The sequence below is a fragment of the Pontibacter sp. 13R65 genome (genome assembly GCF_047525655.1).
Lineage (GTDB): Bacteria > Bacteroidota > Bacteroidia > Cytophagales > Hymenobacteraceae > Pontibacter.
In genome coordinates this window covers 1-115,343 of the sequence record NZ_JBLIQL010000012.1, presented here as the reverse complement: position 1 = coordinate 115,343, position 115,343 = coordinate 1, and the positions used below count along the sequence as shown (strand labels likewise).

Annotated in this window: 76 protein-coding genes (1 of these 76 running past the window's edge); 46 read left to right on the top strand and 30 right to left on the bottom strand. The window is 47.5% G+C overall.

Going from position 1 to position 115,343, the window contains the following annotated elements; translation table 11 throughout:
* The 3 genes from ACMA1I_RS14930 to ACMA1I_RS14920 form a co-directional block, all read right to left on the bottom strand.
* Positions 1 to 507: the 5' portion of a T9SS type A sorting domain-containing protein gene (locus tag ACMA1I_RS14930; RefSeq protein WP_337069183.1), read on the bottom strand. 1,320 nt of this gene lie to the left of the window's left edge; the window shows 507 of its 1,827 coding nt (coding positions 1–507); its start codon is at positions 505 to 507; its stop codon lies beyond the left edge, outside the window.
* Positions 508 to 550: 43 nt separating this feature from the next.
* On the bottom strand, positions 551 to 1,330 hold the full coding sequence (locus ACMA1I_RS14925) for a PASTA domain-containing protein (RefSeq protein ID WP_337069182.1): 780 nt from the start codon (positions 1,328 to 1,330) through the stop codon (positions 551 to 553).
* A 350-nt stretch (positions 1,331 to 1,680) separates the two neighbouring features.
* Complete coding sequence (locus ACMA1I_RS14920) at positions 1,681 to 4,383, bottom strand: D-alanine--D-alanine ligase (RefSeq protein WP_337069181.1); 2,703 nt, start codon at positions 4,381 to 4,383, stop codon at positions 1,681 to 1,683.
* A 393-nt stretch (positions 4,384 to 4,776) separates the two neighbouring features.
* Between ACMA1I_RS14920 and ACMA1I_RS14915 the strand changes: the two genes are divergently transcribed.
* The 3 genes from ACMA1I_RS14915 to ACMA1I_RS14905 all read left to right on the top strand — a co-directional run bounded on the left by ACMA1I_RS14915 (position 4,777) and on the right by ACMA1I_RS14905 (position 9,850).
* Positions 4,777 to 5,976, top strand: a complete 1,200-nt coding sequence (locus tag ACMA1I_RS14915; RefSeq protein ID WP_337069180.1) for a phosphoglycerate kinase — start codon at positions 4,777 to 4,779, stop codon at positions 5,974 to 5,976.
* Between the two features lie 425 nt (positions 5,977 to 6,401).
* Positions 6,402 to 7,484, top strand: coding sequence for a class I SAM-dependent methyltransferase (locus ACMA1I_RS14910; protein ID WP_337069179.1), 1,083 nt, complete (start codon positions 6,402 to 6,404; stop codon positions 7,482 to 7,484).
* A 518-nt stretch (positions 7,485 to 8,002) separates the two neighbouring features.
* Positions 8,003 to 9,850, top strand: coding sequence for a prolipoprotein diacylglyceryl transferase family protein (locus tag ACMA1I_RS14905; RefSeq protein WP_337069178.1), 1,848 nt, complete (start codon positions 8,003 to 8,005; stop codon positions 9,848 to 9,850).
* Positions 9,851 to 9,906: 56 nt separating this feature from the next.
* Here the strand turns inward: ACMA1I_RS14905 and ACMA1I_RS14900 are convergent, their stop codons facing one another.
* The 4 genes from ACMA1I_RS14900 to ACMA1I_RS14885 all read right to left on the bottom strand — a co-directional run bounded on the left by ACMA1I_RS14900 (position 9,907) and on the right by ACMA1I_RS14885 (position 15,758).
* Positions 9,907 to 12,402: a zinc-dependent metalloprotease gene (locus ACMA1I_RS14900; RefSeq protein WP_337069177.1), complete on the bottom strand. Its 2,496-nt coding sequence runs from the start codon at positions 12,400 to 12,402 to the stop codon at positions 9,907 to 9,909.
* A gap of 612 nt (positions 12,403 to 13,014) precedes the next feature.
* Entirely contained in the window at positions 13,015 to 13,542 is a 528-nt protein-coding gene (locus ACMA1I_RS14895) for a DinB family protein (protein WP_337069176.1), read from the bottom strand.
* Between the two features lie 289 nt (positions 13,543 to 13,831).
* Positions 13,832 to 14,458, bottom strand: a complete 627-nt coding sequence (locus ACMA1I_RS14890) for a YdcF family protein (protein ID WP_337069175.1) — start codon at positions 14,456 to 14,458, stop codon at positions 13,832 to 13,834.
* Between the two features lie 97 nt (positions 14,459 to 14,555).
* The gene (locus ACMA1I_RS14885) at positions 14,556 to 15,758 is read right to left on the bottom strand and encodes an OprO/OprP family phosphate-selective porin (protein ID WP_337069174.1); all 1,203 of its coding nucleotides are present in this window, start codon (positions 15,756 to 15,758) and stop codon (positions 14,556 to 14,558) included.
* A gap of 180 nt (positions 15,759 to 15,938) precedes the next feature.
* Between ACMA1I_RS14885 and ACMA1I_RS14880 the strand changes: the two genes are divergently transcribed.
* The 3 genes from ACMA1I_RS14880 to ACMA1I_RS14870 all read left to right on the top strand — a co-directional run bounded on the left by ACMA1I_RS14880 (position 15,939) and on the right by ACMA1I_RS14870 (position 18,488).
* Positions 15,939 to 16,772, top strand: coding sequence for a maleylpyruvate isomerase N-terminal domain-containing protein (locus ACMA1I_RS14880; RefSeq protein ID WP_337069173.1), 834 nt, complete (start codon positions 15,939 to 15,941; stop codon positions 16,770 to 16,772).
* A 235-nt stretch (positions 16,773 to 17,007) separates the two neighbouring features.
* A complete protein-coding gene (locus ACMA1I_RS14875) occupies positions 17,008 to 17,556 on the top strand; it encodes a hypothetical protein (protein ID WP_337069172.1) in 549 nt (182 codons plus the stop codon).
* The gene (locus ACMA1I_RS14870; RefSeq protein ID WP_337069171.1) at positions 17,553 to 18,488 is read left to right on the top strand and encodes an esterase; all 936 of its coding nucleotides are present in this window, start codon (positions 17,553 to 17,555) and stop codon (positions 18,486 to 18,488) included. The genes ACMA1I_RS14875 and ACMA1I_RS14870 overlap by 4 nt, the downstream gene beginning before the upstream one ends.
* Positions 18,489 to 18,551: 63 nt before the next feature.
* Here ACMA1I_RS14870 and ACMA1I_RS14865 read toward each other — a convergent pair whose 3' ends face one another.
* Positions 18,552 to 20,246: a M43 family zinc metalloprotease gene (locus ACMA1I_RS14865; RefSeq protein WP_337069170.1), complete on the bottom strand. Its 1,695-nt coding sequence runs from the start codon at positions 20,244 to 20,246 to the stop codon at positions 18,552 to 18,554.
* A 206-nt stretch (positions 20,247 to 20,452) separates the two neighbouring features.
* On the opposite strand from ACMA1I_RS14865, the gene ACMA1I_RS14860 reads away from it, so the two are divergent.
* Together ACMA1I_RS14860 and ACMA1I_RS14855 are read left to right on the top strand one after the other, a co-directional pair.
* Complete coding sequence (locus ACMA1I_RS14860; RefSeq protein WP_337069169.1) at positions 20,453 to 20,857, top strand: hypothetical protein; 405 nt, start codon at positions 20,453 to 20,455, stop codon at positions 20,855 to 20,857.
* A 48-nt stretch (positions 20,858 to 20,905) separates the two neighbouring features.
* Positions 20,906 to 21,361: a hypothetical protein gene (locus ACMA1I_RS14855; protein WP_337069168.1), complete on the top strand. Its 456-nt coding sequence runs from the start codon at positions 20,906 to 20,908 to the stop codon at positions 21,359 to 21,361.
* A gap of 505 nt (positions 21,362 to 21,866) precedes the next feature.
* Here ACMA1I_RS14855 and ACMA1I_RS14850 read toward each other — a convergent pair.
* The 8 genes from ACMA1I_RS14850 to ACMA1I_RS14815 all read right to left on the bottom strand — a co-directional run bounded on the left by ACMA1I_RS14850 (position 21,867) and on the right by ACMA1I_RS14815 (position 43,331).
* Positions 21,867 to 24,083 (bottom strand): glycoside hydrolase family 3 C-terminal domain-containing protein, encoded by a 2,217-nt coding sequence (locus tag ACMA1I_RS14850; protein WP_337069167.1) that lies wholly within the window; start codon positions 24,081 to 24,083, stop codon positions 21,867 to 21,869.
* Between the two features lie 353 nt (positions 24,084 to 24,436).
* A complete protein-coding gene (locus ACMA1I_RS14845; RefSeq protein ID WP_337069166.1) occupies positions 24,437 to 27,937 on the bottom strand; it encodes an RICIN domain-containing protein in 3,501 nt (1,166 codons plus the stop codon).
* Between the two features lie 699 nt (positions 27,938 to 28,636).
* Positions 28,637 to 31,162, bottom strand: coding sequence for a T9SS type A sorting domain-containing protein (locus ACMA1I_RS14840; RefSeq protein WP_337069165.1), 2,526 nt, complete (start codon positions 31,160 to 31,162; stop codon positions 28,637 to 28,639).
* Positions 31,163 to 31,357: 195 nt separating this feature from the next.
* Entirely contained in the window at positions 31,358 to 33,781 is a 2,424-nt protein-coding gene (gene galB / locus ACMA1I_RS14835) for a beta-galactosidase GalB (RefSeq protein WP_337069164.1), read from the bottom strand.
* Positions 33,782 to 34,290: 509 nt separating this feature from the next.
* Positions 34,291 to 35,718 (bottom strand): hypothetical protein, encoded by a 1,428-nt coding sequence (locus tag ACMA1I_RS14830; RefSeq protein WP_337069163.1) that lies wholly within the window; start codon positions 35,716 to 35,718, stop codon positions 34,291 to 34,293.
* Between the two features lie 35 nt (positions 35,719 to 35,753).
* Positions 35,754 to 37,346, bottom strand: a complete 1,593-nt coding sequence (locus tag ACMA1I_RS14825) for a RagB/SusD family nutrient uptake outer membrane protein (RefSeq protein ID WP_337069162.1) — start codon at positions 37,344 to 37,346, stop codon at positions 35,754 to 35,756.
* A gap of 21 nt (positions 37,347 to 37,367) precedes the next feature.
* Positions 37,368 to 40,445 (bottom strand): TonB-dependent receptor, encoded by a 3,078-nt coding sequence (locus tag ACMA1I_RS14820; RefSeq protein ID WP_337069161.1) that lies wholly within the window; start codon positions 40,443 to 40,445, stop codon positions 37,368 to 37,370.
* Between the two features lie 36 nt (positions 40,446 to 40,481).
* On the bottom strand, positions 40,482 to 43,331 hold the full coding sequence (locus ACMA1I_RS14815; RefSeq protein WP_337069160.1) for a TIM-barrel domain-containing protein: 2,850 nt from the start codon (positions 43,329 to 43,331) through the stop codon (positions 40,482 to 40,484).
* 201 nt (positions 43,332 to 43,532) lie between these two features.
* Here ACMA1I_RS14815 and ACMA1I_RS14810 point away from each other — a divergent pair, with 201 nt between their 5' ends.
* Positions 43,533 to 43,736 carry a hypothetical protein gene (locus ACMA1I_RS14810; protein ID WP_337069159.1) on the top strand — a complete coding sequence of 68 codons (204 nt, stop codon included), beginning with the start codon at positions 43,533 to 43,535 and terminating at the stop codon, positions 43,734 to 43,736.
* Positions 43,737 to 43,770: 34 nt separating this feature from the next.
* On the opposite strand, the gene ACMA1I_RS14805 is transcribed toward ACMA1I_RS14810, so the two are convergent.
* On the bottom strand, positions 43,771 to 47,958 hold the full coding sequence (locus ACMA1I_RS14805) for a two-component regulator propeller domain-containing protein (RefSeq protein WP_337069158.1): 4,188 nt from the start codon (positions 47,956 to 47,958) through the stop codon (positions 43,771 to 43,773).
* Between the two features lie 784 nt (positions 47,959 to 48,742).
* Here ACMA1I_RS14805 and ACMA1I_RS14800 point away from each other — a divergent pair.
* From ACMA1I_RS14800 to ACMA1I_RS14785, 4 genes are all read left to right on the top strand, one after another.
* Positions 48,743 to 51,754, top strand: coding sequence for a glycoside hydrolase family 2 protein (locus tag ACMA1I_RS14800; protein WP_337069157.1), 3,012 nt, complete (start codon positions 48,743 to 48,745; stop codon positions 51,752 to 51,754).
* 118 nt (positions 51,755 to 51,872) lie between these two features.
* Complete coding sequence (locus tag ACMA1I_RS14795; protein ID WP_337069156.1) at positions 51,873 to 53,045, top strand: glycoside hydrolase family 88 protein; 1,173 nt, start codon at positions 51,873 to 51,875, stop codon at positions 53,043 to 53,045.
* Between the two features lie 222 nt (positions 53,046 to 53,267).
* A complete protein-coding gene (locus ACMA1I_RS14790) occupies positions 53,268 to 53,546 on the top strand; it encodes a GNAT family N-acetyltransferase (protein WP_337069155.1) in 279 nt (92 codons plus the stop codon).
* A 93-nt stretch (positions 53,547 to 53,639) separates the two neighbouring features.
* Positions 53,640 to 54,548, top strand: a complete 909-nt coding sequence (locus ACMA1I_RS14785; protein ID WP_337069154.1) for a bestrophin family protein — start codon at positions 53,640 to 53,642, stop codon at positions 54,546 to 54,548.
* A 92-nt stretch (positions 54,549 to 54,640) separates the two neighbouring features.
* Here the strand turns inward: ACMA1I_RS14785 and ACMA1I_RS14780 are convergent, their stop codons facing one another.
* Positions 54,641 to 55,600: a CvpA family protein gene (locus ACMA1I_RS14780; protein ID WP_337069153.1), complete on the bottom strand. Its 960-nt coding sequence runs from the start codon at positions 55,598 to 55,600 to the stop codon at positions 54,641 to 54,643.
* A gap of 201 nt (positions 55,601 to 55,801) precedes the next feature.
* Between ACMA1I_RS14780 and glgX the strand changes: the two genes are divergently transcribed.
* Together glgX and ACMA1I_RS14770 are read left to right on the top strand one after the other, a co-directional pair.
* The gene (gene glgX, locus ACMA1I_RS14775) at positions 55,802 to 57,943 is read left to right on the top strand and encodes a glycogen debranching protein GlgX (RefSeq protein ID WP_337069152.1); all 2,142 of its coding nucleotides are present in this window, start codon (positions 55,802 to 55,804) and stop codon (positions 57,941 to 57,943) included.
* A 421-nt stretch (positions 57,944 to 58,364) separates the two neighbouring features.
* Positions 58,365 to 58,757 carry a response regulator gene (locus ACMA1I_RS14770; protein ID WP_337069151.1) on the top strand — a complete coding sequence of 131 codons (393 nt, stop codon included), beginning with the start codon at positions 58,365 to 58,367 and terminating at the stop codon, positions 58,755 to 58,757.
* A gap of 346 nt (positions 58,758 to 59,103) precedes the next feature.
* On the opposite strand, the gene treF is transcribed toward ACMA1I_RS14770, so the two are convergent.
* Positions 59,104 to 60,687 (bottom strand): alpha,alpha-trehalase TreF, encoded by a 1,584-nt coding sequence (treF, locus tag ACMA1I_RS14765; protein WP_337069150.1) that lies wholly within the window; start codon positions 60,685 to 60,687, stop codon positions 59,104 to 59,106.
* A gap of 258 nt (positions 60,688 to 60,945) precedes the next feature.
* Positions 60,946 to 62,103, bottom strand: a complete 1,158-nt coding sequence (locus ACMA1I_RS14760) for an MFS transporter (protein ID WP_337069149.1) — start codon at positions 62,101 to 62,103, stop codon at positions 60,946 to 60,948.
* 352 nt (positions 62,104 to 62,455) lie between these two features.
* On the opposite strand from ACMA1I_RS14760, the gene ACMA1I_RS14755 reads away from it, so the two are divergent.
* The 5 genes from ACMA1I_RS14755 (at position 62,456) to ACMA1I_RS14735 (ending at position 70,911) form a co-directional block, all read left to right on the top strand.
* Positions 62,456 to 64,105 carry a M28 family peptidase gene (locus tag ACMA1I_RS14755; RefSeq protein ID WP_337069148.1) on the top strand — a complete coding sequence of 550 codons (1,650 nt, stop codon included), beginning with the start codon at positions 62,456 to 62,458 and terminating at the stop codon, positions 64,103 to 64,105.
* Between the two features lie 494 nt (positions 64,106 to 64,599).
* Positions 64,600 to 65,079 carry a GbsR/MarR family transcriptional regulator gene (locus tag ACMA1I_RS14750; protein ID WP_337069147.1) on the top strand — a complete coding sequence of 160 codons (480 nt, stop codon included), beginning with the start codon at positions 64,600 to 64,602 and terminating at the stop codon, positions 65,077 to 65,079.
* A gap of 69 nt (positions 65,080 to 65,148) precedes the next feature.
* Positions 65,149 to 66,504: a TolC family protein gene (locus ACMA1I_RS14745; protein WP_337069146.1), complete on the top strand. Its 1,356-nt coding sequence runs from the start codon at positions 65,149 to 65,151 to the stop codon at positions 66,502 to 66,504.
* Positions 66,505 to 66,524: 20 nt separating this feature from the next.
* Positions 66,525 to 67,580, top strand: a complete 1,056-nt coding sequence (locus ACMA1I_RS14740; RefSeq protein ID WP_337069145.1) for an efflux RND transporter periplasmic adaptor subunit — start codon at positions 66,525 to 66,527, stop codon at positions 67,578 to 67,580.
* 157 nt (positions 67,581 to 67,737) lie between these two features.
* Positions 67,738 to 70,911 (top strand): efflux RND transporter permease subunit, encoded by a 3,174-nt coding sequence (locus ACMA1I_RS14735; RefSeq protein ID WP_337069144.1) that lies wholly within the window; start codon positions 67,738 to 67,740, stop codon positions 70,909 to 70,911.
* A 72-nt stretch (positions 70,912 to 70,983) separates the two neighbouring features.
* On the opposite strand, the gene ACMA1I_RS14730 is transcribed toward ACMA1I_RS14735, so the two are convergent.
* Positions 70,984 to 71,382 carry a hypothetical protein gene (locus ACMA1I_RS14730; protein ID WP_337069143.1) on the bottom strand — a complete coding sequence of 133 codons (399 nt, stop codon included), beginning with the start codon at positions 71,380 to 71,382 and terminating at the stop codon, positions 70,984 to 70,986.
* Between the two features lie 219 nt (positions 71,383 to 71,601).
* Between ACMA1I_RS14730 and ACMA1I_RS14725 the strand changes: the two genes are divergently transcribed.
* The gene (locus tag ACMA1I_RS14725; RefSeq protein ID WP_337069142.1) at positions 71,602 to 72,036 is read left to right on the top strand and encodes a hypothetical protein; all 435 of its coding nucleotides are present in this window, start codon (positions 71,602 to 71,604) and stop codon (positions 72,034 to 72,036) included.
* 129 nt (positions 72,037 to 72,165) lie between these two features.
* Here ACMA1I_RS14725 and ACMA1I_RS14720 read toward each other — a convergent pair whose 3' ends face one another.
* Both ACMA1I_RS14720 and ACMA1I_RS14715 read right to left on the bottom strand, forming a co-directional pair.
* Positions 72,166 to 72,648, bottom strand: coding sequence for an META domain-containing protein (locus ACMA1I_RS14720; protein WP_337069141.1), 483 nt, complete (start codon positions 72,646 to 72,648; stop codon positions 72,166 to 72,168).
* A gap of 300 nt (positions 72,649 to 72,948) precedes the next feature.
* Positions 72,949 to 73,893 (bottom strand): hypothetical protein, encoded by a 945-nt coding sequence (locus ACMA1I_RS14715; RefSeq protein ID WP_337069140.1) that lies wholly within the window; start codon positions 73,891 to 73,893, stop codon positions 72,949 to 72,951.
* Between the two features lie 290 nt (positions 73,894 to 74,183).
* Between ACMA1I_RS14715 and ACMA1I_RS14710 the strand changes: the two genes are divergently transcribed.
* The 6 genes from ACMA1I_RS14710 to rnk all read left to right on the top strand — a co-directional run bounded on the left by ACMA1I_RS14710 (position 74,184) and on the right by rnk (position 86,517).
* Positions 74,184 to 75,845, top strand: coding sequence for a catalase (locus tag ACMA1I_RS14710; RefSeq protein ID WP_414703921.1), 1,662 nt, complete (start codon positions 74,184 to 74,186; stop codon positions 75,843 to 75,845).
* 202 nt (positions 75,846 to 76,047) lie between these two features.
* Positions 76,048 to 76,665, top strand: coding sequence for a DUF1684 domain-containing protein (locus ACMA1I_RS14705; RefSeq protein ID WP_337069139.1), 618 nt, complete (start codon positions 76,048 to 76,050; stop codon positions 76,663 to 76,665).
* A 325-nt stretch (positions 76,666 to 76,990) separates the two neighbouring features.
* Positions 76,991 to 77,758 carry a S1/P1 nuclease gene (locus ACMA1I_RS14700; RefSeq protein ID WP_337069138.1) on the top strand — a complete coding sequence of 256 codons (768 nt, stop codon included), beginning with the start codon at positions 76,991 to 76,993 and terminating at the stop codon, positions 77,756 to 77,758.
* A gap of 309 nt (positions 77,759 to 78,067) precedes the next feature.
* Positions 78,068 to 83,140, top strand: a complete 5,073-nt coding sequence (locus tag ACMA1I_RS14695) for a translocation/assembly module TamB domain-containing protein (RefSeq protein WP_337069203.1) — start codon at positions 78,068 to 78,070, stop codon at positions 83,138 to 83,140.
* 7 nt (positions 83,141 to 83,147) lie between these two features.
* Complete coding sequence (locus tag ACMA1I_RS14690) at positions 83,148 to 85,523, top strand: BamA/TamA family outer membrane protein (RefSeq protein ID WP_337069137.1); 2,376 nt, start codon at positions 83,148 to 83,150, stop codon at positions 85,521 to 85,523.
* 589 nt (positions 85,524 to 86,112) lie between these two features.
* The gene (gene rnk, locus ACMA1I_RS14685; protein ID WP_337069136.1) at positions 86,113 to 86,517 is read left to right on the top strand and encodes a nucleoside diphosphate kinase regulator; all 405 of its coding nucleotides are present in this window, start codon (positions 86,113 to 86,115) and stop codon (positions 86,515 to 86,517) included.
* 153 nt (positions 86,518 to 86,670) lie between these two features.
* On the opposite strand, the gene ACMA1I_RS14680 is transcribed toward rnk, so the two are convergent.
* On the bottom strand, positions 86,671 to 88,251 hold the full coding sequence (locus tag ACMA1I_RS14680) for an FAD-dependent oxidoreductase (protein WP_337069135.1): 1,581 nt from the start codon (positions 88,249 to 88,251) through the stop codon (positions 86,671 to 86,673).
* 239 nt (positions 88,252 to 88,490) lie between these two features.
* Between ACMA1I_RS14680 and ACMA1I_RS14675 the strand changes: the two genes are divergently transcribed.
* The 5 genes from ACMA1I_RS14675 to ACMA1I_RS14655 all read left to right on the top strand — a co-directional run bounded on the left by ACMA1I_RS14675 (position 88,491) and on the right by ACMA1I_RS14655 (position 95,318).
* Entirely contained in the window at positions 88,491 to 88,826 is a 336-nt protein-coding gene (locus ACMA1I_RS14675; protein ID WP_337069134.1) for a tRNA-binding protein, read from the top strand.
* 654 nt (positions 88,827 to 89,480) lie between these two features.
* A complete protein-coding gene (locus tag ACMA1I_RS14670; RefSeq protein ID WP_337069133.1) occupies positions 89,481 to 90,284 on the top strand; it encodes an alpha/beta hydrolase in 804 nt (267 codons plus the stop codon).
* Positions 90,284 to 92,284 carry a PAS domain-containing hybrid sensor histidine kinase/response regulator gene (locus tag ACMA1I_RS14665; protein WP_337069132.1) on the top strand — a complete coding sequence of 667 codons (2,001 nt, stop codon included), beginning with the start codon at positions 90,284 to 90,286 and terminating at the stop codon, positions 92,282 to 92,284. Before ACMA1I_RS14670 ends, ACMA1I_RS14665 begins: the two co-directional genes overlap by 1 nt.
* Before the next feature lie 694 nt (positions 92,285 to 92,978).
* The gene (locus ACMA1I_RS14660) at positions 92,979 to 94,304 is read left to right on the top strand and encodes a cytochrome ubiquinol oxidase subunit I (RefSeq protein WP_337069131.1); all 1,326 of its coding nucleotides are present in this window, start codon (positions 92,979 to 92,981) and stop codon (positions 94,302 to 94,304) included.
* A 3-nt stretch (positions 94,305 to 94,307) separates the two neighbouring features.
* Complete coding sequence (locus ACMA1I_RS14655; RefSeq protein WP_337069130.1) at positions 94,308 to 95,318, top strand: cytochrome d ubiquinol oxidase subunit II; 1,011 nt, start codon at positions 94,308 to 94,310, stop codon at positions 95,316 to 95,318.
* A 607-nt stretch (positions 95,319 to 95,925) separates the two neighbouring features.
* On the opposite strand, the gene ACMA1I_RS14650 is transcribed toward ACMA1I_RS14655, so the two are convergent.
* Positions 95,926 to 96,558, bottom strand: coding sequence for a TlpA disulfide reductase family protein (locus tag ACMA1I_RS14650; protein ID WP_337069129.1), 633 nt, complete (start codon positions 96,556 to 96,558; stop codon positions 95,926 to 95,928).
* 286 nt (positions 96,559 to 96,844) lie between these two features.
* Between ACMA1I_RS14650 and ACMA1I_RS14645 the strand changes: the two genes are divergently transcribed.
* The gene (locus ACMA1I_RS14645) at positions 96,845 to 98,194 is read left to right on the top strand and encodes an MBL fold metallo-hydrolase (protein WP_337069128.1); all 1,350 of its coding nucleotides are present in this window, start codon (positions 96,845 to 96,847) and stop codon (positions 98,192 to 98,194) included.
* 187 nt (positions 98,195 to 98,381) lie between these two features.
* On the opposite strand, the gene ACMA1I_RS14640 is transcribed toward ACMA1I_RS14645, so the two are convergent.
* Positions 98,382 to 98,774 (bottom strand): DUF4296 domain-containing protein, encoded by a 393-nt coding sequence (locus ACMA1I_RS14640; protein WP_337069127.1) that lies wholly within the window; start codon positions 98,772 to 98,774, stop codon positions 98,382 to 98,384.
* Positions 98,775 to 98,832: 58 nt separating this feature from the next.
* Here ACMA1I_RS14640 and ACMA1I_RS14635 point away from each other — a divergent pair, with 58 nt between their 5' ends.
* The 7 genes from ACMA1I_RS14635 to ACMA1I_RS14605 all read left to right on the top strand — a co-directional run bounded on the left by ACMA1I_RS14635 (position 98,833) and on the right by ACMA1I_RS14605 (position 104,903).
* Entirely contained in the window at positions 98,833 to 99,714 is an 882-nt protein-coding gene (locus tag ACMA1I_RS14635) for a DUF58 domain-containing protein (protein WP_337069126.1), read from the top strand.
* On the top strand, positions 99,707 to 100,621 hold the full coding sequence (locus tag ACMA1I_RS14630) for a hypothetical protein (protein ID WP_337069125.1): 915 nt from the start codon (positions 99,707 to 99,709) through the stop codon (positions 100,619 to 100,621). Before ACMA1I_RS14635 ends, ACMA1I_RS14630 begins: the two co-directional genes overlap by 8 nt.
* On the top strand, positions 100,602 to 101,654 hold the full coding sequence (locus tag ACMA1I_RS14625; RefSeq protein WP_337069124.1) for a VWA domain-containing protein: 1,053 nt from the start codon (positions 100,602 to 100,604) through the stop codon (positions 101,652 to 101,654). The genes ACMA1I_RS14630 and ACMA1I_RS14625 overlap by 20 nt, the downstream gene beginning before the upstream one ends.
* Before the next feature lie 366 nt (positions 101,655 to 102,020).
* Positions 102,021 to 102,707: a YggS family pyridoxal phosphate-dependent enzyme gene (locus ACMA1I_RS14620; RefSeq protein WP_337069123.1), complete on the top strand. Its 687-nt coding sequence runs from the start codon at positions 102,021 to 102,023 to the stop codon at positions 102,705 to 102,707.
* 54 nt (positions 102,708 to 102,761) lie between these two features.
* The gene (locus ACMA1I_RS14615; RefSeq protein ID WP_337069122.1) at positions 102,762 to 103,214 is read left to right on the top strand and encodes a DUF2750 domain-containing protein; all 453 of its coding nucleotides are present in this window, start codon (positions 102,762 to 102,764) and stop codon (positions 103,212 to 103,214) included.
* A gap of 243 nt (positions 103,215 to 103,457) precedes the next feature.
* Positions 103,458 to 104,372 (top strand): glycerophosphodiester phosphodiesterase, encoded by a 915-nt coding sequence (locus ACMA1I_RS14610; protein ID WP_337069121.1) that lies wholly within the window; start codon positions 103,458 to 103,460, stop codon positions 104,370 to 104,372.
* A 153-nt stretch (positions 104,373 to 104,525) separates the two neighbouring features.
* A complete protein-coding gene (locus tag ACMA1I_RS14605; RefSeq protein WP_337069120.1) occupies positions 104,526 to 104,903 on the top strand; it encodes a DUF423 domain-containing protein in 378 nt (125 codons plus the stop codon).
* Between the two features lie 90 nt (positions 104,904 to 104,993).
* On the opposite strand, the gene ACMA1I_RS14600 is transcribed toward ACMA1I_RS14605, so the two are convergent.
* From ACMA1I_RS14600 to ACMA1I_RS14590, 3 genes are all read right to left on the bottom strand, one after another.
* Positions 104,994 to 105,440, bottom strand: a complete 447-nt coding sequence (locus tag ACMA1I_RS14600) for a DUF1573 domain-containing protein (RefSeq protein ID WP_337069119.1) — start codon at positions 105,438 to 105,440, stop codon at positions 104,994 to 104,996.
* An 89-nt stretch (positions 105,441 to 105,529) separates the two neighbouring features.
* Complete coding sequence (locus ACMA1I_RS14595; RefSeq protein ID WP_337069118.1) at positions 105,530 to 106,936, bottom strand: ATP-dependent DNA helicase; 1,407 nt, start codon at positions 106,934 to 106,936, stop codon at positions 105,530 to 105,532.
* The gene (locus ACMA1I_RS14590; protein ID WP_337069117.1) at positions 106,937 to 107,392 is read right to left on the bottom strand and encodes a PaaI family thioesterase; all 456 of its coding nucleotides are present in this window, start codon (positions 107,390 to 107,392) and stop codon (positions 106,937 to 106,939) included.
* A gap of 137 nt (positions 107,393 to 107,529) precedes the next feature.
* Between ACMA1I_RS14590 and ACMA1I_RS14585 the strand changes: the two genes are divergently transcribed.
* The 3 genes from ACMA1I_RS14585 to ACMA1I_RS14575 all read left to right on the top strand — a co-directional run bounded on the left by ACMA1I_RS14585 (position 107,530) and on the right by ACMA1I_RS14575 (position 110,090).
* Positions 107,530 to 108,018: an NUDIX hydrolase gene (locus tag ACMA1I_RS14585; RefSeq protein ID WP_337069116.1), complete on the top strand. Its 489-nt coding sequence runs from the start codon at positions 107,530 to 107,532 to the stop codon at positions 108,016 to 108,018.
* A gap of 103 nt (positions 108,019 to 108,121) precedes the next feature.
* Positions 108,122 to 109,186 (top strand): PA0069 family radical SAM protein, encoded by a 1,065-nt coding sequence (locus ACMA1I_RS14580; RefSeq protein ID WP_337069115.1) that lies wholly within the window; start codon positions 108,122 to 108,124, stop codon positions 109,184 to 109,186.
* Between the two features lie 241 nt (positions 109,187 to 109,427).
* On the top strand, positions 109,428 to 110,090 hold the full coding sequence (locus ACMA1I_RS14575; RefSeq protein WP_337069114.1) for a hypothetical protein: 663 nt from the start codon (positions 109,428 to 109,430) through the stop codon (positions 110,088 to 110,090).
* A 162-nt stretch (positions 110,091 to 110,252) separates the two neighbouring features.
* Here the strand turns inward: ACMA1I_RS14575 and ACMA1I_RS14570 are convergent, their stop codons facing one another.
* Entirely contained in the window at positions 110,253 to 111,128 is an 876-nt protein-coding gene (locus ACMA1I_RS14570) for a manganese catalase family protein (RefSeq protein WP_337069113.1), read from the bottom strand.
* 402 nt (positions 111,129 to 111,530) lie between these two features.
* Between ACMA1I_RS14570 and ACMA1I_RS14565 the strand changes: the two genes are divergently transcribed.
* From ACMA1I_RS14565 to ACMA1I_RS14555, 3 genes are all read left to right on the top strand, one after another.
* Positions 111,531 to 112,358: an FRG domain-containing protein gene (locus tag ACMA1I_RS14565; protein ID WP_337069112.1), complete on the top strand. Its 828-nt coding sequence runs from the start codon at positions 111,531 to 111,533 to the stop codon at positions 112,356 to 112,358.
* Positions 112,359 to 112,554: 196 nt separating this feature from the next.
* On the top strand, positions 112,555 to 113,628 hold the full coding sequence (locus tag ACMA1I_RS14560) for a hypothetical protein (RefSeq protein ID WP_337069111.1): 1,074 nt from the start codon (positions 112,555 to 112,557) through the stop codon (positions 113,626 to 113,628).
* Positions 113,629 to 114,268: 640 nt separating this feature from the next.
* Positions 114,269 to 115,162, top strand: a complete 894-nt coding sequence (locus tag ACMA1I_RS14555; RefSeq protein ID WP_337069110.1) for a transglutaminase — start codon at positions 114,269 to 114,271, stop codon at positions 115,160 to 115,162.
* The last annotated feature ends 181 nt before the right edge of the window (positions 115,163 to 115,343 follow it).

The following is a 115,343-nucleotide window of genomic DNA, read 5'->3' as shown; positions in this document are numbered from 1 at the left end:
ACTACCGGCGTTATCTTTAAACTCCAGGAGCAGGAAATAACTGTTGTTGTTGGTTCTGTCAGGCACATCGCCTAAACCACCCGATTGCCAGTAAAAGCTCAAATAAACAGAATCTGCCGGTAAAAGCCCGTTCAGCTGCAAGGGCTGCGAAGTTAAAGTATCGGAGGGTCCTGTAGCCACAGACACCGGATTGTAGGGTGCCCCAGCTGCGTTTACTCCATCCAGAGAGGCTACACCAATGCTGATAGGGTTAAGCGCATACCGGTTATTAATGTAGGTGCCTCCTTCGGTTAACCACCTGTCAGGGCTTGGCACACCTGTGGTAGAGGCAAAATCATCGAAAAAGGGCAACGTAAGGGCTTGCAGTCGCCGTTGCAATGCCGGGTGGCTCTTTGCAGTCTCGGTAGCAGAGCGATTTTCGTGCTGCAAAGGCGTGAGTACGACCTGTGCCGCAACACTTGCATAAACACAAATAAAAAAAGCTATAAGCGCCAGTCTTTCTCTCATGCTTGCCTTGCAGTCAGCTCTTAGCTGCTATTCTGCCTGATAGTTATTCAAATAATGGCGTAGCGCCTTCCTCTCCTGCAACCCAAAGGTCCACCAGTTCTCCCACTCTTATTTTTGCCCCAACCTGGGCAATGGGGCGCTGCCGTATAACTGTGCCATCCGGTTCACCGGAGCCTTGCACATAAATAATATTGCCGATCTGCAGCCCCTGCCCCACCAGCAGCACCGAAGCTTCGTCTACTGGCATTCCTATAACGTCCGGAATTTCGAATTCAGTATTACCAAGGCCATTTCCGACGTGGAGATCCACTACAGCGCCTTTCTGCACCAGTTCTCCTGGCTTCACTTCTTTGCCACCCACAAACTGCTTCAGCACTGCATTTTGCTGCAGGTCTGGCACATAGGTAATCTTTCCTTTCTTCAGAGAGTAGCTTTTAAGAATCAGTTCGGCATTCATCACAGAGCCATCGATCAGTTTTGGCATCTTGATCATGGGCGGATTTTTCATATTGATGCTCACATAGATTTTGCGGTTTTCCTTTACCTTGGCACCTGGGGCCGGATCCTGCGTCAGAATCTCGAAAGGTTTTTTGTCGGTTTGGTAGGTGGAGTCGTTCACAAAATACCGCAGATTCTGTTCTTCCAGGTAGCCTTCTGCTTCAGGCAATTGCATGCCCACTATTTTAGGCACTGAAATAGCTTCTCCATGATTGGTGGTAGCGGGCAGGTACCAGTAAAAAAAGCCAACAACCAAAATTGCCACCAACACAGCCATGATGGCCAGATGTATCAGCACATCCCTGAATGATTTTACTTTAAACATTTTATAATCTGGATTGAATCGCCTGAGGGTACGCTCCTTCAGGAATATGTTATGCTTTTAATTTTACGCAATGCTGCCGCGAAGCAGGTAATAAAAAGTCTGTTTCGTTTTCATTAAATTACACTTGACCCTAACTTGCTCGCTCTTGACCGTTATTCTTAGCCCACTGGCCTAGCTACTAACATTGACAGCAGTCGGAGGCCGTAGCATAGTAGACACGGGCGAAGACGTTCGCGCCCTAGTCCTGTAATCGAATGTCGAACCGGCACCCCCTCAAATCTTTCTAATGAATTTGCCCTTCCAAAGCCTTTTTGCCTTAGGTTAGGCTAAGGCTTGTTCGAACCCCTTCCTTATATCAACTGCCTTTTCCTGGTCCGCTCTATCCCGAACTGCAGAATGCGGTCAATAAAGTCATATGGCTTATAACCGTTAATGGCGGTTTGGTGGAAGATACAGGTAGCCGGTGTCATGCCAGGTAGTGAATTCACCTCGATAATGATTGTTTCCACCTCGTCGTTTTCCAATACCCTCACAAATGCATCAATGCGGGCGTAGCCTTCTATCTGCAGAATCTGCGCCACCCGCTTCAGGTCGGCTTTCACTTTTTCGGATATCTGCTGGCGTCGCACCGGGTCAGCAGCATAGCGGGCCGGGGTAATGTTCTGCCCCTCCCCTGCCAGGAACTTCTCTTCCAGCGACAGCACTTCTCCTTCTGCCAGAGCTTCAGAGGCTTCAAAAATTTCGTACTCCACTGTGCCATCGGGGCTGTAGCGGGTAAGTAACCCTCCGGTTATCTCCAGGAAGTGCTTTGCACCTTCTCTCGAAATCAGCGTTTCGACCAGGAAGCCAGTTTTGTTCGGAAACTCTTCTTTGAAGCCGAGCGACAACGTGCGGGCACAGTCGGTGTCCAGCTCCTCCATCTCCCGGAAAATCAGTTTCGAAAAGGCCTCCAACTCAGCCCGGTTCTTAATTTTCTTCACGGCCGAACTACAGCCATCGTCGGCAGGCTTGGCTATAAACGGGTAATTAAACTCCAATTCTAGGCTTTGGTAAAAGGCTTCGGCATTTTGCTGCCACTCCTCTTTAAGAGCCATGCGATGTTTTGCCACTGGCACTCCATGGCGGGCAAGCAACTCGTTTGTGTCGTATTTGTTAATCGTAATCTGCGACGACTGTATGCCAGAGCCGTTGTACGGAATGTTTAGTTTTTCGAGTTCCTGCTGCAAGGCACCATCTTCGCCAGGGCGACCGTGCAGAGCAATAAACACCACATCCACCAGGTTTTTCAACTGCGGGTATGTGAGGCGCTGCGGCTCATTAAGGTTGCTGCCTGTGTATTTGCGTGTAATGCCGGCTGCCTCCTGCATGATCTGAGCCAGCACGGGGTGCGGCTTTCCTCCTTGCTCAAAATGCTGAATTTTCTCTTTAATATCATCGGCATTATCCTTCAGCATGATGTTTACCGGAATCGTGTATAGGTGGTGGTGCTCGTTACTGCCCGTCAGGAAAATAGGCAGTGGCTCGTAGGCTGATGAAGAAGACAGCTTTTCGTAAATGTTGCGACCGCTCTCTACCGATATATGTCGCTCCGACGAGTAGCCACCCATAATCACACCTACCCGAATTTTGTCGTGGCGGTGGGCCTGTTCGTCTTTTATAGCTTTATCAAGGTCCTGCAGCAGCTTAGTAAACAGTACCGTGTCTTTACCAGACTTTAGGCGCTCTGCCAACGAAGTCCGGATAATATAGGTCAGGAACTGCGAGGGGTTTAAACCGATCTCGGCTGCCTGGTGAAAGAAGAAGGACGAAGGCAACATGCCTGAGGTCGTGTTCGGGTCATTGAGGAAAAGCTCGCCACCCTCGGTTATAAAACCATCGAGGCGGGCATACACGTTAAAACCCAGAGCAACAAACAGTTTGCTGCAGGCTTCCCTTATCCGCTGAATCTCTTCGGTTGGCAGGTTGATCGGAGTAATTTTGCGGCTCAGGCCTGGCAGGTATTTCGACCGGTAATCAAACATCTCATTGCCCTTCACTATTTCAGTAGGCGGCAGGGCAATGGGTTTGCCTGTTTCATCCTGCACCACTATGCAGGAAAATTCTTTGCCACTTACAAAAGCCTCTACTAGCACCAATTGCTCCCGCTCCACACTTGCCAGGCGAATAGTTTCCTCCTGCGTATTGCTGAAGATGTTGTTTATATGGCCAAGCAATTCCTCCGGATGGTATACCCAGGTGCCATCAACCAGCACAACCGGCATTCCTATCCCCTCTCTTATATCGACCAGCTGTTTCATGGCGGCCACCTGCTTTTCTTCGCTTAGAGCCAGCCACTGCTGCTTATAAATTGTTTTAGTGAAAAAGCTTCGCTCCACGGCCTGCTCAAAAGCCGCGAAATCCTGCTCCCGCACAATAGACACGCCAATAGAGGAGCCCTGGTGCGGTGCTTTCAGTACCAGCGGCAAACCTAACTCCGCTACCAGCGATTCGAAAATGCTTTCGCGCTGGCTAAGATCTGACCAGTGGGTGTACGAAATGGTTTTATAAGCCGGAGTCGGGAAGCCGTGCTGCCGGAGCATTTCTTTCTGTGCTACTTTGTCTATACCAATGGCAGATGGCAAAATACCGGAGCCGGAGTATGGAATATGATACCACTCCAACAGCCCCTGAATGCTGCCATCCTCGCCGTGCGGGCCGTGCAGTGTCAGGAACGCAAAATCGAAATGCTGGCGGAACTCATGCGGCAACAGGCGCTTACCTGTTTTCGCGATAATGGCATCCTGTTCGGCTATGCTCAGTTCTCCCAGCGACTCCAGGTACACCTGCAACTGGTGCACGCTATCGGGCAGCGACTCCACCGGCGGGTAAAAGTCGCGAATGGTTCCTTTATAGATATAGTGCCAGTCCAGCAGAATAAAGTTGCCCAGGCTATCGGCAAATACCGGAACTGCCTCAAATAAGACCTTATCTAAATTATCGAAAACTGTACGACCGCCCGCAAATGATATTTCACGCTCGCGCGATGGTCCACCGAAGATTATTCCTACTCTCATTCCTGCAAAGGTAGCAAATTTAGTTACTTCTATACCAATACCAATTGGCTTGCAAAGGTAACGTTTTGGACCAACGCAATAGTTTACATTTACAGAATTTGCGCTGCCTTTAACGTATAATTTTATAAGACAGGGATGGTTAGAGGCACTTTGCACACTACACCTGCAACAGCTCAGGATCCAGTGGCACCTTGTGCTGAACTGCAGCCATTGCAGCATGTGCATGCCCTTGCCTGGTCCACGCTTAAATACTGAACTTTGTCAACGCAGGCAAATAGTTCATAGGTAATTAACTATATTTGTCCATATATCCGCAATAGCAGTATACATAGGTTATATTCTGGCATACCTGCCAAAGGTGGATCAAATTCAAACAAAAAGAAAACACTACTTATGAAATCAGTAGACAATTACAATTTTGCCGGCAAAAAGGCACTTGTACGTGTTGACTTTAACGTACCGCTCGACAAAGATTACAAAATCACCGACGATACACGCATACGGGCAGCAGTTCGTACTATCCAGAAAATTCTGGCGGATGGTGGTGCCGTTATCCTGATGTCGCACCTGGGGCGCCCAAAAAGCGGTCCGGAAGAGAAATTCTCGCTCAAGCACCTTGTTAACCGTTTGTCGCAGGAATTCCAGACAAATGTAATGTTCGCACCTGATTGTATTGGAGATGACGCCGTAAGGATGGCCAATGACCTGCAGCCCGGTGAAATACTGCTACTCGAGAACCTGCGCTTCTACAAAGAAGAAGAAAAAGGAGATCCAACATTTGCCGAGAAACTGGCGAGACTGGGCGATGTATATGTAAACGATGCTTTTGGAACTGCGCACCGCGAACACGCTTCTACCGCTGTGGTAGCCCGTTATTTCCCTAACGATAAAGTTACAGGTTATGTGATGCAGGCTGAGATAGACAACGCCCGTCGCGTGCTCGAAAATGCCGAGCGTCCATTCACTGCCATTATGGGTGGTGCCAAAATATCAGACAAGATTATGATAATTGAGCAGCTGCTCGATAGAGTAGATAACCTGATTATTGGCGGTGCCATGTCCTATACCTTTGTAAAAGCCGACGGTGGTACCATCGGTTCTTCTCTGGTAGAAATGGACAAGCTCGACCTGGCGAACCGACTTATTAAGATTGCCAAAGAAAAAGGTGTAAACATTATGATTCCGGTAGACTCTATTATTGCCGATGCGTTCAGCAACGATGCAAACGTGGACACCTGCCTGAGCCACCACATTCCGGATAACTGGATGGGCCTGGATATTGGTCCGAATGCACGCGAACAATACGCCGATGTGATCAAAAACTCTAAAACTATTCTTTGGAATGGCCCAATGGGTGTTTTTGAGATGTCTAACTTTGCTGTGGGTACTGAGTTTGTTGCCGATGCAGTGGTAGATGCTACACGTTTGGGAGCTTACTCGCTGATTGGTGGTGGCGATTCTGCCGCAGCCGTAAACCAATTAGGCTATGCCGATAAGGTGTCTTACGTATCTACTGGCGGTGGTGCGCTGCTGGAATATATGGAGGGTAAAACGTTGCCAGGTGTTGCCGCCATTGAACGCGACGACTACTAATTCTGCCTTAACAGCATTCGTTTAGCAGTTGCTTCACGATTTATTTAATATAAAAAATCCCCTGCTACCTCTTACGGTAACAGGGGATTTTTTTATTTGCAGTCTCAGCATTAAAATCGGTTATACTATTTCCCTTCCCCTCAACTCTACCTACCAAGTGGGTACCTGAAGCAATTGCCACCTCACAATAACACAACAATTTTAATTCTATTAAATCATTATAAAACAAAATTTTTTAGCTATATTAAACATAGCTTTCCTGGCTTTCAGAATAGAATACAAAAGGCAACCGAAGGAAAGCAGGTATACAAGCTAATACCGATTTAACCAAGCACTTATACCTCAGCACTTAATTGAAAGAGGCGGCATCAGTAGAGCAACTTGAAAGGTTCTGAACAGTCAATACATTCTAAAAGGCTACTGCTATGATCGAAAAAACGACTTTGAATACGGCACGTGCTGAGGCTTTCGCAGATTACCTGCTAGACACCCTCAATAAAAGCGCGCTATCGCTGATGATTTCCATTGGCCACCGGGCTCACCTCTTCGACACCATGCATGAACTCAACTATGCCACTTCCGAAGAAATTGCAAAAGAGGCCGGCCTGAATGAGCGCTATATAAGAGAATGGCTAGGTGCTTTAACAACCGGCGGTATAGTAGAGTACTCCCCCGAAACCAAAACATTTCACCTGCCGCCAGAACATGCAGCCTACCTTACGCGAGAGGCTGGCGCAGATAACATGGCCGTGTTTATGCAATACACAGCTGTGCTGGGCCAGGTAGAAGACGATATATTAACATGCTTTAAAGAAGGTGGAGGCGTACCATACAGCAAATTTCATCGCTTCCACAAGGTAATGGCAGAAGACAGTGGGCAATCTGTTCTTTCTTCCTTAGAAAGCCACATACTACCTTTGGTTCCCGGGCTCTGGGATAGGCTGAAAGAAGGAATTCGTGTGCTGGATGTAGGGTGCGGCTCTGGCAAAATTATTGTTAAATTGGGAAGTTTGTTTCCAGAATCTCTCTTCACCGGCCTCGATCTGTCGGCCGAGGCACTTGCCACAGCACGTACCGAGGCTGCGAGCCTCAGCCTTCAGAATGTAGAATTTAAAGAGCAGGATCTTTCCAACTTTGATCAGACTGCCCCTACAGCGGAGTACGATCTGATCACAACTTTCGATGCCATTCATGATCAGGGGCAACCGCTTCAGGTACTAAAAGGCATACATAAAGCACTGAAAAGCGATGGCGTTTACCTGATGCAGGACATTAGCGGCACCAGCCATCTGGAAGAGGACATGCAGCACCCAATTGGGCCTTTTCTGTACACTATCTCCTGCATGCATTGCATGACTGTTTCGCTGGCGCAGAACGGTGAAGGTCTGGGTGCCATGTGGGGAGAAGAGAAAACCAGAGAATATCTTCAGAAGGCAGGTTTTACATCGGTAACAACAAACAAACTGGCGCACGACATACAGAACAACTGGTACGTGGTGAGAAAGTAAGTAGCACAGGCCTGACAGTAATTAGATTATTCAGGAGCAGCAAGAGCAGGTCACCCGGAAAAGATATTTAGTTGGAATAACTAAGTCTGATATCAAGAACATAAGAAAAAGCTATCCTTCTAGTAGAGAACAGTAGCATGCCTATCTATTGCGCTGCCTGAAAGGCACCAGAGCCATGCTATAGAAGCAATTAAAAATTAAAGTAAACACGCAAACCTGCCCCTTTTATGCTGTATGTTATTCTTCTAAAAATAAACTAGAGAAGCACTATAAATGGCGCTCATTATAATTTGGGATGAGTGGTTAACAGTGCTTTTACACATCGATTATTAATTTGGAATTTTCCCTGCTCCCTGTTTCAGAATAAGAAGGGGAGTTTTATTAGTACTCTCCCTAAGGCTTTTACGGAAAGCCAACTTGTATTCTGCTCTGCTATTTTTAAATGCTCCAGCATTCACAACTCTGGCAAGTTAGCTTTTACTGTCCCACCTTCTTTAGAAGTGTCTACTCCCCAGCTTATGATCAAATTTCTATTCATTATCGAAAACAAAGGTGGATATTACTTCGACCTCATTTACATAGCAGTATTTCTACTCGCAGCTGCCTGGCTCCTGAAAGAAGGAGTTAACCGCAAGTTTAACAAGGTGGCCTGGGTGCTGTCCATCGCGTTCACCTGGTTTCTGTTTATTGCCGGAACCAAGCTTTTTACCTATTCCGCCGCAGACTGGAAAAGCCTTGTGCTGGAACAGCACCTCCCACCCACTTTCGATAAAGTATTATTTGGCGGTCTATTCCTGGCCGTGATAGGGTTTATTTTACTGAAACGGATACTGCACCTGAACAACGCGGCGCTGGACGCTTTTGCTCTTCTGCTCCCACTGGCAATTGGTATGCAGCGGGTAGGCTGCCTGCTCGCTGGCTGCTGCCACGGTATTGTAACAGACCTTACCTGGGGCGTTCAGTATGGTCCGGGCACGCTGCCACACTTCCACCAGTTTGAGGCAGGCCTGCTCAAACCCGGTCAGTACCTGGCGCTGCCAGTGCACCCTTCGCAGCTTTACGAACTTGTGGCAGGATTACTGGTGGTTTGTATTGTACTTCTGGTAAAGCGGCGCATTCATGCCACAGGCAATACCTTAGTCTGCTCAATGGTGCTATACAGCTACTTCCGGTTTTTTATTGAATTTTACAGAGACAGAGCCGCCCATGCCAGTGGTGGCAGCCTGGTTGGCGAGCTAAAAATTGTGCAGTGGATCCTGCTGCTGACAATTATTCTGCTGAGCGCGCTGTTCCTTTATCGGGAAAAAACACATGTCCTGTTGAAGGATAAACCGTCAGCAGCCCCTCCTGCCTTATCTGTAACGCTCACATTGCTCCTGACCCTGCTTTTTGCTACCTGGAGCCTGAAGAACTGGTTCTCATATGCCGAGTTTGTAGCACTTCATACAGCGCTTTTACCAGCTATGGCTGTAGTAAGCGTTCATGTATTTAAAAAATATATTGTGCCGCAATACCGCTGGCTTACGGCTGCCATACTCATTACTCCTATCTTCCTAATGAGTCAGTCTCTGCCGGATCGAACCAAAGATTCTGTAACGGTGCAATCTTACCATACCGTAAAAATAGGTTACGGCAACGGCGACTATTACAACTCGCACAACCTCGGGACCGGCAGTGGCTGCTCCCGCGTGAGCAACACACAATATTTTCATCAGGAGTATACGGTAGGTGGGGCAGGCTATGCAGTTACAAAAGCTTTGAGCAGCACTGAATCTATAAGTTATGGAGTCAACGCTTATGCAGGCACCCATTCCGAGCAGAATATTTCACCTAATCAGCCACCTAGATCGCCTCAGGAGTTGAGATTGGTAGGCGTAAACCCCTACTTTCAGTTTAGCACAAAGTGGCTGGGCATGGGAGCCGGCTTACATATGGGCAGGCTGTTTTATACAACCGAAAACCTGCATCAAGACGGAGGTGGCATACCGGAGAGCGGCTTAAAAAGAACACCGCTCTATCCGCAGCTACACGTCCGGCTTGGCCCTACCAGGTATCTGTTCGGAGATCTTAGGTTAGCCGACCACTTTCCGACAGCCTTACCGGGAATGCGTTTTCAGGTGGGTTTGGGCTCTGGCTTTGGATTAAATAACGGCAGCTTCGCAAGATTTGGCACCAACGGAGTGGATAAATTTGTAACAGGCAATATTGTGTTGGGGAACAGATTTGTAGTTGAGCCGCTGATTCTGTGGGGCGACACCCGGTTTGGTATGTTTACTTCAGAATTTAAGCAAAAACAGTTCTCCCTTGGCATGCACTACAGGTTCAACTTTAAGGAGGAAAAGTCGAAAAAATACTTTATGTGGTAAAGGAGTAACCTGTTTGCATAAAAAAAAGCCCTTCGTTGCGGAAGGGCTTTTTTATCTTAATTTTTCTTTGGATCCAGAATGGTGTTTACTCGGACCAGCGCATCGTCTAAATGGTAGCGGGTGAGGTCGTTGGCGTGGCGGTTACGGGCAGTCGTAAGTTGCTTTTGCAATTTTACCAATTCCCCTCTCACTATCGACCTGATATCTGATTGATTAATGGACACAGGGGTTGCCGCACCTCTTGAAGCGGCTTCTGTTTCCTGGTTTAAAAGGTAATGCATGCGATCGAGGTAGGCTTTCTGCAGGTTGCGGCGGTAAATGTCTATTTTAGATCCGCTGTAAATTTCGCTCCAGATGCCACGCTGCAGCTGACTTACCATGTGCAGGGCGTTGTAGTTCACTTGCTGCACCTCGTTCTCCATAAGGCGTGCTAGCCTTACAGAAGACAGTAAATTGTTCAGGTGCCTAACCTGCAGAGCGCGTACATTTTCTACATGGCTGGCATGGTGTACATTTCTAGTTATTTGGGCCTGATGCAGCCAATCCGGCGATGAAAACGCATTACTAAGCAGCCAGTCTATAGAGGCAGATTGGGTTTTTGACGGCACAGGAGTATAAATATACCCTTTCTGCGCCGGCTTCAGGCGCTCCTCTCTAACACCGCCTACGTTGGTTACCACATGGCCGATGTAGCGGCTCCACACGCCTAGAAGCTCATCATACAGTTCCGATAGGTCATCGTAATCGTTGGTTTGGCCAGCGGTCCAGTCGTAAAGATTGGGTGCTACGCGCTTCAGATTTTGCAGGCCGTAGGTGCTGGCCGAAATAACATCGGCACCTATTCCTTCTGTCTGGCTATCAGGGTCGTGGCCACCACTTCCGCTGCCAAACTGGTAAATAGGGTCACCTGTTTTTTCTGTGATCCATTTAGATAGGGTTGGCACTTCTTCTTCCGCCGATTTAGCATCAGGTAAGTAACGGTACCCCCAGTTAATCACATAATGATCGTAAGGACCCAGCTGCCGGATATAGCGTATATTTTTGTCTTCGGGCTGAGCCACATAATTGTAGCGGGCGTAATCCATTATGGTGGCGGCTATGCCATGCTTTTGTGTAAAACTGCCCGACCGGAGCGAATCTGTTGGATAAGCGGCACTGGCTTTCATGTTGTGCGGCAAGCCCAAGGCATGACCTACTTCATGGGTAATCACTTCCAACATCATGCCTCCCAAGTCTTCTATGGGCGTGTCGAGGGTGCGGGCATTTGGGTTGGCGGCACCGGTTTCGAGGAGATACCGGTTACGGTAAGAGCGCAGGTGGTTGTGGTACCAGATAATGTCGCTCTCTATAATTTCTCCGGAACGCGGATCCGACACACTTGGCCCTACGGCATTCCGGGTGGTGCTCGCAACATACCGGATAACAGAATAGCGTACATCTTCCGGGCTAAAATCAGGGTCTTCTTCCGGAGAAGGGGGGTCTTTGGCAATAATAGCGTTTTTGAAACCGGCTGTCTCGAAGGCTTTTTGCCACTGCTCTACTCCTGCTTTTATGTAAGGACGAAGTTTGGCAGGAGTGGCCGGATCAAGGTAATATACGATGGGCTTTACAGGCTCCACCAGCTCCCCTCTTTTATAAGCCTCTACATCTTTAGGTTCCATGCGCCAGCGCCGGATAAAAGCTTTTTCATCTGCTTTATGAGCTTCTGACCCGTAATCGATCTGGCGCACCGTAAAATAGCCTACGCGGTAGTCGTTTAGTCGCGGCTGCATGGGTACAGCAGGCAATAGCACCATCGATTGGTTCATGAGCACACTGATAGAACCGGTTGCCGCATTAGAGGGTGGCTCTCCTGCTTCGTAAGTAAAATCCTGCTTTACTTCAATATTTAGCGGAAAACTCCTGATGCTGTTGATAAAACTTCTGGAATCATCGAGGCGGGTTACTTTGTAGTCGCGGCGCATGTTGCTGCTCAGCCCACTAAAGGCTTTAATGTCGGACTGCAGAAAGCGGGTCACATCTATTACATAGGCGCTGGAATCTTTTGTAACAGTCGCAATATCGAATGCATAAATAGTAGGCTGATAATTATTGGCCTGCACCGACAAACTAATGGGCAGCGAGTCGGCGGCATGCGAGGCATAGGATTTGGTCTTAAGCAGAATTTTATTCTCGAACTTCTGCCATTCTACCATCTGCTCGTTCACAGAAGAGCCCGCGTTTACATAACCGCCCCCAAGCCCCGATGGAAGGCTCGCAAAGCGGCTGATCCATAAAAAGTCGCGACGGAGAAGGGAATCTGGAATTTCGTAATAGTATTTATCGGCCACTTTATGAACCGTAAAAACGCCCTGATCCGATACGGCGGCCTTGGTAATAATATCAGAATAGCTTTTTCCTCCGCCTTTGGCAGCGGGAGCCGTTCTAATTCTATCAGGTTCCTGGGTGGCAACCGGTGGCGTGGTCTGAGCCGGGGCTTTGGTACTTGAGCAGGATGTTTGGGTAAGGATAAGTAAAGAAAGAAAACTTACTATCTGGCAAAGTTTAGTCATTTACAGTTTTATTAATAAAAGGCTTACATGGCTGGCTAACTTATTACCTTCTTATAAGTCAGCTATTGGATCAAAGATAAACCATATATTAAACAGGAACCAGTATTATAAATATTTGCCAATACAATTTCCAATAACCTATTAATAATCAAAATTTTGAGAATATTTTATTTTCTAATTTGCCCTAAACCAAGAAGAGCAGACAAGCCTCTCCTTCAGGCTTAAAGCAAATTATATTTGCTGGTTTGAGTGGGAGGGCTTTGGTATTTCTGCTTTTACTTTGCTCTCTTTTCCAATACTTTTTTGTTATCCTAGAAGAATCTATGAGAAGGCTATTTCGGGCTGGGCTGCGGCCTTCGACTACCTACGAAACTAATTCTTACCGCTATGTATTTAATAGATACTTCGTGACTCTATTGCACCTTCCCCCAGCTGTGGGGCCTCATTAGGTGCACCTGGAAAAGCAGGGTGTCCTGTAGTTGCCATAGGGAGCTTAAATGTATCTGTGGTTGTAGGACTTCAAATAACAATTAACAACCAGCAATCAAATTCTTTTAATGATTTTGCCCTTCCGGAGGCAAAAATGAGGGGCAAGATGTTAGGCCTTTACATCTAATTCCCTGAGGCGTTTGCTTTAAGAATTTTGGAAGTTACCAGCAACTGGCCCAGGTGACGCGTGGTATGCTCGGCAGCATGCACCAGTAGCCCTAACACCGTAGAAGGAAGTTTGGCCCGCCCAACACCCCGTGGCTCCAGCAGTGTTTCTTCGTGGGTATGTTGCAGTTGCGCCAGCGCTTTATCTACTTGCCGGTTAAACTGCTGCACCAGAGTTTGCACCTGTTCGCCGGTTGTGCCGGATTTCCCTTCCTGGGCAAGTGCTTCCAGTTGCTCCTCCGACAGGGCCTCTCCCCTGGCATAAGTCAACAGCCGATCAAGTACGCCTGTCAGGTGCTGTAAATGAAAGCCAACAGCAGCCACACCGGCAGGTCGCTCCCAAAGCAGCTCCTCCGGAAAATCCTGCAGGTAGGTGTTCACTTCTTCACGGGCTTGCAGCAGGGCGTGCGCCACTGGTTGCAGAAAAGAAGGCATGTCTGGCAAAGGCCCGCGCAGCCAGACTTCCAGGTTTGAGGGAGCAGTCATTTTAATTGGCAGATTTCGTTATTCAAATACTGTAATGGTTTATAGTATCCCAATAGCTTAAAAGTGCTCTAATACCTCCGGAAGGCCTGTTTCATTAGAAGAATTAGGCTTACTCCTGAAGCTCCTTAGGTGAATCTAAGTTAATTACTTTTAACCTTTATATTGCCTGCTTCAATAGCCATTTTTCTTATTTATCTCAAAACTTTCTCAGAAGCCAATCAACTTTATCAAGCTCCAGTTTCAAATTATTCTAATGAAAATGGCCTTCCGGAGGTTAAAAACACCTGGGTTAGAGCAGCTCTTTGTCTCGCCGGTTCAGGTAATCCAGCACCTCCTGCACCGATGCCAGATCACCTTTGGTGTGGTAGGCATTTATGCGCTCTAGCTCACCGGCAATCAACTCCGACCGGGTGCCAGAGACCTTCCCTTGCGAGTGCACCACCTCCTCCTGCCAGGGCATTGCCTTGCCAGGCATACTGTAAATACGGAGCTGCGGGTAAATTTCGAGAGCTGCCGTTACGGCTGTCATAAAGGCACGAACCTGCTGAAAAGTGGCCGCTATCACCAGCAAACTTTTAAACTGCTGCTCTTTCGCCAGCGCCACCACCGATCGCGCCTCGATCAGGGTATGCAGAATTTGAGTATCACGAGGGACCGGCGGAACCGGCACCAGTTTCTCCTCCGGAATTCCTTGTTCAGTGAGTTTGCTTTTCCAGCTGCTAAAACCGTTGTAACCACTCATCGGAGGCGTGTTGGCAAACAATAACCGGGGAGCCACCTCTGCAGTTAGTACCTGATGTGCTGTGGCAAACACAGAATCTTCGTTATCTGGAGTTTGCCCATACAAAAAGGCACCGTCTAGAGGTGCAACAGGCAGGGTATCGCAGAGAGTGCGGATAATAAGTTCTTCTATCATAGATGGTTTAAATCAATCAGGCAGCTCATGTTGGTAACTGCCATTTAGTATGTCGATGGAAATAATTCCGATCCGGATCTTTACATTTTATCTCGAGTTAAAAGCTTACCTGCGCCCTGAATTGCAGCGCCTGAATGGTATGGTTGCTTTGCAGCTTACCCCGCATCATATTCAGCATGAGCCTGGAGGAAGAAGTAAAATACCAGTTAAGCCCAAGCGACAGGTTTTTTAATACGCCAAAATCAGGTTGTACGCTACTCGTGTTAATAGAGGAAAATCGCAGGCCAATTTCCCAGGCGCCTCGCAACTTATTTTCTTCTGATCGCTCCTCCAGCTGAATAGAAGAAAAATTAGTGTTGCTTCTGCGGTATTTGCGGCTACCTCCGCTCAGGAAATATGACCCCAAAATGTAGTAACTACTGAAATCGTGAGTAACCTTGCTTGCCTGCTCAACCTGCTCAGCAAAGGCATGCATGTACTCTGCCTGCATGCTAAACTGCCCTGCTGTGTACCCCGCCTCGCCTGCTACCCGACGTACCTGCCGCACCTGCTCCAGCTCCGGCGTTTGCACATACATTACGTTCACTTCGGCTTCGTTCTGACTTTCTAGCTGGTAAGTATTGTTTATCGGAGAATAGGTGCCTCCTGAAATTCCCAGGTGTACAGCCCGGTTAAGCTCCTCCTGCAGCAGCGGGCTATAAACCAACCGTGTAGTTAAAGAATAAGATCCTTCTCCCGATACATCTTCGATCAGGTTATTGGTGAGCCGGTTTATGCCGGCATAAGCACTAAATTTATCATCGAAATGGTGCTTTTCCAGCCTGATACCGACATTGCGCCCCGTGCCAATGGCATTGGTAAGCGAACGCTCCATAAACACCAACCTGTTAGCATTGGTTTGCTCTTCCATGCCAAAAGGTTCCCGCAGGTATCCGATCGTTATTCTGTCCAGGAGCGGCACCCGCAGGAAAGCGATGTACATATCGCCGTAGTTAAAGGTCTCTCCAAAGTTAAACTCGAAATCGTATTCTATAAAATCATCTAGGGTACCTGAAAAATTTATCCTGGCCCGTCTTATTTGAATTCGCTCGCCTATGGGTTCGAAAATGGTGTCTAAGTGAGCACCGTGTTGCTGGTAAATATAATCGAAGTGTACTCTGCCGCCCACCGAAAACTGATACCGTTCATCCTCACTTTTAAATTTAAGGCCGCTGTTCCAGTACGGCTCCAGTGTTACCGACTGCGCAAAACCAGCTCCCAAACTAAAAAAACACAACAGTACAGTTAAAATTTGCTTCATAAAGCAGTGCTAGAAAATTGCCTGCCACCCGACCTGCTAAGTCCGACAACCTGGCTTTAAGTACTTAAATCAACTGAAATGGTTCTTAAAATCCGGGCTACCTGATAAGCAGCAGCAGGAACTATAGCTAAAAAAGACGGCAATCCCTATATTTGTAAACCGTGAACCTTACTTTCCGTTATGACTGCTCCTATCCAAGTAACGCACCTGTTCCCGGTGCTCGACCACCTGCTTCTGGATTTGCTAAAAGATTTGTCTCCAGAAGACTGGCAGAAACAAACCATAGCCCGTCTCTGGACGGTGAAGGATGTGGCAGCACACCTGCTCGACGGAAATATCAGGACCTTGTCGATTCAGCGTGACAGGTATTTCGGGGACCAGCCACCAGCTATTCAGTCTTACACAGAGTTGGTAGGCTGGCTCAACCAGTTAAATGCAGATTGGGTAACAGCTTCTAAACGCATGAGTACGGAAGTACTAATTATGCTGTTAGAAATTACCGGAAAGCAGGTAAATGCTTATTATGCCTCGTTGGAGCCTACCGCCAAAGCAATTTTCCCGGTAGCTTGGGCAGGAGAAAAGGAGAGTGAGAACTGGTTTCATGTGGCGCGGGAATACACTGAGAAATGGCACCACCAGCAGCAAATAAGAGAAGCCGTTGGGCAGCAGGCTTTGCTCACGCGGGAGCTGTTTTACCCCCTTGCCGACACGTTTCTCCGAGGGTTGCCACACGCGCTGCGCCACACCGAAGCGGCAACAGGAACAGTAGTCGGCTGCCACGTAAGCTCCGAGATTGGCGGCACCTGGTATGCCCGTCGCACCAATACCGGCTGGCACCTCACCACCGTTGAACCAACCGACGAGCCTGCCGCTATAGTAGCCATAAGCCCTGAAACCGCCTGGAAACTTTTCACTAAAGGTATATCCCCTGCAGAAGCCAAACAGCAGGCGCAAATAACAGGTAACACCGACTTTGCAGAGGCCATTCTTCAAATGATTGCCGTTATGGCGTAGCTCCATACCGCATCAGTTTTTAAGTTAAGCTTTTCTCCTATTTTACAGAGGAGCACATGTGGGCTAGATCAAAATTAAAACATCAGCAACTGCATCATACTCAGCAAAAAAGAAAGTATATTGGCTATATGAGAAGCACCTTTTGGCCTGGCAAGAACGAAGGTTAAACTCCCGCAAATAGACAGAAGCGTTGCAGTATCAGTCCATTTAAACAATCCTTTATTTTTCAGTAAACATGAAACGCAACATGATGCCTGGAGCGATGCTGCTGGTGCTACTATTCTTCTTTTTTACGAGGCATGTCCACGCACAGAAGCAATCGCTTGATATTGGTGTTCGATTCCAGAAAGCACTGGATATGTACTACGAAAATGGCCTTACTGCTCAATACAAGTTAACAGAGCGATGGGTACTGGGGGCAAACTACATCAGCAGCCGCTTAGGCTCTGCCATTGGGTCTAATGCCATTAAGCAGGACAATTGGTTTGTATCGGGTGCGTACATGTTCCGCCCTCAGCGCAAATTGCAACCACTTGTAAGAGCCAATTTTGGTTTTTTCAGAGCTGATTATGAGGCCGATGTTTTTAACGCGCTACCCAATACCTCTGCCCTGGCATCGGTAGAAACCGGCCTGACTTACCCGATCACGCCCCCGCTCAAGGTTACCGGATCGGTTGGCTACAATGCCATAACAGGTGATGGCACAAAAGGCCCGGGCACCCTTTTCCCGATTTTTTACCAGCTCAGCTTTACCTGGAACGTGTTTACTAAACCTGCGCCATGAAAAAATACATTCTCCTCCTTTTCACAGTGCTGCTGTCTGTGGCGTGCAGCAAAGATCCTGACATAGAAGCCCATATGCTCGATAGTGGCCTGAAATTCGATCAGTCTATTTATGAGCCGGAAAAGTTTCTGGTTTCGTATGCCAACCCGAACCCTAACCCCGCTGAGGCGCAACGGCCCGTTCTTATTGCCATACACGGCTACAGCGCCTCTACCTTTGAGTGGAATGAGCTCAGAACATGGGCTGGCAACCGCACCGATTTTGCCATTTCACAAGTGCTTATGGGAGGCCATGGCCGCGATTACCAGACATTTAAGGAAGCTTCCTGGAAAGACTGGCGGCAACCCATTATGGACGAGTATGCGCGGCTGGAGCAGGCAGGCTATCAGAATATCAGTTTTGCGGGTTCCTCCACCGGCTGTACCCTGGTGCTGGAGATGCTCGCGAACGGATACTTCAACAACCGCATAAAACCCCGCCACCTCTTTTTTGTAGATCCCAACATCATTGCTTCAGACAAAAACCTGTCGCTGATAGGGGTTCTGGGGCCGATTATTGGCTACACCGAAGCTGATAACACCACCGGCGAAGAACAATACTGGTACCACTACCGACCTTACGAAACACTGAAAGAACTCCGTAACCTACTGCAAGTAGTGCGGAAAGAGCTGCAGCGAGGCATTTCGCTGCCTGCCTCCACTACACTAAAAGTGTATAAATCTGAAAAAGACGATGTGACCGACCCTGTTGGTGCCGTGCTTATTTATAAAGGCGTAAAAACCAGCACTGGCCAACCTGTAGACATCAGCCTGATTCCGTCTGACCTGCATGTGTTTACGCGCCTCGAGCACCGCGAAGGGCCAGTTACTGCTCAGGACCGGGACAACCAGCGCCAGGTTTTCGAAGACATTGCTGCCCGGCTGTTGCAATAGTGTTACCTAATCAGGAATACAGAAGGTTGTTGCGGTGAGATAGGGCCACAATAAATGCCAACTTCACGGCATATAAGAATCGCCTGCTGTGGTAATCTGTATCTCATCGGCAGAGTTCACGCAGGCGTACGGCGCAGCACCGGTTGCTACAGCAGGGTTGGCTAAAAACCTGACCCGGCGGTGCAGGTTAAGTGCCTGGGGAGCGTCAGGTGGTAAAGTAAAAGTGGCAGTCTTGTTGATGCAAACGTAGCCACCCTTCTTTACGGTAATGCTCCCCTTGTTCTGCAGTGTAACCAGCGCCTCGGCTGGCACCAGTAAGGTTCCTCCTTTTTCTATGGTAATGTGGTAATCATTTACGGTAGTAGCTCGCAACTCCAACAATCCTCCGTTTTTAACCTGAATGCCGCTTTTCCAGATTTCTGGAGTAAAGGCCTGCACCTGCCCATCCAGCACCAGTTTTGCACCTTTTCTTACTTCGATCTTTGCGCGCAACGGCATGGTGAGGGCGCAGCTAAGAGTGAGGTTTGCCCCTTTGTGTAGCAGCAGGTCCTGGTAGAGGCGCATGTCAAAATCCCAGGTTTCGGTGACAGCCAGAGCGTAGGGTACAGCAGAGTAGGCCTCTGCAATGTATCGCCGGGTATCGGTGAGGGCAGAGGCGCGGTGCATAATGCCAGCCTGCATCGGCGATAGGTAAGTAAAATGATCCGGGGCAAACATCATCAGGTTGTTTGTAACGCCATCGCCGACCTCGGCAAACGGATCTACTTCCCAGCCTTTGTTCTGATGCGGGCACATGTCTGCATAAATGTCTTCGAGCTTGTCGCGGCTATTGCAATAGTGCCCTTCGAACAAGTGGTGCAGTTCCAAAGTATGCCCCAGCTCGTGGGCCAACACAGTGGGGGAGGTATAGGCAGTGTGTTTAAGCAGGACAATGTACCCATCGCCGCTGAAGTTGGAATAACTTGGTGAGCGGGTAAAGCCATTTGCTCCCATCGAAAGCGTAGCCTCCGCTTTGGCACCAGTGCCTCCCCCACCTGCCAACTTAACCTTGACTTCCGGCACATAATAGAGGCCTCTCCTGTTTAGCTTAATCTCTGTTACCTTTCCGTTTTCTACCACGGCTGTAGCGTTGGCACCACCCGGAGAAAACACCACTTTGGGGGGAGAGGTGTAGCCGGAGCCACCGTCTGTAATCTCTATTTTATTTACCTTGGCCATGTAATACCCCTCGGTAAAGAGAATGTTTAGCTGCTTTGCCCGGTGCGGATCGGCCTGCTTTACCTTCTGTAGAAGTTTTAAGGGGCTGTGGCTCCTGTACAAAGAGTCGCTCTGGTAGAAATAAATGCGCTCCTGGCCTGGGGGACCTAGATCGAACCTAAAGCGGGTGTCGTTTCCGGGCAGCGGCTCTGTGCCTGGCACAGGATCGGAGGGAGCTATTACATTACTAAATATCTCGTTGATGCGGGTTATGTACTGCAATAGCACCGCGCGTCCTTCGGGCGTATCCTGAAAGTTGCCTGTGCCATCGCTACGCTGAAAAATATTAAAATTTAGCTGCACCACCTTCAGGGGCGCATGTTGCAGCGGCTTATCGCCGCCTCTTGGTATCCAGGTATTTAAATTGCTATAGTAAACGTAATCCCCCGCTTTATCTGGTGTACAGGGAGCCCTGTTCACTCCCCTTGCAGGTGCAGCACTTTGGCCCAACAAGGAAGTAGTTTGCAGCAACAAGAGCAGGTACAGTACTATAAATCTCATAAATCGAATAGCCTTTAGGTAGTGTACGCGTTTTTTGTATAACCCACAAAAACAGAACCGTTCTGGCCAGGGCTATTATTTTGCACAACAAGCACCTGCAAAAAAAGCTTACGTTTCGGCGGCGACAATAGCAGATAAATTTATCTTCACTTTATTATATTGTTTAATTTCACGGACTGTTTTTTACAATCAATTTTATCCAGAACATGATCCTTTACGAAAGTCCAGTCATCCGACTAGATTTTGCTCCATCTACAGACATTCTAACTGCTGACTTATCTGGCGTACACGAATTTTACTTATTAGAAGTTAGGGAAGCCCTCCGAACCATTGTAGACAATGTAAGGCATTATGATGTAAAGCGCCTCCTGATGGACTCCAGGAAAAGAATCCTGCAGATTGACAGCGATACCTACAGAGCGCTGATGATTGACTTTGCCCATGAACTGAACAGCACTCGCCTACAGAAGTTTGCCCGGATGCGATCGGGTGTAGCCAGCAGAGAAGATATTGCCACCTACATACAGGATCATGTTGCCGCCACATTCTCTTTTAAAACCTTCGCAGATAAAGAGCTTGCGCTGGAGTGGCTAAAATCGGGGCAAACCTGATGAATTACTTGTATTACCTATAGTTGGGCAAAATAGAAATTATATAAAATGAGATTATTCGACATCTTCAAAAAGCCTCTAATAATTGATGACGACTTTTTCGGAAAGCTAAGGTTCATGAAAATGAAAACTGATGGTAAAAGCTACTTTGAAGGAAAAGGCATGTTCAAACCAACTGGAAAGGAGATTGAGTATTTCATCACCGCAAACGAGGAAGGGCCAGACCAAAGGCAAAAGGAGTTCTATAACTGGATTGAGGAAAATTATAGCACGTTGGTTTTAAAACTCAAGCCGTTAATTGAAGATGAATTTGGAAACTCGAGAGACGGCTTTAAAATCAAAGACTTCGACATAGAATTCCAGTTGGTCGCCTTGTCGATTCCCAACCAGGAGAATGAACCGCTTGAATGGAGCATGTCATTCGACACAGTACATGATGAAAACCATCAGGTGACAGTAGAATTCAGTGGGCATGAACCTCAAGCTATACTTATAGACGGTTAAAAACTAACTTTGTCCAACACTGCACATAAACCAACCTTAAGCTACGCCTTGCTCGCTCTATGTATGCGGCCGATAGCAGATACTACTAAAGCAAATAAAGCAGAAGGGGCTGCCGTCGAAGCATTTTACGACAGCAGCCTCTTCTGCTTTAATTAGCTTAGTTGGCTGATCTAACCAGGCACCTAGAAGACATGAAGGCATTTTTACATCCGGAAGGGTATTTTGATTAGAAGAATGGACAGCCAAGCCATTGTAGCTGCTACTAATTTAAAATTAAAAGATATGCATTTCTCCAATGGCAATCGTGTACCAGAAAAGCCTAAGGTCTTTTGTCTCTAAAAAAGCTCAGGAAGGCCATTTCCATTAGAAGAATTTCAGCATATCTTATTTATCTGATTTCTTTAATGAAACGAATTAAAGGTGCTTACCAATCTGTGAAATCCTTTCATCTGTAGAATCCGTGATTCCGGCAACATCAGCTTCCCCTTTTAAATGACTCTTTTTCTTACAAAGTGATTTCTGCTGTTTGCCTGATATCCTGTGATGAGCTTCCGGCCATAATGATAAATGTACCTGGCTCCAGCACCCACTGCATTTTAGTTTCGTCGAAATACTGAAAAGCTTCCTTGGGCAAGGTAAGGGAGACTTCTTTAGATTCTCCTGGCTTCAGAAAAATTTTGCTAAAGGACTTCAGCTCTTTTTCGGGGCGTTTTACGGCTGCCTCGGTGTCTTTCACATAGACTTGTACGACTTCGGCTCCTGCTGTTTTGCCCGTATTTTTCAGCGTAAAATTAACGCTTACTCCTCCTCCGTTTCTGGCTGCTTTCAGGTTACTGTAGCCGAAGGTGGTATAAGAGAGACCATGGCCAAAACTATAAAGCGGCGCAACTTTATAAGTGTCGTGGTAGCGGTAGCCTACAAAAATGTCTTCGCGGTAGTTTACGTTCAGGGTGTCTTTGTCGCCAGGGTAATCTCCCAGCGCATGAGCAGGAGCATCTTTCAACTTTCTAGGGAAGGTAACAGGTAGTTTACCCGATGGGTTTATGTCGCCGAACAGCACATTAGCTATGGCTGTACCGCCTTCCATGCCGGGGTACCAGGCCTGCACTATACTACTGGCGTGGCTCTCCCACCGGCTCATGTCCATAGGGCCGCCTCCAATCAGGACCACCACTGTGCGTGGGTTGGCTTTTAGTACGGCATCCAGCAGCTGATCCTGCTCAAAAGGCAGGTCCATGTTCGGCTTGTCTGCTCCTTCGGCATCGAAAGCGCCTCCATCCCAATTGTCGGTATAGCCGTGCGTCCAGCCGCCTACGTACACCACCACCTCAGCACCTTTGGCTGCTTTTACCGCTTCGTCTATCAGCGCCTGGTTGGCTTTTTCTTCGCGCGTTACTTCAAAACCAGCGGCATAGGTTACCGCCACGCCGTTTCCTGCTACTCTTTTAATTCCTTCCAGCGGTGTAACTTCGTATGGCGAACGCACTTGCGAGCTGCCACCGCCCATGCCTTGTTTGCGAGTAGCATTGGCCCCAATCACGGCTATAGACTTTACCCCGCTTTTGCTCAATGGCAGTAAATTGTCTTTGTTTTTGAGCAGTACAATGGCTTCTTCGGCTACTTTTAAAGCTGTCTGTTGATGTGCTTTGGTAGATAAAGCCCCCTCCGTTCTGGAGCTGTTGATCATGTTTGTACTGAACATTACACGTAAAATCCTTCTTACTTTTTCGTCGATTAGTGCTTCGTCTACCTGCCCGCTCTTTACCAGGCTCACCAGCGTATCGGCCATCAGGAACTTGCTATAGTCGATGTTCGGCATCTGCAGCAGGTCGGTACCCATCTCAATGTCGTTTCCGTACTTGGCAGCTTCCATAGTATTATGCACTGCTCCCCAGTCGCTAATGACCAAGCCTTTGAAGCCCCACTCCCCTTTTAGTATGTTGTTGACCAAATACTCATTGTGCGTGGCGTATTGGCCTCTGAACTTGTTGTAAGCACCCATTACGGTGAGTACGCCAGCTTCTTCTACAGCTGCTTTAAACCCAGGCAAATAAAGCTCGCGCAGTGCCCGCTCACTCATTTCCACATTAACCTCCGCCCGTTTAATCTCCTGGTTATTGGCTGCAAAGTGTTTCACACAGGCAGCTATGCCCTGGTCCTGCACACCTTTGATATAGCCTACTACCATCCGCGACACCAGGTGCGGGTCTTCGCTCAAATACTCAAAATTGCGACCGTTTAGGGGTGTACGCATGATGTTGATTCCTGGCCCCAGAATAACATCTTTGCCCCTGGCTTTGGCTTCGTTACCAAGTACTGCACCATACTCATAGCCTAGTTCGGGGTTCCAGGTGGCAGCCAGTGCAATGCCTGTTGGCAGGTAAGTAGAAGAATCGTTACCGGCGTTATCAAGGCTCCAGTCGCGGCCATGCTCCGGGCGCACGCCATGCGGCCCGTCGGACATGGTAAGTTCAGGTATACCGAGCCGCTCTACACCTCCCGATGTGAAAGAAGAAACACCATGTAGCATGTTTACTTTCTCCTCCAGCGTCATCAGGCTGATCAGCGAATCTATCTGCGCTTCGTAAGCCATTACGGATGGTTTGTTCTGCATGTCCTGCGCTTTGTCGGAGGTGGAGCAGGAGCTGGTGGCCATTACTGCAGCCAGGCTCATAGCCGAAAAACAGGCAGATAATTTCCTTCTAATGTTTCTATTTTTCATCTCAATCATTTAGATGTTTATCCAGAATTGATAGGTTAAAAAAACCTCCTCAAAAATCAGGAATAACAAGCATTTGTAAGGGATGATATAGTTCTAATAGAAGTATTAAATGTTAATAGCGGTTATTGATAGCTGAATTATCATCTTTTTTGATGAAAAACAGCTTAAGCAGATGAAAGGAACTGTACAAAATTCAGGAGCTGTTTCGGTACAAGCTAATTTACCATATCCGGTACTACCACTCAAGCAGAAAAAAACCTCCTGCTGCTGGTAATTATTTACCAACAGCAGGAGGTTCCTACTATCTCTTTTCTTAAATCAGAGAAACATGTATGGCTACAAAATTTGTTTGCCTATTGTTTAACAAGTGTAAAGTGTTGTCTTTCCTCACCAGTCAGGACTTGGATGATATAGACACCCTGTTTCAGTTTAGCGCCTGCCTTCACCGAACCTTCTCCACTACCCCGTTCCACAACACGGCCTACCTGATCAACAATTGAGTACTCAAACGCGCCTGCTGCTTCTACCATAAAAGACTCGACGCTAGGGTTCGGATAAACCAGTGCTGTAGCAGTTTGATTTATTGCCTGTTTCATAGAAGCGATGGCGGTACCGCTCAAAACTGCCGAAAGGCTAAACTGCTGATGCTGCGCTTCAGCATACAGGTACTGTTTCACATTGGCTTTGTCTTCCACAGAAGCAGCTTCTACTGTAATAGAGCGACCACTGTGCTTATTCACAATGTTGTAGTTCCCGTTATCCAACCGGACAAATTCCCATTGCTGGTTTGCCTTTCCACCATAGCTCCACTGGAGTAGATTGGCACCCTCCGCCTCTGTTGACTGTGCTTTTACACCTAGAGCTTGCCCGCAGTTTACACTGGTGATCGTATAGAAACCTTCCCCTGCACTGCTTATTTTCCATTGCTGGTTTTGGGTGGATCCTGGCACTCTTTGTACGATGTTGCCAGTTCCGTTTGAGTTGGAGCATGGGCTGTTTATGTCCAGGGCCATTGCGCTGTGGAGAGCAGTTATGGTGTAAACACCATCAAGCGGCACTGGCGTGGCTTCGGCGGCATTAGAATTGGTGACGCCTGTTGCATCTGTAATTTTAATCCAATACCAGTATGTCACACCGTTTTCAGCTGAAATATCAGTATATGTTCTGGTATTGGCTTGCAGTGAAGCAATACGTGTTCTACCGGCAGGATCAGAATCTGTATCACGGAATACTTCCAGGGCTGTGATATCGTCAATATTTTCAACAGTCCAGCTAAGATCTACCATATTGTCGGTTCCCTGGGCAGCAAGCACAACCGACTTAGCTGGCGGTGGCGTAACCACTCCTTCCGGCGTTGCCTGTGCTGCATTAGAACCAGGCGTGCTGCCATCTACGGCAATAACTTTAAGCCAATACCAGTATGGAGTTCCATTGGTAACGGTAAGGTCGGTGTAGCTGGTGGTACCGGCGCTTACAATACCTACCCGCGATCTTCCGCTCGGATTGGAATCAGTGTCCCGGTAAATTTCTATCTGCCTGATATCAACATTTTTGATTTGCCAGGTAAGATCTACTTTACCATCGCCGGGGGCGGCAGAAAGCTCTACAATGGCAGGTAGTGGAGGAAGTACTATGGGAGCTGGTGTAGCGCTGGCTATGGCAGAAATCACTTCTTCTCCGGCGGCATCCGTTCCCTTTATCTGGTAGTAATACGAAATACCATTGCTTAAACCTTCATCGGTAAAAGATTTTACAGTTCCGGCTAAAGTGGCTACGAGCGTGCTGCCAGACAGGTCTGGACTTGTACTGCGGTAAATCTCTAAACCGGTTGGAACAAAGTTGTTACCTGACCAGCCCAAAAACACTTTTGCATTACCACCTCGTGCCGTTAAGTAGATAGCAGGCTGAGCAGGGCCAGCATTCTCTGCTAAAGCAATGGCAGGTGTTGGTGGGGCAGCCATGTCTTCGCCTACATAAAAACTGGTATGAGGAGGCTGATTGTAGGCCACATTCTGCCAGGCAACAGAAACCCTGTACTGTGGGTCATGCATGAATGTGTAAAACCTGTGCGTAGAAGGAATAGTGGTAGTGAAAACCAGCAATTCGCTGTTATTGCTGTGGCGGTAAATTACCTCTTCCCGCCAATCGCCCAGGATGTCGGCACTTAAACCAGGGTTGGCTTTTGTACTGTTGTTTCGTTCTGCGCCAAAGTCATGGGCAGAAAGTAATCTTTCTTGTGTGCTGCTCGTGTAGTTCCATTTGTCTATCACGGTGCCATCCAGGAGTTCACGCTGCAAATCGCCGTCCCACCAGCTGCCAAAATTCATGCTGCCTGGTCTGGCAGAAGAAATTTCTACGCCTTGGGCTGTGTACAAACCTCCTCTTGGTCCCCACACTTCATTGCCTTTATATCGGGGGTCTATGTCTGCAGTCATGGCACGACCAATATCGCCCGTGGTAGGTATGCCCCATAGTTTTTCGCCTGTGCCGGCATCACGCATCCACAAGCCATTTCCATCATAAGAGCTCTGAGACTCATGTGCACTCCATGACTCCAGTCCGGGACGATCTGGATCCAGATCACCTACATGCTGTGCATCGCCGTGGCCAAGGCCAGTGGTGTATAAACCTGTGCCATTATCATCTATAGCCATCGATCCGAACACCACTTCATCTTCTCCATCACCATCCACATCGTTAATGCTTAAACTGTGGTTACCCTGACCAGCATAAGCACCGTTCCCCTCTGTGTCGCTATCAAAAACCCAGCGTTGTGTTAACTGCCCATTACGCCAATCCCAGGCTGCCAGTACAGTACGGGTATAATAGCCGCGCGAAAACAGCAGGCTGGGACGCTGCCCATCGAAATACCCTACACCGGCCAGAAAGCGATCTACGCGGTTCCCATAATTGTCGCCCCAGCTAGCCACATTGCCTCTGCCAGGCACGTAATCTGTTGTGGCCATAGCGGCTCCGGTCTGGCCGTTGAACACAGTCAAAAATTCAGGACCGTGTAGTATATAGCCGCCGGAATTGCGGTAGTCAACACCAGGGTCGCCAATCACAGTGCCTACGCCATCTACAGTACCATCCGCGGTTTTGCAAGCTAGCTCTGCTTTTCCATTACCATCCAGGTCGTAGACAATAAATTGTGTATAATGAGCGCCTGCTCTTATATTTTTGCCAAGGTCGATACGCCAAAGATGCGTACCGTTTAATTTATAAGCATCCAGGTACACATTGCCGGTATAACCTGCCTGTGAATTGTCTTTGGCGTTGGAAGGATCCCATTTCACAATAATCTCATATTCACCATCGCCATCCAGGTCGCCCACACTACAGTCGTTGGGGCTGTAGGTGTAGCTTACGCCGTCAGGTGTAGTTCCTCCGGCAGGGCGCTGCAAGGGTATTCTTAAATGCGCCTGTCCCCAGACAGTGGCCGGTGCAGAAGCCTCCTGCTCCACGCCGCCCAATACCGACCGCACAGTATAAGATTCATTTGTACTAATGTCGTCGGTGTAGTTTGTGCCTCCTGTTAATGGAGTATCGTTTAGTTTTGTTTCGCCACGGTAGAGGTTAAAAGCAACATCGGCTGGATCGGTACCCAGCATTCGCCAGCTAATGAACACCTGGCCCGGAGATGTTCTTACTGCTACCACACCACGCCCCAGATTTTCCATCTGGCGTTGGGCATGCACAGAAGTAACAATAAGCAGCATAACAAGCAACAGGCTAAGCCTGTTGTACAGAAATTTTCTGCTAACATTTAAATGTGTGGCAGGTTTTTCTTTGATATAATGGTTCTTCTTTTCAAAAAGAGCTCCAGCATGTGGGTTTTGTAAGTTTGTTTTCATACGGTGATAGTGTTAAAATGAAAAATGCTCCTGGCGCGGCGCAAGTGCCTCTGATAAGAGTGTCATGTCTGTTCATTAAAATTACAGCCATAACACATTATCTAAGGCAACAGAAAACCTAACTACCAGTTGTTAGCAAATAAACCAGTTATTCATTTAACACTATCCTGTACCATCCTGCTATATAAGCAGATACAACATCTACTTAGTTTAAAAAAACGCTTTTTGCTTACATTATGTTTGTTCACACCTATTCAACAAAGCAGTATTCTTACTTGTATTTCCGCTCGATCTTTTCCACTCTTTCTTTGTCATCCTGAAAGGATCTTGTGGGTCAGGGGCAAAATCAATGGCAGATCAGGGTTTAAGTTCGCATAGTAGCTTTTTTGCTGTAATAGCGGAATGGAGTTATTTCATTGCAGGAGTCTTTGTTCTTTTTGTCTTGATACAAAAAGAACAAAAAAAATCAAGACGATTTTTTTGAAGGGACCCCCTGCACCCCCACTCGCTGCACGCTCTTTAAAGAGGGCCTCTTCCCCCAACAAAAAATCGTCAATGGGTGCACATGGCAGAGGTGTCCCCTTCGTAGCTTCCTGCCGCAATACCTTATAATTCGTTAGCTCGCTGTGAATTATTCAATTTTTCTAATGAAAATGGCCTTTCAAAGCATTTTCATTAGAAAAATTGTAAAAGAGGTCATTACTTTTTCATGATCCGGATGGTGCGGGTTTGGTTTTGATGGGAGGAGGTGAGCAAATAAATGCCCGGCTGTAAGGAAGTCCCAACTTCACAATCGCCTGCACAGGTGCCAGTAAAGACGGTTTGCCCTATCAGGTTAGTGATTTTATAGGTAAACGGAAGCGATGACTGGAGCTGTAAACCTTTATCGAATGGGTTTGGCCAGTAGCTTAATGCCAAACTTTGCGGCTGATCTGCCAGCACAGAAGTAACTGTAGAAATATCGCCATAGATAATGCCTCTTCCGCTGGTGGCAAGGTAAACTCTGCCAAAAATGCGCGGGTCGCCGGTTATGTCGTTTACGCCGCCAAACTGGTGCTGATCGTCGTTGATGCGCAGCCAGGTCGCACCGGCATCGTCGGAACGGAAAAAGCCGATGGTGTTATTGACTTTTCCTACCAGAAAAACAGCTGGATATGTACTACCTTCTGCTGCTTTTCCGAAGCCTACCTTTGTTGCCTCCTGCACATTGATGATTTTAGCAAAGCTACTGCCTGAGTTGGTGGAGCGGTAAAGGCCTCCTACTGTATTGGTGAGCCAGATATCGCCTTCAACGCCCGGAACAGGATAGATCATGGAGGCCCATAACTGCCAATCGGCTACTGAAGGCAAGCCTGTTGCGGCGGCACTAAAAGCGGCTCCGGCATTGGTACTCACTAAGACTTGCCCGGCAAGAGCATCGTACACATAAAACTTGTTTGCGTTTACTTTGTCTGCTGCCACACGCAGGTTGGCTTTTCCTGCCCCTGCCGATGCGACCCAGGTGGTGCTTCTGTCAGATGATTGGTATACTGAAGACACGCCGGCGGGAGCCCATACCAGGAAGGCACCATCTGCTGATACGGCAATGGCACCGCCACCAGTTACGCCAGCAGGACTAGCAGCAAAAGGAGACCAGGCGGTGCCACCATCAGTAGAGAAAGCTCCGAAATGAGCTTCGGATTGGTAGTGCGTCCGCACCATAAAATCGGGTTGGCTTGCAGCATAGTCTATCCAGGTGTTGGTGCCGTAGCGGGGGCTGAGTCTGCCCTGTGCCGGAGATTCATCTAAATTATCGTGTCGAAAACCATCTATATCACCTAACGCACTCACCAGGTGCGCCCCCGCAGGCGGACTAATCAGCTTTAGTGGCACCGTTTCCTCCAGGCCTTTGTTCTGAAAAACCCAGTTAACCGGTGTTGCCTTGTCTGCTTCTGAAAGATTGGTACTGTTATACACGCCGTAGCCTGTTACAAACCAGCTCTTGTTACTGTCGAAGGGGTCTATTGCCAGGGCACCGATCCAATGCGGGTTAGAGGCTGCTGCGTAAGGCGCTAGCGTGTGGTTCCAGGTAGCGGCTTCGAGCAGTGGTTGCCAGGTTGCTCCGGCATCAGTGCTTCGATATACTTCGTCTCCGGGCCACCACCTGTTCATGGTCGAGACCATAACGGTACCGGGGTTCTGTGCATCGAGCGCAAGACCAGCAAAACCACCTTGCCCTGCTGGCAAGGTGAGGTCGGTCCAGGTGCCGGTAGCGGTATTCAACTTCCTTACAGCACCGGCGGTTACACCATTGGGTCCGGGGTTGTCGGAGTAGGTTATGTACAGCGTGCCATCAGCGTCCAGAGCGGCATGGTGTGGCATATAATTGGTGATTTGATTTGGAACGGGTGCCCAGGTAGCGCCGCCATCGGTGCTTCGGTAAAGGTTGCTGTCACCTTTTCTTAACACACCTACATAAATGGTTTGGGTAGCTGTGTTTACACCTCCCGTGCGTTTATCTAACAGTACAAAGGCTAGTCCGCCAGAGCCGGGAGCCATGTTACTAACCGGAAAGCTATTTACTTTGGCCCAGGTAGCGCCATAGTTGGCGCTTTTCCAGAGGCCATCGGTGGTGGTGCCTAAGTAGAGGGTACTGTTTTGGTTGGGGTCTACCTGCAGCCGCTCACCAGTAGACCTGCCGTCTTCGTTTCCGCCCAGTTTAATCGGCAAGTTGCTCCTCGTCCAGGTATTGCCTTTGTCTGTGGAGGCTAATATGGCAGCATTGCCAGCCCAGGATTGGGAGTAAAGGCCGGTAGCCAGGTACACGCGGTTTGGTTCTACGGGATCGGTTGCCAGACTGAGCACGCCAGTATAGTTTTCTTCGGTCCTGTTTAAGTGGTTAGTGAGCGGTAACCACGAAGCAGTGGCAGCATCCCAGCGGTAAGCGCCTCCTACATCAGTACGGGCATAGAGCAGATCTTTCTCAGTTGCATTATATACCACACCTGTTACAAAACCCCCACCCTGAATCTGCACATTTTTCCATTGGTAAGTGTCTGTTGTCTGAGCAGAGGCTTGGACAAAACTTATAAAGGAGCAAAACGCCAGTACCCTGAGTTGTTTCTGAAGCTGTTTGGATAAAGTAAATTTCTTTAGGCTAGACTCCTGTAGATGGCGCTCTACCTGCCTTTTCAATATTTTTCTTCCAAATAAACGACTTTTACTTTTGAGTAGAGTTGCTTTCATAGTTTTATAAGGTTTATGTTTTGGAAGCAGGGTCAGCAGCTTTACAGCCTCATTAAATTGCTGCTTTTACTTTAAGGAGCCCTATGCCTAAAAAATTGCCTTTTTCCTCCGGAAGGACATTTTTATTAGAATAATTTGCCAGGTTTGCCTTTCCCGGATGTGCGAAGCCACTTCTGCACATCCGGGAAAGCAACTTTATTTATTTAATTTAATGGCTACAACTGCGCTTTCCAGACCTGCGGAGGTGGCGGTTAGCTGTACAGTGCCGGCTTCTTCCTGCGCCTGCAGGATGGCGAGGCACAGGCCATTAAAAGCTTTTCGCTTATCTGCTTTAAAAGGCTCCATACTGGTCTGGAGGCCATTGTCTACCCCGGCTATCGTCGCTTTTCCTTCTACTTTAAAATGCACCAGGTTATCGGCACGAGGAACCAGGTTACCATTTTTGTCTTCTATTCTTACCGTTACAAAAGCCAGGTCTTTGCCATTGGCTTTTATATTGTCCCGGTCTACCTGCAGCACAAGGCGGGCAGCGGCTCCGGCTGTACTGATTTCTTTGGTGAGCACCTCCTCCTCACCCTTCCGTGAGACCGCTTTTAAAGTACCAGGCTGATATGGAACACGCCACATCACGTGCAGCTCGTCGCCTTGTTTCTTTTTGATGCCCAATGATGTTCCGTTCAGATAGAGTTCTACTTCGTCGGCGTTGTTGTAATAAGCCCATACATCTACTGTTTTGCTGGGTTGCCAGTTCCAGTGCGGAAAAACGTGCAGCACTGGTTCGGTAGTCCACTCGCTTTTGTACATGTAGTAGGCATCTTTAGGAAAACCAGCCAGATCGACTACCCCAAAGTAGGAGCTGCGGGCAGGCCAGCCATAAGGCGTAGGCTCACCCAGGTAGTCGAAGCCAGTCCAGATGTACATGCCGGAGAGGTAATCGTGCTTCTTAATCAGTTTCCAGGTTTCTTCGTGGGTGGAGCCCCAGGGAGCGCTCACGTTGTCGTAGGCCGATACGGTAAGATCTTTATTGCCGTCAGTAAAAGGCTCGTCCCATTTGTAGGGCCAGCGGCGGATGCTGTCGGAAGGCATGTCGTAGCTGCCGCGTGTGGCGAGGGCCGAGGTGGTTTCGGTGGCAATGAATTTCTGGCCAGGGAAGCTCTGCGGAAACTTCTCGAAATCCTGGTGGTGATAGTTGAAGCCAACGAGATCCAGCTCACCCGATTTGTAAATAGAATTGTGCAGGTAGGGCTCGTTGAGCGCAGCCGTAATAGGCCGTGTCGTGTCGAGGCTCTTTACGATGGAGGCAAGCTCTTTGGCGATTGGTGTTCCCTCCGGCCCCCATTGCTCCGGAATTTCGTTGCCGATGCTCCAGATAAAGATACTGGGGTGGTTTCGGTCGCGGAGCACAAAGTCGCGCAGGTCCTGCTCATGCCATTCGTCCCAGCTGTGGCTGTAGTCAAATTTGCTTTTTTCTTTCTTCCACATATCAAACACCTCATCCATAACAATAAAACCCATTTTATCGCAGAGGTCGAGCAGTTCGGGAGCAGGTGGGTTGTGGGCTGTGCGGATTCCATTTACGCCCATTTCTCGCAAAATCTCCAGCTGCCGCTCCAGCGCCCGGGTGTTAATGGCTGCTCCTAAAGCTCCCAGGTCGTGGTGGTTGCATACACCCAGTATTTTCATGGACTTGCCATTAAGCGAAAATCCTTTTTCCGCATCGAAATTAAAATAGCGCAGGCCCAGCGGCGTTTCATAATTATCTACCACCTGCCCTTCCTGCTCCACCAGTGTTACGACCTTGTAGAGGTAAGGCTCCTCCACCGACCACAGTTTCGGGTTTTGAATAGTCAGCTCCTGGCTCACCTCCTGCTCCTCTCCTTGCAGTGGTATGGCATCGGACTTAACGCGCATCACTTCTTTACCAGAGGCATCGTACACCACGTTGCTCAGGGTAATGGAACCACTTTGGCCGGAGCGGTTGGTAATTTTTGTGCTGATGGCCACACTTGCCGACTGCTCGTTTACCTGCGGGGTAGTAACATAGGTGCCCCACTGTGCCACATGCACCGGGTTTACTGTAGTAAGCCATACATTGCGGTAAATGCCGGAGCCGGAGTACCAGCGGGAGTTAGGCTGTTGCGAGTTATCTACTTTTACCGCAATTACATTTTGCGTGTCGCCGTAGTGCAGGTGCGGCGTAAGGTCGTAGCGGAACGAGATGTAACCGTTTGGCCGCTTGCCCAGGTACTTCCCGTTTATCCAGACTTCGCTGTTCATGTACACCCCGTCGAAGTCGATGTAGAAGACCTTTCCTTTATCTGCTTCGTTCACTGTAAAGGCTTTGCGGTACCAGCCTGTGCCGCCGGGCAAGGCTCCACCGCCTGTACCGGCTGGGTTGCTCTCACTAAAGCTGCCTTCCACGCTCCAATCGTGGGGCAGGTTCAGTTTGCGCCAGCTGGCATCGCTGAAGCCTGGCTCCTGCGCCCCCGGCTGATCGCCTAAATGAAAGGTCCAGTTTTTGGTGAAGTCGGCGTGTGATCTGGCACTACTTTCTGCGGTGCCATCTTGCTTAGCCGATTGGCAGGCGTAAAGACTCAGCAAAAGTGTTATTATTATCAAAAAGGAAAATGGTGCTGGTAACAAAGTAGTTCTATGCATGTTGCTGAAAGGCGTTACTTTTTAGAAGCTGGATACTAAGTTTGATATGCAAATTGGCCTTTAAATTTTTAAGGCTGCCGTAGGTTACCCCTAGCCTTAAAATGCTCCCTTTATAGTTGGAAGGCCATTTTTATTAGTAGAATTCGATTTGTGCTTGTTAAACAGTTATTGTGCTACAGACCACTTCTACTTGATTATTCTTAGGCGCTGTTAAGGTTGGTTCAGATGAATTCTGCTAATGAATTTGCCCTTCCTGAGGTCTTTTTTAACCAAATAAGGCTGTTCCCTTTAAGGGTATCTCCTTCGAAAAAGAACCTTACTCCTGCTAATTTAAAAAGAGAAAACAAGTATGGAGACGAATAGCTAAGAAGCATGAATGATGAGGAGCCTGCCGAAAGATCTGATTTTATCATTCCGGCAAGCTCGCTCTTCCTATCATAATTCAAGGTTATTCAACGGCTCCTTCTAATTTAGGGAAGTACATAATGGAAGGCTAGCCACTCATCTTTGCCCGCGTCGTAGCTCGTGCCAAACCAGATCCCTTTCGTTTGGAAATCGTTAGGGAAGGCTTTCACAACTTTAATCGTGCTGGCCGATGGGCTCATCCAGCTGTCGGGGTTCTGGAGGAGTGTGTTGTTGTTACTCAGGGTAATTTCGTTTGTTTCTTCGTTTATGGTAAAGGTACCGGTGGTGGTGGCACCTCTCTGGTGGCGAGTGTAGTTCTGTGTGCCACCAAAACGGTCGAAACGAATCCAGGAGTTAGCCACGGCAGTTTCCCAGGTACCGTTCCAGCCCCAGTCGCTCGAAGAGGCTGCTGACTCAGTCCAGCCTATACCGCCCGCAATCCAATCTACAGGGTTACCTTTGGCATCCAGGGTCCAGACACGGCCGGATGAGGCACCACCAGTGAGCATGTTGAGCAGCTGGCCTGGTGCGAAGGTTGGGTTATAGCCTTCGTCAACGGGTGGTGGTCCGGAAGGCACCCAGTTATCGGAATATTCCTTTGAGATGAAGTTATAAGAAATCATAGCCACACCTTCACCATCCACGTCACGGTCGCGGATCACGCCCAGTTGCATAGAGTTTTCGTCCAGAGAGAGCACCACATAGTTGGTCCAGTTGCTGATACCGGTCAGGCCATTTCTGCTTGGCTTATACCCACGCAGAATGGAGGCATTATTGATCGTCAGGCGCTTGGTACTTACATTAAGAAAGTAAGTGCCGTTTTGGGTAATACCGCCTTCCATGGGTTTAACAGCCTTAAAGCTTGGGCTTCCTTTCAGGCTAAACGTCATTACGCCGTAGTCCCCAGCTGCCATTGCGTTGTCCCGCGCCCAGGCAGCATCCGGTCCCCATGTCCAGCAATCCTCGCCATAACAGCCTGTCGGGCCACCCTCCCATTCTTCATTACCTTCCAGCAGCCAGCCATTGTTTACGCCAAAGAACGATAGAGGACCAGCAAAGAATTTGCCATCGGTATCCAGTACCCATTCCTTCTCATTCCCAACACCTCCTGAAAGTGCCGTCCAGAGCGGATCGTTTACATAATTGAGGTTGTCTTCCGTTACCTGAATGGTAACAGGGTCCATTTCTACAATGCCTCCGGCCGTTGCAGCCGAGAACTTGATCACATATTCTCCCTGAAAGGCAAACCGAACCGTATCGACTCTACGCTCAGAGCGGCCGGTGCCATAGTCCCACATCGAAATGGTGCCAGGTGTTTCGTTTATCAGAATAACGGTGTTGCCACCCGGATCTATGTTGCGGGCTTGTTCCACCCGGAACTTAATTTCCGACTTGTCGAGCATTCTGCCCAACTCGTAGTTATCGTCCTGGCACGCTGTGATGAGAAACATCGGCGCCAGGAGTAAATACAAAAGTATTTTTATCAGCTTCATCTGCTTATCTTTTTCTTGGTTTGTGAATAACCGCATTACCAGCCTGTATTTTGCTTCAAGGTATTATCAGACAGCGTCACCTGGTTGTAAGGAATCTGTTGCAATCCTCCTGTTTCGATGATCTTGCTCGCGGCAATGGTTTTAGTAACCGGTGTGCCACCATTCTCTACGGTAGCAGTTTCGGCTATAATGTTGGCTGCCGTGCTTACACCCTGGCGTAAGAGGTCCCAGTACCGGATGCCCTCAAAAGCAAACTCCAGGCGACGCTCATTCATCAGGCCAGCCTGCGAGACTGCCTGCGCCGAGAAGTTATCTTTATAGGCACGCCGTCTTACCGTATCGAAATAGGCTTGTGCGTTGGCACTACCAAGCTCCGCCGCCATCAGCAGCACATCGGCGTAACGAATGGCTACATAATCCTGGAACTGACCGATCATAAAGTTGGCAGCTCCCAAGTTTACGGCCAGGCTGTTGCCTTCTTCGTCTACCATAGGCGAGTACTTTTTAACATAAAAGCCAGTATATTCCCGTTGCTTGCTCTGATTTGTAAAGTTGATTTTTTCATCAGCAATGGAAATAATGGAGGCCACTTTGCGGGTATCGTTGTCGCTGTAAGCATTCCACAGTTTTGGGTTAACAGTACCGCCTCCCCAGCCATTGCCATACGGAAAACTAGAGTGCTCCCGCATGCCCAGCATCACCATCCAGTGATTACCGTCGGTGTTGCCATCATAGTTACTGGTGTAGGTATACTTTATAGCAAACACGGTTTCTTTGTTGTCTTCGCCGGCATAGTTTTTTACTGATGCGGCAGGCCACAGGTGCGCAAAATCATCTACCAGGCCAAAGCCACCGTTGGAGATTACATCTTCGAGATAGGTTAAGGCTTGCTGCTTGCTGACAACACCTGCCAGGTCGGGCTTCTGGTAGTAGCCAGTGTAGTATAAAAATACACGCCCTAAGAGTGCCTCCGCGGCCCACTTGGTTACTCTGCCACGGGTGGCAGGATTTTGGGCAGTGTAAGAAGTAGCAGGCATGTTATCGGCTGCAAATTTCAGGTCTTCTGCAATTACCTTATACACTTCTTCCGGACTTGACTGCGGCAGGTTTTCGGCAGACGGTGCGGTTAGCAAAGGAATGTTACCCCAGAGCCGTACCATATCGAAGTACAGGTAAGCGCGCAGGTAGCGGGCTTCTGATTCGGTTATGTTCCGTTGTTCCTCGTTATTTCCCCACTCTATCTGGTCGAGTTTGCTCAGCAGCATGTTGCAACGGTAAATGGCTCTGTAGTAATCGCGCCAATTCGCTTCGAACAGGTTCCGGTCCGAAGGAGAACGCAGTCTGTCGAACTCGTCTATGGCCTGATAGCCAAACCCATCGGCATTACCGGTGCCGCCAAAGCAGTTGTCGGAGAAAATTTCAGAGGCTACCGGAAAGCTGATGCCTTCAGACCAAACGCGCTGCAAACCATCGTAGCAGCCAATCAGGGCTTTGTCGGCATCAGCAGGGGTCCTGTAAAAGTTGGTTTCGGTAAGTGTTGTGATAGGTTCTGCATCTATAAAATCGTCGCTACAAGCACCCAGCGAAAGCAGGCCCAACGACAATGCAAGTATCTTTATCTTTTTCATTTTTTTCGTCTTGTCGATGTGTTAGAATCTGAAATTTGCTCCCATCATAAAAGTTCTTGGACGTGGATAGTACCCAACGTCCACGCCTTGTGCAAAGCTCTCGGTGTAGCCAATCTCTGGGTCCATGCCATTGTATTTGGTAAAGGTGTAGAGGTTGAGCGCGGAAGCATAAATACGAACCTGGCTCAGGTAGCTCTTTTTCAATATTCTTCCGAAATCGTAGCCGATGGTTACGTTACTGATGCGCAGAAAATCGCCATCCTGCAGGTACAGGTCTGAGAAGTTAGTCCAGTTGCGCGAATCTTCTGTTACACGCGGCATGGTGGTAGAAGAACCCGGCCCGTGCCAGCGCCCCAGTACAGAGGAGGTGTGGTTGGCATAAGGGTTCGCCTGGTTGCGGTACGACTGCACAATCTGGTTACCAGCCACACCAGAAGCCAGCATAGAAAAATCAAATCCTTTGTAGTCAGCAGAAAGTGTAAGGCCAAAGGTGTATTTCGGATTTGGGTTACCGATCATCGTCTTGTCCTGTTCGTTTATCACCCCATCGCCATTTAAGTCTACATAACGCACATCGCCTGGCTGGGCATTGGGCTGTATCATGCGGTTCTCACCGGAGCGGTAACTGGAAACTTCGTCTTCTGACTGAAAAATACCATCTGTTTTATAGCCCCAGAAGTACCCGATCGGGAACCCGTTCTCGGCTCTGTAGAACTCAGTCGCGTTATCGAACAAGGTGTTGGTGTTGCCATGTATTATACCGTCTGCTGTAGGAATTACGCCTACTTTGTTTGTGTTGTAGGCACCGTTTACACCCACTCTATAGTTAAAGTCACCAATGGCGTTGTTGTAGGTAATGCCTAACTCCACCCCTCTGTTGCGTACATTTCCACCGTTAATGAAGGGTGCCAAAGCTCCTGCCGTTGCCAGAATAGGCGCATTTACAAGCCAATCTTTGGTGATCTTGTTGTACCAGTCGAAGCTTACATCTACTTTACCTTTAAAAAAGCGTGCATCAAAGCCAATGTCGGTTTGCTCAGAGGTTTCCCATTTGACTCTCTCATTGCCCAACCTGCTAGGGAAAGCTCCAGGTGAAAGCACACCTTCTTCAGGTCCGAAAATGTAATTGGCATTGGTAAAAGCCACCGGAGACAGGTACTGGAAGAAATCGATGTTCTGGTTACCTACCTGGCCCCAGCTGGCCCGGATTTTCAGATAATCCACCCAGTTTTGAGTGCCGGTCATAAACACCTCATCAGACACGATCCAACCAGCAGAAACAGACGGGAAATAGCCCCAGCGGTGGCCTCTTGCAAACCTCGAAGAACCATCGGCCCGGAATGTGGCGTTGAGCAGATACCTTTCTTTGTAGTTGTAGTTTAAGCGCCCGAAATACGACATTCGTTTATCTTCAGGATCCGGGCCACCACCCACACTCATGTTAGGAGCTCCATCTGTGCTAGTGGCATTAGATAACCAGGCATAGCGTAAGTCAGAAATAATCAAGTCGCGGTTGCTGCCCCAAATGTTGGTTGTCAGGTTCTGAAAGGCGGAAGAGCCAACCATCAGCTCGAAGCTATGATCAGGAGTTGCATTAAAGTTATAGCTCAGCAAATTATCGAACAAAATGGTTCTGCCTTTGCCCATCGATTGGTTTACTCTGGTAAAATCACTGAAAGAATATGCCGATAATCTATAAATTGGCGTGTAAGAATGGCTTTCGTTAGCATGCATATCCAGACCTAAACTTGTTCTGAAGCGCAGGTTTTTAATAGGTTCAATCACCATATAAGCATCGCCCAGCAACCTTTGGTTATTTCTCCTGTTCTGGTTGCCATATACCATAGTGGCATAGGGATTGGCCTCGCCGGTGTTCCAGGTAGAGTTGCTGTTGTCGTAGAAGTTACCCTCTTCGTCGTACATGGGCACAAAAGGGCTAGTATTAAAGGCCCCTCGCAACGAGTTGTTGTACTGGTTGCCAACACCAATGCCATTGTTGTTGATGTAGGCAAAATTCAGGTGCTGCCCAATTTTAATAACATCTTTGTACAGCTTGTGCTCAGAGTTGATGCGGAAGTTATAGCGCTCGTAATTCGACAAGGCCTTTCCGCCCACAATTCCCTCCTGAGAAGTATAAGACAAGGCCGTAGAGTACGTGGAGTTTTCGGAGCCGCCCTGCGCACCCAAGGAATAGTTTTGGGTGAGCGCATTTTTTACAAACATCTCGTCCATCCAGTTTGTACCTTCTCCCATTTCAGCTATCTGCTGATTGGTAAAATACGGTAATTTGCCGGAGTTAACGGCCGCTTCGTTCATAATGGTGGCATACTCTCTGGAATTGAGCAAGTCTGCCTTACGGGCCACATTTTGTACGCCGTAGTAGGAGTCGAACGTGATGCGGGCTGGCTGGCCTGCAGTTCCTTGCCTGGTGGTAATCAGCACTACGCCGTTAGCTGCCTGAGATCCGTAAATAGCAGCTGAGGCAGCGTCTTTTAACACATCTATAGAAGCAATATCAGCCGGGTTCAGGAAATCGATGTTTGTGGTGAGTACCCCATCCACTACATAGAGCGGGCCGGAGTTGCCAATGGTACCCAATCCACGAATCAGCACCCGCATGCCTTCACCAGGCTGACCTGAGGTAGAAGAAATCTGCACACCCGGCGCCTGCCCCTGCAAGGCTTGTAAGGCGTTGGTAGTACTTTGTTTTTGAATGTCTTCGCCCTTTACCTGTGCTGTGGCACCTGTTACCAGCTTCTTCTGTTGCACGCCGTAGCCAATTACCACTACTTCATCTAGCACCTCGGTGTTTTGAGCAAGGCTAATGTTTATTTGGGTCCGGTTATTTACCTGTATCTCCTGCGTTACAAAGCCTGTAAAAGAAGCAACAAGCGTTTCGTTTCCAACAGGTAGCCCTAGTTCAAAATTTCCGTCTAAATCGGTTACAGTGCCTGCAGTGGCATTGCCCTTAACCCGGATACTAACACCCGGCAGGGCCGATCCATCGGCCTGCGATGTTACTTTCCCCCGCACTGCTTGCTGTGCAAAAGCTATTCCGCACCAACAGAGGAGCCAGCCTAGTAAAATTATTTTTCTCATATACTAATAGCTTAAAAGTGTTTAATTTTGTTTGAATTAATTCAATCTCACTGTCTTAGGCTTGCCGTTGTATTTTACAGTTTGGGCTGGCTTCGCTTCGAAATTGAGTGCCTGGGGTTTGCTCTGGTTTACATAAACAATGTGGAAAGTACGGTTCTGCAGCATGTCTGCAAAGCTGCCTTCCCGCTTGCCAATTGTCAGCTTCTTGGTAGCATCGTTGTAAGTTATCGGAATGTTGGTAAAGGCTCCTTTCTCATAATTATAGTTTGTTGCTTCGTCTTCGTAGAGGTTAAACTGGCCATCCTGACCGCCATACACATAGAGCGTTATTACATCGGCGGGCTTTTCTGAGGTATATTGCAGATCAGGACCAAAGGGTAGAATGGCACCTGCTTTCACATAAATGGGCATGGTCTCGTAAGGCGCAGGCGCCGTAATCTGCTGGCCTCCCTCCTGGTACTTGCCATCGTAGAGGCTGTACCAGGAGGTTCCGGCTGGCAGGTAAAGGCTTCGGGTGGTGGCATGGCGCTCGTACACGGGGTTAATAAGCAGGCTTGGCCCGAACATAAACTGGTCGCCGATATTTTGCACCTTTTTATCCTGCCCAAAGTCCATTACCAGGGGCCGCATCAGGGTTCCATCCTCATGATAAACCTGGCCGGTGAGGGAGTAGATATAAGGCATCAGGCGGTAGCGCAGCTTGTTGTAGTACACTATAGACTTGTAGGCCTTATGCTCTTCCGGCGCAATATTAAATACCTCGCGATATGGGGTCTGGCCATGCGCGCGGTATAGCGGTGTAAAGGTGCCGTACTGGTACCAGCGCGTATTTAGCTCACGCCACTCTTCCAGCGCATCGCCTCTTGGCTCCGGCCGGTCGTACTTGTCTTCTACAAAGAAGCCTCCGATGTCGGTTGTCCAGTAGGGAACACCAGAAAGTGAGGCATTGAGGCCAGCAGGAATCTGGCGACCTAACTCCTCAAAGGTGGAGGAAATATCGCCGCTCCAAATTGCAGCGCCATAACGCTGCAAACCCCCAAAGGCCGAACGGGTAAGAATAAACACACGTTTCTCGGGGAAATCCTGCCGTTGGCCTTCGTAAATGGCTTTAGCGTTCATAAGCGGATAAGCGTTAAAGTACTTTTCAGACGGACCAAGGAACGTCGGACTCATAAGTTCTTTGCGGTGCTCAATAGTGGTGTTCGATAAGATATCGGGCTCAGTTGCATCGAGCCACCAAGCATCTACGCCTTTGCTATGCAGGTTCTTCTTAAGCAGTTGCCAGAACAGCTCACGGCCCTCGGGGTTAAAGGCATCGTAAAAAGTAGAAACATAGCCCTGCCCTATCCAGTCTTTTACGCCCTGCTCAATACTTGCCTTGTACAGCAGGCCTTTAGAGTCAAAAAGTTTATAATTATCAATGCCTTCGTAGAACTTGGGCCACACCGATATCATGAGCTTTAGGTTCTGGTCGTGCAACTGTTTGATCATACCTTCCGCATCCGGAAAACGTTTCTTGTCGAACTGCTGGCTTCCCCATTGGTCCTCTTCCCAATAAGACCAGTCCAGCACGATGTTATCTATTGGGATCTGGCGTTTCCGGAATTCCTTTGCTACGCTTAACAATTCATCCTGTGTTTTATAGCGCTCCCGACTTTGCCAGAAACCCATGGCCCATTTAGGCATAACCTGGGCCTTGCCGGTAAGTTGCCGGTAACCGCTCACTACTTCATCAAGGTTGTCACCGTACACAAAATAATAGTTAAGCTCATCACCACCCTCAGAGGCAAAGGCAACTTTGTTTACATCTGCGGCCGGAATAGGAGGCAAATACCGAAGCGCGATATATGACTGCCCACCATCGGGTAGCCACTCAATTTTAATAGCATGCTTCTCCCCTTTCTGAAGATCGTGTTTAAAAACAGAAAAGCCAGGGTTCCAGGCTTCCCGCCATCTATCAAGCAGCAGCTTGTTGTCCAGCCACACCTTTACGTAACCGGAACCTGGCATCAGGAAACGGTGCGTACCTGTTTCATCAGACTGTACAAATCCCTCCCAATACACTTTGCCGCCTTGCAGGGAGTAGCCTTCCGGAAAATCTTTTTGCTGTTGCAGAAATTCGTAATAAATATCTTTTTCAGGCCTGATGATTGGTGCCTTCCCTGATTTCTCTGCGGAAATATAAGTAGCTGTCAGTGCTCCGGGTTTCTGGTCTTTGCCGTATAGGGTTAAAGCGGAGAGCTGACGGTAAGGCCGCACATCCCCGAATTTGGTGATAGAATTATTATCCCAAAGAATACCGTAGTTTTTGCTCGATACCATAAAAGGCACTGCTGCCACCGAATTATACTGGGTAAGGTCTACTTGCCAGCCCCGGTAGTTCATAAGCCCCGCCTGGTGCTGTCCGAGGCCGTAAAATGCTTCGTCACCGTCTATCTCAAAGGCTCTGTGCACCTCGTAGGTTGGGGTGTTGCTATAGGTAACGGGGGTAAAGGTGCGGTGCCCGTTTTTCGCCTCCTTTATTATTTCACGGCCATCTTTGTCGTAGAAACTAACAACTCCTGTACTGGCCGATACTTCTACTCGCAACTCTTTTGTTTGCACCGTAAGTGTTTCTTTTGTCTCGTTCAGGCTCCAGGAGGGTGCTGCCTTTTTACCCCCTACTACCATCAGGCTTTGTGGCTCTCCCGGTTCATTGTCGGGGGTGGAAAGTACCTGAATTATTTTATCAGACACCACCCGCACTTTTACATACTGCGGGTCTCCCTCCTGCTCCTTGTTTAACTTTAGTAGTATGCCATCGTCCAGCTTTTGGTAGCTCCGCACTACCGGATCCCGAAAGGAGGACAAAGCCAGGAAAATAACGGCCAAAATAGTGTACTTCATTTTCATGCTGCTTTAAATAACAGGGTGTAAGGGATGCAGTTAGCAGCTCTACTCAAAGGCAAACAACTAACTAACATAAGTACACAAATGTATAGATCAGGCAGGAAATGATGGGGTACCAAATGTTTCTATTGTGTGCCTCTGATGTTAACAGCAGAAAAAGAGGCTGTTTTAGTGCTTTTGGAGGCAAAACAGGATGGAATGTTAACCAAACAAAGGTTATGCTGCGTCATGCTGGCAGAAGCAGCCGACACCCGTGTCAGTGCTCACTATATACATGGCAGAATCGGCAATTCTTCCGGGAGGCTACCCTTGTTCTACACTGAGCGCAGAAGGCTCCGGAAGGGTGATTTCATTAGAATAATATCTCCGATACCCGAACTGCGTCGCTCCTTCTGGCAGTAGCCCTTTCTTTAAACTCTTCTGCACAAGGGCAACCTTAATCCACCTCCTGCACCGGCTTGCGATGCTCTGCGTAGGCAGAGGGCAGGATGTTGTACTCTTCTTTAAAATACTTGGTAAAGTACTTCCGGTTGTTGAAGCCGACTTTATAAGCTACCTCTGCCACAGTAAGCTGGCTTTTCTCGAGGTACTGCGCTGCCCGTTGCAGCCTGATTTTCCGGATAAACTCCACCGGAGAGGTACTGGTGAGGGCAACCATCTTTTTGTAGAGGTGCACTCTGCTGATACCTAACTCCCTGCTCATGGCCTCCACTGAAAAATCAGGGTCCTCCATGTGCTCTTCCACCACTTTTATGGCTCTCTGGATCAGCTTGTCGTCCAGCGACAGGATATCTACCACACTTGTTTCTACACTTATCTTTCGTTCAAACACTTCCTGAAGCTGCCTGCGCTGTGCAATCAGGTTCTGGAGCCGCGAGAGCAGTATTTCAAAATTAAAGGGCTTGCTTATAAAATCGTTTGCACCTAAGCCCAGTCCCTTTACCTGAAGCTCCTCTGCCTTATGTGCCGTCAGCATCACAAATGGGATCTGTGAAGTTCGGGGATCGTTCTTGATTTTGGTACAAAGCGCGATGCCATCCATTTCCGGCATCATTAAATCACTTACAATGAGGTCGGGCAGACTTGCTAAGGCTTTTTGCCAGCCTTCTTTGCCGTTTTTCGCCTCCAGCATCTCGAAATGCACCCCCAGGTTGTCTTTCAGGTAGAATCTAAAATCCTCGTTGTCTTCGACCAACAATACTACCGGTCGGGCTTTTGGCACTTGTTCGGTAAATTTCTGCTGCTGTGGCATAGGAGGAAGCAAGGCTGCCGCAGACAGCATTTCTTCAACCGCTTCTTCGTCTGGTTCAGCAGGTGCCGTAACCGAATGCAGAGTGGTCATCTCCTTCATCGGGATGCTCACGGTAAAGCAACTGCCACTGCCAGGCTCACTTTCCAACGAAATCTGGCCGCCATGAATTTTAACAAACTCACTTGTAATAGCCAAGCCAATGCCGCTGCCCTGGTTCACCATGCTGGCCGGTACATCGCTGCGGAAGAAACGCTCAAACACCTTTTCCTGCTTCTCCTTCGGAATGCCAATACCGGTATCCTGTACCTGTATCTCCAGCACCTTTATGGCATCAGAGGCAGCCTTTTCTTCTCGAATGGCTACGGTTACATCAATTTTTCCGTTCTCATCAGTAAACTTAAAAGCATTGGACAATAGGTTAAACAGAATCTTCTCCAGCTTATCCATATCGAAGGAGGCGTACCAGGCATCGGTTGGGGCATGAAAGGAAAGCCTGATACTCTTCTTCTCCGCAAGATCCATGAAAGACTGCACCGAAGTTTCCACAAACTTAATAACGTTTCCTTCCGAAAGGTGCAGCTGTATTCCTTCTACCTCCAGTTTCCGGAAATCCAGGAGTTGGTTCACTAGGTTCAGGAGTCGCCGGGAGTTGCGGTTCATCATTTCAAACTGCTTTTGCTGCTCCGGGTCGGTGGTGGTTTTGAGCAGTTTCTCCAGTGGAGCTAAAATCAGGGCCAGGGGCGTTCTGAACTCATGACTGATGTTTGTAAAAAACCTGATTTTAATGAGGTTGAGCTCCTGCATCTGCAGTACTTCGCGCCGCTCCTGCTCCCGCAGGAAGTTGCGTCGGTTGCGGCGAAGCTCGTACTCCCGTATTAAGTAAAGCAGCAGCACTCCGAGCAAAGCGTAAAGCACATAGGCCGTGGTGGTGCGCCAGAAAGGAGCCAGCACTGTAATTTTCATGCTCACGCCTTCCTCGTTCCAGATGCCGTCGTTGTTAGAGGCCAGGACTTTAAATTCGTACTCGCCTGGGTCGAGGTTGGTGTAGGTGGCTTGCCGGGTGCCCTGGCTGGTTTCGTGCCAGTCTTTGTCGAAGCCTTCCAACTTATATTTGTATTTGTTTTTATCCGGATGGAAAAAGCTGAGAGCGGCAAAACCAATGGTGAGAACATCCTGGTTGTGCTTGAGCGTAATGTCGGGTGCTTCTGAGAGCGCTTTGGTCAGGATAACACGGCCATCCTTCTCCTCTCCTACCTTCAGGCTTTTGTTAAACAGCTGCAAATCGGTGAAGAGAATTTTGGGTACAGCATAATTCTTTCCTAAATCATCCGGGTCAAATAGATTAAAGCCATTGGAGCCGCCGAAAATGAGTTCGCCCCTGGAGGTTCTGATAGCGGCATTTTCGTTAAACACCTTGCCCTGTAAACCATCCGATTCGTCGTAGTTGCGGAAAGAAACCTGAAGCGGACTATTTACTTTGCCTGTTAGCACCACATTTGAAATTCCGTGCAGGGTGCTTACCCAGAGATTACGCTTGTTGTCTTCCAGAATGGTGAGTACAATGTTGTGTGGCAACCCACTTTCCTGGTTAAACGACTGAAACGCTTTTTCAGCGGGTTTGTACAGGTGCAGACCTGCCGGTGTGGCAACCCAGGTATTTTTACGGCTGTCGGTGTAAATGTCATACACATTGTTACTGGTCAGGCTGCTGCTGTTACCGGGTTCGTTACCCAAATGCGTTATCTTGCCGGTGCGTTTGTTCAGTACATCTATGCCGTTGTTGGTCCCGATCCAAAGGTTGTGTGCGGCATCTTCGGCAATGGCAGAAATGTAGTTCGATTGCAGGCCGGTTCCGTCGTTCCGCATGGAGTATTGGGTAAAAGTACCGCTTGTGCTGTTATACCTGAACAAGCCTTGCCGCATAGTACCTATCCAGATGGTGCCATCCGCGTCCTCAAAAATTTCCCAGATATTATCATCTGTCAGATTGGTGAGGTCCGAGAGGCTGCTGGTATAGCGTGTAAATTTCTTACCATCGAACTTGTTAAGGCCGCCTGTGTAGGTGCCGATCCAAAGGTTCTTCTGCTTATCTAGCAGCAGGCTTACAATCACGTCGCTGCCAAGGCTGTTGGGATCGTTCGGATCTGTTTGGTAACGGGTATAACGACCGGTTTTACGGTTAAAGTAAAGTAAGCCTCCCCCGTTGGTGCCGATCCATAGGTTGCCCTGTTCGTCTTCGGCAAAGCGGTTTACATCGTTGTAAGGCAGGCTTGCGGCATCGGCAGGTTGGTTGTTATAGTGCCTAAACCGGAACATGTCTTTGTGATACATGTTCAGTCCTTTTTTGTAGGTACCCAACCAGATAATACCGTCGGTGTCTTTGTAAATAGCATTTACCGTATTATCTACCAAACCGTTTTTCTCGTTTGCATTGGTAAGCAGATACTTCACCTCCATGTTCTGCTTCTGAATGATGTTTACGCCGCCATGGTCGGTGGCAACCCAAATACTGCCAGGACTTTCTTCTACAATGCCCCGCACCACATCCGACTTCAGTTTTCGGGCTGGAGTGCTCTTGTTAAAGCTGAGCAAAGTCTTGGAAGCTGTTTGAAATAGGTGCACCCCGTTTGTCCGGATGTGAGAGGAAATCCAGAGGTCGTTGTCGCTATCGGTAAGAAGCGTGAAGTTATCTGTTGCGCCTTTATATATTTCGGCTAAAGCAGTAACGCGCTCCACTACCTGCAGGCTCTGGTTGTTAAGCCGCTCCAGCAGGCCATTCTGATGCAATACCCAAAAATCGCCTTGCTTACTCTGGCTCATGGCGGCCACCGAATTACTGCCCAACCCATTACTGCTGCCGGGCTCATGTTTTAGCCGCACATGCTTTTTTGTTTGCGGGTTATACCGGACCAGCCCCTGCTCTGGCTGCATGAACCAGAAATCGCCTGCCCTGTCTTTAAAAATCCCGGTCAGGTTGGCTGCCTGCACACCGTACTGGTTCAAAAAAGCGGAGAGATTGGCAGAGGTAAACTTTTCTGACGTTGGGTTATAAATAGAAAGACCGGCGTAAGAAACTACCCACAGGTAGCCATCCGGCCCTTCGTATAGGCCTTGTACCTCGTTATCGAGTAGCGAGGTAGAGCTTTCTGAATCGTGGCGAAAATTGGTGAACTGGTAGCCATCGTACCGGCTTAATCCACCGTTTGTTCCTACCCATAAGTAGCCTTTGCTGTCTTTTAAAAAGCAGTTCACCTGGTTGTGAGCCAGCCCGTTGTTCATGTCCAACAAAGAGAACTTGTGTATGTCGGGCAAGCCAGCTCTTACGCCAGTTAAAGAAAGCAAAGAAAAGCAGATCAGTAAAACTATATTCAAACAGCTCATTTTAGGAGGCACTAACACCAAGTGGTTTGTAACTATAAGTTTAATTAAAAAGAAATTAACGTTTGTTATTTTTTCAATCTTTTATTTCATTGTGCTGCAGTAAGCCGCTGTAGCTGCTCTTATCAAACATCGTTTTAGAAGCAGGAAAGCGTTATGGCAAGCCAAGCTTTATCGCCAGGCAAAGCCACAGACCATGAAGCCCTTAAAGTGTATTATATCAAATATTTATCATTTAAAATAAATTTTACCTGCTACTACAATATTCAACAGATTTTAATTGAACCTCCTGCCCTTATAGTAGCTTTTTACCACCTGCTGCTCCGGATTACTTACGTTCTCCTGTTGTTACACCCAGCCATTCCAGCCGTCTTTTACAGGATAGTGCAGGATAGCAAACATTTAGTCAGATGCTATTTTTATAGAACTTAACCAAAGCGTGTAAAACTTATGTGCTGCTGTATAGAAACCGAAAACTAAATGTGCTGGAGTACTAACTGATGCTGCAAACACGGGAATTGGCTTTAAAACAGAGCTGCCTCAGCAGAGGAAGCAGGAACTAATCAGGTGTAAAGAAGAAAGAATTAAGATGCGTGGCTATCAACTGCACTTTCGTGTAATTTAAAGAAAGGTCTAAGATGTTACCCCTTCCCTTAAAAAGCTAAAATAGCCTCTGGAAGGCCTTTTTCATTAGAAAAATTGGAGTTGAACTAAATAAACAAACCAGACTTTTGAAACCACTACACTTGCTGTTTTATAATAAGTAACGATATTAATAATGGGCGAAAGAAATAATTCAAGAAAAAAACTAAGCAGTGTGGCAGGCCTCTTCCTACTGCTCACGTTGCTTCTGGCATCCGGTACTACTGCCTCTGCCTTTTCTCGCACCAAGTTTAACTTTAACCCCGGCTGGAAAGTTTTAAAAGGAGACCCTGCCGGGGCCGAGGCACCAGATTATAATGATGCCTCCTGGCGAAAAGTTACCTTGCCCTGGGCCTGGAACGAAGACGAAGCCTACCGCCTGGATATCCACTCCCTTACCACCGGCGTGGCCTGGTACCGCAAAGAGTTTAAACTTCCGGCCGATGCCGCTGGCAAAAAAGTATTTCTGGAGTTCGAGGGCGTGCGTCAGGGCGGCGAGTTTTATGTAAACGGCAAGCATATTGGCCGGCACGAGAATGGAGCCATGGCCGTTGGTTTCGACATTAGCGAATTTGTAAAGCCTGCACCTGCTGTAAATGTAGTGGCCGTGCGCACCGACAGCGACTGGAACTACCGCGAAAAAGCCACCAATACTAAGTACCAGTGGAGCGATCAGAACTTCAACGCCAATTATGGCGGCATTCCCAAAAACGTGTTCCTGCACATTTCGGACAAGCTTTACCAAACCCTGCCGCTCTACTCCAACCTGGGCACCACAGGTGTGTACATCTACGCCCGTAACATTGATATTCCTGCCAAAACAGCTACCATCACGGCTGAGTCGGAGATAAAGAACGAACATGCCACCGCCAAAACCTTCCAGTATGAAGTGGTACTGCAAGATATGGCCGGAAAGAAGATCAGCACCTTTGCCGGAGAACCTGCTACACTCGCCCCTGGCGAAACCCGGAAAGTGAAAGCCAGTGCCCAGGTAGATAACTTAAACTTCTGGAGCTGGGGCTACGGCTATCTGTACAACGTGTCTACCACCCTGAAAGTAGATGGCAAGCCCGTGGACGAGGTGCAGACCCGAACCGGATTCCGGAAAACGGCCTTTAAAGAGGGCATGTTTTACCTAAACGACCGGGTGCTGATGGTGCATGGCTATGCCCAGCGCACCAGTAACGAGTGGCCGGGTATCGGCATGTCGGTACCGGCCTGGCTCAGCGACTACAGCAACCGCCTGATGGTACAGAGCAACGGTAACCTGGTGCGCTGGATGCACATTACTCCCTGGAAGCAGGACGTAGAATCGTGCGACCGCGTAGGACTTATACAAGCTATGCCTGCCGGAGATGCGGAAAAAGACGTGGAAGGTCCTCGCTGGACACAACGCACGCAGCTCATGCGCGACGCTATCATCTACAACAAGAACAACCCCAGCATCATCTTCTACGAGTCGGGCAACGAGTCTATTAGCGAGGCGCACATGCAGGAGATGAAGGCTATCCGCGACAAATATGACCCCTACGGCGGCCGTGCCATTGGCTCCCGCGAGATGCTCGACAGTGAGGTAGCTGAGTATGGTGGCGAGATGCTTTACATTAACAAAAGCGCCGACATACCGATGTGGGCCACAGAATACTCGCGCGACGAAGGCCTGCGCAAGTACTGGGACGAATTTACGCCTCCTTACCACAAAGACGGCGCAGGCCCGCTTTACAAAGGCCAAGATGCCAGCGACTATAACCGCAACCAGGATTCACATGCCAAAGAAAACGTGATCAGGTGGTTCGATTACTGGCGTGAGCGACCAGGAACCGGCAAGCGTGTGAGTTCGGGTGGCGTTAACATAGTGTTCTCTGACACCAACACCCACTACCGGGGCGAAGAAAATTACAGAAGAAGCGGAGAAGTAGATCCCATGCGCATCCCGAAAGACGGCTATTTTGCACACCAGGTGATGTGGGATGGCTGGGTGGAACCTCAAAACCCCAGAACGCATATAATGGGCCACTGGAATTATGAACCCGGTGTAACAAAAGATATTTTTGTGGTATCCAACGGAGAGGCGGTAGAGCTGTTCATCAACGGCAAGTCGAAAGGGAAAGGCGAACAAAGCCACCGCTTCCTCTACACCTTTAAGAATATCAGCTTTGAACCAGGTACTATCAGTGCGGTGAGCTACGATAAGGCTGGCCAAAAAGTGAGCGAGGCTAAAAAAGAAACTGCAGGCGAGCCTGCAGCGCTGCGCCTCACCGTAATGCAACACCCGGAGGGACTGCAGGCGAACGGCCACGACCTGGCGCTGGTAGAGGTAGAAGTAGTAGACAGCAAAGGCAAACGCTGCCCCACTGCCCTCAACATGGTGCACTTTAATTTAGAGGGTGCCGCTGAATGGCGCGGGGGAATAGCTCAGGGCCCGGCCAACTACATATTATCCCAAAACCTGCCTGTAGAAGGTGGTGTAAACCGGGTGCTGATTCGGTCTACGACAAAAGCAGGTAAAATAAAATTACAGGCGAAGGCTGAAGGGCTAAAAACTGCTACTGTCACGCTTAAATCGAAGCCTTTTAAACAAACCAATGGCCTGGCGACCTGGCTCCCTGGCGACAAACTGCCATCTTACCTGGACCGCGGTCACACCCCTGCCGGCCAGTCGTATGTGGTGACACGCACTCCGGTTGGTATAACAAAAGCAACAGCAGGGGCAAACCAGCAGGATGTAAAAAACTCTTATGATGACAATGAACTCACCGACTGGGAAAACGACGGGCTGCTCTCCACCGGCTGGATTAGCTACGAATTGGAGCGAACCGCTGAAATAAGCGAAATTTCGATGAAGCTAAACAACTGGCGCAACAGAAGCTACCCTATTTTAATTACCATAGATGGAAAGGAAGTTTTTAAAGGCAACACTGTGCGGAGCCTTGGGTACTTCACCGCCAGCTTTCCGCCACAAACCGGTAAGAATGTAACCATCAAACTGATAGGAGCTAACATAGACGGCGATGCCTTTGGCTTTTTAGAAATAACCGGTGCAAAAGAACCAGCGGGTAACACCACCGAAGCCAAAGGAGCATTGGGAATTAACGAAATAGAATTTTACGAAAAACCCGAGCCAGTATTAGGTTCAACTTTAAATTAGAGGATGGAAGATAGTAAATCAGAAAACTACCAGGAAGAAGTTAAGATTCGACTTATCGCTCCGGTAGCAATTTGACCTTCCACTAAGAGCAAAATATTTTACCAAGTGCAACCATAACATGACAAACAGATTAACTTCCTACTGGAGAATTTCCTTATTAAGCCTACTGGCCCTGATCGGGTCTGCCTGCGCTTCTCAAAAATCTGCCTCTACGGATGGCGCCAATAGCTTGCCCGACAAGGACCAGGTGCTGCAAACGCTACGACTTACCAATGACTATTTTATGCAAAAATGGCCGGACCCGGGTAAAGAGATTGTTACGAATAAAACCCGCCCCAGCAATATCTGGACCCGCGGCATTTACTACATTGGCCTAATGGAACTGTACAAAGCAGACAAACAGCAGCGTTACTACGATTATGCCGTGGATTGGGGGCAGAAGCATAACTGGGGACTGACCGGTGGTGACCATGTACGCCATGCAGATTACCAGACATGCGGCCAGACCTATATTGAGCTCTACAACATAGATCCGAAACCTGAGCGCATCCGTTCCATAAAAGCCTCTATGGATAATATGGTGAACAGCACCAAAGTTGACGATTGGGACTGGATTGACGCCCTGATGATGGCCATGCCGATTTATGCGCAGCTTGCTGAAATTTATCCCGATAGCGCTGCTATTTACCACCAGCGCATGTACGAAATGTACATGGCTACGAAAACACAAATTGGCGGAGGCCTTTATAACGAGGCCGACGGCTTGTGGTGGAGAGACAAAGACTTTGTACCGCCTGTGCAATCGCCAAACGGCAAAGACATCTACTGGTCCCGAGGCAACGGCTGGGTAGTAGCTGCCCTGGTAAGAGTAATGGATATAATGCCTAAAAACGGACCTCATCGTGAAGAATACCAGAAAACATACCTCGAAATGATGAAGGCACTGGTACCCCTGCAACGCGAGGATGGTTTTTGGAATGTGAGCCTCGAAGATCCTGAGCATTTTGGTGGCAAAGAAACATCTGGCACAGCTCTTTTTACCTATGGCATGGCCTGGGGCGTAAACAATGGCCTTTTAGATGCGAAGGTTTATAACCCAATTATTGCGAAGGCCTGGAATGCTATGGCGAAAGAAGCCGTTCATCCTAATGGTTTTCTGGGATACCTCCAAGGCACAGGCAAAGAGCCAAAAGACGGGCAACCTGTGACGTATACCAGCAAACCAGACTTCGAAGACTATGGTCTTGGTTGCTTCCTGCTGGCAGGAACTGAAATCATGAAAATGAAGTAGCTATTCTAAAATAGGACAAAAGTATCAGACCCAAGACAGAAGACTTTTCAGTTTTACAATCTGATATTCAGGAATTAAGTATTTTTAGGTCACTTCAGAAATACTTTTACAGAGGCTCCGGTTGCTTTTGCGGTCGGAGCCTTTTTCTTTATCAGCACTTGCCACTCAAAAACTCAGGCAGAAACGGTTGCGTAGCAGTAGAGGCACACTAAAACTATACTTATGAACATCTTACACGAAGAAAAGTACCAGCAGTTTACCGCAGCGCTAGCTAACGACGAGGAAGCAGAACTTGCGTACTCCACTCCTGCACCACAGGTTCTCGATTTTACGCACACCTTTGTGCCTGAGTCGGCACGTGGAAAGGGTATTGCAGATGCATTAATCAAAGAAGGCCTGCGTTTTGCGGCAGAGAACAACTATAAAGTAATTGCCTCCTGCCCGGCGGTTGCTACCTACATAGAACGGCATCCTGAATATAAGGAGCTCTTGCAGAAGTAGCAGTTATTTTGCCGGAGCTTTTTTTCAACACCCAAAACGGTAGCCCGTAAAAGGCTAATTTACCATTTGCACAACCAATCTTGCTTCTAAGCTATGTTGATAGACCGAAAACTGCCTCCAGGCTATATAATTCGAAAAATCAAAAAGGATGTATTTCGGGTACTTCTGTTCTCTGTTTCATTTCACCTGATAAAACTTATATATATAGATGTGCTGCCCGATATCCCCTTACAGTTGCCTACTATATTGGGTACAGCTATTTCCTTGATTCTGGCTTTTAACGTAAACCAATCGTATGACAGGTGGTGGGAAGCTCGCAAAATCTGGGGTGCCATTGTAAATGATTCCCGTTCCCTGATCCTGCAGCTCAAAGGATTTATTAACGAGAACTACTACCCCACCGGGCCGGCGATATTGGAGAAAATGGCGCACCGGCAAATTGCCTGGTGTTACTGCCTGGGTCAGTCGCTTAGAGGCCAAACACCTCTTACACCCGAACAGGAAAAATTTTTACCAGAAGAAGAGGTCCAGTTTCTCAGTCACCAAAGCAACAAATCTTTTGCACTGCTCATGCTGCACATGCACGATTTACAAGAGTTACGTCAGCATGAGGCCATAAATCCCTTCCAGGAGGTACAGATAAATAGTACCATTACCCGCCTCTGCGATTCCATGGGAAAAGCCGAACGCATAAACAGCACCGTTTTCCCAATCACCTACCGGCTCTTTATTCACGTGTTTATGTACATCTTCCTTATTGTTCTCTCCATAGCGCTGGTAGAGACGGTTGGTGTTTTTGAAATACCCATCCTAATTGTGGTGGCTTCCACTTTTTTCCTGATCGAAAAAACTGCCCGGCACATGCAAGACCCTTTCCGCAATAAACCCACCGATACCCCGGTAACTGCCATTGCCCGTACTATTGAAATAAATATCAGGCAAATTCTCATGGAAAAAGACATTCCCAAACCGCACGCTCCAGAAAAATTTTACCTGATGTAGCTTAAATTATTCAAATGAAAATGGCCTTCCAGAGGCATAAATCCGCTAGGTGGCTATAGACCTTGCCATAACCTTATTTTTCAAAAAGCAAATCAGTTCCTGAAATTCTGAGTAATCATGAGGCGGCGGGAGCCGCCTTCCAACACGCCTATGCCTACGCGGCCAAATCGCCGTTGCAATATGTTAGCGCGGTGACCAGGTGAGTTCATTAAGCCTTCGTGCGCAATGGGCAGCGTTGGGGCAAGTGCCAGGTTTTCGCCCGCAATTCTAAATGAAATGTTTGCCTGGCGAATACGGTCAAAAGCATCTTGTCCTTCCGGTGAATGATGCGAGAAATATCCGCGGCTGAACATATCTGCGGAATGCCGCCGCGCCACCTCCCGAAGGCTAGTGTCGGCAACTAGTGGTTGCAGCCCTTGCGCTAGCCGCTCTTTGTTAAGCAGCTCAAGCATTTCTGCTTCCAGGTCAGGGCGTGGTTTGGCATTGGCTACTTTAAAAGGCAATTCCACAGTTTCCTGCGAATCGGTTACTACGTTCATGCCAGTTAAGGTGCGCTCGGCTATCTCATCAAATACAGGACCTAATGCCGTCTCCACACGGTCGGTATAAGCCACAAGGCGGTTGGCCACACTACTCTCCTCCACCTGTGTTTCGATGGTAGTGGGCAAGGGTAAAGCTGCCAATAACATCACAATTATAACAATGGTTACCAGGCCGCTCACAGCCCCCGGAATAATCCCCAACGCCTTATTTACTTTGCTTTGGTGCAGGCTGGCAGGGAGCCTCCCCAGTACCAGGTCGAACAGAAAGTGTATAAACACACTGGCCAGCATGGTTATAATAAAAAATGATACTGGCAGTAACCAGAAACTTTTCCAATCCAGCATCCTCCCCAGCCAATCGGCAAAAGGCGCATAGTAATGTAACCCAACCAGCAAACTTACTACCCACCTAACCAGATCGAGCGTGCCTATAATAAAGCCACGGTACCAGCCGGTAATTAAACTGGCACCAAAAATAAAGATCAGAATAAGGTCTATAAAGTTTATCATACAAAAGAGGCTGGAGCAATTTGTTTACGCATAACCAAGTCAGAATTGTTTTAGATTACCATCTGTATCCTCCCGTTTACAAGCTATTGTATTTAAAATGCTTCGCCAATTCGACCATTTCCCAAATCTATCCGTACACGATGAAGATTTAATAAAATCTTAGAAAAATAAATTTCTCCAAGCTATTTGATCAACAATACTATGAATACTGAGGTATATCCCGGCAGTCCGTATCCTTTGGGTGCGACTTGGGACGGAAAAGGCGTAAATTTTGCATTATATGCTGAAAATGCGAGCAATGTAGAGCTGTGCCTGTTTAAATCGGCAGATGAGCCGGAAGAAAACGTACAAATAAAAATGACGGAGCGGACGCACCACGTCTGGCACACCTACTTGCCCGGTCTTAAACCAGGTCAGTTATACGGTTACCGTGTGCATGGGCCTTACGAACCCGAAGCAGGGCATCGTTTTAACCCCAACAAACTCCTGATTGACCCCTATGCCAAAGCAATATCCGGCACAATAGAGTGGCACGATTCGCTATTCGGTTACGAAGTGGGCCACCCTGACGAAGACCTTAGCTTTAGCACAACCGACAGCGCCCCTTACATTCCAAAATCGGTGGTGGTCGATGCCAATTTCGACTGGGAAGGCGACAAATCACCCAAAGTCCCCTATCACAAATCCATTATCTACGAAACACATGTAAAAGGCTTTACCAAGCAGCACCCCGATATTCCGGAAGAAATAAGAGGCTCTTACGCGGCGTTGGGGCATCCTGTCACCATCAAGTATTTGCAGGAGCTTGGGATTACAGCTATTGAGCTAATGCCGGTGCACCACTTCGTAACTGACCGTTACCTGATAGAAAAAGGCCTGACAAACTACTGGGGATACAACACCATCGGCTTTTTTGCGCCGGATGTGCGCTACTCCAGCAGTGGCGTACTGGGCCAGCAGGTGGTGGAGTTCAAAACCATGGTAAAAGAGCTGCATAAGGCAGGCATCGAAGTTATTTTGGATGTAGTGTATAACCACACCGCCGAAGGAAACCATATGGGGCCTACACTTTCTTTTAAAGGGATTGACAATGCTTCTTATTACCGGTTGGTAGAAGACAACAAACGCTATTACATGGACTACACCGGTACCGGCAACACCATGAATGCCATGCTACCAAGCGTGCTCCGTATCATTATGGATAGCCTGCGCTACTGGATTACCGAAATGCACGTAGACGGCTTCCGTTTCGATCTGGCCTCTACCCTGGCACGGGAGCTCCACGAAGTAGACCGCCTTGGCTCCTTCTTTGATATCATTCACCAAGATCCCATTATATCGCAGGTGAAGCTGATTGCCGAACCTTGGGATGTGGGCGAAGGCGGATACCAGGTAGGTAAGTTTCCGGCAGGCTGGGCCGAATGGAACGGTAAGTACCGCGACTGTATCCGGGATTATTGGCGCGGAGCTGAAAGTATACTAGGTGAGTTTGCCTACCGCTTTACCGGCAGCCCCGACCTTTACCAAGACGACTACCGCAAGCCTACCGCCAGCATCAACTTTGTAACAGCCCACGATGGTTTCACGCTAAACGACCTGGTGTCTTACAACGAAAAGCACAACATGGCCAATGGCGAAGATGGTAATGATGGCGACAACCACAACAGCTCCTGGAACTGCGGCGCAGAAGGCCCAACAGACGATCCGGTAGTAAATGAGCTACGCGCAAAACAGAAGCGAAACTTCCTTACCACGCTCTTCCTCTCTCAGGGAGTACCGATGCTCGTTGCCGGCGATGAAATTGGCCGTACGCAACAAGGTAACAACAACGCCTATTGCCAGGACAACGAAATATCGTGGCTGAACTGGGCCGAAGCCGATACAGAGCTGCTTGAGTTTACCAGAAAACTAATTCATCTGCGCCGGAACCATCCTACTTTCTGCCGTCGTCGCTGGTTTCAGGGGCAACCTATAAAAGGAGTTGGTCTGGAAGATATTGGTTGGTTCTTGCCGGACGGCAAAGAAATGTCGGATGAGCATTGGAACCAGTCGCACGCAAAATCGTTGGCAGTTTTCCTGAATGGGCGTGGTCTCCACTCCAGAGGTCCTAAAGGGGAACAGATGATAGACGACAGTTTCTACCTCATTTTCAACGCGCACTACGAGCCTATCAGCTTTAAACTACCGTTGAAAAAATATGGAGAAGAATGGACCAAAATCCTGGACACCAGTGAGAACCGAGTAGAGGAAGAAGGAATTACATATGGCGCAAGAAAAACCATTAAGGTCGACGGACGCTCTATCGTAGTACTTCATCACCCCATTAATGACAAAGCGAAATAACCGATCCAGGAATATTTTTACAGGAACCACTTTCAGGACATGAGCCGGAAGTGGTTCTTCTTTTCCGGGCCACCCTGCTTTTTACAGCTGCCAGAGGGCATAATCCAGCAATAGAAGAAAGCCCAAGGTAGTCCGAAGCACATGTGTTTCCTACTTGCAATCAAATGTAGCAATTTTCTTATAACTAACATTCGTTTTTATAAAAAGCTTAAAGCATAGCTAACTTTTAATATTATTGTTTAACTTCAACTTCCAGGTCCTTACAAAAACTAAACATTTACATATAAATATTGAATGCTTGGCAATAGTAATTACCAAGCATTTCTGCTTATTACCGAATGTAAAACTTGATAACCGAGGAGCTAAAGAAACAAATGACAGTAAGGTTTAAAAGTTAAATATCCAAAGCCACTTAACCACAATGATCCATAAAGCTTTCATCGTTGATGATGACGAATTAAGTACTTACTTAACGCAGTTCGTGCTGGAAGAAGAGCAACTGGTTGACAATATCACTTGTTACCTGGATGCCGAGAAAGCCTTTAAAGATATAGTAGAACCTATAACGAACGAATTACCAGAACTCATTTTTCTTGACCTGAACATGCCTTACATGAACGGATGGGCATTTTTAGACGCGCTGCAGCCTTATGAGAAAAAACTACATAACCGACTAAAAATATACATTCTCTCATCCTCCATCAATCCCACCGATGTGGCCCGGTCGGAGCAATATAAACTGGTAGCCGGTTTTTTGCACAAACCACTCGAGTCTTCTGTGGTAAATCAGATTAAGAACATGTTCCCCAACTAACACATACTTGTTAAACCTTCAGGAAGGTATTTTCTAATTTGTTTAAACCTGACGTGAGAGTTATTTTCCTTACAAGTACAGCTCCAGCAGCCCGACTGGGTTGCGTCTGGTAAATAAACCAAAACTGGAGCCGAGGGCGGAATCTTTAAGGACTTGGCACTCTTTCGCAAATAAAATTATTCTAATAAAAATGGTCTTCCGGAGGCTTTTTTATTGGAGGAAGACCTAGGACTTTTGCTCCACGACTACATCGAAGGTACTTAGAAGCCTTATACCATTAAAGTTTTGATATTAAATTTAATGGTATAAGTTTAGGTTTAGAAGCCTGTGAAACTGTGCATCAAATTTACTTTTGCTGCATCAGGAGTTTGAGCAGTATGCCGTTGGTCCAGCCAAAACCATCCTGGTTAGGATATTCGCCTCCTCCACCTTCTGCACCGGCATGTTCCACGTCGTACTTTTCCATTAGTTTACCGGTTTGTTTGTATACACGCTTATTGGTGCTTATCCAGTTAGAGGCAATGGTATTTGCAAGCTTGTGATGATTGTAGGCACGCAAACCTTGTATTCCGATCCATTGCAGCGGAGCCCAGCCATTTGGAGAATCCCATTGCTCATCAGTATGCTGCAGGGTAGTTACTAAACCTCCGGGTTTTACAAAATCAGCCTCCAGACGACGAGCTACAGCAGTAGCCTGCTTTTTGGTGGCCATGCAGAAGTACAACGGAAAAGCAGCAGCCAGCACCGGAATATCGGTGGTGGTACCTTTTACAAAATCATAATCATAAAAGAACTCTTCGGTAGGGTTCCAGCAATAGGCCAGAAGTGCCTTTTTACGGGCTTTGGCCTTTTCCTTATAAAAACGTTTTTCCTGCCTGCGCCCTTGCATGTCTGCCATCTCGGCCAGGGTTATTTCCATGTGGTAAAGCAGTGTGTTCAGGTCTACGGGTATAAGATCGACGGTACGGATGGTGGAGAGGTTTTCGCCATCGGCAAACCAGCGGCTGCTAAAATCCCACCCCGATTCGGCAGCTGCTTTCAGGTTGCGGTACACCTCTTCCGGCTGCCGGCCTGAAGCACCTTTGGCCAGCATTACATCTTCTTTATAAGCTTCGGGGCGGGGTGTGGCTTTATCGTCCCAGTAGCGGTTCAGGATGCTGCCATCTGGCAAGCGCACAACCCGCCGATGTGCCTGGTTACCTTCCGACAGCGTACTTTCGCCTTCCATCCAGAAATCATACTCTTTTTTAAGCGCCGGGGCATAGCTTCTGAGCACTTGCTTGCCTTTTTGCTGGGTCAGCACCCGAAGCATAAGGGCATAAAACGGGGGTTGCGACCTAGTAACATAATAGCTGCGGTTGCCATTCGGAATGTGGCCGGTGGTTTGGATCAGGTGCGTAAAATTATCGACCATGTGCTGAATCAGCTCTGTTTTGCCACTTGCCTGTAGGCCGAGCATGGTAAAATAACTGTCCCAGTAGTAAATTTCGCGGAAGCGCCCGCCTGGCACAATATAGGGGTTTGGCAGCGGCAGCAGAGAACCGCCATCGGCTCCCGGCTGGCGGGTTAGCACCGGCCAAAGCTTTTCTATATGCGCCTCTACGGCAAGGCTGGTATCGGAACTGAAGTTGGTGGCTGGCGTTGGAGGCAGTTCAAAATAGCGCAGCACAAAGGCTTTTAAATCGAAACCAGCCTGGGTCCTTGCCTTGCGGTAAGCCTGCACAATGGTTTCAGGGGCAGCACGTGGTACACAATCTACAAATGTTTTAGAATCGGGGAAAACCGGCAGTAACTGCACAGCCTCAAAAAGCTCCTCCAGATCCTCATCGGGGCGGTACTGTGCCTGCAGCGGCAAAACAAACCCCAGCAACAAGAATAACGGAAGTAGAATTTTGGAAAGAGCAGGAAGAGACAGTTTTCTATTTTTCATAGCAGCAGTTTAATTACAGGCACCGGGGCAAATCATGTGCAACCGGACGCGGTAAGCTAGTGTTGTTTGTAGTAACCCTACGAAAAACATAGCATAGTGATTAGCAACAGGCGCTTCAAGCCTCGAATTATGCTAATGAAAAGCCCCTTCCGGAGCCATTTTCCGGCCGGAAGCGGTAAGGTTAAAACTTGGCAAAACGGTACCTGCTGTGATGGCAGAAGCTAAAAATCAGCACGAAACTCACCTAAAAATAGTTGCTCAAAGCGATTTAGACCGGGAAGCAATAAATGTAACGCAAAGGCCCATAAAAGCAATAATAGTAAACGACAAACGCAAACTACTTGCACCTGCCACAAGCCCGATAACCGGAGGCCCCAATAAAAAGCCCAAAAATCCGATGGTAGAAACAGCTGCCAAGGCCATACCTGGCGACATTACCTTCGATTTGCCCGCTGCACTATAGACCAATGGCACCACCGACGACACTCCAAAGCCTACCAGCAAAAATCCGATAATAGAAGACCAGAGATACGGAAAGATTACGGCAATCAGCAGCCCGAGCGCAATTAGCACACCACTGGCCTGCAAGATGCGACGGAGACCAATTTTACTGGCTACCCGGTCTGCCACAAAACGGCCCGAGGCCATGGTGCACATAAAAGCGGTGTAGCCAGCGCCAATCCATGCATTTTCGGCCATCACCACTTTTTTGAAATACACGCCACTCCAATCGAACATGGCTCCTTCGCAGATGAGCGAACAAAAAGCCAACAGTCCCAGGCTCACCAGCGACTTATCTGGCTTCACAAAAATGGGTTGGTCCGGATCAACGTTCACATCCTGCTTCAAAACAAAGCGGGAGCTAAGGGCAACCCCAACAAAGGTGAAGCCCATTATGATCAGAAAATGCTGAACCGGAAGAATGCCATTCCCGATCATGTACGACCCGATAGCGGCACCCGTAAAACCTGCCAGGCTCCACAGCCCATGAAAAGAGGCCATAATGGGTTTATCATACAGCGTTTCCACTCCCACCGCCTGTGTATTTACAGCAATGTTAACTGTGTTAGCCAATATGCCGAAAATGAAAAGCGCCAGTACCAGCAAGAAGATAGATGGAGCAGCACCTACTCCCACCAATACAGCCGCATACAGCACCGCCGACCACACCAGAATGCGCCAGCTTCCTACTTTAGAAATAAGCCAACCTGTAAACGGCAACGACAGCATCTGACCAACGGGCAGGGCAAAAAGCACCATCCCAAGCTGCGTCTCCGACAGCCCCAGTTGCTGTTGAATTGTAGGAATGCGGGAACCCCAACTCGCAAAGCAAATGCCCTGCAAAAAAAACAAAGCTCCTACAGCTTTTCTGTAAGTGCTTCTGGAATAAGTTGAAACTGATATATTGGAAAGCATTGATTCTTAACTATTGGCTGCTACAAAAGCAGAAAATTCAAGCAGCAAAATTATTAAACTTTAAGGATAAAAAACGAATGTTTAAACGTTTAATTATTGACTTTTTTTCAAATTCCTGTTGCTAAAACTGCTCCGGAAGCCCATCATGATAATGATACTTGAGCTTTAGCAATAAAATCCGCAACTATTTTAGCCTTATCTTCATCTTTATACAAAGTTCTAAGTGTGTTTATGTAGATGCATACCTACACCACCGCATCAAAAAGAAAAGCAGGAGAGCCAGAAAACTCGGTTAATCTGCCTATTTTTGCTCTTTGCGCTCTTTACCCTACACTACTTATCGCTACAGCACATGAAAATAACCCGGATCCTACTCTGGCTGCTATGCCTGTTACACCTCAGCAACAGCTTTGCCCAAAACCAGGAGCTGCCTAAAAGAGTAGTTAAATCTTTAAAAAAGACCAAGCCAAACGATATTCGGGACCATATTGCCTACCTGGCCGACGACCGCTTGCAGGGTCGCCTGCCTGGCACTGAAGGATACCAAATGGCCGTTGATTATGTCATTGATCAGTTTAAAGCCATGAAGGTGGAGCCGGCTGGCGAAAACCAAACCTACTTACAACAGGTGCGGCTTCGGCGGGCCACTGCCGGCATTGCTGCCTTTCATCTTCAATCTGCTGATGGTAAAGAAGAAGTTTTAGCAGAAGGCAAAGACTTTGTTGTATATCCGCACCCGGAGCAGGAGCAGGCAACGGTGGAGGCTCCGCTGGTATTTGCCGGCTTTGGCATCAGCGCCCCCGACTTGGGCTACGACGACTACGCGAACCTCGACGCTAAAGGCAAAATTGTGGTGGTACTGCGTGGAGCTCCTGCCAGCTTTCCCTCTACAGTATTCTCTTACAGCACCGACCTCACCACCATTTTGCAGACTGCCGCCGACCACGGAGCGGTAGGTGTCATTATTGGGTCTGCCAATCCTACCAGCGGGCTACCTAACCTCGACCGGGGCGTAAACAGTGTAATGCACGCCGATGGTAAAGTGGCCTTCTCCAGAACTTTTGTCTCTGACCAGTTAAAGGTTCTGGCCCATGTAAGCCATCCTACCTTTCATAAGTTATTGAAAGCCGCCGGACTAGATGCTGTTGCAGTGCCCATTTCGCTGCGAAGTGGTATTACAGCCTCTGCCCCACTCCCATTTACGGGTAGCCTGCGCTATAGCTCCACTTTCCATGATTTCGACAGTTACAATGTGGTAGGCCGTATTGCTGGCTCCGATCCGCAACTGAGTCAGGAGTATGTGGTGCATAGCGCGCACCTCGACCACATGGGTATTGGCAACCCTGTAAACGGCGACTCTATTTACAACGGCGCTCACGATAATGCCTCCGGAGTAGCCAGCCTTTTAGAAATAGCCAACATCTACGCCAGGCTAAAACCAAAAGACAAGCCAAAGCGCTCCGTCCTCATTTTGATGGTAACAGCCGAGGAAATGGGCCTGCTAGGCTCCGCCTACTTCGCCAAATTCCCTACAGTACCAAAGGAGCAGATTGTGGCCAACATCAACACCGACATGCCTACCATTATAGCACCACTGCTGTCGGTAGTGCCGCTGGGGGCAACACATTCGTCTTTAGAAGAACAAGTAGCATCGGCCAGCGCCTATTTCGGGCTGAGCGTGGAGCAGGACCCGGAACCGGAGCAAAATCGCTTTATCCGAAGCGACCAGTATAGCTTTGTGGTGCAGGGCATTCCGGCGCTCCACATAAAATACGGCAACAAAACAGCCGATGGACAGAATAACCTGCACCTGCTCGTGCAGGAATGGCGACCAAAATACTACCATAAGCCACAGGACGACATCAACGGTCTCTTTGATTTTGAAGCCGGCAAAAAATACGTTCAGCTCAACTTCCTGATCGGCTACCAGGTAGCACAACAGCCAGAAAGGCCAACCTGGAAAACCGGCGACTTCTTTGGAGAGCGGTTTGGGAGAGAGTAAACGCTATGAGATGTTGCTTTAGAAGCTAATTATAAAGAAGAAGAAGTAACTGAAGGATTGGTTACTTCTTCTTAATCTTTTGCCAGCCCCTTCCCTTTGTTGCAGAGGTTGTCTCTCTGTGGCTTCCTGCCGCAAAACTATGTTATCAGGCTTAGCCAGTATACAATTCTTCTAATCAAAACCGCCTTCCGGAGGCAAAAAAGAGGCACAGGACCTTTAGATATACTGGCAATGCACTCGCCTGACATGGCGTTTAAAATTTATATTTCTGATTTTGAATTGGGCGCAGCCCTCTGATTTTTCTAATGAAAATAGCCTTCCAGAGCTAAAAAGGCTATAATCAAGGCAAGGCTGCGTAACCTAACTTTACTTTTTCCAGATCAGGAAGGCATGGGTTACACAGTTTATAACTCTTCAGAAAAAAATTTAAAATACTGGTTCATAAAATTATGAACTAAAGAAACTATTCTATACTTTTGTGCTGTTCTTACTACATGAACACAGAAACATACATGGCCTTAACCGAAAGACAAAAAGCACTAGTAGAGAAGATAGGGATTTTCCATGAGCAATCAGGCTTACAACCTGCTGCTGCCCGTGTGTTGGGGCTGCTTTTTGTATCTGATAAGCGAGAGCTTACTTTCGACGAAATTACGGAGATTCTCGGAATTAGCAAAAGTGCTACCAGCAATGCTATCAATCTGCTCCTGCAGACAGACATGATAGATTATACTACTTTCTCTGGCGACAGAAAACGTTACTTCCGCATTAAAGTAGTAAACTGGCGAGAAGGATTAGCCCGTAGAATCAGCCATTTAACCAGTCTAAGTAACTTACTCCGTGAAGTACTCGAAGCCAGAAAAGAATCGGGAACACACGATGATGCCCAACTGGAGGAATTAATCGATTTTATGGACTACATGAACCTGGAACTTCCGAAGCTGGTTGAAAAATGGGAAGCTAAACGCAAATAATTTTTTACCATAATAGTTCATAATTTTCTGAACTAACTAACTATTTTAAAACAATAAAAACCTAAAGAAGTGATTAAGAGATTTTTAACCTTAAGCCTTACCCTTCTGCTCCTGAAGCCTGCCATGGCGCAGGAAACTCCTCAGGCACGGCGACTCAATCTGCAGGAGGCTATCTCGTATGCGCTTGACCACAACGAGGACATACAGAAAGCCTCCTTAGATCAAATCAGCTCTAGATACCAGGTAAAAGAGGCACGCAGCGCAGGCTTGCCACAGGTGGAGATAGCAGGGCAGGGTGTTAAAGCGCTGAAAAAACCAAGGATTGCCTTACCTGCCGACTTTAACCCAGAGGGTACTGGCCCTCTTGTTGCTGAGATGGGTACCGACTATAATATACTAGGAGGGTTTTCAGCATCCCAACTGCTGTTCAGTAAATCATATTTTGTAGGTCTGAAGGCTGCCAAAAGCGCCGAAGATCTGTACCAAATCCGCAAGGAAATGACCACAGAAGAGGTGATTTATAATGTGGGCAGTGCTTATTATCAGGTACTGCAAACCCAGGAGCAGTTTAACACCATCAGAGCCAATTTTGAGCAACTTGAGCAGCTGGAGCGCATTATGCAGCTGCAGTATGAAAACGACTTGGTGAAGAAGGTAGATGTGAACCGGATCAAGGTAAATAAGATAAACCTTGAGAACCAAAAGAAAAGCCTGATGACTTCTTACGAGCAGCAGGAAAATGTGCTTAAGTTCTTTATGGGCATGCCACTGGAGCAGCCTATAATGCTCAGCGGTTCGGCAGAAGACAACCTGCTACCCGTGCAGCCAATGCTAGCCAGAGCTGAGGAGCCGGCTCATAAACGTGCCCAGTTCCAGGTGCTAAACAAGCAAAAGGAGCTGAAGTTGCTGGAGATGGAGAACACCAGGGCAGGATACTACCCTACCCTCTCTGCATTCGGTAATTACAATTACCAGACCATGTACAACGGCAAACTACTTGGCAATTCTACCGCTAGCTGGTTCCCGACCTCGCAGGTAGGCCTGCAATTGACCATACCGGTGTTTGATGGCTTTCGCAAAAAAGCCCAGGTACAGCAGCGGGAAGTGGAAATGCAAAAACTGGACATCGACATGAAGCAATTCAACAAGAACACCCAGGTGGAGCTTACCAATGCCATCGCACAACTCCATAACAGCCAAAGCGCTATTCTAGCACAGGAAGAGAATGTGAAGCTGGCACAAGAAGTATACGACACCACCAACCAGCTCTACAAAGAAGGCCTCTCACCGCTGACTGACCTGCTGAATGCTGAAACATCTCTGCGTGAAGCCCAGACAAACCTGAACAACGAAAGGCTGAAATACAAACTGGCCGAACTTAACTACCTGCAGGCCACAGGTGATTTGGAAAATCTAACTAAATAAGACATATAGGAAATACGAACATGAAGAAGGTAATTTATATTTTGGTTGCGCTAGTTGCTTTGGGTGCCATTGGCTATAAGCTGTTGAACAACAAGGAGCAGATGGCTGCGAATGCCGCTGTAGCCAAAATTAAGAGTGATGCCATACCTGTGACCATTACAGAAGTAGCGTCAGACAAACTTGACAAGTCCTTTACCGCGCAAGGCAACTTCGCCCCTATTCAAAGCCTGACACTCATGTCAGAAACGCAAGGCCAGGTCAAAAGCGTACTTAAGCGCAAAGGCGATAAAGTGAAAGCCGGAGAACTGCTGGTGCAGGTAGAAAGCAACACGATGGCGGCCGACCTGGCCACGGCACAAACAAATGCTGAGAAAGCAAAGCGTGATTTAGAGCGTTACGAGAACCTGGCTGCCGGTGATGCCATCACCAAAAGACAGCTGGAAGATGCCCGCCTGAACGTGAAAACCACTGAAGCCCAGCTAGTGGCTGCTCGCCAACGCCTGACTAAAACACGCATTACCGCTCCTATCAGCGGCGAGATAAATGAGATCTATGTGGAGGTTGGTTCTTACCTGAACCCTGGCACGAAGCTGTACGACATCGTGAATGTGGACAAGCTGAAGCTAAAAGTGAAGGCCTCGGAAAGCGAAGTGCTCCTGATCAACAAAGGCGACAAAGTAACTGTGAAGGCTGATGCCGGATCTGGTGAAGGATACGAAGGCGTGGTAACAGCCATTGCAGCGCAAGCTGACCCTACCCTGAAGTTTGATGTGGAAGTAGAAGTGAAAAACGCCGGAAACAATAACCTGAGAGCAGGTATGTACGGCACTGCTTTCTTCGAAGTAGCCGACCAGCGCGATGCCATGCTGCTGCCACGTGAGGCTATTGTAGGCAGCATCCAGAACCCTAACGTGTACGTGGTGAAAGACGGCGTAGCGAATGCCCGTAAAGTGAGAGTAGGTATGGTGACGCAGAACCAGGTGGAGATTCTGGACGGTGTACAGCCAGGTGAACAGATCGTTCGCAGCGGCCAGATCAACCTTCGAGAAGGTATGAAAGTGACAATGATGAAATAAATTGCTAATGCTGCGAGCATTCCTGCTCGGGCAAAACTATCTCGGGGTCTTTGGCTCTGTACCTAGTGCGAAGCGGCCAAAGGTTGCCCAAATATAACCTCGAGCGAGAGCGCTCACAGTTTTGCAGTTTTAACTTCTTTCTTAAGAACATTTAGAAATGAACATAACCAAATTATCCATACAGCGATCAACCTTGGTGGTGGTGGTATTTACCGTCCTCACACTGCTTGGGGTTGTCAGCTACCAATCGCTCAACTACGAGCTTTTACCAAAATTCAGCCCGCCTGTTCTTAGCGTGAGTACCCTTTATCCAGGTGCATCGCCAAACGAGGTGGAAAATTCCGTAACCAAAGAAATAGAAGACGCACTGTCGTCGCTGGAAAATGTGAAGGAAATGAAGAGTATCTCGCTGGAGAGCTTTTCCATCATCACAATCCAGCTGAACCAGGGCACCAACGTGGACCTGGCCCTGCAGGATGCGCAACGTAAAATAAACACGATCCTAGCCAAATTGCCAGATGACGCAGAAGCGCCCACTCTGAACAAATACGACCTCGACGACTTGCCTATTATTAAGATGGGTGCCACAGCCAATATGTCGCCAGTAGAGTTCTACGATCTGATCGATAAGAAGATCAAACCAGAGCTGTCGCGCATACAAGGTATGGCTGCCATTAAAGTACTTGGTGGCCAGGAGCGTGAGATCAAGGTTAATATCGATGCGAAAAAACTGGAAGCTTATAACCTGTCTATCCTGCAGGTACAGCAAAAGATCAGCAACTCCAACTTGGATTTTCCTACTGGTAAAATCAAGCAGGAAAGTGGCCAGACACAGATTCGACTCGCCGGAAAATTCCAATCGCTGGACCAACTCCGCAGTCTGATCGTTCGTGAAGATCAAAACGGAATTGTACGATTGGCCGATGTGGCGGAAGTACAGGACACGCAGAAGGACACGGAAGTACTAACCCGTGTTAATCAAAGTGCATCAGTGGGTATTACTATTCAGAAGCAATCTGATGCCAATGCTGTGGAAGTAAGCCGCTTAACAAAGGAAACGCTTGCTCAGTTGGAGCAGACGTATGGCGCTGAAGGTCTGCAATTCAATATGGCGAGCGACACTTCCGACTTTACACTAGAAGCTGCGGATTCAGTACTACACGACTTAATGATTGCAGTTATACTGGTGGCGGTGGTAATGTTGCTGTTCCTGCACTCTTTCCGTAACGCTGTGATCGTGATGATTTCTATCCCGGCATCACTCGTAGCAACTTTTATTGCCATGTACCTGCTGGGCTACTCACTTAACCTGATGTCCCTGCTGGCACTATCACTGGTGGTTGGTATCCTGGTAGACGACGCCATTGTGGTGATTGAGAACATTCACCGCCACATGGAGATGGGTAAAAAGCCAGCCCAGGCTGCGTATGATGGTATCCGTGAGATTATGGCTACGGTAACATCTATCACACTCGTAATCGTGGTTGTATTTATCCCGATCGCCCTTTCTACAGGTCTGGTGTCTGATATCCTACGTCAGTTTGCCGTAGTGGTAGCCGTGTCTACAATGATCTCGCTGTTCGTGGCTTTTACCCTGATTCCGCTGCTTGCCAGCCGTTTCTCCAAGCTTGAGCATATTTCGGATAAGAACATCTTTGGCAGGTTTATCCTGGCTTTCGAGCGCTTCCTGGACCGTGTAATCGATGTCTTCACAGCTGCGCTTAAATGGGCATTTAATCACAAGTTCATAACGTTAGCCGCAACATTCTTGCTATTGATTGCTTCCTTTATGCTGGTACCGTTCGGGTTCATCGGATCTGAGTTTATTCCTGCCGGTGACCGTGGTGAAGTAAGTCTCCAGTTGGAACTGCCGAAAAATGCTACTGTGGAGCAGACAAACTTTGCTACAAAGCAGGTGGAAGAATACCTGCAGTCTATACCTGAAGTAGAGAAAATATTTACCACGGTAGGTACAACTTCATCAGCGCAGGAAGGACAGAACACCGCGTATAAGGCAGAAGTGTCTGTTACTCTTGTTGATGTAAAGAAGCGAGACTTCAGCACCAACCAGTTTAGCCGCCAGGCCAAAGCTGATATTGAAAGCAAAATTCCGGATGTGGAAGTGACGCCTATTCCAGTAGGCCTTGTAGGAAACTCTCAGGCCCCTATCCAGATTATCATCTCTGGCTCTAACCTGGACTCAGTGATGGCATTCTCGAAGAAGGTGATGGAAATTACTGAAAATGTAGATGGTACTGTTGACGTAGAGACTTCGGTGGAAGGTGGTAACCCTGAAATTGAAGTGGTAGTGGATCGTGACAAGATGGCCAATGTTGGTCTTTCGCTGGAAAACGTAGGTGCAAGCATGCAGCTGGCATTCAGCGGTAACTCCGACATAACGTTCCGCTCCGGTACAGAAGACTACGACATCAACATCCGTCTGGATGAGTTCGACCGCCGTAGCGTAACCGACATTGCTAACCTGTCATTCGTGAACAACATGGGGCAGCTGGTACGTCTGGGTCAGTTCGCCGATATTCGCCAGTCAACTGGTCCCTCACAGCTCGAGCGTTACAACCGTGTAACTTCTGTAAACGTGAACTCACAGATAATTGGCCGCCCTTCTGGTTCGGTAGGTACTGAGATCCAGGAAAAACTGGCTGATGTAAATATGCCAGCAGGTGTGAGCGTGGAGTTTGGTGGTGATCTTAAGAACCAGAGTGAAGGTTTCGGTACGCTGGGTATCGCCTTACTGGCCTCAATCATCTTCGTGTACCTGATTATGGTGGCGCTTTACGACTCATACGTGTATCCGCTTGTGGTATTGTTCTCTATCCCACTGGCGATCATTGGAGCCCTGCTTGCCCTGGCGCTGGCTGCCCAATCCTTGAGCATCTTCTCGATCCTGGGCATTATCATGATGATCGGTCTGGTTGCGAAAAATGCGATCATGGTAGTAGACTTTACCAATAAGATGAAGGATGAGGGAGCACATGTGAAAGATGCCTTGATTGAAGCTGTAAGAATCCGTTTCCGCCCGATCCTTATGACGACGCTGGCGATGGTAATCGGTATGTTGCCGATCGCGCTAGCAGGTGGTTCGGTAGCCGCTACTAAAAACGGTCTGGCCTGGGCCTTGATCGGTGGTCTGAGTTCATCCATGTTCCTGACACTGATCGTGGTACCGATCATCTACTACGGCTTCGACCGAATACTGGCCAAGTTTGGCTTGGACAAGAAAACAGTCATCTATCTGGAAGACAAAACCATAGAAGAGCTGGAGAACGAAACAGCCGAGCTGGAAGGCAAAAAGATGGCTCACGCTATTTAGTAATAAAAAGATTTGTGTTAAGTGTAACTTGAAAAGTGCAGCTGCTATGCGGCTGCACTTTTTTTGTGCAGTTTACATCTCTGTCTGCCCCTGCAGAGCATTAAAATCTTCCTGTAAGGCAGTTATTCTGTTGTTTTCTGCTTTGCTTAACGCTGTGCCTAAAGCTCCTTTGCGGTCGTTTAGCGATTTTAAAACAGCTTTAGCATGCTCCCAGTCTGCCTCTGACCAGGTGCTGCGGCGGGTTCGGACACTTTCAATCAAATTAATATAAGCCGGGCGAATGGTATTGGCAGTCAGGCTTTCTATTTCGGCGTACTGCCCTAACAAATCTCGTTTCCATTGCTCCAGGTTTTCACTTTCGTGTTGCAGCGTATCTGTTTGCACCGGTGCCGGCTTCGTCTCCAGTGTTTGGGCCATACTCACAGGCAGGACGATCAGTCCCATAAATATGGTTAAGAGTAATTTTTTCATCTTTGAGTTTGGTATAATGGTACCTTTTATACGCAGGATGTAAGGCCGAGGAGAGTGCCCCCGCACCTTGTACAAGCCGATAAGTGCAGTATCTTCTAAAAAGCGACTAAGTAATTACGAAAAATGAAGTAGGGGCTATACAAACTGGTCCTAATAAAGTATTTTTGCAGCCAATTAATTCTTATCGAAACAAAAAGCAGGCACAGTAGCAGCGCATTTATGCACAGAGGAGAGATCGTAAAAGAGGCCATTAAGGCAAGTGGCATAGCAGTAGGTGTGGTAGCCGACAGAGTGGGGCTCAGCAGAAGAACCCTCTACAATAAATTTAAAGAAAACAGTATTCCATACAGCCTTATCCTAAAAATAGGAGAAGTTATTCATCATGATTTCTCAGAGGAATTTCCGCACCTGGGCCGGAAAGTAAAAAAGGAAGCTTCTGCCATTGCTCCCTTGGCTGCCCCTGTTAATCTGGAACTCTCTTTTGATGGGAAACAGGAAGCTCCCCTCCTCCTGGCTGACGCAGCAGAATTAACACCACGCGAACCTGCCACCACACGTACTGTGCAGGAGTGTGAAGCCGAAATGATTGTGCTGCAACGCAAGTACATTGCCTTGCTAGAGAAATTTAACGAGTTACTTTTAAAGACAAGCTAGAGTCTATTTCCTTTTCTATTCCAAAATAGAAAGAGATTATTCTCTTTGCGGCGGAAGCATATTTATGGCTAAATCCTGAAACAACTCCCTGGTATTGTTTTTTGGTTATCGCTTCCGGTGGAATACCTACTACGGCTGTTGTTCAGGAAGCGGCTCATTATCTTGAGCTGGCTGCTCGTAACCGGCCCTGAATATAGCGACAGCAGTACCTTTACTATAGAGTGTTAGCAAATCGCCGGCTATTGTATAGGTATTTACTCTCTCCAGCACCGCCATTAGGTAATTTTCAACTTCCATATCAGGGCAGGCCATTCGGGTAGAACCTAGCTGCTGCAGTGTAAGGTGGTCGCCTTTAAGCGTATAGGTGCCAAAAAAGTTATTACAGCCGGCATAGCCTTTTACTTTATTATTTTTACTATCGAAATGGATATAGCTGGTGCGGGTATTAGGCGCGGCGGGCACTTCCTGTTCTTCAAAAGATAATAATACCCAATCAGTATCTTGAAGCGTGTTTTGTTCGCCAGCCACATCTGCGTGGCGCACTGTACAAGACACCATTAGCGCGAAGCTAAAAACAAGGGCCATCTGGAGAATAGTTCTGTTTAATTTCATGGTGTAGGTGTAAAATTGGCTCATGATTAACAAGCTCTTGTACGCATCTTAAGAGCAGAGTGTGCTGCCCCAGCACTTTTTATCTAACAAAGAAAGCTAAAATTAAGCATAAAGAAAGTAGCCTTAGCTGGTTATCAAGATTCTAATAAATTAAAATATGCTACATCACATGCCGCTTTTCCGAAAGTCTAACTTTATTTAATATACCTACCTGGCTGAAGGATATCGCCTTTGTGCAAGTACTAAAACAAAAAAGGGACCTGCCCAGTTTGGCAGGTCCCTTTTTGTAATTTTTAAGCCTTAGCCTCTCAGATCGCTTTGGCTGTAATCGCTGGCGGCAGAATCGGCAGACCAGTTTGGTCCTGATCTGTGCCCGTCATTGCGGCGACTGGATGTAGGATAATTGTTGCTGGTATGATCAAACAAATCGTCATCCTGGTTGTTTTTTCTACTGTTGGAGCTATACCCGCTCTGCTGGTTAGCATAATTCGGACGATCGGCGTTATAACGCGTAGGCTCGTAACCTTCGCTACGGCGACTACTTTGGCGTGATGGATCGTAGTTATTATCCCAGCGGCTATTACGGTGCTCTCCACTGTCCTGGTAGCCATGGTCTAACTGGTCTCCACGCCCTTCGTGCTGCCCATAAGAGTTGTATTCAGCACGATTATGCTCATCACGGCCGTACTCATTGTACCGGCGACCCTGGCCACCGGCCTGGTAGCTATTATCTTGTCGGCTATAGCGGTTTTGATCGTAATTGCTGTTTCTTCTATAGTCGTCAGACTCGCTGCGCCAGCCCTGGTCCTGGGTTCTGCCGTAACCACCATTGCGGTTGTTGCCCATGTAAGGGTTCGGGTCGCCGTAGCGGTAGTTGCTGTTATCGTTTTGGTCAGATTGGCTGTTGCTGCTTCTGCCCTGCCAATTAGAACCGTAATTTTGGCTGCCACTGCCCCTGTTACTCTCGTTATTGTAGGAACGTGATGACTTGTTTCTATCGTTTTGGTTATCGGACCAATAGCTGTTCTCACCATAGCCACCTACCGGACCAGAAGTGTTCTGACCATAATAAGAGCCTTCGGTGCTTTTCACATTCCGGTACTCATGCCCTTGGTCAGGCATACCATAATAGTTGCCTCTGCTTTCGTACCTGCTCTGGTAATTTGATAAATGATGATCTTGTTGTTTATTCTGGTTGCGTCTGTATTGTTGTTCCCTGTCGTAATTTCTCTCGTCGTTTTTCATAGGTCGTATAATTTTAATGTGGTTATCTGATCTTCTTTTAACGAACAGAACTTGTTAGTGTTGGAACAAATGCCTGAAAACCCGAATTACCAAAACTACTATTGCAGCCCTTTTACTTCCAGCTTCCAATAAAAGGCAAGAACAAATGTTAGTCTAGTTATCAATTGCAGCAAAAAACTCTACATTATAGATTAAATCTATATAAAATCAATATTATCTATAATCAATTTGAGAGCGGAAACAGTATACTGTAGAAGGTAAATAGTCGATACACCAAACGCAAACTTATTATGATCGAACATCAAAACGGAAACCAACAGCAGGGCCAGGCTTCGGGCACTCCTAAAACAAATGGGCAGCATGGTGACGAAAACAACATGCTAACCACGCGGCAGGGCCACCCGGTTACCGACAATCAAAACATTCGGACAGTTGGCAGCCGAGGGCCAGCTACCATGGAGAACTATCATTTTATTGAGAAGATCTCCCACTTCGACCGTGAGCGTGTTCCAGAGCGTGTAGTGCATGCCAGAGGAGCCGGGGCGCATGGAGTTTTCGTGGCGTATGGTAAGGTTGGTGACGAACCTATTGCCAAATACACGCGCGCTAAACTGTTTCAGGAAGAGGGAAAAGAGACACCTGTTTTTGTACGCTTTTCTACTGTAGGTCATGGCACACACTCTCCCGAAACCTTACGTGACCCTCGTGGTTTTGCCGTTAAGTTCTATACTGAAGACGGAAACTGGGATCTGGTAGGAAACAACCTGAAGATTTTCTTTATCCGGGATGCCATGAAATTCCCGGATCTAATTCACTCCCAAAAGCCAGATCCGGTAACGAACATCCAGAGCGGCGAACGCATTTTTGATTTTATCAGTAATACCCCCGAATCTACCCATATGGCTACTTTCCTGTTTTCGCCATGGGGTATACCGGCTAACTACCGCCAGATGCAGGGCTCTGGCGTAAACACCTACAAATGGGTGAATAAAGATGGGGAAGCCGTTTTAATTAAGTACCACTGGGAGCCACTGAAGCAAGGTATCCGCAATCTGACGCAGAAGGAGGCCGAAGAAATTCAGGGCAAAAACTTTAACCATGCCACTCAGGATTTGTACGAAGCCATTGAAAAAGGTGATTTCCCGGAATGGGAGCTGTGTGTGCAGATCATGAGCGACGATGATCATCCGGAACTTGACTTCGACCCACTTGATGACACTAAACTTTGGCCGGCAGATCAATTCCCGTTTTTGCCTGTGGGCAAAATGACCTTGAACAGAAACCCTGTGGATTATTTTAACGAAGTGGAACTTTCGGCTTTTGGAACAGGCGTTCTGGTAGACGGACTTGACTTTTCTGACGATAAAATGCTGCAGGGCCGCACCTTCTCCTACTCCGATACGCAGCGCTACAGGGTTGGAGCCAATTACCTGCAATTGCCTATAAACGCACCGCGAACCAAGGTGGCTACAAACCAACGTGGCGGACAAATGGCCTATAAAACTGACTTTGCCGAAGGCCAGAACATCCACATTAACTACGAGCCTTCAACGCTAAACGGACTGAAAGAAGCTCCTAAGGCAGGCAAAGATCACTCCCCTCGCTACGAGGCCAACCTGGTGCGCCAAAAGATAGAACGTGCCAACGACTTTAAGCAGGCTGGCGAAACATATCGTAATTTTGAGGATTGGGAACGCGATGAGTTAATTTTGAACCTCTCAAACACTCTGGCTGCTGCCGATAAGCGCATTCAGGATCAAATGATAGAAAACTTTACCAAGGCCGATGAAGATTATGGTCGCCGAGTGGCAGAAGGTATAAAAGAAGCCACCGCCAAAATGAAGGCCATGAAGCAAAAGGTTGAAGGCACCGATGGTCCGATAGGAAACACATCGGCAAAAGAAGGTGTACAGGACGCTCAGGAAAAATCACATGAGGCAAAACCTTATTAATTTTATCTGAAGCTACTTTTGTAAAAAGGCTGTTCTGCTTGTAGCGGAACAGCCTTTTTGTTTTTGCAAGTGCCTGATACTTTAGGCTCTAAAGTAAAATTATTCTAATGAAATAGGGCTTCCGGAGCCTTCATATGCAAACAGGAGCGCAGGCTTTATAAATAATTGGAAAGTGTTTAACTTGGGCTTTTGCTACAGCTACATGAAGATACTGCTTCTCTCTTTCCTCTTCCTGATTAGTTTTAAAACCGCTTTGGGTGCCCAAACAGATTCTATAGCGGCGAGGCAGGATATTGCGGCATTTCAGGAGGAGTTGAATATAGCTTACCGGAACCCTGAAAAATCGCCCTTACCGCCGGAGGCTGTTGCCAGCTTTAGCGCTCACGACTTTTTCCCAGTGAACCTGTCGTATAGGGTACAGGCCAAATTTATTCGCACAGAGAACGAAGCCGTTTTTAGGATGAAAACCTCTACCGACAGGTTACCCGAGTATGTTAAATACGGCGAGGCTGTTTTTGAACTTGAAGGCAAGTCCTACAAACTGAGCATTTACCAGAACATTGCGCTTCATAAAACAGAGCAATATAAAAATCATTTATTCCTACCTTTTACCGACCTGACCAACGGGCACCAAACCTACGGCGGAGGTCGCTACCTCGATTTATCGATTCCAGCAGGAGATATCATCCTGATCGATTTCAACAAGGCGTATAACCCCTACTGCGCTTACTCTCCCCGCTACTCCTGCCCTGTTCCACCTCGCGAAAACCACCTGAATACTCCCATTGTGGCAGGCATAAAACTGGAGGGTAAGAACTAAAACTCTTAAAACAGCTCCTGAAGGCCTCTTTCATTAGAAACATTTGGCTTAGAAGTAAAATTGAGTTCCACTCAGATTTAAGTAACCAGAAGTCACCCTGTTAATTGCCTGGCTTGCCCAGCCTTTGCCCAATAGGTGCGCAGCTGCCGTAGCGGGTGCACTTCTTGCTTCTGAACCAAAGCTTGCCTATCGTCCTTTGCGTTCAATTTATCCTAGTATTAACATCCTTTAATTCTGCTTTTGGTTTTTAAATAAGTCTGTACCTTTGCAGCACCTTGCCTCTGAACATCAAAAATGGCTGGTTTTAGTCTTTTTTAACAATAGCATGAAGAAGTTAATTAGTATTATTTTTATGTCGCTGCTGTGTGTTGGCCAGGTATTTGCCTGGGGCCAGAATGGGCACCGAGCCGTAGGACTAGTGGCTGAGCAGCACCTAAGCAAAAAAGCCCGAAAAAAGGTAATGGCCGTTCTCGAAAACAATTCTCTTGCCGAGGTGTCTAACTGGATGGACGACATTAAATCGGATGATGCCTATAACCACACCCATGACTGGCACTGGGTTACCATTCCGGATGGCATGCGCTATGAAGAAGCTGCCAAAAACCCGAATGGCGACCTTATTATTAAAATTGAAGAAATTGTAACAGCCCTGAAGGCTAGAAACCTGCCGCTCCAAACAGAGCAGGAGTACCTGAAGTATTTAGTGCACCTGGTAGGTGACCTGCACCAGCCTATGCACGTAGGTGGCAAAGACGATCAGGGAGGAAACGCCGTGAAAGTGCTCTGGTTTGGGCAACCTTCGAACCTGCACCGCGTGTGGGACAGCGACATGATTGACGGCAAGAACCTGAGTTATACCGAGCTTACCTCTTTTTTAGGTAAACCAGCCAAGCAACAGGTAAAAGAGTGGCAGACTACCTCCGTCCGACAGTGGGCTTACGGTATGATGCCTTACCGGGAGGCTATATACACCTTACCCGCCGAAAATAAGCTCAGCTACCGCTACTCATACGAACACTTTGGTACCGTTAAATATTGCCTGCTACAAGGCGGAGTTAGACTTGCCGGCCTGCTGAATGAGATATACGGTTAAACAACTATATTTATGAAGCTCCGACATCTTTCTATTTTCATATAGCTTATGAACTAAAAAATAAGATAACCTTAGAATAATTCACAAAAAGCGGCGCCTTTACAACATATGTGAAGGCGCCGCTTTTTTTTGCCCAATTTTGCTATATAACCCTTTTTATAGCTGTTCCATTTTGCCATTTCTACCCTATTTTGCCCCTACTTTGCCTGTACTTAAAAACATTTCGCCTCTAAAAATAGTTATCTAGCAAAAATACGACTTATCCTTCTTCAAATATTTCCGTAAAGTCAACTCAGACACTAAACATCGATTCTTATCGCTTCAGCAAAACATATCGGAAAAGTATTTTTAAAGATCCTGCTCTGGCTGTTGATCTTTATAGTGGGCCTTGTTGTGCTTATCATTGTAGCTTTACAAATCCCAAAGGTACAGCATTTTGCCGCTCAACAAGGCGCTTCGTACCTGGCTAAAACCTTAGACACCCGTGTAGAAATAGGCGGTTTTACAACCGATTGGCGCAACTCTATTGTGCTGAAGGAGGTCTACCTAGAAGATCAGCAGCAGGATACACTCTGGTATAGCGAACGCCTGGGGGTAGACCTTAAAATTTTCTCGCTTCTGAAAGGAGAGGTTAACATAGGCACTATAGACCTGCAAAACGCCACTGCCAAGATCCACATCAGGCCCGACAGTAGCTCCAACTTCGACTTTATAACGGAGGCTTTTGCCACCGACACCACTACTACACAGGCAGATACCACGGCTTCGGCCATGAAAATTAACCTGGACCTGATCAACCTCGAAAATATATACCTCGACTTTAAAGACGAGGCAGGCGGCAATTTTATAAATGGTCGCATAGGCAAGTTTACCACCACCATGGACGAGCTGGACCTGGAAAACGAAGTGTACCGCGTTGATGATATTAACCTTCGAAACACTGCTTTTAGCTTTGTACAAACCAAACTGCCAGTAGAATCAGAATCGGAACCGCTCACCATGCAGTTCGGACTAAACCGTGTAGCACTTCAAAATATAAACCTTAGTTACCACAGCCAGGTGGCTAACCAGCGAATAGAACTAAAACTGGGCGAGTCGGAAGTGGTATCAGAAGCTATTGATATACCAAATGCTAAAATCGATTTAAAGAACTTTGACCTGCATAACACCTCCCTCGTGTATGTACAGGAGAAATATAAATCTGCTGATTCGCTCTCGGTAAATCCTGCCAGAACTGCCGAAAAGCTTGATGAAACTGTAGAGGAAACGCAGGGGCAGCCAGTGAACTGGGTTGTTAACCTGAACGAACTCGATGTTACGGGGCTTCAGGTGAAGTTCGACAACTTTAACACTCCGGCCCAACCCCGTGGCATGGATTATGACCACCTGCTGTTTAAAGATGTGGAACTGAATGCCCGGAACTTCCTCTTTAGCCAGGACCAGATAGGAATAGATCTGAACCAACTGAAGCTCGCCGAGAAGAGCGGGTTCCGTGTTAATAATTTTCAGGCAGCCATACGGGTAGACTCCAGCAGCGCCAGCCTAACCAACCTCGATCTGCAAACTGGCAACAGTAACTTTGGTCCAGAGATGGTGGTTCGGTACCCTTCTCTAGAGGCTGTGGCTGAGAACCCGGAGCTGATATCTTTTTCTGTTGATTTACAGAACAGTCGCATCGGCATGAAAGATGTTGGCATCTTTGCCCCCGACTTAACCGTAGATCCGGCTTTCCGCAAAGTTGCCAGTTCTACCATTAAAATTGACGGCCAGGCCAGCGGAGCTTTAAACGATGTAGTAACTATAAATAAATTACAAGTGGCTGGCTTGCAAGGCACCCTTGCCGATGTAAGTGGTACTGTAAGAAATCCAATGGACCCGGATCGGCTGTTCCTGGACCTGCGCATAAACCAACTGGCCACCACCCGCACCGATGTGCAGGCGCTGAGCCCGCCGGGTGTGTTACCGCCAGATATCCGCATTCCCAACAACATCAGCATGACTGGCAACTACCGCGGCACACTCACTAACTTCGATGCCGATGCCAACCTACGCAGCTCCGTAGGTAACATAACCGCTAACGTAGACATGCAACCCGGCCCGGCAGGTGCAGAACCTTTTAGAGCAACTGTAAATGTAAACCAGCTCGACCTGAGGCAGCTACTAGTAGATACACTGGGACTTGGCAAAGTGAGCATGCAGCTTACCGCTTCCGGCACCGGCATGGACCCTGCGACTATGCGCGCTCAGGTAAAAGCCAACATCAGAGAATTTAATTACAACAACTACACCTACAGCAACTTACTCGCAAACGCAACCATTAACCAGAATATCTACACAGTAAATGCTACTTCCGAAGACCCAAATGTAGACTTTGTGCTGAATGCTGATGTGAACATGCGCCACAGCGAGCAACCTGCCTACGCCTTCACACTTGAACTGGATAGTGTGGACCTGAAAGCGCTTAACCTTTACACCGAAGACCTTGGCATGAAAGGATTCGTGAAAGGAAACTTCAGAGGGTCCGATGCCAGCAATATTAGTGGTAACCTGGAAATGCGTGACTTCCTGATTCGCCAGAACCAGCAGACTTTCCCAATCGACTCGCTTGGCTTGAGCTTGGATCAAACCGGACCTGGCGTGGCTGTGCAGGTAGCCTCTAATATTCTGGATGCCAATATGCGCTTCCAAAACAGCCTGGCCACACTGCCTGTTGCACTCGAAAAACACTTCTCAAATTTCTTTGATCTGCACCCCGACCCACCCTACCCAGCCGATACGAACCTGGAAAACTTTAACGCCGAAATAAACCTGAAGCGCACCGACCTGGTTACCGCATTTGTACCTGATCTGGTAGCACTGAATATGGGAGGTCCTATTACGGCTTCTTATAATGCCCAGACGAATGAGTTGAACATGGATGCAGTCGTGAGCCTGGTTGAGTATATGGATTACGCTCTCCGAAATCTGGTTTTTCAGGTTAGAGGCAACCGCGAGCAACTGGGCTATGGTCTTAGCTTGCAGGAGCTATCTTCGCCCTCGCTTAAAGTGCAGAACGTGGCCCTGAACGGTGCCGCACGTGACAACGATATTTCCACTCGCCTCTCTATTTCGGAGAGCAATGGCAACGAGCAGTTCGTTATTGGTGGTTTGCTGAATAGCCTCGACACAGGCTACCGCTTCTCTTTTGCCCGCGACCAGCTCGTAATAAACGGCGACGCGTGGACAGTGCCGGAAGAAAACTACCTGCAATTCGACACAAACCTGCTCTACGCTAACAACATTCGCCTGGAACGCGGCAACAGCTTCCTGCTCATCGATAGTGAAGGTGAACTAGCCAGCAACGCTCCATTAAGAGTAGAATTTGCCAATTTCGATATTGCTTACCTGATGGAGTCTTTTCAGCAACAGGATAGTATGATAGCCGGCATTATAAACGGCAAAGCTACTATCCGGAACCTGATGGAAGGTACGATGGCCTTCACTTCTGATATTACGCTGTCTGAACTGGCTTACATGGGCATACCAGTGGGTAACATAGGCGTTCAGGCCGATACTGATGACGGTACCCGCTTTAACTTGCAGGCTGCACTTACCGGCAACGGCAACCAGATGAAAATTACCGGTTTCTACGAAGCACAGCCAACCGAAAGCCTGCTTAACCTCGATGCAAATATTGGCAGCATTAACCTGGCTGCTTTAGAAGGCTTTACAATGGGCATGGTAAAAGACATGGGCGGCAACGCAAGTGGCAGGCTCCGGATAACCGGCACCATAGATGATCCGAACATAAACGGTGACCTGAATTTTAACCAGGCTCAGTTTAATGTGGCTATGTTAAACTCTGTATACAGGTTGCAGAACGAACGGCTGGTATTTAATGAGCAAGGGATTAACTTCCCGAATTTTACCCTCACCGACTCTTTAGGCAACAACCTGGTAGTAAAAGGAAACGTGCTTACAGAAGATTACCTAGATTACGCCTTCGATCTTGGAATTACCTCCGACCGCTTTCTGGCTATGAACTCCACTGCCCAGGATAATGACCTGTTTTATGGCACCGTTTGGATTGGCACCAATGCCACCGTTACCGGCGATATAGCGCACCCTGTACTGGAACTGAATGTATCGGTGCTAGATGGATCTGACTTTACGGCCGTTATTCCAGCCGATGAGGCAGGGGCCGCAGAACGCGAAGGCATTGTAGAGTTTGTGCAATTAAACGATGCTCTCACGGCCATTGTAGGGCGCGAACTGGAAGACTCTTCAGCGGCAGGTTTTGTAGGGGCCGACATAAACGTGTCGCTAAAAGTAACCGATGCAACACCTATGACCATCATTATCGACCCGGCTACCGGCGATAATCTGGTAGTGAGAGGAAATGCAGACCCCTTAGTGATTGGTATCCTGCCAAGTGGACAGATTAACATGTCTGGTCGCTACGAAATTACCGAAGGTCAGTACAGCATGGATTTCTACGACCTGGTTTCCAGACAGCTTGATATTGCGGAAGGCAGCTACATTGCCTGGACCGGAGACCCGCTTTTTGCAGACATAAACATCACGACTATTTACAATGTCCGCACCGCTCCAATGGAACTCCTACAGGACCAGGCACAGGGCAATGTACAACCTGCCTGGCGAAACCAGCTGCCGTTCGAAGTGCAAGTTATTGTAACCGGCGAAATCATGAAGCCTGAAATCGGCTTCGATATTGAACTGCCGGAAGAAGAACGAGGAAGCGGTGTAGGTGCCCTTGTTACAGAACAATTAGCCGTGCTCCGCCAGGATGAAAATGAAATGAGCAAGCAAGTGTTCTCGCTGTTGGTTTTGGGCCGATTTATGGCACTGGACCCACTGGCCAGCTCTGGTGGCAGTCTGGCAGCCTCAGCAAGAGGTAGCTTAAGCTCCGTTATGACCGATCAGTTAAACGCCCTCACCGACCGCTATGCCGGCGGCTTAGGCCTGGAACTCGGCGTAAACTCTTACGAAGACTACTCAGGTGGCTCAGCAGAGGGCCGCACCGACCTGAATGTAGCGGTGCGCCAGCAGTTCCTCAACGACAGGCTAACTGTGCGGGTTGGTGCCGACATTGGGTTAGAAGGCCAGTCAGAGAACACTAACTCCATGAGCGGCTTCGGAGGCGATGTGTCGGTAGAATACTCCATTACCAAAGATGGCAGACTGCGGGTACGCGGCTTCCAGCGCAACCAGTACGAAGGTTACTTAGAAGGCGATGTGCGAGCCACCGGTCTCTCGCTCATATTTGAACGCGAGTACGACGACTTTTCAGACCTCTTCCGAAATGTGGAAAAACAGCAGGAGAAAATGGAGAGCAGAAGAAAAGAAAGTGCACAAAAATTAAAAACAGAGGTTATTGAATAAGTACTTTATGTCAGCAAACATACGTCGTTCACCCTTATACTTTGCAGCTACATTATTGCTCACCTTCCTTTTCTGGGGTTGCAGCAGCACTAAAACTGTGCCCGAAGGCGATGCCCTTTTTGCTGGCTTTAAGGTAAAGGTGCAGAATGAAAAAGATAGTAGCAAAAGGGAATCAGCACTCACAACAGAACTTGGCGGCACAGTACGCCCAAAGCCAAATGCTTCTATTTTCGGTCTTCGTCCTAAGCTTTGGATATACAATGCTTTTTACACCGAAAAAGAAAAAGGCCTCGGTCATTGGATTCAGAGCAAACTTGGAGAAGCACCGGTACTTCTCTCAGAGGTAGATACCAGCAGTATAAACGGTGTAATGAGTGCACGCCTCCACAACAAGGGGTATTTTGTAAATCAGGTAAGCAGCAGCACCACCATCAAAAAAAAGAAGGCCACCATAGACTGGACAGCCAAGGTAGGAGAACCATACCGCATCCGGAAAATAGCCTACACCTTAAACGATTCGTTGCCTGTTCACAAAGATATTCAGCAAACGCAGGCAGAATCGCTCCTGAAACCAGGCGACCCATACGACCTGGCAACCATGACGCTGGAGCGCACGCGTATCGATGGGCTTTTAAAGAACAAAGGCTATTTTTATTTTAGCCCCGACCTGCTTATTTTTAGTGTAGACACTACTGCAGGAGACCGAAAGGCCGATGTGCTGGTACGCGTCAAGAGTGCCGCCACCCCCAGAACCTTGCAGGCTTATAAACTTAATGATATATATATACACGCCGACTATTTCCTGAACGACAGCATCAGCACCAACGATACACTTGATGTACGCGGTTACCGCTATATCCCGAACGAAAACTATGTAAAGGCCAAGCACCTGCTCCGTGGCGTTTTTCTGTACCAGGACAGCCTGTACACTAGGCAAAACCAACTCCTGACGGTTAGCCGCCTCATGGGCCTGCCTGCCTACAAATTTGTGAACCTGGAATACGCCCAAGACACCACCTCCACCGATAGGCTCAATGCGTTTTTATATTTAACTCCAGCTTTAAAGAAATCCCTGCGGTTGGAGGCGCAGATGGTTAACAAAACCAATGGCTTTGCAGGCCCGGGCTTACTGGCTTCGTTCCGGAACCGGAATGCTTTTCATGGTTCTGAACTGCTAAACGTAGATTTTACCGGCACTTTCGAGAGCTTTGTAGGTGGCAGAGGTGCTGAACGTACAAACCCTGAAACAGGGGAAGAAAACCAGAACTCCAACTTAACATCTTACGAGCTGGGGGTACAGACAAACCTTACTATTCCGCACATTGTGTCGCCGTTCCGAATGCGGAACCTGCGCACTGAGTTTGTGCCGAAAACCCGGATTAATGTTGGTTTTAATTTCCTGAACCGGGTTAATTTTTTCCACATGAACTCCTATAATGCGTCCTATGGCTATAACTGGAGACCTAAGCAGACTATTACGCACGAGATTACACCTATTAACCTGCAGTTTGTACAACTGGCTCGAACGCAGCCAGCCTTTGAAGAAATCCTGAGAAACAACCGGCTTCTGCAGCGCAGTTTTGAAGAGCAGTTTATTATTGGCTCCATGTACCGCTTCACTTACAGCAACCAGGCCATAAAAGAACGCAGACACCAGTTCTACAACGATGCTTCAATTGATGTATCTGGCAACCTGGTTAATGCGCTGCAATCGCTTACAGGTTCCGACAGCCCTACAGATGAGACGCCTCGCACCCTGTTTGGGCAAACTTACTCTCAGTACTCCCGCCTTCAGAACGATTTTAGGTACTACCTGAAAGTTGGTGAGTCCAGCCAGATTGCTACCCGCTTGCTTACAGGTGTAGGCTTTTCTTACGGCAACTCCCGCACCATGCCCTACGTGAAACAGTTCTCCATTGGTGGTCCGAACAGTATTCGGGCATTCAGGCCACGGAGTGTAGGCCCAGGCACATATGATGTTCCTGACTCACTGCTTTTCTCGTTCTTCGACCAGACCGGCGACATCAAACTAGAAGGCAACGTAGAGTATCGTTTCCCAATCTTCGGGTTTGTTAAAGGAGCCTTGTTTGTAGATGCTGGTAATATCTGGCTCCTGCGCGAAACAGTTAATCCTACAACGGGCGAAGTTGACCGACCAGGAGGCGTCTTTAACACCAGTACCTTTATGAGCCAATTGGCAGTGGGTACAGGTTTTGGCGTTCGCGTCGATATTGAATTCTTTGTGATCAGACTCGACTTTGGCATACCGGTGCGCGTACCTTACCTGCCACCAGGCGAGCGAAACGTTATCAAAGACTTTAATTTTGGCTTTACCGGCGACACCGGTATGACGCTGAACATAGGCGTTGGTTATCCGTTCTAGCACATTAGGCAGAGGGTAATTATTCTAATAAAAAAGCCCTTCCGGAGCTAATTTAGCATTAAAACCTATTAGGCTTATTTATAGTAAAAGAAGAGACAGGCACCGGCTAAACCAGTGCCTGTCTCTTCTTTTATAGAGCAAGGTTAAATTTGCTTTTACTGTTATTATAGGTTTAATTTGGCACCAGCCTACAATAGGAAACTGTGTTACCTTACCGCAACATATCAGGCTCCCCAGCTTTAGCTGCAACCGGTTTGGTGGCAGCGTCGCATCACGTTTCGCTAAGTGATGTGGTGAACGGCTATTGCCTTTATTTCCTCACAGCTCCCAAAGCCTTTAATAAATAAGCCGGAACAAACCGGCCCCTTCTGCCCACTGCACAGGTGAGCGAGCCTGTTTTTGGCTACGCTTCCCCTACTCCTTTTCTTCAGTATTTTTCGGTTTGGTTATGTAACATGACAGGCAAAAGCATACCCGCTTTCGTGCCTCGCCGCTTTTTACTAAAAGAATAAGTAAGGCCGCAGCCGAGAGGCAGAAGCATGTTTACGCACCCCAATTAAAATATAAAATCAGTTAAAATGAACGAAGTATGAACAGCATGTATGTAACAGAAAAGGATTTCCAGCGTCTTCACACGCTGGTACAGTCGCAACGCATGACCAATTTTCCGGCTAGCTTGGAGGCACTGTGCAAAGGATTGAAACAAGCCAAAGTAGTTGCCTCAGAAGAGATACCGGAAGATGTAGTAACCATGAACTCTTTTGTGAAGCTGCAAAACCTGAAAACCGGAAGCGCCATGGAAATAAAGTTGGTTTATCCGAAAGATGCCGATGTGAACGAGCGCAAAGTATCGGTGCTTGCTCCTATTGGTTCTGCAGTGTTAGGTTGCCGCACCGGCGACGAAATATCCTGGACAGGCCCGCAGGGGAAAGTGGAGTACAAGGTAGTGGAGGTGCTGTACCAACCAGAAGCAGCCGGCGATATGTATTTATAGATGAGAGATCTTACCATAACACGAGCACCCGCTTCTAAACCACCTAATTGGTTCAAGAGCGGGTGCTCGTGTTAGGAATCAGCCCTGGTACCACTTTATGCTAAAAAGCCTCCGGAAGGCCATTTTCATTAGCATAATTGGTTGGCGGTAGTGCTATTCTGCTTTGTCCAGGTCTTTGGTGGCGGGTCCGGTAATTACGCGGCCGTATGGGTCGAAGCGGGAGCCATGGCAAGGGCAGTCCCAGGAGCGTTCTACATTGTTCCAGTTTACAATGCAACCCATGTGCGTGCACACAGCAGAACACTGGTGCTGCACTCCCTGCTCATCGCAGTAAACAGCTACTTTAGACATTCCTTTACGCATAATTTTGCCGGTACCTGGCATCACATGGGCCGGGTCGTCTACTTCTCCGCCAGTCACATAGTCTTTGAATTGCGCTGCTACGTTTAAATTTTCTTTCAGGAATTCTCCCGAAGATTTGAGATTGGTACGGGCCGGGTCGTAAAGTTTTTCCCAGGGGTTTGGCCTTCCCATAATCAGGTCCGTTATGAGCATACCGGCAATGGTGGCATGCGTCATGCCGTGGCCGGAGTCGCCGGTGGCAATGTATACATTCTTCGAATCGCCGGGGTTTCTGCCAATAAAGGCAAGCCCATCTACCGGTTCCAGTACCTGCCCTGACCAGCTGTACTGCAGCTCTCCTGCCATCGGGAATTTAAGGCGCATCCAACGCTCCAGGTCTGCCAGGTGTTTCTCAGGATGCTCCTCCTGCCCTGTTTTATGGTCGGCTCCTCCTACTATTAAGAGATCGGTACCTGCGGCGGTACTTGTTTGTTCGGTTCGGTCTTTATCGTTATCAGTGTCTGCATCAGTAGAGCTGCCATGGAGCAGCCGTACGTAATGGTAAGGGTCTTGCATGTCCCAGTACAAGTTATCGGGCACAACGCCACGTGGCACGGCAGCCGCCACCACATAGGTTCTGTAGGGAGCCTGCTTGGTATGCATGCTAAACATGTTGCTGACAGGTGAATTTGTAGCCACCACCAGCTGGTTTGCCGAAACAGCAAAATCCTCTTCTGATACAACGGTAACTACTGGCCCGGTATCGAACCTCACAATTTTTGTTTCTGTAAAAATCTGTCCGCCTGCTTCCAGAAAAGCAGCACTCACTCCTGCCAGGTATTTGAGCACATGGAAACGAGCCTGGTTAGGGAACTGCAGGCAAGGCAAAGCAGTAAGTGTATCTACCGGGCATTTTTTCCGCAGCACCACATCGAGCCATCCAATCTTCTGCAGAGCCTCCAGCTCTTGTGTCAGTTCCTCCTCTTCTTCGCGATTGTTGGCAAAAAGGTAGCCATCAATGCGCTTAAATTCACAATCGATGTTGAGGTCTTTGGCTATTTCTTCAATTTTATCAATAGCCTTCCCATGGCTCTGTGCAGCCAGGCGGGCTCCTTCTACACCAAACAGCCTCACCAGCTCTGTAAAGCGGTCATCGAGGGCATTAGCCAGGTGAGCAGTGGTTCGGCTGGTCTCGCCGCCTGCAATTTTCTTTGCTTCCACCACCACCACATGCTTCCCCTCTTTGGCTAGCAAATAAGCCGTAGTCATACCCGCCAGACCGGCGCCTACCACACACACATCGCAGGTTATGTTGTCGCGCAAGGGAGTGGTGGCTGGCATTTGAATGTTCTCGACCCAAACAGGTAAAGTTGCTCCAGATTCTCTTTTCATAGTAGTATTGTTTTAGCGTTTGCTTAGCAGCAAAACATGAATTGCACACGCCAATAATATTGGTTGCTTATTGCATTGGATTACGGCTGCTTTGGATGAATTGTTGATAAATGCGCACGAATTGTTGAGGCAGGTCCAGCTTTCGCTTACTTTTGATTTTGGAAAGTACTGACAAGCTGTTAGTGTTGCGGTCACACTATCGCTTTTGAATATCCGTTTTCTTTTAAAACCATTTTTGTATGCAAACCATTACCTGGCAACACTTTGAACAAACAGATATTAGAGTAGGCACCATACTGGAAGCAATTGATTTTCCGGAAGCCCGAAAACCTGCATATAAGCTGCTGGTGGACCTCGGCCCGCTAGGCATTAAAAAATCCAGCGCACAGGTTACCAAACTTTACTCTAAGGAAGAACTAATCGGCAGGCAGGTGCTCTGTGTAACGAACCTGGGGAACAAGCAAATTGGCAAGTACATCTCAGAGGTACTGGTAACCGGTTTTGAGGACGAAAACAAGAACATAGTCTTGGCACAGCCCGCTACTCCTGTACCTAACGGAAGCAAGTTGATGTAGGAGGTTGCGAAATGAAAAATTTAGTGTGTTAATTGGAGAGGTCGGATTGGTTCCTACTTTTCTATTTGATAGCATTCTTTACTCATCAGAAAAAGTCTGTAATCTAATTTCCAAAGACAGCAGGAACAAAAGAATCCCTTAAGGAGCAAATCCATTACAAAAATTGAAGTTGAACCAAACAGGTACAGGAGCAGCATAGGCTATCAACCATCCGACCTCGTTATTAGTCAAAAATTTCTGATTACGGTGAGGGCGAAGCTTTCTTACCAACTAGCGTAAATAATTTATTTCTGTTGTAAAAACTAAAACAGGTTACTTGCTTATAGCATCAAAACACATTTTCGGCCTTACCTTGGTGAACCAGGTTTAACCGCCTCGAAGCGGGGTATTTCGAAGACAATCATTATGAAATACCCCGCTTCGAGGCGGTTAAACGTTTTTCATAACATAAGGCACTGCCTGGTTTCATGCCATTACCAATTGCATAATTCATTAAATCCTACAAAAAAAAACTGGCCACCCCATAAGTAGGAAAGCCAGTAACCTGCCGCACTAATAGCAGCTGTATCCCTGACATCTTTGGATATCCAGATTAACTTCGGTATACTTCGGCAAAATTCGGTATTCTTCGGCAAAACTTGTAAAAATGCAGAAATGGATGTTCTAAAGAGAAATAATGTAACGGTAATTGGCACAGGTGAGAAAGCTATGATATTTGCCCATGGTTATGGTTGCGACCAGAACATGTGGCGTTTTATAACACCGGCTTTTAAAGATGAGTATAAAATTGTACTTTTGGACCTTGTTGGTGCCGGCAAGTCAGACAGTACAGCTTTTAATAAAGTAAAGTATGAATCTCTGAACGGCTATGCTGACGACATACTGGAAATATGCTATGCCTTGGATTTATGGCATACAATTTTCGTAGGCCACTCTGTAAGCTCTATGATCGGTGCGCTTGCTGCTGTAAAGGAACCAGACCGTTTCGAGAAGCTGGTAATGATTGGTCCGTCGCCTTGCTACATCAACAGTGATGGCTATGTAGGAGGTTTTTCCAAAGAAGATATAGAGGAATTACTGGATTCGTTGGATAGCAATTATCTGGGATGGTCTGCCGCCATGGCTCCGGTAATTATGGGTAACCCTGACAAACCGGAGCTGGGAGAAGAACTGACCAACAGTTTCTGCCGTACTAACCCTGAAATTGCGAAGCATTTTGCTCATACCACGTTTCTTTCTGATAACCGTGCAGATTTAAAAAATATAAAAACAAAGGCTCTCATTCTGCAGTGCTCCGAAGACGTAATTGCGCCATTGGAAGTAGGCAATTTTGTGCATAAACAAATAGAGAACAGCGAAATGATTGTGATGGAAGCTACAGGCCACTGTCCAAACTTAAGCGCGCCTGAAGAGACAATTGCTGCGATCAGATCGTTTCTGGAGCGTACAAACAAATAATGGGAAAAGAAGAGGATATATTTCGGGTTACGTACAATGGAGTGATAGACGAAAGTGCTGAGGATCTCTATGAGAATGCTCCGTGCGGTTATCTCTCTACTTTACCCGATGGTACCTTCTTAAAAGTTAATAAAACGTTTCTGGATTGGGTCGGCTATAAGCGGGAGGAGCTCCTGCACCAGAAGAAAATTCAGGACCTGTTGCCCATAGGCGGTAAATTATATTACGAAACGCACTATGCACCGCTGCTCCGGATGCAAGGCTTTGTGAACGAAATAAATTTCGCTTTCAAAGACAAAGAAGGGCAACAGCTTCCCGCTTTGGTTAATACGGTACAAGTAAAAGGAGATGACGGAAATCCATTGCTAAACCGTTCCACCGTATTTAACATCACCGACCGGAAGAAATATGAACAGGAGCTACTCAGGGCAAAGAAAGAGGCAGAAGAGGCCGCCAAGGTAAAAGCTGAGTTCCTGTCTACGGTTAGCCATGAGATTCGCACGCCTATGAACGCGATCATCAGCATCGCGAATCTTCTCCAGGAAATGGATCATACGCAGGAGCAGAAAGAATACTTCCGGATCCTGAAGCTTTCTGCCGATAACCTGCTCCATCTCATCAACGACATCCTGGACCACAGTAAAATAGAGGCAGGCAAAGTAACCTTATCCGAAAAGAACCTGAGCCTGCGAGAGCTCGTGTACTCTCTACTTTATAGTGTAAATGTAAAGGCAGAAGAAAAGAGCCTGGAAATTAAAGTGGACATTGATGAGAGACTGCCTGCCTTTGTGATGGGTGATCCTGTTAAAATCAGTCAGGTTCTCACCAACCTGCTCAGTAATGCCATTAAGTTCACAGACAAAGGCCATGTAGCCCTGAGGCTGCAAGTGCAGGAATTAGACGAGAAAGTGGTTTCGGTAGATTTTTATGTTCAAGATACCGGAATAGGCATTCCGCAGGACAGGCTGGAAAAGGTATTCGAGGAGTTTACGCAAGCCAACTATGAAATTAACTTAAAGTACGGCGGCACTGGCCTGGGGCTTACCATCAGCCAAAAGCTGCTTGCTCTCTATGGCAGTAAATTATCGGTAGAGAGTGAAGAAGGAAAGGGCACACAATTCTTTTTTAACCTCCGCCTGAAACTCGGCAAAGAAGTTCCCTCTCAACCAGAAGAAATCGCTGCCAGCCAGGAAACAGCTATCAAGGGTGTAAGGCTGCTGCTAGTCGAGGACAACCCCGTAAATGTGCTGGTTGTTTCGAAGTACCTTAGGAAATGGGGTATAAACTTTGATGTAGCAGTGAATGGTGTAGATGCAGTAGAGAAAGTAAAGCAGGAGAATTACGAACTGGTTCTGATGGACCTGCAGATGCCGGAGATGGATGGCTACCAGGCTACCTCTACCATACGGAGCCTCGCAGGAGACAAATACAAGCGGCTACCTGTTATTGCGCTCTCAGCTTCTGCCAGGTACGATTACAAGGCGCGGATAGAGGCAGCAGGCATCCAAGACTTTATCAGTAAACCATTTAATGCCAAAGAGCTTTTTGACAAAATTGCCTTTTACTCCCATCGGTCAGAACAGGAACCTCTGGCAACCGCAGAGCCGGCAAAAGCAACAGTGCATAAAATTTCTACCCCTGGTGCTCCTGTATTAACACTGGATACTCTACTGGAAATGCTGGATGGGAACGAAAAGGACTTGGAAGAATTAGTGATTATGACGATCCGGAATTTTAAAAGCTACAAAATAGAATTCCAGGATGCCCTCAATGCCTTTGACCTGAAAAATTATCGGTTTCACCATCATAAAATTAAGATGACCTTGGAACTAATGCAGGCAGTAAGGCTGCAGACCGCCATAGAAAGAGGTAGAAAATTTCTTGAAGATGGCACAAAAAACAAACAAGAGCAGGAAGAGATCAGGTCTGCAATTAACCAGGAACTCGAGACGGTTTTGTTAACTCTGAAAGAAATACTCAGCAGCAGGTGGCACCATTAAGACGAATAAAGATAAATATTCAGGCCCAGTCAAACTCCTAAATTTTCTAAACCTCATGTCAGGCTAAACCCAATCCGGCTGCACCAGCGCCCAAAATAACTACATACAAATTAATAAAACGGTTGAAATTCCCGCTTTTGTTTTTGTAATGGTTTCGTGTTTAGTTTCCAGGAGTACTTACAAAACAGAAAAGGACACTATTCGTGTCCTTTTCCTTTGAAGCTTTCCAATTTAACTCTGGAATTAACTTCTGATTATATTTACGCAAGCAGATCGTCAATGTTACTTCCTTTGAAAGATTTTTTTAATCAGCTTAATCCTTAGCTTTTACAAACACAAACTATCCTTCCTCAGCCAGCAAACCTGGCTATAAGAATGCCCTTTTATTTAGAATAATCTGATAAGCATTTGTTTTGCTCTTCTAAGCAAAGATAAGAAGAAACAAAATGCTTCATTAAAAAGCCAGTTCCAAACCACGGCGCCTCCTCAGACAAGTAAACTGCTCCTAAACAAAGCGTAGCAATGGGTTAAAGTTAGAGTACTCCGGCCCTAACTACTGGGCAGATTTGTTAGTTTTTCTCATTCTGTCCCTATACTTTTGTCTAAAACCTGTACCTTTCCGGCAGGCAATCTGTAGACTAACCTCAGGCAAATACCTGATTTACAGTGTATCTTTATCTTAACACTTTTCCCCATGGACGAACTTTTAGCAGCCCGACTACAAATGGCCATTTCGCTTGGCTGGCACATTGTATTTGCCTGCATTGGCATGACCATGCCCATTCTAATGGCATACAGCGAATGGAAATGGCTTCGGACTAAAGAGCAGGTATACATAGATTTGGCAAAAGCCTGGTCTAAGGGTGTGGCCATATTTTTTGCAGTGGGCGCCGTTTCAGGTACAGTTCTCTCTTTTGAACTGGGCCTGCTTTTCCCGGTTTTTATGGAACATGCCGGGCCTATTTTTGGAATGCCTTTTTCTTGGGAGGGCACGGCTTTTTTTGTAGAAGCAATTGCGCTGGGCGTTTTTCTCTACGGCTGGGACAGGCTGAACAAATGGGTACACTGGCTTTCGGGTGTAGTAGTAGGCGTATCAGGAGTGTTGTCGGGTATATTTGTGGTATCCGCCAATGCCTGGATGAACAGCCCCTCGGGCTTTACCTGGGAGAACGGGAAGGCTTCTAACATAGACCCTGTGGCAGCCATGTTTAACGATGCCTGGTTTACGCAAGCCCTGCACATGACCCTGGCGGCCTTTGTGGCCACAGCCTTTGCCGTAGCCGGTGTGCATGCTTTTTTGCTGCTCAAAAACAAGCAAAACGAATTTCATAAAACTGCAGTTAGAATTGCGCTGGCCTTTGGTGCAGTGGCAGCCTTTCTGCAGCCCATTAGCGGCGACATTTCTGCAAAAGACATTGCAGAGCGGCAACCCGCAAAGCTGGCTGCGCTGGAGGCGCTCTACCACACCAGCCAACCTGCTGACCTGGTAATTGGTGGCATTCCTAACGACCAGGAGGAACGCGTAGATTACGCGATTCATGTGCCGGGCTTTCTGAGCTTTTTGGCCCACGGCGATTTTGATGCGGAAGTAATCGGGCTAGACCAGTTCCCAAAAGATGAACGACCACCTGTACTGATTACGCACATTGCCTTTCAGATAATGGTCGGCATTGGATTTTTGCTGGCATTTGCCGGTTTCCTTTATCTCGTATTTAGTGCCCGCTGGAAGCATATGCTCTCTAAGACCTGGTGGCTATGGTTTATTGCCTGCCTTACCCCTCTCGGCTTTATTGCCGTAGAAGCCGGCTGGACGGTAACCGAAGTAGGCCGCCAACCCTGGATTATTCACGGCATCATGAAAACAAAAGATGCTGTTTCGCCTATGCCGGGGCTGCAGTACTCCCTTTACATGATATCGGTGGTGTACCTGTTGCTTACCCTCATTATTATCGGGTTAATGCGCAGGCAAATTGCAACCATTGAGACCTATTATCCATCGGCCAGAAATAAAACGGAATAAGTTATGCTGCAGATCATCATCATCATTCTAGGTGTTTCTTTTATCCTGTATACCTTATTGGGCGGGGCAGACTTTGGGGCTGGCATAGTAGAGACTTTTGCAGGCAAGAAAGGAGAGAAAATTGTCTCCAAAGCCATCGCGCCTGTTTGGGAAGCCAACCATGTGTGGCTGATTCTGGCCATTGTGATTTTGTTTACCGGTTTCCCGCTAGTATACTCCACCATTAGCGTGGCGCTGCACATTCCGCTGATGGTTATTCTCATTGGTATTGTACTACGAGGCTCCTCCTTTACTTTCCGGCACTACGATGTTGCCAACGACAAAAGCCACGCCTACTATACCATTTTCTTCAAGGCGTCGAGCTTTATTACGCCCATTTTTCTGGGCATTACGCTTGGTGCCATGATGCTGGGCGATATCAGCCTAGAGAACACAGGTAGCTTTTACCAACAATACATCAGGCCTTGGTACAATTTATTTTGCCTGACCATGGGCTTTTTTTCTGCCTCCCTTTTCGGCTATATTGCAGCTGTATTTTTAATAGGGGAAGCAGGCTACCTGATTGAGCAGAAGAGGTACATCAGAATCTCTAAAATATTCCTGTTTCTGACTATTAGCATGGGAGTACTCGTTTTTGTGGTAGCGGAACTACAGCAGCATCATTTGTTTAACGAGTTTTTTCAGTCCGGTATAAGCCTTGTTTCGTTTGGACTAGTGGTATTGCTCACGCCAGTGGTGTATTATCTATTCAGCCACCCCAACACCGTGTACTTACGGGCAGCTATTAGTGTGCAGGTTACCTTAATTATGTTAGGCTGGTTTGCCATTCAGTTCCCGATTCTGGTGTACGAAAGAAATGGCAACCACCTCACGTTTTACAACACGCAGGCTCCTACTGCCACACTGCATCAGCTCCTCCTTGCATTGTTTGTCGGTTTGCTTCTGGTAATTCCAGCCTTTTATTTTTTGTTTAAAGTATTCAAAGATAACAAGGGCCAAAATGTCAATCATTAGCGAAACAGACCCTTACCCGCCTATCTGTTAAAATGCCTCCGGAAGGCCATTTTCATTAGAAGAATCTGTAGGCTGCGCCAAATTAAAAATTAAAAACCAAGAATTAGTATGGCGCCAACATCCTCGCTTATGACGGCTATTCCCAGGTTAAAATTAAGTTGGAGGAGAACTAATAAAGTCCAGTGCTCAAAAACGCTAAAAAGCCTCTGGAAGTCCAAAATAATTAGAATAATTTGAGTGATACGGAGCGTGCTAAGCTTGACTTATGTATCACGGCAACAAGCTACGAAGCTAGCACCTCTGCCAGGTGCACCATTTGAGGCTCCACTGTCTGAGCGTTCAGCGAGTGGGGGTAGGAGCCCTCGATTTGGAGCATCTTGATTTTTTTGGTTCTTTTTGTATCAAGACAAAAAGAACAAGAAAGTAGGCAATGAAACAGCTACAGTCTCAATAAAGCAAGAAAAGCAGCTATGGGAACTTAAACAGTAAAAACTATTGCTTTCGGCTCTCGCCCACAAGATCCTTTCAGGATGACAAAAGATGAAAGGCAGGCAATATCATTCCCCCTGTCTTTTTCTCTGCATCGCTGTGAATCAAACCTTCTCCCCTACCTTACCATACTTTGCAGAAACTCCCGCACTTCACGTGTGTCGTACTCGGCCATACCCTCCTGGCGAGCCACAATTTTACCTTCGGGCGAAATAATAAAAGTGGTTGGAATAGAATTGCTGTAAAGTTCCTCCGGAAACTGACTGGCCGGCATGTACACCGGAAAAGTAAAGCCTTTTCTATCAATAAACTTCTGCACCTTCTCCTGCCCCCCATTATCTACCGACAACATGACAAAGGAAATTTTATCAGAGCCAACTTTTTCGTATAAGCCCTGGATATTGGGCATTTCGGCTACACAAGGCGGGCACCAGGTGGCCCAAATATTCAGAAACACTACTTTGCCATGCAGGCTCTCAAAATTTACAGTGTTTCCCTGCAGGTCTGTCATCTGGAAGCCGGCACCTACCATGTCTGCCGGACTGGTGGCTAAAACAGCGGCAGTCTCTGCAGCACCTGGAGTTGCTTCCGAAGCGGGTACTTCGGCCTTTTTAAACCCAGTTGCCAGCAACAGCCGCTGCACCTGCCCTATTGTTTCTGTATGGAGCCCGGTAAGGTAAAGAACAGCGAAAATAGCCACCACCACGGCCCATCCCGGAATAGCACGAAACGAAAATGTAAACTTATTCATACCGATTGCTTTTAGTTTTAATTACCGGCGCCAAATTTTTTCGGACAATGGCTACAGCAATAAGTTAAGGTAAGCTGTTTTTTCAGCCAAAGCCTAAAAAGAACTCAAAAATTTATTTCTTAGAGCTACTTCTATGCTTTATAGAACCTTTAACACGTTATTGAAGACAAGGAAAAATAGCTAATTTAGCCTGAGCGATAAACCAAGGAAGTACATTGCACCTTTACGACACCTATTCTATCCATACCCAAAGTTAAAGGAGACTGGTAGCCAAAAAATAAGACGAATGAAGATACAACAGTTTGAAGACAAAGGCTTGGCCCACTACAGTTATGCCATTTTAAGTGAAGGTCTGGGCGAAATCGTGTTAATAGACCCTGCCCGCAATCCGCAAACTTATTATGATTTTGCCGAGGCTACAAAAGCAACCATTGTGGCTGTGATAGAAACTCACCCGCATGCCGATTTTGTAAGCTCCCACCTCGAAATACACGAAACTACAGGTGCCAACATTTACGCACACAGCATGGTTGGCGCCGACTATCCTTATAAAGCTTTTGATGAAGGAGCCGTACTTGAAATTGGCAACTTAAAGCTAAAGTCGCTGCACACACCAGGTCACTCACCCGATAGCATTTGCATTGTGCTGGAGCATGAAGGCAAAGACAAAGCCGTGTTTACCGGCGACACGCTTTTTATTGGGGATGTAGGCCGGCCTGACCTGCGGGAGAGTGCCGGCAGCATGACCGCCAAGCGCGAAGAACTGGCCCACCAAATGTACCACAGCACACGCCAAAAACTGATGCACCTGGCTGACGATGTAGTGGTTTACCCCGCTCATGGCGCAGGCACTCTATGCGGAAAATCGCTAAGCGATGCCAATAGCAGCACCATAGGGGCAGAAAAAACAGGCAATTATGCCCTGCAGGAAATGAGCAAGGAAGCTTTTGTAAAACTCCTGACAGAAGACCAACCATTTGTACCAAAATACTTCGGCTACAATGTGGGCCTGAATAAACAGGGTGCACCAGCTTATAAACCAACTTTAAAAATGGTGCCCCGATTGGCTGCTAACTACCAGCCTGAAGAAGGTGCCGTAATAATTGATGCCCGCAACGAAAAGGTGTTTAAGCAGAGCCACTACAAAAGTGCTTTCAACATCCAGAACGGCACTAAATTCGAAACCTGGCTAGGTAGCATTGTAGATCCGAAAGAAAATTTTTACCTGGTAGCGGCTACCGAAGCAGAACTGGATGAACTGATTGCAAAGGCTGCCAAGATTGGGTATGAACTCCTGATAAGAGGTGCTTTTGTGCAAAGCAGACCGGCCAATGCCTCTTCTCCGGAAATAAATATTGAAGCGTTCCGTCAGAACCTGCGTGAGCATACCATAGTGGATATCCGCAATGGGTCGGAGTTTAAAGACGGGAAATATTTCGAAAATGCCATTAACATTCCGCTACCAGAGCTGCGCGAGCGGGCAACCGAAATCCCGACTGGCAAACCAGTGGTAATACACTGTGCGGCTGGTTATCGTTCTGCCGCCGGAAGCAGCATTGTAGAAGCCGCGCTACCCCAAGCACTAGTGCTGGACCTTGGTGAGGCAGTAAATAATTTTAAGAACGACAAAGAATAAAAATTAAATGGTAACAGGAAACCAATCGAAGCGTTACTAGCCGAAGTATTTGCTTCCTGTTACTCCTTCAGATAGTATAAAGACGTTGTGAGAGTATTGTATCTTACAAAATGCAAAAGCAAACCACTTCCCCTCCAGGTTTACAATTAAGTGACTGTAATGTTTGCTTATGCTTTGTTGAAAAAGGTTAGGGCTGCTGCTCAACCGGCAGCGTCACGTTTTTAACCGCACTATCGGCTCTTACCTGCGCCCGCGACTCCCTAATGCTCAGCGTATCAATAATTACCTCATAGAGCCGATCCATCTCCGCAATGTTTTCAAGGTAATAACGGTAGGTGCTACGAAACTGCTCCTCGCTTACCTCGTGCTGGTTCAGAATTTCTTTCTGATAATGATTGAACGTCATTAAAGCTGTATCGGGGTAGGTTAGGGCTCTTTCTACCCGTGCTTCTGCCGTGTGCACATCGGCCAGGATGCGTATCATTTTTTCTTCAGGAATAAAATTCGCTGGCTTTTGAGGCTTTTTTTCGCCACAGCCTATCAGGCTGATACAAAAAAGTAGGTAGAAAAGTCTTTTCACGGGTGTAAAATACGATAATTAGTCATAATTTTAAAATCTGACGCCATGCTGCAAAGCTATGAAAGAGCTGATACAAAAGCTGAGAAAATATGAGATCCGCATCCGCAAGGCCATCACCACGCAGATGCAGGGCGATTTCCATTCTGTTTTCAAAGGCACGGGGCTTGAGTTCGACGACGTAAGGGCATACCAATACGGCGACGATGTGCGTTCTATCGACTGGAACGTATCGGCAAAAGGACACGGCACTTTCGTCAAAACGTACCGGGAGGAGAAAGAGCAATCGGTGTTTCTGATGCTCGATGTAAGCGCCTCGCAAACCATCGGCACCGGGGCGCAGCAGAAAATAGACGTGGGGAAAGAAATCTGTGGCGTGCTGGCCCTGTCGGCGGCCAGGCAGCAAAGCCAGATCGGCATTATCTGCATCAGCGATAAAAAAGAAAAATACATTAAACCGGCCAAGGGCATAGAGCAGGCTTATACTATTGTTAAGGCCCTCCACGACCTGCAACCAGTTTCTACCAGAACCAGCCTTTCGGCAGGAATTAAGTTAACGCTGGACATTATAAAGCGGCGCAGCATTATTCTGCTTATTTCCGATTTTATTGATGTGGAGTACGAAAAAGAGCTGGCCATGCTTGCTAAACGCCACGACCTGATTGTGATGCAACTGCTCGATGTACGGGAACAGAAACTGCCTAATCTGGGCATTGTGCCGGTACTCGACAAAGAAACCGGCCGCACCATCTGGCTCAACACATCCGGCGAAGAGTTTAAGCGCCGCTATTTTACCCAATATGCCGAAAACCAGAAAAAGGTAGCCCGCATCTGCCAGAAGTACCAGGCCAATTACCTGGCCATTCAAACAAACGAAGATTACGTGCCACAGCTGGTCAACTTGTTCCGGCTTCGAAACAAATCATCTAAAAAGAGTGCGTAAGTATATCCTGTCTTTTATTTTATGGTTGGTGCTGCTGCTTCCCGTGCTGGGGCAAGAGCTGGCAAAGCCAGTGGGCTGGTTCAGCCGCAAATCCATTAAGCTTGGGGAATTGGTACAGTACACGCTCGTGCACCGTCACGAATCTTCCCGCGAAGTTATTTTACCCGACTCCAGCTTCAACTTCAGCCCGTTTGAGTTGGTGCAAAAAAGTTACTTTCCAACCTACACCAAGGCTGGCATCAGTACCGACAGTGCGATTTACACCCTTCGAACCTTCGAAACCGACAGCCTGCAACAACTGGCACTGCCGGTTTATGTGCTCGATGGCGAAGATACGCTGCAGGTGCTGGCAAACCCGGTATCGGTAAAACTACAGCAACTGGTGCCTCAGGTGCAGGAGCCACTTGTCTTTAAATCAGAAACAGAACTGGTTTTTGTGGAGGAACGCTTTAACTGGCCCAATTTGCTGCTCTGGACAGTAGCCGGCGTAGTTTTCCTCAGCCTGATCTGGTTTATCTTCGGGCAGGCCATCAAAACCAAATACAAGCTGTACCGCCTTCGCAAAGACCATGTGTACTTTACCTCGCGCTACAATTCGCATGTAGACCGTTTTGTAAAATCGGGGTATGGGCAGAGCTTGGAGAAGGCCGTTTCGTTGTGGAAAAATTATCTTACCAAGCTGGAGCGGAGTGCCATCAATTCCTTCACTACAAAAGAAATAGTGATGTTTTACAACGACAACGAGGAAGTAAACACCGCCCTCCGCCTCTGCGACAGGGCCATATACGGCAACATGGCCGAAGCCGACCCTGAAACAGGCAAGGCACTGCACATGCTGCGCCGCTTTGCCAAGAGCCGCTACAAACACCAACACGACCTGACCAGAAATGCTAAGACAAAGCGATAACTTGTGGGACTGGCTCAGCCCGGAATGGTTTAGCTACGGCACCCTCTCCTCTTTTGACTGGGTGTATCCAATCGTGCTATATGCTCTGCCTGCCATTCCGCTGCTTTTCCTGCTCAAAAATCTAGTCCGAGCAAATTCGCGCAACAAGCTCGACATGGCCATGTTTGAAGGCGATGTAAAATGGCACTGGACCAGCTTGCTGCGCTTTCTGCCCGACATGGTTTTTATGCTGTTTATGGCGCTGGTGCTCCTGGCGCTGGCAAGGCCCCAGCAGGTGAACGAGCAAATAGAGCAAACCGCAGAAGGCATAGACATTGTACTGATGCTGGATGTTTCGGGCTCTATGGAGCTGGCCGACATTACACCAAACCGCTTGGAAGCAGCCAAAGAAGTAGCGCTTAATTTTATTGACGGGCGGGTGCAGGACCGCATCGGGCTGGTGGTATTTGCCGGCGATGCCTACTCCCTCGCCCCCCTCACCACCGATTACCAGCTGCTGCGCGAAAACATAAACTCCATCGCCTTTAAAATGATACCCAACGATGGCACCGCCATCGGCAGCGCTCTGGCCATTGCCATAAACCGCATGCGCGAATCAAATGCCAAAAGCAAAGTGGCCATTCTGATAAGCGATGGTGAAAATACGGCCGGCAGCCTCGATCCGCTTATGGCAGCCCGACTAGCCTTTGCACATCATATCAAACTTTATACAATCGGTATCGGTAAGGATGGCCAGGTTCCGTACCAGCCAGATACCAACGGGAAATTGATTTATGTGGAATCGACCTTAGATGAAACCAGCATGCGCGAAATTGCCCGGATAGGCGAAGGTCAGTTTTTCAGAGCCGATACCAAAGACGCGTTGCAGGCTATTTTCACCAACATAGATCGCTTAGAGAAAACAGAAGTAACCGAAAAACGCTTCCGCGACACCCGCGACTATTACCAGGTGTACCTGAAGTGGGCACTGGTATTGCTCTTAGGCTGGATGCTTCTCAAAAACACCTTTATAACTAATGTACTGGAAGACTGAGATGCGGCGGCTAAACCACTACTCCGGAAAAATTAAAACGTTTTATGCAACGGTTGCGTTTTCGGGGCTAAGAAGGGCATTGTCGTATACAATTATTTTTACCTCCGGAAGGCCATTTTCATTAGAAGAATTTGCCCGACTACCAATTTCAGGACTTTGATTGTAGTTGATAAACGGTTCTTCCAGAAAGGTTTGAGAGTAGTATAGGTCTATCGCTACTTATACTTTTATGAGCAAAATTTATTTAAGTGAATAAATGCATTTTTGTTTATGCGGTTACAACATCTAAAAAAGCCGGATCATTTATTGGCTAATTCTTAAAAAAAAGTTAAACTTATTTTATATTATCAAACTACGGACATCAAAATGCCTACTATCGCTGATAATATCCTTTTTTTCGACGAGAAGCTCCGAAATACGCCTTGCCGCCTGGTAGCCGTTTCTAAAACGCACCCAGTGGCTGCAATTCAGGAAGCTTACAATGCCGGTCATCGGCTGTTTGGCGAAAACAAGGTACAAGAGCTACTGGAAAAACACGAACAGCTCCCCCACGACATTGAGTGGCACCTGATTGGGCACCTGCAAACAAATAAAGTAAAGCAGATCGCCAGCTTTGTGAACACCATACAATCTGTAGACAGCCTGAAACTACTGCAGGAAATTAACCGACGCGCCGAGGCCTGGAACAGAACCATGCCCATTAACTGCCTTCTCCAGATTTCTATTGCCGACGAAACCACTAAGTTTGGCATGAGCTACGAAGAGGCAGTAGCCCTGCTGCAATCAGAGGAGTACCAGGCCATGAAATACATTCGTATAACCGGCGTAATGGGTATTGCCACCAACACCGACAATCAAGATAAGCTACGCCAGGAGTTCAGATACTTGCGTGAGTGCTTTACCAACCTCAAAGAAACGTTCTTCTTCGCAAACCAGGATTTCACTGAAGTCTCGATGGGCATGACCTCCGATTGGGAATTGGCACTGGAAGAAGGCAGCACCATGATACGCGTAGGAAGCGGCATATTTGGTGCCCGCGACTACAGTAAATAACCCCGATCATCACAACTACTTTATACAAACACTAACTAGCATAACACCAGCACTATGACACATGATGCAGCAAGCAATGAAACCAGGTACAACCAATTCATAGAAGAGGTTGTGGCCACTGGCACCGTATGGGGGTTATCTAAAGATGACGCATGGGCTACCTCCTCCTCCGCTGACTACGAAGATGAAGATGTGATCTTGTTCTGGTCTGATGAAGATAGCGCCAAAGCCTGTGCTGAAGACGATTGGGCAACTTACCAGACAGAGTCTGTTACGCTTATGGATTTTTTAGAGAACTGGTGCGTGGGCATGTACGGCGACGAACTGATTCTGGGAACAAACTGGACGCCTGATCTTTCGGGCAAAGAGGTAGATCCGCTGATAGTGGCGCTTGATATTGTAAACCTGCTCAAAGAGCGAGGCGAAACTCTGGAATTTACCCAATACGACAATCAGGAAGAATTTGAAAAGCAATTAATCGAAGCCCTGGAAGGCGAAGAAGATTAAAGCTTACCCTGATCAGGAAGAATACGTGAAGCTGTAATGCAAAGCTATTACGGGCAGGTTCTTTCTGAATTCAGGTGTACACCACTTATAAGAAGGCCATTGCTACACATTTGCAGCAGTGGCCTTTTTTGTAATTTAACAAGCTGCTGGCAACGGCCTATGTTAACTTATTATCAAGTTTGCATCCCGATTTTATTAATTGTGCAGAACATTACAATTTTGCCGCATATCAACCCGATGCCAATGAACCGTAACCGATTCTGTTTTTTCCTTCCTTTCCTGCTGCTACTGAGCTGCACCAACCAAATGAGCAAAACCTCTCCCACTACTGCTACCTCGCTTCCTGCCTTCGATAAAGAAGGCCACCGGGGAGCCCGTGGCTTAATGCCAGAAAACACAATTCCGGCCATGCTCAAGGCGCTGGAGCTCGGCGTAACCACCCTCGAAATGGATGCACATATTACCAAAGACAAACAGGTAATACTCTCGCACGACCCCTACCTGAACCCCGATCATGTGCTCCTACCTTCCGGAGACGAAATACCTGCAGCCGATGCCAAAAAATACGTGCTCTACCAACTTGACTATGAGCAGATACGCCAGTTTGATGCAGGCTCAAAGCGCAACCCAAAGTTTCCGGAGCAGCAACCGGTAAAAACACGAAAGCCCTTGCTTGCCGATGTTATAGATGCTGTGCAGGCCCAGGTACAGCGGGAGCAACTCCCCCAACCTTTTTACAACATCGAAACCAAATCCAAAGCAAGTACCGATGGCAAAAATCACCCTGCTCCAGAAGAGTTTGTGAAATTGCTTATGCAAGTTGTGGAGGAAAAGAATATTTCTGAATGGGTCATTATTCAGTCGTTTGATGTGCGTACCCTGCAGGTAATGCAGCAGCAGTACCCGCATGTAAAAACCTCCCTGCTGGTCGAGAACCCAAAAGGCATAGACTGGAACCTGGAACAACTTGGCTTTACCCCTAACATCTACAGCCCTTATTACAAACTGGTTACCCCAAAACTGGTGGAACAAAGCCACGCCAAGGGCCTCAAAATTGTTCCCTGGACTGTAAACAAGCTCTCCGACATGCAGCAGCTGCAACAGATGGGCGTAGACGGCATTATTACAGATTATCCTAACCTGTTTCAGGAGTTGTAAGGTTTAAAGACTTTTCCCACGCATTTTAAGAACCGGTTGCAGGGCGCTGAATTATTCTAATGAAAAAGGCCTTCCGGAGAAGATTAAGTCCTTATTTTTGCATGGCTTCTTGTTTAGCCGAGTTCCTGCAAAAACTTCACCTTACGCTTACACATGACTCAGAAAATTATATTATTGGTTGCTAGTGCACTTGGTGCGCTTACTGTAATGATCGGCGCTTTTGGAGCCCATGCACTCGGCCCTATGCTCCAGGCAACTGGCCGCGCCGATACATTTGAGACAGCCGTTAAGTACCAGATGTACCACACATTAGCCCTTTTGGTTGTGGGCTTACTGCTTTTCCGTGTAGAATCTCCTGCCTTGCAAGTGGCTGCCTGGTGTTTTATATTGGGCATTTTGGTTTTCTCCGGCTCACTCTACACCCTCTGCCTAACCGGCGTTACCTGGTTAGGTGCTATTACGCCAATTGGCGGCACTCTCTTAATTGTAGGTTGGGGAGCTTTGTTTTATGCTATCGCAAAAGCACTTTAAATACATACGCTAGCATCATAAACAAAAGAGCCACCTGCAAGCAGGTGGCTCTTTTGTTTATGATAAGTTTCTTGCTACAACAGTACAAGCTTATTTATTAGCGCTCGCTGTAGATTTTGCTTTAATGTTGGTTACGATGTACACATATTTTGCGCCATCGGCACTGTTAGAGTGAACAGTGATGGCTTTTTTCTGCTGGCCCATTTTACCGGCACTGTTAAACTTAGCCGTAACGAAACCAGTTTTACCTGGCATTACAGGCTCTTTCGTCCACGATGGAGTTGTACAACCGCAGGTAACATCTACACGCTCAATTACAAGAGGTTGTGTACCAGTATTAGTAAACTTGAACACATGCTCTACTACATCGCCTTGCGTAATGTCGCCAAAGTTAAATTCAGCTTCATCAAAAGTAAGGGCAGGACCGTTGGTGGTAGCAGCTTGCTTTGCTTCGGTTTGTGCTTTGGGAGCTTGCTGGGCCATTACGCCACCAGCAGTAAGAGCAGCGAGTGCTAAGGATAATAATAATTTTTTCATGAACAGAGAGTTTTAATTTTGGGTAAAGTTGCTTGTGCTAATATACTATATTTAAACAAAAACGATGCCTCAATTGCAAATCGTATTTTTCAGTTAACCAATAACTGCGGGTTAAAGTTCAGCAAAAACAGCTCGGCCGAAGAGCGGGTAAGGGCTGTGTAAAGCCATCGGGCGAACTCCTCGTTTATCATATCATCCTTTAGGTAACCCTGGTCTACGAACACAGCGTTCCATTGGCCACCTTGTGCCTTATGGCAGGTAAGGGCGTAGGCAAATTTAACCTGCAGGGCGTTGAGGTAGGGGTTCTTTTTTAGCTCTTTGCTCCGCTCTCGCTTGTTGGTTATATCTTGGTAGTCGAGTAGCACCTCTTCGTACAGCTTTTTGTTACGGTCGGCAGGCAGCGCAGGCGCATCAGAGTAAAGCGTGTCTAACATAATCTTCACTTCCAGCTCCTCGGCATCAGGGTAATCTACAAAACGAATGCGCACATCAGCAAACCGGAATCCGTACATGTCTTCGAAATTGATGATTTTGGTGATTTCCACAAAATCGCCGTTGGCCATAAACCCGATATCTGAGCTTTTGTCGAGCCAGAAGTAGTTGTTACGCACAATCATCAGGTAATCGCCTACTCCAATCTCATCTTCCGAAGAAAAGATCTGGCGGCGGATGTGCTGGTTGTAAAGATTCGCCATTTTGTTGGACCGGCAAATAAGAATAGTACTCTCCACACCAAACTTGTCGTAGGCGTAGCGCAGGCCATCTTCTAACTTTTCACCGGTCATACGGTACATGTCGCGCCAGCCTTTGGTGCTGAGCTGTATCTCCAGTTTCTCTTTGCCTAGTTGGTTGCGCAGGTTGGTAGCGTTCATCAGAATACCAGATTCCTCGGCCTGGCGCATAACTTGTTTCAGCTCCATTTCCTGCACATGGCACCTGAACTTGTTTTTCAGGTATTCGGCGTCTAAAGAGGGGCTCATGGCTTGGTTTACGGGTGGCAACTGGGCCGTGTCGCCTATAAGTAGGAGTTTGTTGCTCTTTTTCTCGAAGGCGTATCCCAGCAGGTCCTGCAGCAGTCCGTTTTCGCCAAAGCCGCTGTCGTCGGAGATCATGGAGGCCTCATCTACAATATAAAAGGTACTTTCGGCTTTGTTGGGTTGTCGCGAAAACGAAAGCCCTTCAGAATAAGGATTGGCCGTTTGGCGGTAAATCTTTTTGTGAATGGTAAAAGCCGGCTTGCTGCTGTACGACGACATTACTTTAGCCGCACGGCCTGTTGGGGCCAGCAACACATATTTATAACCGAACTTATTCAGGATTTTTACCAGCGAGGTAACTACTGTGGTTTTACCGGTACCAGCATAGCCTTTAAGCAAAAATACCTGTCGGTCTTCCTGCTTCTGTAGTATAAACTCATCTAGCTTGGCAAAAAGCCGGGCCTGGTCCTGGGTAGGTTCAAACGGGAAACTTGTTCTTAATGCTTCTACGGGTCTCATCTAATCTTCTCTTCTTATAGCTTCTGGTGCGACGGTAGCCATGGTGGCACTGGCTTTGGCAATAAGCAGTGGAGGTTTGTCGCCTTTTACCACGTATACTTCTGCCTCGCAAAAATTTAGTCTGCTGCCTTGCTTTAGCACCCAGCCTTTGGCCAGCAGCTTCTCTCCCACCCCCGGGTTCAGGTACGATACTTTTAGCTCCACCGTCACGACATGATGTTCTTTAGGCACCAGGGTAACGGCAGAAAGGCCCGCTACAATATCGGCCATCGTGGCAATTACCCCACCATGTGCAAAGCCCATGTGCTGGCGGTGCTCAGAGCCCAGCACCAGCTCCCCCTCCAGCAGGCCTTCTTCTATTTTGGTAACACCAAAGCCCAGGTATTTCATAAACTCCTGCTGCTCCAGTTTTTGTTGTATCGTGGTTTTGAAGTCGGGGTTGTAGGTTTTAATCATATTGTAAAGCTACTAAGTATTGTGATAGCAGGTTTAAAATTAACTTGTTTACAGATATCGAGTACAATTATGGTACAATGTATTGTACAACCAACGGAATAAAGTAATATTAATACCCGAACCATATACACCCCTCTATGGAAACAATGAACCCTAAAGCTGCACTTTATGCCGACAAACTCCGTGTGCGGGTGTGTGGCATCTGTATACATAATAACAAGCTGTTACTGGTACGGCACCAGTCCACTGTTGGCAACAAAGCCTTTTGGGCTCCTCCGGGCGGTGGCCTCTCCTATTCCGAAACAGTTGAGAATTGCCTTGTTCGCGAGTTCGAAGAAGAAACAGGACTGCGAGTGGCTGTAAAGCGTTTTTTATTTGTTAACGAATTTCTGCAGGAGCCGCTGCACGCGCTGGAGCTCTTTTTTGAAGTTGATATATTAGGAGGCGAACTTATAAAAGGCACAGATCCTGAGTCGGCTATAGACCAACAACTGATAGAAGAAGTAACATTTCTCAGCCGCGAAGAAATAAACGAACTTCCGGTACAGGATAAGCACCGCATTTTGCAGTACCTCTTCTCGCTCGATGATCTACTGGGGCTGCCGCACTACTTTTTACAAAGCTGACGGACAGCAGCACAAAACTAATAATTTTAGCTCAAAAACTCAAAATACTATTTTATTTAGCATTTCGATTGATAATGCGATGCCAGCTTCGTAAATTTAATTTATGATAAAGGCAGAGGAATTTCTGAAAGGACGCGGCGCACAATACAACCCGGCAAACCCATACCTGAAGCAGGAGTATGTTGCGGAGCATGTAGAAGGGCTGGATGAGCCAATGCTCTTCAACACGAAAACAGAGTACCTTGTAGAGCACCCTAAAAAGATCGTAAATAAAGTTGAGAGTCCTGATATTGGGCTATCGTACTCGCTGAACCCATACCAGGGCTGTGAGCATGGCTGCATTTACTGCTATGCCCGCAACACCCACCAATATTGGGGCTACGGGGCCGGCCTCGACTTTGAACGTAAAATTATTGTAAAAGAAAACGCACCCGAGGTGCTGGCGGCTCAGCTGGAAAACTCTAACTACCAGGTTATGCCGCTCATGCTTGCCGGCAACACCGACTGCTACCAACCTATAGAAGCAAAAAAACTCCTGACTCGCCGCATACTCGAAGTGCTGTTACAATACCGCCACCCGGTGAGTATTATTACCAAAAATGCGCTTATACTCCGCGATCTTGACCTGTTGCAGGAACTCAACAAGCTCGACCTGCTCCACGTGAACATCAGCATTACCACCCTCGACGAAAAGCTGCGCCAGAAACTGGAGCCGCGTACTGCAGCCGGAGCCAAACGCCTGCAGGTGGTGCAAACACTTGCCAAGGCCACTATTCCTGTAAATGTGATGGTAGCTCCTATTATTCCAGGCCTGAACGATTACGAAATCCCCACTATTATAAAGCAATCGGCAGAGGCTGGAGCCAGCCACGCTGCTTACACCATGGTGCGGCTCAACGGCAGCATCGGCCCTATATTCGAAGATTGGATCAGGCAGGCCTTTCCGGATAGAGCTGATAAAGTACTCAGCCAGATAGCAGATTGCCACGGAGGCAAATTAAACGACAGCCGCTTTGGTGTGCGCATGAGCGGAGAAGGCAAATTTGCCGAAGCCATTGCCAGACTATTCCGGCTTAGCCGCCAGAAATACATGGCTGGTCGGTCCATGAAACCTTACAATTATAACCACTTCTGCAGAAAAGCAGGCAAGCAGCTGGGGCTGTTTTAGAGGCTAAGAAAAAACATTTTAGGGCAGATAATACACTTTGCTGAAGTACAAGCTGGCGTTACCTTACCTCATACTTTTAAATTTACCATAATTTACAGCCCCGGATGCTCCCCATGTACATCAACCTGTAGTGTATTTCTACTTTATTGTTAGCACATTAAGGTAAAGATTAGGGCACCAAGTACATTGTTTGCAGCACTGCCTGAATTAGGTTATTTTATTGGATCTCTTGCCATTAGCCATGCTACAAAACCCTTTAGCTGTAGACCCTACCGTAGATGTTATTTTTAAAATCTGCAGTGGCGTCTTCTGGACCATCACTTACCTGCTTATTCTGCGCCGGGGCTTTATAGACAAAAGCTATGGCATGCCCATGGTTGCCTTGTGCGCGAATATTTCGTGGGAGTTTATTTTTTCATTTGTATATCCACACAGCAAGCCTCAGCTTTACATCGATTATGTGTGGTTAGCATTTGATCTGGGAATTCTGGTGCAGTACTTCCTTTATGGAAGAAAATATTTCCAGGAGCTTTTACCACGTAAGCTGTTCTTCCCTACCTATTTGCTTACTCTGGCAATTGCAGCCCTCATCATCCTGCTGATGTCGCGTGAGTTTAACGATTATATTGGCATATATGCGGCCTTTAGCCAAAACCTGCTGATGTCTGTGCTGTTCATTCACCTGCTCCTGAGGCGGAAAAGTCCAACCGGACAATCGCTTTACATTGCTCTGAGCAAAATGATCGGGACTATGTTCCCTTCGCTGCTGTTCTACATGTACTTTCCGCAATCTTACTTGCTGGTTGTGCTGTACATCAGCATTTTTGTCATCGACTTGGTTTACGTCCTCCTCCTTTATTTCCAGACGAAGGCCGCAGGCATAAATCCGTGGGCACGGTTGTAGGGCTCAGAGCAAGCACCTATCCTAAAGACCTTGCCCTTGACAAGGCTAAAATGCCTCTGGAAGGCTTTTTTGATTAGCAGAATTAGCGTTGACAAAAAAAAGCTGGAACAGGTTGTGGCCTGCTCCAGCTTGTGTGTCTTCAAAATTTGTTTTCGGAAGGAATTAGAGTGCTCCTTTTACTTTGTCTAGTAGAGAGGCATCTCCTCCGTAATGTTCAATTTGTTCTTTCTGGGCATGGCCACGTGGATCTGGCGGACCAAGTTGCGGTTCCTGGCCCTGCGGCGTAATGCGTACTGCCGTGAATTCTCCTTTTCCGTCCATTGATGGACCTGAAGTGAACCGGCCCTGCACATCAGCATCTGCCTCGATGTTGGTAGAAAAGAACTTATAGTTAAACTCCTGGTTCTCCAGCTCCTGCGGGAAGCTGTTCGGGATAGGATGCACATTTTTAAGGCCACCTAGTTCTTCTATTACCGCCAGCCACTGGTTTTGGTGCATGGTATCGCGGGCGATCAGGAATGAGAGCATGTCTTTCATGCCGGGATCGTCTGTAGCTTCCCAGAGGCGCGTGGCCAGCACGCGGCCTGTAGACTCAGCCATCACATTAGCATACATATCGGCTGCTATGTTTCCGCTGCCTACAACCCAGGAGCCGTTAAAAGGAACACCATTGCTATCTACAGCCATGGCTGCCATGCCAGAAGATAATATGTGGCGAGGGTCCATGCCACCAAGTATGGCTCCAACCATTTTATCTTTCGCCATTTCATCTTTCAAAGTAGCAGGAGCTCCTTCCAGGTTCAGAGCAACAGCCGTGGCCAGCATTTCGATGTGCGCAATTTCCTCGGTGCCGGTGTCTAACAGCATGTCGCGGTATTTAACAGGTCCTCTGCTGCCCCAGGCCTGAAACAGGTACTGCAGGCACACTCTAATTTCACCTTCTATTCCTCCAATAGCTTGTTGTAGCATTCTTGCGAATGTTGGATTGGGCTTTTCTACCCGTACGCGGTACTGCAACTTTTTATCGTGATAAAACATAGCATAAGTGTTTAGTTAAACATGCTTATTTAGTACGGCACCTGCAGCTCACAGTTGTAAATTAAGCTAAATCAGTATATATTTAGTTATATTACGTAAAAATACTTATACTATACAAAACACTGATTTTTAGTTTCTTCATAAATGGTCATGTATATCGTAAGTACAATTACTATAACCTAGCAGCCAAGTAGAATTATACCAAAACGCACCTCCTGAAGGGTAAAATCATTAGAATAATTCGGAAAAGATGGGCGGAAGTAGGTAGATCACCGGCTGAGCGGCAGTAAAAAACGAGTGCAATGTTATGATTTTGTTTTCTGAAACTTCACCAACAAAATATAGTAGTAGATTGCAAGGACTGAGGCAGGTATTGGTAATAAAAGTAATTTAAAGAAGTTGATGGAAGAAGGACAAGATTTGGTGGTAAATAACTGGGCGGAGGTACAGGCTGCCTTATTTGACCACAGCTGGAACGATAAAATTAACCGGTTTCGCTCTAATTATGTGTACAGGGGCACCTGGAGCAAAAATCATCAGCTTTCGACCAGCATTACCCGCCTGGGCGACCAATACGCTGATCTGGAGCAACACATTCTCCGCAATTTCAGGAAGTATGCGCACAGCAACGCTTCCCCCGGCGACTCCATTTGGAATTGGCTGGCGGTGGCCCAGCACCATGGCCTGCCTACTCGCCTCCTCGACTGGACCTACTCTCCACTGGTAGCCCTTCATTTTGTAACCCAAGATTTGTCTAAGTACCATGAAGATGGCGTGGTATGGTGCGTCAACTACGTAAAATCGAGAGATTACCTGCCCGTGCCTCTCAAAAAGGCTCTGGATAGCGAAGGCTCCAACGTATTTACGCCAGAGGTGCTGCAACCTGTGTGCCCTACGCTCCGGGAACTGGCTAATTTTCAACAGGACGAATTTGTACTGTTCCTGGAGCCGCCATCGCTGGATGCGCGTATTGTGCACCAATATGCGCTTTTTTCTCTTATGTCGGAGGTAACCGCCGATATGAGCCATTGGCTGCAACAGCACAAAGAGCTTTATTTTAGGGTTATTATTCCGGCTAAAGTTAAATGGGAAATACGTGATAAGCTGGACCAGGCCAATATTACTGAAAGAGTGCTAATGCCAGGGCTTTCAGGCCTGAGTGAGTGGCTGAAGCGGCATTATACCCACAAATATTTAGAGCAGAAAATAGATCCGGCCCAGCAGGTATAGCATGTAGCGAAGCGTTGTAAACAAGCAGGTTAGGCAAAAGAAGTATCGCCGATTTTATTTTGCCTAAAACAAAGACTAGTGCGGTCAGCATCATATTTCTTGATATTTTTGCTTTACACTTAGACTGTCTGTTGTCGGCTACAGTATCCCGTATACACTGACTTCGCTACACCCACACATCTGTACCATCATGAGAATGATCCGACAATTTTTAAATGACCTGTTCCTAAACTCCCTCCGTCTAGCGCCAATAAAAGTTCGACAACAGCATCGGCTTCTGCAGTTGCCTGTGTGGCTGCTTGGCATGGCGCTGGTTTGCGCCTGCAACACCGACACGGAACCAGTGCAGGAAACCACTCCTACAGAGGAGGCCGTAACTCCCGCACCAGATACCAGCGCTGCTGGGGTTGCTCCACCTAAAGAAGAAGCAACCCCAGCCCCTGCCCCTGATACACTTTACACGCATCCCGGTCCCAGACCTTTGCCTGGTGCTATTTTGCCAGCACAACGTATTGTGGCCTTTTACGGCAATTTGCTTTCTAAACGCATGGGCATTTTAGGCGAGCTTCCTCCCGACCAGATGCTGGCGCAGCTAGACAAAGAAGTAGCTAATTGGGAAGAAGCTGACTCTTTAACACCCGTAAAACCAGCTTTACACGCCATAGTAGTTACGGCTCAGGGGCAACCGGGCAGGGGCAACAAGTACCGCCTCCGCATGACTGATAAAATGATAGAAGATGTGCTGGAGATAGCTAAACAGCGCGATGCCCTTGTTTTTCTGGATGTACAGGTGGGGCAGAGCACGCTTCAGGAGGAGTTGCCCAGGCTTAGTCCTTTCCTGGCTTTACCTAATGTGCACCTTGGCATAGATGCGGAGTTTGCCATGAAAGAGGGTGGCGTACCTGGCAAGCGCGTTGGCAGCTTCGATGCGGCCGATATAAACTATGCCACCGGTATGCTGGCCGATCTGGTAAACGAGCACCAGCTGCCCCCTAAGCTCCTGATCATACACCGCTTTACCCAGCGTATGATCACAAATTACCAGAATATCAACCTAAAGGAGCAGGTACAAATCGTGATGCACATGGACGGTTGGGGCCCTCCTGCACTTAAAAAAGACACCTACAGGCGATATATTCAGAAAGAGCCGGTGCAGTTTACAGGTTTTAAGATTTTTTACAAAAACGATTCGCGCAACGGCTCCCGACTTTTGTCGCCCTCCGAAATACTGCAGCTAGAGCCAAAGCCAGTTTATATTCAGTATCAGTAAGAGATACCCCTAGGCCTTCAAAAGCTCATTATAGCTCCGGAAGGCCTTTTTTATTAGAATAATTCAGGTATTGGAAAGAACAGATAACGGGTTGCCATCACAGCACTGTTTACAGCTGCCTACTGTACTCCTGAAAAAGGGTACCTTTGCAGGTTTTGTCCAAAACAGCATGTTAGCCTGCCCTCCCAAGGCAGCAACACAACCAGAGAAGCTTTTACACACTGAGCCTACACGAGGAAAAGAAATAGCAGGTACAGCCAGATTCCGAGGAGGAAATTAAAAAGGAGTAGAAATTACTCTAATGAAAAAGGCCTTCCGGAGGTAAATTTTACTTTTTTCGGTTAGGGCCTGCCACTTCCCGATAAGTCACCTGGTCAGGGTCTTGAACCTTAAACCAGCGGCTGAATACGTATTAATTCAGATCAACTAACGTTCTACAGGCTATAAAATTACTTTATAAAGTTATTAATATTATCGAAATTACAGGGATAGAGGGCTTCATAAAAAACTTTAAAATTTTTAAATAAAAATGAGTAGAAAGGCTCGGAATTTGCGTTATCATTCAAAAGCAGCTAGCTGTATTATGAAATTTCTATAAAAAGGCCCCTATTGCCGCCACTATTTATTAACTTTTTGCCACATGACGTCAAAGCTAAAACCGCAGAATCTCGCTCGATTTTTAGTGCGATTTATACAGATCATCATCGTTTTCCCGCTGGCAGTTCTGATAAGCTTTTACCTTCCACCAGTTAGTTTTATCGATTATGAGATGAATTTTTTGCTTTGCGTTGTAATTGCAGCTATTCTGTCTGTTGCCATTACGGCCATTAGCCGCAAACTAATTGTAGTCATGTTCTTTGCCATGTTCGGCTTTATTTTCTTCAGCAGCGCCTTTACCAGTTACTCCGTAGATAATTTATATTCTGATTACAACGCCATGCTGGTGAACATGACCAGCAGCACCAACAAGGTATCTTATTTTAAGCCGATTAGAGGTACCTATTTTCAGGAACGCCGGGTAAAAAGCGCTATGCAGCCTACTCACCCTGTAGTGCGAAATTTCGCTGTAGAAAACTCCACCCGTTATTTTCATGACGAGTACTACCGCAAACATGGCAAGCTTGTACGCTACTTCTCATTGTTTAAGCACATTCGCCTGAACTGGAAGTATGTAAACGACCCTGTTGGACTAGATTACTACTCGCCTCCAACAGAGAGCATTAGCCTGCTGGCCGGCGATTGCGATGATTATGCTATTTTGATGGCTTCTTCTATTATGGCCATAGGCGGTGAGGCTAGGGTTGTGATCAGCAGCAGCCACATGTACACCGAAGTAAAAGTGGGCAAGGTAGAAGACCTGGATAATATTGGCTATGTAGTGCGCACCTTGTTCCCCGATGAAGTAAACGGCGGTAAAATCCACTTCCACGAAACCAACGGCGACCTCTGGATTAACTTCGATTACACAGCTCACTACCCGGGCGGTCCGTTTCTGGAGCCTGAACTTTACAGTGTAATTTCTTTTAACAGATAATCAACCCGTACATTTAGACGTACCTAATTAGCAGCCACCTTGATTTGTGGCTGCTAATTAAAGCTTATTCTGAAAATATAGTAGTAGGAACAAAACAGAGCGGCCGGCTCTTTATTCTAGTATGCAAACTACTAATGATAAAGAACCAAACCGCTCCGAATATTTACCCTTAACGAGTCTT

What these genes read in the sequence shown, in the direction of transcription:
- ACMA1I_RS14925 (WP_337069182.1), bottom strand. Translation starts at nt 1,330, where the DNA reads ATGTTTAAAGTAAAATCATTCAGGGATGTGCTGATACATCTGGCCATC.
- ACMA1I_RS14920 (WP_337069181.1), bottom strand. Translation starts at nt 4,383, where the DNA reads ATGAGAGTAGGAATAATCTTCGGTGGACCATCGCGCGAGCGTGAAATA.
- ACMA1I_RS14915 (WP_337069180.1), top strand. Translation starts at nt 4,777, where the DNA reads ATGAAATCAGTAGACAATTACAATTTTGCCGGCAAAAAGGCACTTGTA.
- ACMA1I_RS14910 (WP_337069179.1), top strand. Translation starts at nt 6,402, where the DNA reads ATGATCGAAAAAACGACTTTGAATACGGCACGTGCTGAGGCTTTCGCA.
- ACMA1I_RS14905 (WP_337069178.1), top strand. Translation starts at nt 8,003, where the DNA reads ATGATCAAATTTCTATTCATTATCGAAAACAAAGGTGGATATTACTTC.
- ACMA1I_RS14900 (WP_337069177.1), bottom strand. Translation starts at nt 12,402, where the DNA reads ATGACTAAACTTTGCCAGATAGTAAGTTTTCTTTCTTTACTTATCCTT.
- ACMA1I_RS14895 (WP_337069176.1), bottom strand. Translation starts at nt 13,542, where the DNA reads ATGACTGCTCCCTCAAACCTGGAAGTCTGGCTGCGCGGGCCTTTGCCA.
- ACMA1I_RS14890 (WP_337069175.1), bottom strand. Translation starts at nt 14,458, where the DNA reads ATGATAGAAGAACTTATTATCCGCACTCTCTGCGATACCCTGCCTGTT.
- ACMA1I_RS14885 (WP_337069174.1), bottom strand. Translation starts at nt 15,758, where the DNA reads ATGAAGCAAATTTTAACTGTACTGTTGTGTTTTTTTAGTTTGGGAGCT.
- ACMA1I_RS14880 (WP_337069173.1), top strand. Translation starts at nt 15,939, where the DNA reads ATGACTGCTCCTATCCAAGTAACGCACCTGTTCCCGGTGCTCGACCAC.
- ACMA1I_RS14875 (WP_337069172.1), top strand. Translation starts at nt 17,008, where the DNA reads ATGAAACGCAACATGATGCCTGGAGCGATGCTGCTGGTGCTACTATTC.
- ACMA1I_RS14870 (WP_337069171.1), top strand. Translation starts at nt 17,553, where the DNA reads ATGAAAAAATACATTCTCCTCCTTTTCACAGTGCTGCTGTCTGTGGCG.
- ACMA1I_RS14865 (WP_337069170.1), bottom strand. Translation starts at nt 20,246, where the DNA reads ATGAGATTTATAGTACTGTACCTGCTCTTGTTGCTGCAAACTACTTCC.
- ACMA1I_RS14860 (WP_337069169.1), top strand. Translation starts at nt 20,453, where the DNA reads ATGATCCTTTACGAAAGTCCAGTCATCCGACTAGATTTTGCTCCATCT.
- ACMA1I_RS14855 (WP_337069168.1), top strand. Translation starts at nt 20,906, where the DNA reads ATGAGATTATTCGACATCTTCAAAAAGCCTCTAATAATTGATGACGAC.
- ACMA1I_RS14850 (WP_337069167.1), bottom strand. Translation starts at nt 24,083, where the DNA reads ATGAAAAATAGAAACATTAGAAGGAAATTATCTGCCTGTTTTTCGGCT.
- ACMA1I_RS14845 (WP_337069166.1), bottom strand. Translation starts at nt 27,937, where the DNA reads ATGAAAACAAACTTACAAAACCCACATGCTGGAGCTCTTTTTGAAAAG.
- ACMA1I_RS14840 (WP_337069165.1), bottom strand. Translation starts at nt 31,162, where the DNA reads ATGAAAGCAACTCTACTCAAAAGTAAAAGTCGTTTATTTGGAAGAAAA.
- ACMA1I_RS14830 (WP_337069163.1), bottom strand. Translation starts at nt 35,718, where the DNA reads ATGAAGCTGATAAAAATACTTTTGTATTTACTCCTGGCGCCGATGTTT.
- ACMA1I_RS14825 (WP_337069162.1), bottom strand. Translation starts at nt 37,346, where the DNA reads ATGAAAAAGATAAAGATACTTGCATTGTCGTTGGGCCTGCTTTCGCTG.
- ACMA1I_RS14820 (WP_337069161.1), bottom strand. Translation starts at nt 40,445, where the DNA reads ATGAGAAAAATAATTTTACTAGGCTGGCTCCTCTGTTGGTGCGGAATA.
- ACMA1I_RS14815 (WP_337069160.1), bottom strand. Translation starts at nt 43,331, where the DNA reads ATGAAGTACACTATTTTGGCCGTTATTTTCCTGGCTTTGTCCTCCTTT.
- ACMA1I_RS14810 (WP_337069159.1), top strand. Translation starts at nt 43,533, where the DNA reads ATGTTAACCAAACAAAGGTTATGCTGCGTCATGCTGGCAGAAGCAGCC.
- ACMA1I_RS14800 (WP_337069157.1), top strand. Translation starts at nt 48,743, where the DNA reads ATGGGCGAAAGAAATAATTCAAGAAAAAAACTAAGCAGTGTGGCAGGC.
- ACMA1I_RS14795 (WP_337069156.1), top strand. Translation starts at nt 51,873, where the DNA reads ATGACAAACAGATTAACTTCCTACTGGAGAATTTCCTTATTAAGCCTA.
- ACMA1I_RS14790 (WP_337069155.1), top strand. Translation starts at nt 53,268, where the DNA reads ATGAACATCTTACACGAAGAAAAGTACCAGCAGTTTACCGCAGCGCTA.
- ACMA1I_RS14785 (WP_337069154.1), top strand. Translation starts at nt 53,640, where the DNA reads ATGTTGATAGACCGAAAACTGCCTCCAGGCTATATAATTCGAAAAATC.
- ACMA1I_RS14780 (WP_337069153.1), bottom strand. Translation starts at nt 55,600, where the DNA reads ATGATAAACTTTATAGACCTTATTCTGATCTTTATTTTTGGTGCCAGT.
- glgX (WP_337069152.1), top strand. Translation starts at nt 55,802, where the DNA reads ATGAATACTGAGGTATATCCCGGCAGTCCGTATCCTTTGGGTGCGACT.
- ACMA1I_RS14770 (WP_337069151.1), top strand. Translation starts at nt 58,365, where the DNA reads ATGATCCATAAAGCTTTCATCGTTGATGATGACGAATTAAGTACTTAC.
- treF (WP_337069150.1), bottom strand. Translation starts at nt 60,687, where the DNA reads ATGAAAAATAGAAAACTGTCTCTTCCTGCTCTTTCCAAAATTCTACTT.
- ACMA1I_RS14760 (WP_337069149.1), bottom strand. Translation starts at nt 62,103, where the DNA reads ATGCTTTCCAATATATCAGTTTCAACTTATTCCAGAAGCACTTACAGA.
- ACMA1I_RS14755 (WP_337069148.1), top strand. Translation starts at nt 62,456, where the DNA reads ATGAAAATAACCCGGATCCTACTCTGGCTGCTATGCCTGTTACACCTC.
- ACMA1I_RS14750 (WP_337069147.1), top strand. Translation starts at nt 64,600, where the DNA reads ATGAACACAGAAACATACATGGCCTTAACCGAAAGACAAAAAGCACTA.
- ACMA1I_RS14740 (WP_337069145.1), top strand. Translation starts at nt 66,525, where the DNA reads ATGAAGAAGGTAATTTATATTTTGGTTGCGCTAGTTGCTTTGGGTGCC.
- ACMA1I_RS14735 (WP_337069144.1), top strand. Translation starts at nt 67,738, where the DNA reads ATGAACATAACCAAATTATCCATACAGCGATCAACCTTGGTGGTGGTG.
- ACMA1I_RS14730 (WP_337069143.1), bottom strand. Translation starts at nt 71,382, where the DNA reads ATGAAAAAATTACTCTTAACCATATTTATGGGACTGATCGTCCTGCCT.
- ACMA1I_RS14725 (WP_337069142.1), top strand. Translation starts at nt 71,602, where the DNA reads ATGCACAGAGGAGAGATCGTAAAAGAGGCCATTAAGGCAAGTGGCATA.
- ACMA1I_RS14720 (WP_337069141.1), bottom strand. Translation starts at nt 72,648, where the DNA reads ATGAAATTAAACAGAACTATTCTCCAGATGGCCCTTGTTTTTAGCTTC.
- ACMA1I_RS14715 (WP_337069140.1), bottom strand. Translation starts at nt 73,893, where the DNA reads ATGAAAAACGACGAGAGAAATTACGACAGGGAACAACAATACAGACGC.
- ACMA1I_RS14710 (WP_414703921.1), top strand. Translation starts at nt 74,184, where the DNA reads ATGATCGAACATCAAAACGGAAACCAACAGCAGGGCCAGGCTTCGGGC.
- ACMA1I_RS14705 (WP_337069139.1), top strand. Translation starts at nt 76,048, where the DNA reads ATGAAGATACTGCTTCTCTCTTTCCTCTTCCTGATTAGTTTTAAAACC.
- ACMA1I_RS14700 (WP_337069138.1), top strand. Translation starts at nt 76,991, where the DNA reads ATGAAGAAGTTAATTAGTATTATTTTTATGTCGCTGCTGTGTGTTGGC.
- ACMA1I_RS14690 (WP_337069137.1), top strand. Translation starts at nt 83,148, where the DNA reads ATGTCAGCAAACATACGTCGTTCACCCTTATACTTTGCAGCTACATTA.
- rnk (WP_337069136.1), top strand. Translation starts at nt 86,113, where the DNA reads ATGAACAGCATGTATGTAACAGAAAAGGATTTCCAGCGTCTTCACACG.
- ACMA1I_RS14680 (WP_337069135.1), bottom strand. Translation starts at nt 88,251, where the DNA reads ATGAAAAGAGAATCTGGAGCAACTTTACCTGTTTGGGTCGAGAACATT.
- ACMA1I_RS14675 (WP_337069134.1), top strand. Translation starts at nt 88,491, where the DNA reads ATGCAAACCATTACCTGGCAACACTTTGAACAAACAGATATTAGAGTA.
- ACMA1I_RS14670 (WP_337069133.1), top strand. Translation starts at nt 89,481, where the DNA reads ATGGATGTTCTAAAGAGAAATAATGTAACGGTAATTGGCACAGGTGAG.
- ACMA1I_RS14665 (WP_337069132.1), top strand. Translation starts at nt 90,284, where the DNA reads ATGGGAAAAGAAGAGGATATATTTCGGGTTACGTACAATGGAGTGATA.
- ACMA1I_RS14660 (WP_337069131.1), top strand. Translation starts at nt 92,979, where the DNA reads ATGGACGAACTTTTAGCAGCCCGACTACAAATGGCCATTTCGCTTGGC.
- ACMA1I_RS14655 (WP_337069130.1), top strand. Translation starts at nt 94,308, where the DNA reads ATGCTGCAGATCATCATCATCATTCTAGGTGTTTCTTTTATCCTGTAT.
- ACMA1I_RS14650 (WP_337069129.1), bottom strand. Translation starts at nt 96,558, where the DNA reads ATGAATAAGTTTACATTTTCGTTTCGTGCTATTCCGGGATGGGCCGTG.
- ACMA1I_RS14645 (WP_337069128.1), top strand. Translation starts at nt 96,845, where the DNA reads ATGAAGATACAACAGTTTGAAGACAAAGGCTTGGCCCACTACAGTTAT.
- ACMA1I_RS14635 (WP_337069126.1), top strand. Translation starts at nt 98,833, where the DNA reads ATGAAAGAGCTGATACAAAAGCTGAGAAAATATGAGATCCGCATCCGC.
- ACMA1I_RS14625 (WP_337069124.1), top strand. Translation starts at nt 100,602, where the DNA reads ATGCTAAGACAAAGCGATAACTTGTGGGACTGGCTCAGCCCGGAATGG.
- ACMA1I_RS14620 (WP_337069123.1), top strand. Translation starts at nt 102,021, where the DNA reads ATGCCTACTATCGCTGATAATATCCTTTTTTTCGACGAGAAGCTCCGA.
- ACMA1I_RS14615 (WP_337069122.1), top strand. Translation starts at nt 102,762, where the DNA reads ATGACACATGATGCAGCAAGCAATGAAACCAGGTACAACCAATTCATA.
- ACMA1I_RS14610 (WP_337069121.1), top strand. Translation starts at nt 103,458, where the DNA reads ATGAACCGTAACCGATTCTGTTTTTTCCTTCCTTTCCTGCTGCTACTG.
- ACMA1I_RS14605 (WP_337069120.1), top strand. Translation starts at nt 104,526, where the DNA reads ATGACTCAGAAAATTATATTATTGGTTGCTAGTGCACTTGGTGCGCTT.
- ACMA1I_RS14600 (WP_337069119.1), bottom strand. Translation starts at nt 105,440, where the DNA reads ATGAAAAAATTATTATTATCCTTAGCACTCGCTGCTCTTACTGCTGGT.
- ACMA1I_RS14595 (WP_337069118.1), bottom strand. Translation starts at nt 106,936, where the DNA reads ATGAGACCCGTAGAAGCATTAAGAACAAGTTTCCCGTTTGAACCTACC.
- ACMA1I_RS14590 (WP_337069117.1), bottom strand. Translation starts at nt 107,392, where the DNA reads ATGATTAAAACCTACAACCCCGACTTCAAAACCACGATACAACAAAAA.
- ACMA1I_RS14585 (WP_337069116.1), top strand. Translation starts at nt 107,530, where the DNA reads ATGGAAACAATGAACCCTAAAGCTGCACTTTATGCCGACAAACTCCGT.
- ACMA1I_RS14580 (WP_337069115.1), top strand. Translation starts at nt 108,122, where the DNA reads ATGATAAAGGCAGAGGAATTTCTGAAAGGACGCGGCGCACAATACAAC.
- ACMA1I_RS14575 (WP_337069114.1), top strand. Translation starts at nt 109,428, where the DNA reads ATGCTACAAAACCCTTTAGCTGTAGACCCTACCGTAGATGTTATTTTT.
- ACMA1I_RS14570 (WP_337069113.1), bottom strand. Translation starts at nt 111,128, where the DNA reads ATGTTTTATCACGATAAAAAGTTGCAGTACCGCGTACGGGTAGAAAAG.
- ACMA1I_RS14565 (WP_337069112.1), top strand. Translation starts at nt 111,531, where the DNA reads ATGGAAGAAGGACAAGATTTGGTGGTAAATAACTGGGCGGAGGTACAG.
- ACMA1I_RS14560 (WP_337069111.1), top strand. Translation starts at nt 112,555, where the DNA reads ATGATCCGACAATTTTTAAATGACCTGTTCCTAAACTCCCTCCGTCTA.
- ACMA1I_RS14555 (WP_337069110.1), top strand. Translation starts at nt 114,269, where the DNA reads ATGACGTCAAAGCTAAAACCGCAGAATCTCGCTCGATTTTTAGTGCGA.